The organism is Stutzerimonas sp. S1 (genome assembly GCF_025966695.1).
In the GTDB taxonomy this organism is placed as follows: Bacteria; Pseudomonadota; Gammaproteobacteria; order Pseudomonadales; family Pseudomonadaceae; genus Stutzerimonas.
Window position 1 is genome coordinate 1 of record NZ_JAOEIY010000008.1, and the last position, 111358, is coordinate 111358.

A 111358-nucleotide genomic window follows, 5' to 3' on the forward strand; every position below is an offset into this window, starting at 1 on the left:
TCGCCGTCGGCGAAGGCGCCAAGGCCTCGCTGAGTGCCTTCGATCACCTGATCCGCACCTCCGCGCCGGCCTGACCGCTGCGTGAACAAACAAAAGGGGAGCAGCCGCTAGGTTGCTCCCCTTTTGGTTTTTGCTACAGACCTGCTTTCAGTCGGCGTGCAGCACACAGCGATTGCGCCCGCCGTGCTTGGCCTGATAAAGCGCCTGATCGGCCTGTTGCAGCAGGCGTTCGTAATCCGGATGGCCATCGTGCACCGCCATGCCGATGCTGACGGTCACGTTCAGTCCGTCGCCATTGGGCAGGCGGAAATGTTCGCGGGCGATGCGCTCTCGCAGCTTTTCCGCGGCAGCAAACGCTTTGTCGCCAGCGATATCCACCAAGACCAGCAGAAACTCCTCCCCGCCCAGACGGAACGCATAATCGCCGCCACGGGTGTTGCTGGCCAGTACCGCCGCGATCTGTTGCAGAACGAGATCGCCAGCATCATGACCATGGGTGTCATTGATGCGTTTGAAGTGATCCACATCGATGGCCAGAACGCCGAAAGTGTTGTTTGACTGACGGGCATAGAGCACTTCCTTGGCCATCACCACCGGCAGGAACTTGCGATTGAGTAGCCGCGTCAGCACGTCACGGCCGGCTTCCAGATCGTTGGCCTGCTCGAACAGGCTGTCGAGCAGGAACTTGATCGAGCGGGTCCGCTCGCGGATCTGATGCAGCTTGGCCAGACGCTCGCCGGCGTCCTGCAGCGTGGCGATGGCCTTGAGCTCGTCATCGATCCGTTCGATGTACTCAAGGATGCTTGCGCTTTCCGGCGAGCCCTGAAAAGCGTGGGACGCCTTGTGGCGGAACCACAGGCCGAACTCGGATCCCGCCAGTTGCGGCAATGCTCCGCTCAGGTTGCCGACGGCCAGGTCGAACATCAGCTGGTTCTCCCAATCCAGCAGTGCAGCACGCTGGCGCTCCTTCTCGACGCCGATGTTCTGTGAGACGGAGAACAGTCGGTAGGCCTCCTCTGCCCGCGAATTGCGGTCGTGAGACTGCGAGTAGGCGAAGCAGATGATTTCCACGGCCAGATCGATCAGGTCCGTGCCCATGCGCGCGGCCTTGCGCCGAACTGGCTCGTCGAGATCGCGCTGTTCCAGCAGCTGGCGCAGACGCCCCTTGAGCGAGCGGGAGCCACGCAGCACGAGGCTGACCGGAATTTCTATACGCGCATGGATCTCCCCGATCTTACGTTGCAGGTCGACGACCGCGTCGAGATCGCTATGTGCGGTCGAGGAGCATACCGTCACGATCCAGCTCTGCATGGACTTGCCGAGGCGGTTTTTGACCTGCTCGTGAGACAAAAAGCTGGCCGAATGGGGATCGGCAAGCATCTGCGTATAGAAATGCTCGGCCAGTTCGGCGCTCTTGTCTTCCGCAACGGCCTGCAACGCCGTGGCGGCGTCAACGGGATAGCCGTCCAGCAGGCGCAGCCATTCGGCGACCAGCTGGTGATTGGGTATTTGCTGCATAGCGGACTCGGAAAGATGGGCAGGCGGACGTCCCTGGCTGCCCCAAAGTGTCGATCAGTTGCTCGGACGCCCCAGGGTTTCGAGCTGACTGACCTGCGCGTTGATCCAGTCCTCGGCGCGCTGATTGAGTTCGGCGATCGCCCGCGGGCTCTCGCTGTCACCGTACATGGCCGGGCCGATAACCACTTGGATGGTTCCGGGCCGTTTGCCCCAGCCAGCCTTTGGCCAGAACATGCCGGCGTTATGGGCGATGGGCAACACTGGCAGGCCTGCGTTGACCGCCAGCGCGGCGCCACTGCGCGAGAACTTGCCAGGCTGGCCGACCGGTACGCGAGTTCCTTCGGGGAAGATCAGCACCCAGGCGCCCTGCTCCAGGCGTTCGTGGCCCTGCTTGGCGACCTGCCGTAGCGCTGCCTTGGGGTTGTCTCGATCGATGGCGATGGGCTTGAGCAGCATGATCGCCCAACCGAAGAACGGTACCCGCAGCAACTCGCGCTTGAGCACCTGGGTCAGCGGCTCGAAGTAGGCGGACAGGAAAAAGGTTTCCCAGGTGCTCTGGTGCTTGGCCAAGATCACGCAAGGGCGCTCCGGGATGTTCTCCGTGCCATGCACCTCATAGCGCAAGCCAATCAGCGTCCTGGCCAGCCAGACGGCGCAGCGGCACCAGTTCTGCACTACGAAGCGATAACGTGTACGAAAGCCCATGAACGGTGCGCAGACTAGGCTGACCAGACACCAGGCGCACGCGGTGAAGGCCAGCAGGAAATAGAACAGGGCGATGCGTAGGGGGAACAGGAGGCTCATCGAGAACTCTCGAGTAGATGATCGACAACGGCGGCCAGGTCATCGAAGACCTGAGTGCCGGGCGGCAGTGTGCCTTCCAGCGTGCGCAGGCCCTTGCCAGTACGGACCAGGTACGGCAGGCCGCCGAGCAGCATGCCAGCATGCAGATCGCGGTGGCTGTCGCCCACTACCGGCACACCCTTGAGGTCCGCCAGGCCGAAGTGCTCGGCGATGCTGCGATACATCCCGGGTTTGGGCTTGCGGCACTCGCAACCGTCGTCCGGGCCGTGCGGGCAGTGCACGATCAGGTCGATGCGCCCGCCCTGCTCCAACACCAGCTGCTGCATCTTGAAATGCATGTCGCCGAGGGTGCTCGTATCGAATTTGCCGCGCGCGACACCCGACTGGTTGGTGGCCACCGCCACCGTCCAGCCGGCCTTGCACAGTCGCGCGATGGCCTCGAGGGAGCCGGGAATGGGGATCCACTCCTCCGGCGACTTCACGTACTCGTCGGAGTCCTCGTTGATCACGCCGTCGCGGTCCAGCACGATCAGCTTCACAGGCTTAGCCAAGTGCGGAAATATCGGCAACGCCAAGGAACAATCCTCTCAGCCGGGCCAGCAAGGCATAACGGTTGGCGCGCACCGAGGCATCCTCGGCATTCACCAGCACCGCCTCGAAGAAGGCGTCCACCGGGCCGCGCAGGTGCGCCAGGCGCTCCAGCGCCTCACGGTACTGACGCGCGGCGGCGAGCGGCTGCACGGCCTGCTCGGCCTGCTGGATCGCCGAATACAGCGAGAACTCGGTGGCGTTGTCGAACCAGCGCGGCTCAACCGCTTCCGGCAGCTTCGCCTCGAATTTGCTCAGCAGGTTGGAGACGCGCTTGTTCGCCGCGGCCAGCGCCTCGGCTTCCGGCAGTGTGCGGAAAGCCTGCACGGCCTGCACGCGCTGGTCGAAGTCCAGCGCCGAGCCCGGCTGCACGGCACGCACCGACAGGTAGGCGGCAACGTCGACGCCTTCGTCTTCATAACGAGCGCGCAGGCGATCGAAGATGAACTCCAGTACTTGATCGGCGAGCCCGGCCGACTTGACCTGCGCACCGAACTGGCCGATGGCGAAGTTCACCGCTTCGACCAGATCCAGGTCTAGCTGCTTCTCGATCAGGATGCGCAGCACGCCGAGGGCGGCGCGACGCAATGCGTAGGGGTCCTTGGAGCCGGTCGGCAGCATGCCGATACCGAAGATGCCAACCAGGGTATCGAGCTTGTCGGCTACGGCCACAGCCGCGCCGGTGAGCGTGCTCGGCAGCTCGCCGCCCGCGCCGCGCGGCATGTACTGCTCGTTCAGTGCCAGCGCCACGTCCTGCGGCTCGCCGTCGTTGAGCGCGTAGTAGTAACCGGCGACACCCTGCATCTCCGGGAACTCGCCGACCATTTCTGTGGCGAGGTCGCACTTGCAGAGCAGACCGGCGCGGGCGGCACGCTGCTTGTCGCCGCCGGTACGTTCGGCGATCAGTCCGGCCAGGCGCGAGACACGCTCGGCCTTGTCGAACACGGTGCCGAGCTGGGCCTGGAACACTACGTTCTTCAGGCGCTCGTTGAAGCTGTCGAGCTTCTGCTTCTTGTCCTGCTTGAAGAAGAACTCGGCGTCGGTCAGACGCGGACGCACGACTTTCTCGTTGCCGGCGACGATCTGCGCGGGGTCTTTCGATTCGATATTGGCCACGGTGATGAAGCGCGGCAGCAGCTTGCCGTTGGCGTCCAGCAGGCAGAAGTACTTCTGGTTGTCCTGCATGGTGGTGATCAGCGCTTCCTGCGGCACTTCGAGGAAGCGTTCCTCGAACGAGCAGACCAGCGGCACCGGCCATTCGACCAGCGCGGTCACTTCATCGAGCAGCGCCGGCGGCACGATGGCCGTGCCGTTCTGCTCGGCCGCCAGTTGCTCGACGCGCTTGGCGATCAGCTCGCGGCGCTCGGCGAAGTCGGCGATCACATGGGCACCACGCAGGTCTTCCAGGTAGCTGGACGGCTTGGAGATGTGCACCTGGCCCGGACTGTGGAAACGGTGGCCGCGGGATTCGCGACCGGCGCGCTGGGCGAGGATTTCGCAATCGATCACCTGCTCGCCGAACAGCATCACCAGCCATTGGGTCGGGCGGACGAACTCTTCCTTGCGCGCCGCCCAGCGCATGCGCTTGGGAATCGGCAGGTCGTTCAGCGAGGCCTCGACGATGCCTGGCAGCAGCTGGGCAGCCGGCTGGCCCTCGATGGTGCGGCTGAACTTGAGCTTGGGGCCGCTGCGATCGATCTCGGCCAGATCCACGCCACACTTGCGGGCAAAGCCCAGTGCGGCCTGGGTCGGCTCACCCTCGGCATCGAAGGCGGCCTGCATCGGCGGGCCGTCGAGGTTGATGCTGCGATCGGGCTGCTGAGTCGCCAGCTGCTCGACCAGCACCGCCAGGCGGCGCGGCGCGGCGTAGGCCTGGGCTTTCACGAAGTCCAGGCCGGCGTCCTTCAGGCCCTTCTCGATACCCGTACAGAAGGCTTCGGCCAGCTTGGCGAGCGCCTTCGGTGGCAGTTCTTCGGTACCCAGTTCGACGAGGAAATCCAGTGCACTCATTCTGCAGCCTCCAGCTTGGCCAGCACTTCGTCACGCAGTTCGGGGGTGGCCATGGGGAAGCCGAGTTTGGCCCGCGCCAGCAGGTAGCTCTGGGCGATCGAGCGCGCCAGGCTGCGCACGCGCAGGATGTACTGCTGGCGCGCGGTGACCGAGATGGCGCGACGGGCATCGAGCAGGTTGAAGGTGTGCGAGGCCTTGACCACCATTTCATAGGCCGGCAGCGGCAGCTCGGCGGCCATCAGCCGGTTGGCTTCGCTCTCGTAGAAGTCGAAGAGTTCGAACAGCTTCGGCACGTTGGCGTGCTCGAAGTTGTAGGTCGACTGCTCCACCTCGTTCTGGTGGAACACGTCGCCATAGGTCACGGTGCCGAATGGACCGTCGGCCCAGATCAGGTCGTAGACCGAGTCGACGCCCTGCAGGTACATGGCCAGGCGCTCGAGTCCGTAGGTGATCTCGCCGGTGACCGGGTAGCACTCGACGCCGCCGACTTGCTGGAAATAGGTGAACTGGGTGACTTCCATGCCGTTGAGCCAGACTTCCCAGCCCAGACCCCAGGCGCCGAGGGTCGGCGATTCCCAGTTGTCCTCGACGAAGCGCACGTCGTGCACCGAGGTGTCGACGCCGATGCGACGCAGCGACTCGAGGTACAGGTCCTGGATGTTGTCCGGGTTGGGCTTCAATACCACCTGGAACTGGTAGTAATGCTGCAGGCGGTTGGGGTTCTCGCCGTAGCGGCCGTCGGCCGGGCGGCGCGAAGGCTGAACATAGGCAGCGTTCCAGGTCTCGGGACCGATGGCGCGCAGGAAGGTGGCGGTGTGGAATGTACCGGCGCCCATTTCCATGTCATAGGGCTGCAGGACCACGCAACCCTGCTCGGCCCAGTAGCTTTGCAGGGCGAGGATCAGGTCTTGGAAGGTGCGCACGGCAGGCGTAGTCTGGCTCAAAATTTCACCTGTGCTGGGCTTCGACAGAAAGCCTCGAAGTATACCCCCCGCATGGTCGCGCTTGCGATGGTTTCGGCCATTCGCTGACGCCTGTACAAGGAGACGACATGCCACGTTGTGCCTGGTGCGGCACGGATCCGCTGTACATCGACTACCACGATCGTGAGTGGGGCGTGCCGACTCGCGATTCGCAGGTGCTGTTCGAGTTTCTTCTGCTCGAAGCCTTCCAGGCCGGCCTGTCGTGGATCACCGTGTTGCGCAAGCGCGAACGCTACCGGCAGGTGTTGTTCGGCTTCGATGCCGAGCGCCTGGCGCGCATGAGCGATGCCGAAATCGACGAGCGCCTGCAGGACCCCGGCATCATCCGCAACCGGCGCAAGCTCGAGGCTGCGCGCAGCAACGCGCGCGCCTGGCTGCAGCTGGAAGACCCGGTGGGGTTTGTCTGGTCTTTCGTCGGCGGCGCGCCGAAGATCAACCGGTTCGAAAGCATCGATCAGGTGCCGGCGGTCACGCCCGAGGCCGAGGCGATGAGCAAGGCGTTGAAGAAGGCCGGTTTCAGCTTCGTCGGGCCGACTATCTGTTACGCCTACATGCAGGCGTGCGGCCTGGTCATGGACCATCTGGTCGATTGCCAGCGCCATGCTGTGCTGGCCGATACCGATTGAGTAGGTGCGGCACGGCTGGCCTTGCCAGGATGTGCAGCCGTTGCTGCCGCCGTGCCTGAACGCTGGTGCCGGTTGCAGGTAGACTAGGCGACCTGAAAATTTCGGAGTGCGGTGTGGAAAAGCTCAAAGGTGCGTTGGTGGTCGGCTCCCTGCGGCTCTTCGCTCGACTGCCCTGGCGCATGGTCCAGGGCCTGGGCTCGCTGATCGGCTGGCTGATGTGGAAGCTACCCAATCGTTCGCGCGAAGTGGCGCGGATCAATCTGCACAAGTGCTTCCCCGAGCTGAGCCCGGCGGAACTCGACGCCCTGCTCGGCCGCACCCTGCGTGAAACCGGCATGACCTTCACCGAAAGCGCCTGCGCCTGGATCTGGCCGGCGGAAAAGACCCTGAGACTGGTGCGTGAGGTCGAAGGGCTCGAGGTGCTGCAGGCGGCGCTGGCCTCGGGCAAGGGCGTGGTCGGCATCACCAGCCACCTTGGCAATTGGGAAGTGCTCAACCACTTCTATTGCGCGCAATGCAAACCGATCATCTTCTACCGGCCGCCGAAGTTGAAGGCGGTGGACGAGCTGTTGCAGCAGCAGCGTGTGCAGCTGGGCAATCGGGTTGCGCCATCGACCAAGGAAGGCATTCTCAGCGTCATCAAGGAAGTACGTCGCGGTGGTGCAGTAGGCATTCCTGCCGATCCCGAACCCAGCGAAGGTAGCGGTATATTTGTGCCCTTCTTCGCCACCCGGGCGCTGACCAGCAAGTTCGTCCCGGGGATGCTCGCCGGCGGCAAGGCCGTGGGCGTGTTCCTCCACGCGTTGCGCCTGGAGGACGGTTCGGGTTTCAAGGTGATCCTCGAGGCGGCGCCCGACGGGATGTACAGCGAAGACGCCGAAACCGGTGTGGCAGCGATGAGCGCGATGATCGAGAAGTACGTGCGCGCCTATCCGAGCCAGTACATGTGGACGATGAAGCGCTTCAAGAAGCGTCCGCCGGGTGAGAAACGCTGGTACTGAGCGGGCCAGACAAGAACGACAACAAGGACGAGCGACCATGAACAACCAACGTCAGTATCCGCGCACCAACATGAAATGTCGGATTCGCATCTGCCATCCCGCGTTTGGCGAGCTCTTCGCGCAAACCCGTGATCTGTCCGACGGTGGCGTCTACATCAAGCACCCTGAGCTGGCGGCTCTCACCCCGGGCAGCGTGGTCACCGGACAGGTGCAGGATCTGCCCATCCCCGCGCCGGTATTGCAGCTGGAAGTGATGCGGGTGGATGCAGAGGGTGCCGGGCTGCGCTTTCTCACCGAAGAGTGAAGCCAGGGCGGCGGTGCCGGCTCAATCCGGCGTGAGCTTGTCCAGTCGGCGCAGAAACAGCGTCATTTCCTTTTCCGCCTGCTTGTCGCCGCGGGCGACCGCCGCGGCAATCCCCTGCTGCCAGGCATGACGCGCACCGGGGATGTCGTCGGCGGCCTGCAGTGCCTTGCCGAGCAGCTTCCAGGCCGCCGAATACTTCGGATCGAGTTCCACGCAGCGGCGCAGATGCTCGGCCGCCCGGCCCGGCTGTCCCGCATCCAGATAGCCCTTGCCGAGGCCGAAGCGCAGCATCGGGTTGTCCATGCCTTGCGAGAGCATTTTTTCCAGCGATTCGAGCATCTTCGGACCTTTTTCGGCAGGCGCTCCGGGTGTCCTCACTGTAGTGCAAAGCATCCTCCGGGCAAGGTCGGCAGCATAAGCCATTGGTCTTAAGGGCCGTTCGCGTGGCACTTGCGGGCGTGCGACGACACGTGAGCGGGCTCACAGGGGACTCAGTGGGCCTCGTTGACCGCGCTGAGAAACTCCCGGGTGCGTTCCTCGCGCGGGTTGTTGAACAGCTCGTCCGGGCTGCCCTGCTCGTGAATCCGGCCCTCATGGAAGAAGCACACCCGGTCGGCGAATTCGCGGGCAAAGCCCATCTGATGGGTCACCATCAGCATCGTCAGGTTGTGCGCCTCGCCGAGGCGGCGGATCACGTTGAGCACTTCGCCGCACAGCTCCGGGTCCAGCGCCGAGGTCACTTCGTCGAACAGCATCACCTTCGGCCGCATCGCCAGTGCGCGGGCAATCGCCACGCGCTGTTGCTGGCCGCCGGACAGCTGCGCCGGGAAGTGTTCCAGCTTGTCTTCCAGGCCGACCATGGCCAGCAGTTCTTCGGCCCGCTCGCGGGCCTCGCGCTTGCTCAGCCCGAGTACCTGCACCGGCGCTTCCATGACGTTCTGCAACGCGTTCATATGCGGGAACAGGTTGAAGCTCTGGAACACCATGCCGACCTTGCCGCGCACCCGACGCAGGTGACGGGCATTGGCCGGGACCAGCTGGCCGTTGGCGTCGGGCATGTGCGTCAGCGGCTCGCCGTCGACCTCGATCACGCCTTCGTCGATGCCTTCCAGGGTCATAAGCACCCGCAGCAGGGTGGATTTCCCCGAGCCGCTGGGGCCGATGATCGCGACCTTCTCGCCTTCCTCGATTTGCAGATCGAGCCCGTCGAGCACGGTCAGTTCACCGTAGCGTTTGGTCACGCCGGCGAAGCGCACCAAGGGTTGCGCCTGCTCCGGCTGTTGCGGTGTCGGGTTCAGGGTGTCCGTGGAATGCATCGGCGTATTCATCGGGCCAGCTCCATGCGGTTTTCCAGGCGGCGCACGCACCAGGCGAGGCCGAGGCTGAGAATGAGGAAGAACAGGCCGACCATGGTGATCGGCTCGAGATAGCGGAAACTCTCGGAGCCGATGTTCTTGGCCCGCTGCATGATTTCCACCACGGTGATCGCCGACAGTACCGGCGTGTCCTTGAGGATCGAGATCAGGTAGTTGCCCAGCGCCGGCAGCACCGGACGCAGCGCTTGCGGCAGGATCACGTCGCGGTAGGCGGTCCAGGGCTTCATGTTCAGCGCGGTGACGGCTTCCCACTGCGAACGTGGCACCGCATCCAGGCCGGCGCGGTACACCTCGGCGGTGTAGCAGGCGTAATGCAGGGCAATGCCGATGATGCCCGCCTGCATCGCGCTGAGGTTGAGACCGTAGTTGGGGAACACGTAGAACAGGAAGTACACCTGGATCAGCAGCGGTGTGCTGCGGATGAACTCGATCAGCCCGGTGATCGGCCAGGATAGCCAGCGCAGGCGGCTGCGGCGGCCAATGGCGAGGAACAGGCCGAGCACCACGGCGATGGCGAAACCGGCCAGGGCGATGCCGATGGTGGTCAGCGAGGCATCCAGCAGGCGCGGCAGGATTTCGCGGGCGAACTGCCAGTCGAAGAAGTTCATGACAGGCCTCCGCGCATCCGTCCGCGGGCCAGCCGGCGCTCCAGCTGGCGCATGCCGAAGTTGATCGCCTGGGCCAGGACGAAGTAGATCACCAGTGCCAGGCCGAAGATCTCCAGGGTCATCAGCGTCGCCTGATCCAGCTGGCGGGCACGGAAGGCGAGATCCGACAGGGTGATCAGCGATACCAGCGAGGTGTTCTTCAGCAACTCGATCAGCAGGTTGGTGCCGGGCGGAATTGCTGCGAGCAATGCCTGCGGCAGGATGATCCGGCGCATGCGCGTCAGCGGCGTCATGTTCAGCGCCTGACAGGCTTCGTGCTGGCCGCGATGCACCGAGCGGATCGCGCCCCGCAGCACCTCGGCGCCGTAGGCACCGATGTTCAGGCCCAGCCCGATCACGGCCACGGTGAAGGCACTCATCTCGACATTGAACGGTGGCAGCGGCAGCACGAAGTACAGCCAGAACAGCTGCACCAGCAGCGACGAGCCGCGGAAGACCTCGATATAGGTGATGGCCAGCCAGCGCAATGGCGCCACTGGCGAGAGCCGGGCCAGTGCGGCGATCAGCGCACAGGCGATGGCCAGCAGGGAGCCGAAGAAAGTCACCTTCACGGTGATCCAGGCACCCTGCAGCAGCAGAGGAAGCAGTTCGATCATGATGGCGCTATCCGGTTTCCGGAGCGCTGAGCGAGGCTGCGCAAACAGCGGCGCAGCCTTGATCAGCGTTCACAGGCGGGACAGCGGGTCGACAGCGCCAACCAGCCGTCCCGACAGGCTTCAGGCGCCGCAGAGTTCGGCGGCAGTCTTGTCGGTGATGTTGGAGCGATCGAAGCCGAACGGCTCGATGGTCTTCAGATGCTCCTCGCTGCCCAGCCACTGCTTGAGCTCGGCATTGACCGCATCACGTAGCGCCTTGTCCTGCGGACGGAAGGCCAGCGCACCGTAGCCGGCACGGGACGGGTCGTCCTTGAAGTCGGCGATGGCCTCGACATCGTCACCGGCCTTGTCGGCCAGCCCCTTCATGGTCAGCTGGGTGCCGATGGCGGCGTCGGCGCGACCGCTGCGTACGGCCTGCAGCTGCGAGGTGGTATCCGGGACCTGCAGGATCTGCGAATCCTTGATGCCGGCCTTGCGCGCATAACCGAGGTTCACCGTGCCGGACATGATGGCGATCTTCACGTCGGGGTTGTTGGCGATGTCCTCGTAGCTGCGCAGGTTCTTCGGGTTGCCTTCGGCTACCAGCAGGGTGTCGAGCAGGCGGTAATGCGGATCGGTGAACAGCACCTGCTTGCAGCGCTCGGGGGTGATGTACATGCCGGCGGCGATGAGGTCGAAGCGCCCGGCGCGCAGGCCGGGGATCAGCGAGCCCCACTCGGTGAGCACCGGTTTGATGGTGTCGATCTGCATGCGCTCGAACACCTTGCGCACGATCTCCGGTGATTCGCCGGTGACGCTGCCGTCGAGGGCGGTGTAGGCGAAGGGGGTTTCGTTGGCGTATCCAATGCGGACGCTGCTGCTGTCCTTGATCTCTTCCAGGGTATCGGCCTGGGTCAGGCTGCCGAAGCTGATGCTGGCCAGAGCGGTACAACCGATCAGCAGCCGGCGAGTGAGTGTCGGGATGGTGGTGTTCCTCATGGGAGATTCTCCTGTTCCTTGTAGAGACCCGAGGAATCGGATCGTTGTGTTTTTTAGGAGGGATATCGCGCACTTGGTTGGTTGATGGGCTTTATGACGACAACAAGGTTCAAAAGGTTCGGCGGCAATAGTCTTAAGTAATTGATGTGCAGCGCGAGATTGATCCTTGACGATGCCAAACGGAGGGTACAAAAGCTCGGCATAAAAGGGAAATCGGTGGCCATTTGAGGTGAATGGATGCGATAGCGATGAATCCTGCAGATCTGCAGAGATGCGCAGCGATTCAGGGGCTCACGCTGAAAGCAGCGCTTGTCGATTGATAAAACGAAACGACCCGCCAGAGGCGGGTCGTTACATGCGGGCAGTGGCGTGGGTCTCAGGCGCCTAGAAGAAGGTCAGACCGGCCTGGAACAGGCGCTCCACATCGCGGATGTGCTTCTTGTCCACCAGGAACAGGATCACGTGATCGCCTGACTCGATCACCGTGTTGTCGTGGGCGATCAGCACCTCTTCGTCACGGATGACCGCGCCGATGGTGGCCCCTGGCGGCAACGCGATCTGGCTGATCATGCGCCCGACCACCTTGCTCGACCGTGAGTCGCCGTGGGCGATCACCTCGATCGCCTCGGCGGCACCGCGACGCAGCGAGTGAGCGCTGACGATGTCGCCGCGGCGCACGTGAGTGAGCAGTGTGCCGATGGTTGCCAACTGCGGGCTGATGGCGATATCGATCTCGCCACCTTGCACCAGGTCGACGTAAGCGGTGTTGTTGATGATGCACATGACCTTGCGGGCGCCAAGGCGCTTGGCCAGCAGCGACGACATGATGTTGGCTTCGTCGTCGTTGGTCAGCGCGAGGAACACGTCGGCATCATTGATGTTCTCTTCCACCAGCAGGTCGCGGTCCGAAGCGCTGCCCTGCAGGATTACCGTGCTGTCGAGGGTTTCCGACAGGTAGCGACAGCGCGCTGGGCTCATCTCGATGATCTTCACCTGGTAGCGGCTTTCGATAGCTTCGGCCAGGCGCTCGCCGATGTGGCCGCCACCGGCGATGACGATGCGCTTGTAGTTCTCGTCGAGGCGCCGCATCTCGCTCATCACCGCGCGGATATGGCCCTTGGCGGCGATGAAGAACACCTCGTCGTCCGCCTCGATCACCGTATCGCCCTGCGGCAGGATCGCGTGGTTGCGGCGAAAGATGGCCGCCACCCGCGTATCGACGTTGGGCATATGGCGCCGGATCTGGCGCAGTTCCTGTCCGACCAGCGGACCGCCGTAGTAGGCGCGTACGGCCACTAGCTGGGCCTTGCCGCCGGCGAAGTCGATGACCTGCAGCGAACCGGGATGCTCGATCAGCCGCTTGATGTAGTTGGTCACCACCTGTTCCGGGCTGATCAGCACGTCCACCGGGATGGCCTCGTTGTTGAACAGGCCGGCGTGCACCAGGTAGGCCGACTCGCGCACCCGGGCGATCTTGGTCGGCGTGTGAAACAGGGTATAGGCGACCTGGCAGGCGACCATGTTGGTCTCGTCGCTGTTGGTCACCGCCACCAGCATGTCGGCGTCATCCGCGCCGGCCTGACGCAGTACCGTGGGGAACGAACCGCGGCCGTGGATGGTGCGGATGTCCAGGCGGTCGCCGAGATCGCGCAGGCGATCACCGTCGGTGTCCACTACGGTGATGTCGTTGGCCTCGCTGGCCAGGTGCTCGGCGAGGGTGCCGCCGACCTGGCCGGCTCCGAGAATGATGATCTTCAAGCGATCGCTCCTGAAAAGCGGCTGGTGCGCGGCTTACCGGCGTCCAGCCCGGCCCCGTTACGAATTGACGTCGCGCGGCTGCGCGGCAATCTTGATCAGCTTGGCATAGTAGAAGCCGTCGTGGCCGTTCAGCTGCGGTAACAACTGGCGACCGTGAGCCTGCGCCAGGCCGAAGCTGTTCGGCAGGTCGAGTTCGCGCGCACCGGGGGTGCGTTCGAGGAACGCGCCAATCACCTCGCGGTTCTCCGTGGGGAGCACCGAGCAGGTGGCGTAGAGCAGAATGCCGCCGACCGCGAGCGTTGGCCACAGCGCGTCGAGCATCGCGCCCTGCAACGCCGCAAGCGGTGCAATGTCCTCGGCCTGGCGAGTCAGCTTGATGTCCGGGTGGCGCCGGATCACACCGGTGGCCGAGCAGGGCGCATCAAGCAGGATGCGCTGAAACGGCTGGCCGTCCCACCAGCGCTCGGTGGCACGCGCGTCATCGGCAATCAGTTCGGCGTTCAGTTGCAGTCGATCGAGATTTTCACGCACCCGCAGCAGGCGCTTGGGTTCCAGGTCCAGGGCGATCAGCCCCGCGAGCTGCGGTTCGCGCTCGAGCAGGTGGCAGGTCTTGCCACCTGGGGCACAGCAGGCATCCAGCACACGCTGGCCGGGCGCCAGCTCCAGCAGCGCGGCGGCCAGCTGCGCGGCCTCGTCCTGCACGCTGACGCGCCCTTCGGCAAAACCGGGTAGCTGGTACACATCGCAGGGGCTGGCGAGCCGGATGCCGTCCTCGCTGAACGCGCACGGCTCGGCATCGATTCCGGCGGTCTGCAGTTCGGCAAGATAGGCGTCGCGGCTGGTCTGACGGCGGTTGACCCGCAGCATCATCGGCGGATGCGCGTTGTTCGCCGTGCAGATTGCCTCCCAATGTTCCGGCCAGTGCGCCTTGAGCGCCTTCTGCAGCCAGCGCGGATGGGCGACGCGGATTACCGGGTCGTGCTCCAGCTCGGCCAGCAGCGCCTCGCCTTCGCGCTGAGCGCGCCGTAGCACGGCATTGAGCAGACCCTTGGCCCAAGGCTTCTTCAGCTTGTCGACACAACCGACGGTCTCGCCGATGGCGGCATGGGCCGGGATGCGGGTATGGAACAGCTGATAAAGGCCAACTAGCAACAACGCCTCGACGTCGCGATCAGCGGCTTTGAATGGCTTCTGCAACAGCTTGTCTGCCAGCCCCGCCAGCCGCGGCTGCCAGCGCGCGGTGCCGAAGGCCAGTTCCTGGGTCAGCCCGCGATCGCGTGCTTCGACCTTGCCGAGCACCTCGGGCAGGCTGCTGCCTAGCGACGCCTTGCCGGAGAGCACCGTGGCCAGCGCTCGCGCTGCCGCCAGACGCGGATTCATTGACCGAGCACCAGGCCGGGGGCGAACTGGTCGCGACGACTGTTGTACAGATCGGCGAAGCTCAGCGGTTTGCCGCCGGGCAGTTGCAAGCGCGTCAGCCGTAGGGCGCCCTCGCCACAAGCGATCGTCAGTCCGTCCTTGTTCGCATCGAGAATCTGCCCCGGCGCGCCCTGCCCTTCGCCCAGGCAGGCACCATGAATCTTCAGCGTTTCACCGTTCAGCATGCTGTGACAGATCGGCCAGGGGTTGAAGGCGCGGACCAGCCGCTCCAGCTCGACCGCCGGGCGTGTCCAGTCGATGCGCGCCTCGTCCTTGCTCAGCTTGTGCGCATAGGTGGCGAGGCTATCGTCCTGCGCTTCGGGCACCAGCGAACCCGCCGCCAGCGCATCGATGGCTTGCACCACCGCCTGCGAGCCGAGCACGGCGAGACGGTCGTGCAGCGTGCCGCCGGTATCGTCAGCGCTGATCGGCGTGCTCACCTTGAGCAGCATCGGCCCGGTGTCCAGACCGGCTTCCATTTGCATCACCGTGACGCCGGATTCGCTGTCGCCGGCTTCGATAGCACGCTGGATCGGTGCGGCACCACGCCAGCGTGGCAGCAGCGAGGCATGGCTGTTGATGCAACCCAGACGCGGCATATCGAGCACTGCTTGCGGCAGGATCAGGCCATAGGCGACCACTACCATCAGATCGGCCTGCAGCGCGGCCAGCTCGGCCTGTGCCGCCGGATCGCGCAGGGTCTGTGGCTGGTACACAGGAATGCCATGCTGCAGAGCAAGCTGCTTGACCGGGCTGGGCGTCAGCTTCTGGCCACGACCGGCGGGTCGGTCTGGTTGGGTGTAGACGGCGATGATCGACTTGCCCGCATCCAGCAGGGCCTGCAGATGCTGGGCGGCGAATTCCGGGGTACCGGCAAAGACAATGCGCATGGAGGTCTCGCTAAGAAAAAGGCCTGCCGCAGCAAGCCTTTCGGGAATCGACGATCAAGCCTGCTGGCGGTGCAGTTTTTCCAGCTTCTTCTTGATCCGGTCGCGCTTGAGGTTGGAGAGGTAATCGACGAACAGCTTGCCGTTGAGGTGATCGCATTCGTGCTGGATGCACACCGCCAGCAGCCCTTCAGCGATCAGTTCGTAGGGTTGGCCATCGCGATCCAGCGCCTTGACCTTGACCCTCTGCGGGCGGTCGACATTCTCGTAGAAACCGGGCACCGACAGACAGCCTTCCTGATACTGGTCCTTCTCGTCGGTAAGCGGCTCGAACTCCGGGTTGATGAAGACCCGCGGCTCGCTCTTGTCCTCGGACAGATCCATCACCACCACGCGCTTGTGCACGTTGACTTGCGTCGCGGCCAAGCCGATTCCGGGAGCCTCGTACATGGTTTCGAACATGTCGTCGATCAGCTGACGGAGGGCGTCGTCGACCACATCCACCGGCTTGGCGATGGTGCGCAGGCGCGGATCGGGAAATTCAAGGATGTTCAGAATGGCCATATGCGTTTGTGATGCACTTATGGAATAAAGTCAAAAGCCGCTGCTAAGATGCCCGGCAGCTTGGAAATCGGCTTCACGCCGCATTCCACAAGGGTTCCGCGGCGCTAGGGCGCTTTACGTGAAGGCACATCATAAAGGGATTCACCACATGAGGAAATCACTACTCGCCCTGCTGCTGGTGGCGGTCGGCGGCATCGCCCAGGCCGCGGTACAGCTGAAGGACGGCCATCCTGAGCGCTATACCGTGGTGAAGGGAGATACCCTGTGGGACATCTCCGGGCGCTTCCTCAAGGAACCCTGGAAATGGCCGGAGCTCTGGCACGCCAACCCGCAGATCGAGAATCCCCATCTGATCTATCCAGGTGACAGCCTGAGCCTCGTCTATATCGACGGTCAGCCGCGTCTGGTGCTCAATCGTGGCGCATCGCGCGGCACCATCAAACTGTCGCCTACCATGCGCACCACGCCGATGGCTGATGCCATTCCGACCATCCCGCTGGAGGCGATCAACAGCTTCCTGCTGAGCAACCGCATCGTCGACAGCGAAGAGCAGTTCAAGGGTGCGCCGTACATCGTCGCCGGCAATGCCGAACGCGTGGTCAGTGGTTCCGGTGATCGCGTCTATGGGCGCGGCAGCTTTGCCGATGGCATGCCGGTTTACGGCATCTTCCGTCAGGGCAAGAGCTACGTCGATCCGGACACCGGCGAATTCCTCGGCATCAACGCCGATGATGTCGGCACGGCCGAAGTTCTCGAGCGCGAAGGCGACATCGCCACCCTGCAACTCACTCGTACCAGTCAGGAAGTCCGCCTGGGCGACCGCCTGTTCGCCAGTGAGGAGCGCTCGGTGAACTCCACCTTCATGCCCAGCGCGCCGGCCGGTCAGGTCGATGGGGTGATTCTCGACGTACCGCGTGGCGTGACCCAGATCGGCCAGTTCGATGTGGTGACTCTCAACAAGGGCACCCGCGACGGTCTGCAGGATGGCAACGTGCTGGCGGTGTACAAGACCGGCGAAACAGTGCGTGATCGGGTCACCGGCGAGAACGTGAAGATTCCGGACGAGCGTTCCGGCCTGCTGATGGTCTTTCGTGCTTACGAAAAGCTGAGCTACGGTCTGGTCCTACAGGCCACCCGCTCGCTGGCTGTACGCGACAAGGTGCGTAACCCGTAAGCCCACAAGCCCCGCGAAATGCGGGGCTTGTTCTATTCCCTGCCGGAAAACCACCGCAAGGATGCGGTGCGCAGAGCCAAGGAGCGCTCGCCCATGCCTGCCATATCGCCTGCCGAACTCGAAGCCCGCCTGCGCCTGCATCTGTTGCCTGAACTGGGCCCGCGGCGGTGGCAGCGTCTGCTCAGCGCCTTCCCTGATGCCAGCTCGGCGCTGAGCGCCCCGGCCGGTGCCTGGCGTGCTCTGGGGCTGCCGGCGAGCTGCGCCGAGCCGCGGCGTAGCGCGGCGATTCGCGAGCGTGCCAGTGCCGCCCTCGCCTGGCTCGAGCAAACCGATCACCACTTGCTGTGCTGGGATGATCCCGGCTATCCGGCGCTGCTGGGCGAGCTGCCGGATGCACCACCGTTGCTGTTCGTCAGTGGTGATCCGGCGTTGCTCGAGCTGCCGCAACTGGCCATGGTCGGTAGCCGTCGCGCGTCCCGTCCCGGGCTGGACAACGCCCAGGCGTTCGCCCGTAGTCTGGCGGGCGGTGGATTCGTGATCACCAGCGGCTTGGCGCTGGGTATCGATGGCGCGGCGCACCAGGGTGCGCTGGATGCGCGGGGCAAGACGATCGCGGTGCTCGGCACCGGCCTGCAGCGGCTTTATCCTCAGCGTCATGTGCGTCTGGCGGCGGCAATCGTCGAGGCTGGCGGCGCTCTGGTATCGGAGCTGCCGTTGGACTGCCCGCCGCAGGCCGGCAACTTTCCGCGCCGCAATCGCATCATCAGCGGGCTGTCGCTCGGCGTGCTGGTGGTCGAGGCGAGCCTCTCCAGTGGCTCGCTGATCACCGCGCGCCTGGCGGCCGAGCAGGGCCGCGAGGTTTATGCCATTCCCGGTTCGATTCACCATCCCGGGGCGCGTGGCTGCCATCAGCTCATCCGCCAAGGTGCAACGCTGGTGGAGAGCGTCGAGGACATTCTCGATGCGCTGCGTGGCTGGCAGCAGCTAGCGCCGGTCGAGGTCACGACGTTGCCGCAGATGGCAACGCATCCCGTGCTGGCGCCGTTGCACGCCGCACCGCTGAGCAGCGAGGCGTTGGCAGCTGCGGTTGGCCTGCCGTTGTCGCAGCTGCTGGCGCAGCTCACCGAGCTGGAGCTGGACGGTCTCGTCGCCAATGAAAACGGCCTGTGGTGCGCGCGTCGACACTGAGCGACAGGTGTTTTTCCGCTGCGCTTGGGTACACTGCCGCGGTCTTTCGTTTGGAGGTCGCCATGATCGGCAGTTGGCGTGTGCAGCAGGTCGCTCGGGTAGTCCGGGCCGGTGGCGTGATCGCCTATCCGACCGAGGCAGTCTGGGGGCTGGGGTGCAATCCGTGGGATGAGGAGGCGGTGCACCGGCTGTTGGCACTCAAGGCGCGGCCGGTGGAGAAAGGCCTGATACTGGTTGCCGACCACATCGACCAGTTCGATTTCCTGCTCGAGGATCTGCCTGAGCGCTGGCTCGACCGCCTGGCGGGTAGCTGGCCGGGGCCGAATACCTGGTTGGTGCCGCATCGCGATCGGCTGCCCTCGTGGATCACCGGGCAGCACGACAGCGTCGCGTTGCGCGTCAGCGATCATCCGCTGGTAGCGCGTCTGTGCGCGCTGACCGGCCCGCTGGTGTCGACCTCGGCCAATCCCGCCGGGCGCCCGGCGGCGCGTTCGCGTCTACGGGTCGAGCAGTATTTCCCCGGCCAGCTGGATGCGGTGCTGAACGGTGCGCTGGGCGGGCGTCGCAATCCCAGCACGATCCGCGATGTACGTAACGGCGAGGTGATACGCCCGGCCTGAACGCGGCGGCGGGACAGGCCCGCCGCCCGGCAGCTTACGGCAGCAGGATGGTCGAACCAGTGGTTTCGCGGCCCGCCAGCTTGCGCTGGGCTTGCGCGGCCTCGCGCAGTGGATAGCGCTGGCCGATTTCGACATGAACCTTGCCGCTGTCGATCATCGCGAACAGCTCATCGGCCATGACCTGCAGCCGTTCCGGGGTGTCGGCGTAGCCGGCAAGGGTCGGGCGGGTGACGAACAGCGAGCCCTTCTGTGCCAGTACGCCGAGATTCACCCCGGCGACGGCGCCGGAGGCATTGCCGAAGCTCACCAGCAACCCGCGCGGGGCGACGCAGTCCAGCGAAATCTCCCAGGTGTCCTTGCCCACCGAGTCGTAGACCACCGGGCACTTGCGCCCATCGGTCAGCTCGAGCACGCGTTGCACCACGTCCTCGCCGCTGCGATCGATGGTCGCCCAGGCACCCAGCGCCCTGGCGCGCTCGGCCTTGGCTGCCGAACCGACCACACCGATCAGTTTGACGTCGAGTGCCTTGGCCCACTGGCAGGCGATCGAGCCGACACCGCCAGCGGCGGCATGGAAAAGCACCGTATCGCCAGCCTGCAACGGATGGATCTGGCGTAGCAGATACTGGGTGGTGAGGCCCTTGAGCATCACAGCGGCGGCCTGCTCGAAGCTGATCGAGTCGGGCAGGCGAACCAGATGGCGTGCCGGCAATGTGTGATGTTCGGCGTAGGCGCCCAGCGGGCCGGTGGCATAGGCAACACGGTCGCCGGGCTGCAGGCCCCTCACGCCCTCGCCTACGGCCTCGACCACTCCGGCGCCTTCACTGCCCAGCCCGGAGGGCAGGCTCGGCGGCACATACAGGCCGCTGCGGAAATAGGTGTCGATGAAGTTCAGGCCGACGGCGTGATTGCGTACGCGGACCTCGCCGGCAGCCGGTTCGCCGGCTGGAACGTCGACCAGTTCGAGAACCTCGGGACCACCGTGCTGGCGAAATTGAATGCGCTGTGACATGTCGGGCTCCTGCTGGTACGGAAAAGAGGCCTATCGAACCCGCCGCGCCTGCTTTAGTCAATCGGGCAGATGTTATGCTTGCCGGCCCGACTCCGCCCCGGCACCCTGCCCGGCTCTGCCGCGCGATGTGCCGTTATTCGCAAGGTGTTTCGTGAACGACAGAACCGAAGCCGTCAAAGCCTATCTGCTCTCGCTGCAGGATCGCATTTGCGCCGCGCTGGAAGCCGAAGACAGCAGCACCCGCTTCGTCGAGGATGCCTGGACTCGGCCCGGTGGCGGTGGCGGTCGGACGCGGGTCATCGAGAATGGCGCGCTGATCGAGAAAGGTGGCGTCAACTTCTCCCATGTCTACGGCGCCGGACTGCCACCGTCGGCCAGCGCCCATCGGCCGGAGCTGGCCGGGCGCAGCTTCCAGGCGCTTGGCGTGTCGCTGGTAATCCACCCGGAGAACCCCCATGTACCGACCTCGCATGCCAACGTGCGCTTCTTCATCGCCGAGAAGGAAGGCGAGGAGCCGGTTTGGTGGTTCGGCGGCGGTTTCGACCTGACGCCCTACTACGGCGTCGAGGAAGACTGCGTGCACTGGCATCGGGTCGCCCGGGATGCGTGCGCGCCCTTCGGCACGGACGTCTACCCGCGCTACAAGGAATGGTGTGACCGCTATTTCTACATCAAGCACCGTAGCGAGCCGCGCGGCGTCGGCGGGCTGTTCTTCGACGACCTCAACCAGTGGGACTTCGATACCTGCTTCGCCTTCATGCGTGCGGTCGGCGACGCCTACCTGGAGGCCTACCTGCCGATCGTGCAGAAGCGCAAGAACACACCCTACGGCGAGCACGAGCGCAACTTCCAGGCTCTGCGTCGCGGTCGCTATGTCGAGTACAACCTGGTCTACGACCGCGGCACGCTATTCGGCCTGCAGTCGGGCGGGCGTACCGAATCGATCCTGATGTCGTTGCCTCCGCTGGTGCGCTGGGGCTACGACAAGCACCCGCAGCCGGGCACGCCGGAGGCGCGCCTGACCGAGTATTTCCTGCAGGAACGCGACTGGCTCGCCGAGCAGCCCTGAGGTTCGGCAGCGACCCCAAGAACAGCGCTGCATGCGCAGAGAGACGGAAGATTCATGGACCGCTACGGCGTTTTCGGCAACCCCATCGGCCACAGCAAATCCCCGCAGATTCACCGGCAGTTCGCCGCACAGACCGGCCAGGCGCTGAGCTACGAGCCATTGCTGGCGCCTTTGGAGGATTTCCCCGGCTTTGCCCGCAGGTTCTTCCACGAAGGGCTGGGCGCCAACGTCACCGTGCCGTTCAAGGAACAGGCCTACCGCCTGGCCGACCAACTGACCGAGCGTGCCCGGCGCGCCGGGGCGGTGAATACCCTGAAGAAGCTCGCCGACGGCAGCCTGCTGGGCGACAACACTGATGGCGTCGGGCTGGTCAGTGACCTGCACAATGCAGGGGTCGCCCTGGCCGGCAAGCGCGTGCTGCTCCTCGGTGCCGGTGGCGCGGTGCGCGGGGTGCTCGAACCGTTGCTGGCGCAGCGTCCGTTGGCCCTGGTGATCGCCAACCGCACCTTGAGCAAGGCTGAGCAGTTGGCCGCGGAGTTTGCCGAGCTCGGCCCGGTCACTGCCAGTGCGTTTGCCGACCTGCAGGCGCCGGTCGACGTGATCATCAACGGCACTTCGGCCAGCCTGGCCGGTGATGTGCCGCCGCTCGCCGACAGCCTGATCATTCCCGGACAGACTTTCTGCTACGACATGATGTACAGCGCCGCGCCGACTGCTTTCTGCCAATGGGCGGCCGCGCGTGGCGCGCCGGTGCGCGACGGCCTGGGCATGCTGGTGGAGCAGGCGGCTGCGGCATTCGAGCTGTGGCGCGGCGTGCGCCCGGTCACGGCGCCGGTGCTCGCCGACTTGCGGCGCCAGCTGACCGCCGGCTGAACCGCTCAGGCGCGAAAGTGGATGCGCTGATGGATGTGTTGCGGTTGCTCCAGCTCATCGACGATACCCGCGGCGATGCGCTGCAGCTGTCGATGCGGATTGCTTTCACCCTGCCCGGCCGCGCTGGCGAGCGTCTCGATACTGACCGGCGCATCGGCTGTGGCCGGCGTATCCACCAGCGTCCAGCGCAGTGGATGTGTGGCCAGACGATGCAAAGCCGCCGCCACCTCCGGCTGCTCTTCGATGGCCGGGAAATCGGCAATCAGCAGCAGGCGGTTCACCTGCACCCGTTTCAATCCGAGCAGCAACGCGTCCACCACTTGGTGACAATCCGCTGCTGCCGTCAGCGGTGAGGCGTCGAGCAGACAGATCACCGCATCCATCCCGGCGACGCTTTGGCTGACATGCACCGGATCGAACAGATCGCCCGGCTTGGTACGCAGACCCGGTCGCGCAGCGATCGAATTGAGATCGTCGAGCAGTGCGACCGCTTCGTGCTGGCGACTCAGCAGCTCCACCAGCAGCGCATGGCCGAGGTTCGAGTGCGCGCCATACAGCGCGAACTTCAGCCTGGGCGTTTCGGCGTTGAGCATGCAGTAGGTTCTCGCGCTAGCGTCGGGTGATCAGATAGCCGATCAGCGCACAGGCGCCCGCGGCCAGGGCCACCGTGGTCCAGGGGTGCTCGCGGGCGCAGTCCTTGGCCATCCGTCCGGCGTCACGGGTCCGGCGTGAGAGGTCTGCGTAATGATCGTCCCAATGCGCGTCATGCCAGAGCGATTCGGCGCGTGAGCGCAGATTGTGCAGGCCGTGCCGCGATTCGCGACTGGCGTCCCGCTTGAGTTCGTCGAGGGCCCGCATGAGCGTGTCGATCTCATGCTGGACTTCGGCACGGGTGGTGGGCGTGTGGCTGAAACGCGACATGGTGAAGCCTCCCCTGTGATCAATGTGAGAGTTTGACCCTGAATTGGCTGGAAGGTGCGATTCGTCACGGTGAGACGGCGCGTCGGCGCGGGGAGCGCTACGCTGAAAATGTGGGTTGTGGTCGGCAAGTCGGCCGAGACCTGGGAAGTGCCTTGCGCAGCCGCATGCGGGAGCTGCGATGCGTCTGCGCCGGGCTTATACTGCGCGCCGCGTCTGTCGTTGCGGCGCGTCCCGTTTCAGCATTTTTGGGTGAAGTCCGTGAAGCTACGTCATGCGTTCCTGGGACTGCTGCTGGCATGCAGCAGCGTCGTATCGGCCACGGTGGCCACCGCTGCGGCGAAGGCCCAGCAGGAACTGGCGTCTGGCAGCGCGCTGCTGGTCGATCTGCAGACCAATGAGGTGCTGTATTCCAGCAATCCTGATCTGGTGGTGCCGATCGCCTCGGTGACCAAGCTGATGACGGCGATGGTGACACTGGACGCCAAACTGCCGCTGGACCAGATGCTGCCAGTGACCATCCGCGAAACTGCAGAAATGCGCGGGGTGTATTCACGCGTGCGCCTCGGCAGCGAGATCAGCCGCCGCAACATGCTGCTGCTAACCCTGATGTCCTCGGAGAATCGCGCAGCGGCGAGCCTGGCGCATCATTACCCGGGCGGCTACAGCGCCTTCATCCAGGCAATGAACGCCAAGGCGCGCGCGCTGGGGATGAGCAGCACCCGTTACGTCGAGCCCACCGGGCTGTCGGAGCGCAACGTGTCCAGCGCCAATGATCTGGTCAAGCTGATCCGCGCCAGCCAGCGCTATCCGCTGATCGAGCAGTTCAGCACCACCCGCGAGAAGACCGTAGCGTTCCGCAAGCCGGGCTACACCCTTGGCTTTCGCAACACCAACGCGCTGGTGCGCAAACCCAACTGGGACATCCAGCTGACCAAGACCGGCTTCACCAACGCCGCCGGCCACTGCTTGGTGATGCGCACCACCATGAACCGGCGTCCGGTGGCTTTCGTGGTGCTGGACGCCTTCGGCAAATACACCCACATGGCCGATGCCAACCGACTGAAGAAGTGGGTCGAGACCGGCACCATCACCCCGGTTCCGGCGGCAGCGCTGGCCTACAAGAAGCAGAAGATGGCGCAGCGTCAGCAGCTGTTGCAGGCCGCGCAGTAACCGTCAGCGTTTCATCGGGATAAAAAACGCCGCATCACGCGGCGTTTTTTGTTGAGGCGTGATTCAGACAGCGCCAAGCCGCTGGATCGACAGGAAGAACACCAGCAGCACGCTGTTGATCGCCCAGGCGGCAGTGAGCAGGCGCGCCATGTCGCCGTAGAGCTTGTCGCGCACATTGTCCGCGCAGAGCCAGATCTCGGTGATGATCCACGCCGTATAGCCGAGAATCAGCCCGAACATCATCAGATTGGTGGCCAGTGAGGCGCCGTTGAAATAGCCGAACAGCGCCATGCCCCAGAGAATATGGCTGGGAATCACGCCGTAGAGCCAGAACACTACGCCCAAGGGACGTTTGATCAGCAGGGAAGCCAGCGGAGAAGTGGGTTTCATGGCTGCAATCCTTGTTCTAGAGGACTTGATCGTCAAACACGGAGCCGCGGATGACGTCGGCGGGCGACTGCGAAAGCGCCTCGCGCTTGAATTCACTCTAGTTCGACACCGAGTGCGTCGCAATGTCGCACCCGGTGATGCGCTGCGCAGCCGGTTCTTGAGTTTGCGCAATTTCACTTATTGATATTAATTCTTAAGATCACCCACCTTTCTCACCCGGACTCCTCAATGCGTAGGCGCCGTTCGACAGCCTGGATCGCCTGCCTGGCCATGCTCCTGCATGTGCTGGCGATGCCGCTTGCCGGCAGCCTGTCGGCCGAGACCAAGCGGTTGCTTGGCTGGGGCGGGTACTGTCCGCTGGCGCAGCAGCTCGAACATGCCGGCCATGCGCAGGTCACTGCCGACCAGGAAGATTCCGCCCCGGCCGCCCATCACGCCGGTATGCCGCAATGCTGCTGTGGCGCCGGATTCGCCGGATTCGCCGCACTGCCCAGCGCCGTCCCGCCGCTGCCCGACCCGCGTGCCCGCCTGCTGGCACGCCTGCCTGCGGAACCCGCACTGCTTCCTGCACCGCGTCATCAATGGCCGGCGCTCAACCCGCGCGCCTCCCCCACCGCCTGAAGCGGGCCGACCGGCCCTTTCGATATCTCACCGTACCGGCATCGCGGCCATGGCTGCGCGCCCCGTAGCCGATCACCCGGCATTCGCCCTGCCGGGACACGAATCGCTTCAAGGAAAAATCATCGATGACCTTTCACCTGCGCGCCAAGCGCCGCTCCACCCTGCCCTGCGTGCTGGCCGGCTCGGCCCTGCTGACGCTCTGTACAACGGCGAACGCCGACAACCGCGCCGATTCCGCCCTGAGCCTGGGCACCACCACCGTCACCGCCGACAGCAGCGGCCCGCTGCAGACCAGCAGCGTCATCAGCTCGGTCGACCTGCTCGGCGGCGACATTCTCGAACAGCAGCCGGTGCTCTACAGCTGGGAGCTGTTCCGCCGCGCGCCGGGGGTGATGCTCACCGAATTCGGCCAGGGCACGACCTCGGGCAAGCTGTCGTTCCGCGGCTTCAACGGCGAGGGCGAGGTCAACGCGGTCAAGCTGCTGATCGACGGCATTCCGAGCAACAGCAACGACGGCAACATGCCCTACCTGGACATGCTGTTCCCGCTGGAAATCGACGGCATCGAGGTGGTGCGCGGCACCAACGACCCGCGCTATGGCCTGTACAACATCGCCGGCAACGTCACCGTGCATTCACGCACCGGTGGCGATTACGGCAAGGCGCGGCTGCGCTACGGCAGTTACGACACCCAGGAGCTGCAGGTGGCCAAGGGCATCGAGGGCAGCAACTGGACGCAGAATTACTTCATCGGCCAGCAGAAGAGCGGCGGCTATCGCGATCACGCCGATGCCGAGCGCACCAGCCTGTCCGGCAAGTGGTTCTACCAGCCGGACTCCGCTGCCTGGCGCCTGGGCCTGATCGCCCGCCACTACGAGGCCGATGCCAACGAGCCGGGCTACCTGTCACGCGAGGATGCGCGCCATTCGCCGCGCGAGTCCTACGCGCTGTCGGCAACCGACATGGGCGAGCGCGAAATGAACCAGCTCAGCCTGCATCTGGACAGCGAGCTGGCCGCCGATCTGTCGTGGGCCACCAAGGTCTGGCTCAACACCCTCGATGACGACCGCTGGGTGCGTTTCTCGCAATCGGCGCCGCAGCAGCAGCGCACCACCGAGGAGCGCCACTACGGCGCGCGCAGTTCGCTGACCTACCGCCCGGAGGTGGCCTGGCTATACGACTTCTCCCTCGAAGGCGGGCTCGATACCGAGCAGCAGCGCAACCGCAGCGAGCGTTACACCAGCGTTGAGCGCGAGCCGGTGGCGCAGACCCGCGACCAGCGCTTCGACTACGACAGCTACGGTGCATACCTGCAGGCGGTGATCCAGCCGGTGGAGTCGCTGAAGATCATCCCGGCCTTTCGCGTCGATCGCATCGAGGGTGACTACACCGACGAGCTGGCCGGCAACGACTATTCGATCAACGACTACGGCACCATCGAGCAGCCGAAGATCAGCCTGGTGTACACCCCGGTGCAGCAGCTCAGCCTGTACGGCAACTGGGGTCGGACCTTCCAGATCGGCACCGGCGCCGCGGCCTACAAGGTGCCGCCGCGCACTACCGACCTGTCGCCGTCGATCAACGACGGCTGGGAAACCGGCCTCAAGTTCAACCCGACGCCCTGGCTCGACGGTCGCATCGCCTACTGGGAGCAGGTGGCCTCCGACGAGGTGCGCCGCCGGCTCAACGACCCCAGCGGCGAATCGGAAAACCTCGGCCAGACGCGGCGCTGGGGTTACGACGCGCAGCTCAACCTCTACCCGAGCGCGGAGCTGAGCCTGTGGCTGGCGCACTCCTGGCAGTTCTCCGAGATCGAGAAGGCCGACCCGAGCCTGCCGGCCAGCCAGGGCCAGGAGATCGACCACGTGCCGCAGCGCCTGTATTCGGCCGGCAGCACCTACCAGGCGACGCCGGACCTGCAGCTCAGCGCCTGGCTCAACGGCCAGACCGACTACTACCTCGAGCGCGAGAATACCCAGGGCACCTACGGCGGCTATGTGCTGTTCAACCTCGGCGCCAGCTACCAGCTGACCGAGCAGTTGGCGGTCGACCTGCAGCTGAAGAACCTCACCGACCGCTACTACGAGTACGTCTGGTACGACGGTGTGCAGTCGCTGCATGCGCCGGGTGACGGTCGCGCGCTGTACGCCGCCGTGACCCTGGACTTCTGAGCGGCATGAAGCGCTACCTGTTCCTGGCGCACCGCTGGCTCGGCATCGTCCTCGGCGTGTTCGTGCTGCTGTGGATCATCAGCGGCGCGGTAATGCTCTACGTCGGCTATCCCAAGCTGACCAGCGGCGAGCACCTGGCGCGGCTGGCACCGCTGGCCGGCGATTGCTGCGTCGCGCCTGGGGTGGCGCTGGCGGCCGCGGGCGCGCGCCCGGTGAGCCGTCTGCGCCTGACCAGCGCCGGTGGCTCGCCGCGTTACCTGGTCGACTATGGCGAGGGTCCGCTGGTCGCGGTCGATGCACGGAGCGGCCGGCGCATCGAGCGGATCGGTCCGGGCGAGGCGCTGGCCAGCGCGCGGCAATTCGCCGGCGGCGCCGCGGTTCGTCTCGTCGACCTGATCGAGGAAGACGCCTGGACGCGCAACCACGCGCTGGCGCGCGAACGGCCGCTGTACCGCGTGCAGAGTGCCGACGCCGAAGGCCGTCTGCTCTACGTCTCCAGCCATACCGGGCTGGTGGTGCGCGATGCGTCCACGCGGGAACGTGCCTGGAACTATCTGGGCGCCTGGCTGCACTGGCTGTATCCGCTGCGCGAGCTGCTGCCCAAGGCCGCCTGGGCTGTGGCGCTGGTCCACGGCGCGCTGCTGGCGGGACTGATGGTGCTGCTGGGCCTGCTCATCGGTCTGCTGCGCTGGCGCTTCGCCGGTCGCTACCGCAACGGTTCGCGCTCGCCCTACCCGAGCGGCGCCGGGCGTCTGCATCATGTCGGCGGCTTGCTGGGTGGCGGTGTGCTGCTGGTCTGGCTGGTCAGTGGCCTGCTGTCGATGGAGCCCTGGGGGCTGTTCGTCAGCCGCTCGACCATCGATGTCGAGGCGCTGCACGGCACGCTGCGCCCGCAGGTGCTGGGCGACAACCTGCCGGGCGCGCTGCGTCAGTTGCGTCGGGCCGGTATCGAGCCGGTCGAACTGCAATGGCGGATGCTGGGAGGCGAGGCCTACCTGACGGGCATCGATGCCCGGGGCGAGACCCGCATCCTGTCCGCTGCTGGCGGGCCGCCACTGGCGCGTCTGGATCAGGCGGTGCTGGAGCGCAGTATCCGGCGAGCCTGGCCCGCTCAGCGACCGCAGTTCGACTGGCTGGCGCGCGAGGATTTCCACTACTACGCGCGCAGCGAACCCAGCCTCTACAGTGACCTGCCGCGCCGCCTGCCGGTGCTGCGCGTGCGCTTCGACGATCCGGCGGCGACCTGGCTGCACATCGATCCCTACAGCGGCGCCGTCCTTGAACAGCTCGACGAACGTCGGCGCGCGGTGCGCTGGCTGTTCAAGCTGCTGCACAGCTGGGACTGGCCGCCGTTGCTACGCCATGCCGGGCTGCGTGACGGCCTGCTGCTGGCGCTCAGCGCCGGGGTACTGCTGATTGCCGCCACGGGCGTGATACTGGGCTGGCGGCGACTCAGGCGCCGATCACGGCAGAGGGCCGTCGCCGCAAAGACAAGCGGGACCGGCGCGCGGTTGCCAGCGCGCTAATGCGAGGCTGCCAGGTCGGTCAGGCGGCCTCGCTCGGCTGGGCGCAAGGCGACCGGCGATCTGGCGCCCTTCGCGTGGCTACGGCATGTCGCTATAGTGCCGCCGCCCCACCCCGAGGACGTCGCGTGTTCGTTACCCTTCCCCTGCGTCTTTACCTGCTCGCCGCCCTGCTGCTCGGCAGTGCTTCGGTCCAGGCGCAGGCCAGCTGCGCCGTCGGCCAGCAGCCGATCTGTCTGGCCGGTAGCTGCATCTGTGTGCCCGGTTCGTCGGCGGATGCCCGTGCCGTGTACGACCGCGTGCAGCAGATGAGCGCGGTCGCCCTGCAGGGCTGGATCGAGCAGTCGCGCGACCAGCTGATCGCCGCCGGTGCCGAGCCGATCCCGCTGCACCTGCGCCTGCAGCTGGAACCCTACTTCGATCTCGCCGTGCTGGAGACGGCACGCTTTCGCGTCGGCGACCAGGTCGCGCTGGATGCTGGCAACGCCCTGCTGCGCAATCCGGACGTCAACGCCGTCACCCTGATCGACGTCATCGTCTTCCGCCGGCCGGCGGACGCGCAGCACAACGTCGCGCTGTGGGCCCATGAGCTCAAGCACGTCGAACAGTATCTGGAATGGGGCGTTGCCGAATTCGCGCGGCGCTACACGCTGGATCACCGCGCGGTTGAAAGCCCGGCCTACGCGCTGGAGCGGGAAGTGGAAAAGGCCCTGGGCGAAGCCGCCGCCACGGCAGCGCCCTGAACCTGTCGGCTGACGGTCAGCCTTCCAGCACCGCATCCACCAGCGCCTTGGCCTCGGCCTGGATGCGCTTGAGGTGCGCCTCGCCGTCGAAGCTCTCGGCGTAGATCTTGTACACGTCCTCGGTGCCGGACGGCCGTGCGGCGAACCAGCCGTTTTCCGTCTCGACCTTCAGCCCGCCGATGGCCGCGCCATTGCCCGGTGCCTCGGTGAGGATGCGGGTGATCGGCTGGCCGGCCAGCTCCTTGGCGCTGACCTGCGACGCGGAGAGCTTGCCCAGGCGCGTCTTCTGCTCGCGGTTGGCGGCAGCATCGATGCGCTGGTACACCGGGGCGCCGAAGCGGTCGGTCAGCGCCTGGTAGCGTTCGCTCGGGTCCTGGCCGGTCACCGCGGTGATCTCTGCGGCGAGCAGGCCGAGGATCAGCCCGTCCTTGTCGGTGGACCAGGCGTTGCCGTTCAGGTCGAGGAACGAGGCACCGGCCGATTCCTCGCCGCCGAAGCCCAGGCTGCCGTCCATCAGGCCGTCGACGAACCATTTGAAACCCACCGGTACCTCCACCAGCCGCCGACCGATGCCGGCGGCGACGCGGTCGATCATCGACGAGGACACCAGCGTCTTGCCGATGCCGGCCTCGGCGCTCCAGCCCGGGCGGTGGGTGAACAGGTATTCGATGGCCACCGCCAGGTAATGGTTGGGGTTCATCAGGCCGCCGGAGCGGGTGACGATGCCGTGGCGGTCGTGGTCGGTGTCGCAGGCGAAGGACACGTCGAAGCGGTCCTTGTTCTCGATCAGCCCGGCCATGGCGTGCGGCGAGCTGCAGTCCATGCGGATCTTGCCGTCCCAGTCCAGGCGCATGAAGCGGAAGGTCGGGTCGACCACGGTGGACAGCACCTCCAGCGGTAGGCCGAAGCGCTCGGCGATGCGCGGCCAGTAGTGCACACCGGCGCCGCCCAGCGGGTCGACGGCGAACTTCAGCCCGGAATCGCGGATCGCGGCGAGGTCGATCACCTGCTCCAGCCCGCCGACGTAGGCATCGATGAAGTCGAAGCGCTGGGTGGTCGACGCGTTCAGCGCCTGGCGGTAATCCATGCGCTTGACGCCGTCGAGCCCGGCGACCAGCAGCACATTGGCGCGCTCCTGAATCCACTTGGTCACGCCGGTATCGGCCGGCCCGCCGTTGCTGGGGTTGTACTTGAAGCCGCCATCGCCCGGCGGGTTGTGCGACGGGGTGATGACGATGCCATCGGCCAGCCCGCTGGTGCGGCCGCGGTTGTAGCTGAGGATCGCGTTGGAGATCGCCGGGGTCGGCGTATAGCCTGGCTCGCCGTTGGTTTCCGCGCAGCCGGCGTCGATGCGCGTCTGGATGCCGTTGGCCGCCAGCACTTCCAGCGCGGAGATGAACGCCGGTTCGGACAGTGCGTGGGTGTCCATGCCCATGAACAGCGGGCCGTCGATGCCCTCCTGGCGGCGGTAGTCGCAGATCGCCTGGGTGGTGGCGAGGATGTGCCACTCGTTGAAGCTGCCCTTGAGCGACGTACCGCGGTGCCCCGAGGTGCCGAACGCCACCTGCTGCGCCGGGTCGGCCGGGTCTGGGCGGTCGCTGTAGTAGCGCGCCACCAGGCGCGGTAGGTGGGTGAGGGTATGCGGGTCGGGCAGGCATCCGGCGTTGGGGGCGAGGCTCATCGGTGGGTCCTGTGGAGAAGTAAGGCGATGCGCCGAACCATGCGGCGGCGCGAAGCGAATGAAACGCCACTATGCGGCGTTTATCCAGAGCTAAGACCGCAGCGACGGTGGCGGTTCCCTGATCGCCGTGCGCCGCGCCGCTGCGCTTCAGCCGAACGCGCTCGTCGCCCCGCCGGAACCTGCACCCGGGCGGCCTTTCTTCTGTTTGTTGGCCGGCAACTCCCCGGCCCGCCACCCGGAGGTTCAGCCATGAACGTCGACGAACGCATCCGCCAGCGCGCCTACGAGATATGGCAAGCCGAAGACCAGCCGGAAGGCCAGGAAACCGAGCATTGGCAACAAGCCCGCGAGGACATCGAACCCTTCTACAAGGAAGGCAACGCCGAGGCCGGCAGTATCGAAAGCAGTGTGGCCATTCCCATGCCGAAATCGGATAACACGCATTAACCATACAGGCCGGGCGGCGAGGGCGCGGCACGCGTCGTCCCGCCCGAATCTGTTGCGACGTTCTCAGCCTTCCCATTCTCTGCCCCGACGCGCTGGAGCCTGTCGAGGCGCGCTGCTAGAGTGCCGCCGCTTGCCAACCAATGGCTGACAGGACGTCTGCCCAGCCGCCGCACAGGATGCTCGAATGAAAAAGCTCGCACTCGCCGTAGCCGTACCCCTGGCTCTTTTCGGCGCCGCCACCTTCTACACCAGCACCCAGGTCGAAGCGATCGCCCGTGATGCCGTCAACCAGGCCAATCTCCAGCTGCGCGAAATGAGTGTCGGCGCCGGTGCCGATGTCAGCCTCACCCTGCTCAGCTTCGAGCGCGGCCTGCTGTCCAGCGCCGCGCGCTACCAGATCGACTTCAACATCCCGGATGACGAAGGCAACGACCGCCAGTTCTCCCTGCTGCTGAATGATCGCCTCGAACACGGCCCGTTCCCCGTCTCGCGCCTGGCCCGTGGCCAGCTGATGCCGGTCGCCGCGCAAAGCCACTTCGAACTCGAACGCACGCCGCTGACGCAGAAACTGTTCGATGCCGCTTCCGGCGAAGTGCCGCTGGTGGGTGACGTCACCATCGGTTACGACGGCGGCCAGGCCGGCGATCTGCGCACGGCTGCGCTGAATCTCGAAGACGAAGACGGCAGCGTGCGCATCGCCCCCGCCAATCTCAACTTCAAGGCAAACAAGGACGGCAGCGACGTACGCCTGGATGGCGAACTGGCTGAAATCGATATCGACACGCAGCGCAGCGACAGTGGCCAGCCGGTACAGGTGAGCCTGCGCGGCATCGGCCTGAGCGCCGACAAGCAGGATTACGACGCCGGTTTCGGCTTCGGCCCGTCCGCCATCACCCTGGAGCGCATGGAGATCAAGGCGGGCGACGAACCCGCCGTGGTCATCCAGCAGGCCTCGATCGACGAGGCGCTGAGCCGCGGCAGCCGTGGCCTCGACCAGACCATCGCTTACCGCATCGGTGAGGTCAGCGCCAAAGGCCAGACCTTCCGCAACCTCGCCCTCGCGTTCAGCCTGCGCAACCTCGAGGAAAGCAGCCTCAAGGCCCTGGTGGCGAGCTACATGGAAATTCTCGACCAGAGCGCCACCCCGCAGGAATCCTTCGCCGGCCTGACCAGCGCCCAGCAACAGGGGCTGCAAACTCGCGCCCTTGAGCTACTGGAACACAAACCCACGCTGGCCCTCGACGAGTTCGGCTTCGAAACCGCTCACGGCGCCGCCCGCCTGTCCGTCGTGCTCGACCTGCAATCGCCGAGTGCGGAAGCCTTCACCCCGGACGCGATGATCACCAGCATGCTCGCCTCGCTCAAGGCCGACGCCGGCATCGACAAGGACCTGGTGCGCGATATCGCCGGGCTGGTCGTACAGAACAACGCGCGTGACGGTCAGCTCGACCAGGCGGCACTGCAGCAGGAAACCGATGCCGCCACCGACCTCTTCAGCGGCATGGCGCTCAACACTGGCTGGTCGCGTCTGGAAGGCGAGCGGCTGGTCAGTTCGCTGCACTACGCCAACGACAAGGTGACCTTCAACGGCCGCGAAATGAGCGTGCCGGAGTTCCTCGGCTTTGCCTTCGGCTCGGTACAGAACGCGGGCCTGCTGGGGCAATAAACCGCGCTGCTCACGAGCTGAAAGATGCGGCCCTGGCCGTCGGTGACTCGACGGCCAGGGCCGTTTTCCTTCTCGGCTTCAGCCCGCGCCACAGCCGTGGATGCCCGGACGCGCGACCCACGCTCAGTCGTGCGAGGCGCCGACCCGAAGGCGCTCACTCAAAAAATCCAGAAAGCAGGCAATGCGCGAGGCCAGCGCGGTGTTGCGGTAGTACACCGCGTTGATCGGCTGGCGCTCGTCGACCCGTTGTGCCGCCAGTACCTCCACCAGCTCGCCGCGGTCGCGGTCACCGTCGGTCATGAAGTCCGACAGGCACACCAGCCCCTCGCCAGCCAGCGCCAGTTCACGCACCGTATCGCCGCTGGAGGCCCGCAGCGCTGGCGCGATCCGCCAACTTTCGCCCAGTGCATGGCGCAGCGGCCAGTCGTTGAGGCGATCCGGCTCGGTAAAGCCGATCAGGCTGTGCTCCGCCAGCTCCTCGACCTGTTGCGGCGTGCCATGCCGTGCCAGATAGGCCGGGCTCGCCAGCACCCGGCGTGTGGTATGGCACAGCGGCCGTGCATGCAGGCTGGAGTCGGGCAGCGGACCGATGCGGATGGCCAGATCGATGCGCCGCTCCAGCAAATCGACGATGCGGTCGTCGCTGTGCAGCTCCAGCTCGATCAGCGGAAAGCGCGCACGGAAATCGCCGATCAGCGGCACGACCACATGCAGCATGAACGGCGACGCGGTATTGACCCGCAAGCGCCCGGCCGGCGCCTGCCGCCGCAGCGCCATCTGCTCCTCGGCTTCCTCCACACTGGCCAGAATCCGCCGCGCCTGGGCGAGAAACGCCGCGCCTTCCTCGGTCAGCTCCAGCCGCCGCGTGGTGCGCCGCAACAGCGTCACCGCCAGCTTCTCTTCCAGCCGACTCAACGCCCGGCTGACGCCCGAGGCGGTCTGTTCCAGCTGCTCGGCCGCAGCGCTGATCGAGCCACTGTCGACCACGCTGACAAAGGCGAGCATTTCGTCGAGGTTGGTTTTCATAAGGTGGGGGCGTGTGGAAGAGAGCGGAGTGGTGGAGTCTGGTGGCAGTGGTGAATGGCTTCAACCAGGTGGTGCCGATTGGCCGCTGCCCTGCAGCCGATCAACAGGGCGAACACCCGCACGGCCTAGGCCAATGACACATCAGGTGGCAATAGGAAAAGCGAGGATTAATCCATCGTCTGCTTTACCCGTAGGGAAGCAGTGGCTAATGTGCCATCACGCGCAGCAATTGCGCATTCGATCACGTTCCGCTGCGGCAACTTGACGTTGCACCGGCCCGTTTCCAAGGAAGGTATAGATGGCGCGCTTTTTCCCTTTTCGCTCCCAATGCCAGTTCGATACACGTGGCGAGTGGCGTTTTGCCGAGGAGAAAAGCGAGAGAAAAGGTGGCAGATTTATTATTCGCAGATGTTCCGTCCTGCTAGAAAAATAAATCTGCCACCTTTGTTATTCTAGGCAAATCAATCGAAACGCAGCTAAATGCACACCATAGGAAATTCCATGATCTTTTTCATTGCATTGGTTTTAGGTCTTATTCCAGCCATAATTGCAGCCCTTAAAGGGCGTCGCTTCTTTGTCTGGTGGATATATGGTGCTCTCATTTTTATTGTTGCCTTGCCGCACTCGCTGTTCGCGTCGATATTGAAACGTTGTCCGCAGTGTAAGGAAAGTGCGCGGCGCGATGCAAATATATGCCCGCACTGCAGAACAGAATTTCTACATGATAAGCCAATAGCGAAAACACAAAGTCAAACGGGAGCCTCACGTTATTCATCTAACAGTTGGCCGGAATAGCTCATAAGGGAAAAGGGGGCTAAGAGAAAAAGGGGGCAGGTTTGTTTTTTATTTTCATAGGTGATCGAGATGAGCAGGTGAGCTAAGCCGGATATTACGCTTTGAAGGAGTCACCATGGACGAAGTTGTAAGTGCCATCGTGGAATGGCTGGGTAGCCCTCAAGGCTTTTCTGCTAGGCGCCCGCCGCCGTATGGTTGGGTTTGGGTTGTGATGGCGGCTATATGGATAGGTGGGTGGCTGACAGCCCAAGAGCTGAAAGGCAAAAAGAAAAGGCTGAATAGCCAAGCCAACCAGACGCTGATTGACCATGAACTTTCGGTAACTGCGCTGATTGAAACGGGCAAAACGTTAATCGAGCACTCAGCTCGACTTAAATTCGATCAAAAAGCGTATGTGCTAGATGTAAAGATCACATCTGGCACTGAAACGGAAAGGCTTATCCATAAAAAGTTCACGTCTTTATCCGAGGTAGAAGCGTTTTTAAGCAGCGAGACGGTATTCATCCTGTCAGATTTCAAGGTTTCTCCCTCAGCGCCCGCCTGAGCGAGGAATGGACGGATTTGTTTACCTTTAAGGTGGCTAGCTTCATAACACCCTGTCACTTTCTTCGGCGAAACCCTCAACCCTACAAGGTATGAAGCCATGCAACTAACGGCACTCCTCGTTCCAACCTATACGCAAATGCTCAAAACCCTCTCCGGCTGGCTGAAGAAGGCGCAGGCCCAGCTACCGGAATCCGAGGCGCAGGCGTTGTTATCCGCGCGGTTGGCGCCGGATATGTTTCCGCTGTCGACTCAGGTTCGCTTTGCCTGTGTGCAGGCGCGGGAGGCCGTGTGCCGACTGAGAGGCGAGGCGTTCCCGGCGGTGATCAACGAGCTGCTGGACGAGGGGCGGCACGCTGGCGAGCGGTCGGGTACGCTGGCTGATGCCTATGCCCGGATCAATGAGACGGTGGCGTTGCTCGACGGCCTTGCGGCCGATGCGCTGGATGCCAACACGGACAAGCCAATCGCCCACGAGCTGGCAAACGGGATGATCTTCGATCTGACCGCGGAGCAATACGCCCGTGACTGGACGCTGGCGCAGTTCTATTTCCACGTGATGACCGCGTATTCGATTCTGCGTAAGGAAGGGATCGTGCTGGGCAAGGCGGATTACGTGGCGCATATGCTGCCGTATCTGCGTCCGGAATCGGTTCCGAGGGGGTAGCGAGGTAGCCTGGACGTAACGCGTGGAAAAGGCTTCGCCATTTTCCACCCTACGCATGTCCGGTGTCGGCAGAGAAGGCCGAGTGGCGTAGGGTGGACAACGCTGCGCTTGTCCACCGATGCGAATCGACGGGCAGGGCATGTGGTTGGCGAAACGCTCGCGGGCTTGGGGCGTCCAACCGGGATGCCGCGCCCGAGCGGTCGTATTTGCGAAAGACGTTCGCCCACCTCGCCACAAAGCAGACCTCCCCATGCTGTTCCGCCGTTTCGAAAACTTGATCGATGTCTTCAAGCCCAGCCCGGACGTTGCGCCGCCGGCCGGGATGATGCGTTTCTATACCCATTACCTGAAGCAGGTCTGGCCGTTGATGACGGCCGTGCTGGTGGTTGGCTTTTTCGCGGCGCTGATCGAGGTGGCGTTGTTCAGCTTTCTCGGCCAGTTGATCGATATGGCGCAGGCGACCGACGACGCGCGGACCTTCTTCGCCGAGCACCGCAACGAGTTGCTGTGGATGGCGGCGGTGGCGCTGGTCATCCGGCCGCTGGTATTCGGCCTGCACAACCTGCTGACGCATCAGGCGATCAACCCCGGGCTGACCAATCTGATCCGCTGGCAGAACCATCGCTACGTGCTCAAGCAGAGCCTGAATTTCTTCCAGAACGACTTCGCCGGGCGCATCGCCCAGCGCGTGATGCAGACCGGGCCGTCGCTGCGCGATTCGGCCATGCAGGTGATCGATGCGCTGTGGCATGTGGTGGTCTATGCCGGCAGCGCGCTGTATTTGTTCGCCGCCGCCGACCTGCGCTTGATCGTGCCGTTGCTGCTGTGGATCGCCGGCTACAGCGCCGCGCTCTGGTACTTCGTGCCGCGTATCCGCGCGCGTTCGGCGGCGGCGTCCGCGGCGCGTTCGAAGGTGATGGGGCGGGTGGTGGACGGCTACAGCAATGTCGCCACGCTCAAGCTGTTCGCCCATTCGCGGGAGGAGGAGAGCTACGCCCGCGAGGCGATGCAGGAGCTGCTCGGCAAGTTCCGCCTGCAGTCGCGGGTGATCACCAGCCTGGATTGCCTCATCACCTGCATGAACGGCCTGTTGATCGTCGGCACCGGCGCGCTGGCGCTGTGGCTGTGGCGCGAGGCGCTGATCACCACAGGCGCCATCGCCCTGGCGCTGGGCCTGGTGATCCGCATCAACAACATGGCCGAGTGGATCATGTGGGTGGTCAACGGCATCTTCGAGAACGTCGGCACCGTGCAGGACGGCATGAAGAGCATCGTCCGGCCGCGCGACGTGCTCGACCGCGAGGACGCCAGGCCGCTGCAGGTGGAGCAGGGCGCCGTGCGCTTCGAGGATGTGCATTTCCATTACGGCAAAAGCGGCGGGGTGATCAGCGGGCTGACCATCGATATTCGCCCGGGCGAGAAGATCGGCCTGGTCGGGCCGTCGGGTGCGGGCAAGTCGACGCTGGTCAACCTGCTGCTGCGCCTCTATGACCTGGAGAGCGGGCGCATCCTGATCGACGGGCAGAACGTCGCCGAGGTCAGCCAGGAAAGCCTGCGCGCCAATATTGGCGTGGTCTCCCAGGACACCGCGCTGCTGCACCGTTCGATCCGCGACAACCTGCGCTACGGCAAGCCCGATGCCACCGAGGAAGAACTCTGGGCCGCGGCACGCAAGGCCCGCGCGGACGCGTTCATCAAGACCCTGGACGACAGCCAGGGCGGCAAGGGCTTCGAGGCGATGGTGGGCGAGCGCGGCGTGAAGCTCTCCGGCGGGCAACGGCAGCGCATCGCCATCGCCCGGGTGCTGCTCAAGGACGCGCCGATCCTGGTGCTCGACGAAGCCACCTCGGCGCTGGATTCGGAGGTCGAGGCGGCGATTCAGGAGAGCCTGGATACCCTGATGGAAGGCAAGACGGTGATCGCCATCGCCCACCGGCTGTCGACCATCGCGCGCATGGATCGGCTGGTGGTGATCGACCAGGGCCAGGTGATCGAGAGCGGCACCCACGCCGAGCTGATCGAACGCGGCGGCCTCTATGCGCGGCTGTGGCAGCACCAGACCGGTGGCTTCGTCGGGGTGGATTGAGGCTGGCCGCAGCACGGTTGCGGCAGGCGCTGGGTGGCGCAGGGAGGTGGAAAAGGCCGCGCCGTTTTCCACCCTGCGAGGATTGGCGGCGGCTCAGTCGAGGTCCGCCGCGCTGTGGCGCTCGGGGGCCTGTTCGGCTTCCTCGCCCCAGGTGCGGTTGACCTTGCGGCCACGGATGACGGCCGGGCGCCCGGCGATCTCGGCAGCCCAGCGCTGCACGTGCTTGTAGTCCTGCACGGAGAGGAATTCGCCGGCGTCGTACAGCTCGCCACGCACCAGTCCGCCATACCAGGGCCAGATGGCCATGTCGGCGATCGTGTAATCGTCGCCGGCGATGTAGCGACGTTCGGCCAGCTGGCGGTCGAGCACGTCGAGCTGGCGCTTGGTTTCCATCGCGTAGCGGTTGATCGGGTACTCGTATTTCTCCGGCGCATAGGCATAGAAGTGGCCGAAACCGCCGCCCACAAAGGGCGCCGAGCCCATTTGCCAGAACAGCCAGTTCAGCGTCTCGGTGCGCGCGCGGGTCTCCGTGGGCAGGAAGGCACCGAACTTCTCCGCCAGGTACACCAGGATCGAGCCGGACTCGAATACCCGCAGCGGCTCGCCTGCGACGCTGCGGTCCACCAGTGCCGGAATCTTCGAGTTCGGGTTGATCTCGACGAAGCCGCTGCCGAACTGGTCGCCGTCACCGATCTTGATCAGCCAGGCGTCATACTCGGCACCGCTGTGGCCGAGGGCGAGCAGCTCTTCGAGCATGATGCTGACCTTCACCCCGTTCGGCGTGGCCAGCGAATACAGCTGCAGCGGGTGCTGGCCCACCGGCAACGCCTTTTCCACTCGCGCGCCGGCGGTGGGGGCGTTGATGTTGGCGAACTTGCCGCCCGATGGCGCGTCGTGGGTCCAGACCTTCGGCGGTACGTAGCTGGTATCAGGCATGGCGATCTCCTCGAGTGGGTGAAAGCGGATGTGCACGCATGCTACGCGTTCGGACAACGCGGTCGAAATCGAGTTGGTCGATATTGGTCATCAATATCGATGCTCCCGCGTGAGACGATCGTCCAGCGTCAGCGCAGCGGTGGGGCCGCTCGATGCTGAATCGGCATGGGGAACGAAAAAGGCCGCTGCCCGGTAAGCCGAGCAGCGTAGGGTGGATGACTCGCCTTGGCGATCATCCACCGATGCTCAGGCGGGTGCGGTGGGGCGGTCGGGTGGAAAAGGCTGCGCCGTTTTCCACCCTACGTGAAGCGGGACGTTTAGCCGCGCGCGCCGCGCACGCCGGCGCTGATCTCGCGACACAGGCCGAGTACGCCCTGGGTGGCGTCTTCGCCGGACTTGGCGCTGGCGATCTGATCGATCAGCGCCGAGCCGACGACCACGCCGTCAGCCAGCCGGGCGATGGCGGCGGCCTGTCCCGGGGTGCGAATGCCGAAGCCGACGCACACCGGCAGATCGGTGTGGCGCTTGAGGCGCGCGACGGCCTGCTCGACATGCTCCAGGGTCGCTGAGCCGGCACCGGTCACGCCGGCCACCGAAACGTAATAGACGAAGCCCGAGCTGTTGTTCAGCACCACCGGCAGGCGGGCGTCGTCGGTGGTCGGTGTGGTCAGACGGATGAAGTCGATGCCCGCGGCCTGGGCCGGGTCGCAGAGGTCTTCGTTATGTTCAGGCGGCAGGTCGACGACGATCAGGCCGTCGACGCCGGCGGCCAGCGCGTCCTCGATGAAGCGCGGCACGCCGTAGTGGTGGATCGGGTTGAAGTAACCCATCAGCACCAGCGGGGTGGTCTGATCCTGCGCGCGGAATTCGCGAACCATCTGCAGCGTCTTGATCATGTTCTGCTTGCCGGCCAGGGCGCGCAGGTTGGCCAGCTGGATCGCCGGGCCGTCGGCCATCGGGTCGGTGAACGGCATGCCCAGCTCGATCACGTCGGCGCCGGCGGCCGGCAGGCCCTTGAGGATGGCCAGCGAGGTGGCGTAGTCCGGGTCACCGGCGGTGACGAAGGTGACCAGGGCGGCGCGGCCTTGCTGCTTGAGTTCGGCGAAGCGGGTCTCGAGGCGGCTCATATGCGCTCCTCCTGTTCGGCAAAATGGTGCATGACGGTCTGCATATCCTTGTCGCCGCGACCGGACAGGTTGATCACCATCAGGTGGTCCTTGGGCAGCGTCGGCGCGCGCTTGAAGACTTCGGCCAGGGCGTGGGACGACTCCAGCGCCGGGATGATGCCTTCCTTGCGGCAGCACAGGTGGAAGGCGTCCAGCGCCTCCTGGTCGGTGATCGAGGTGTACTCGACGCGGCCGACCTCATGCAGCCAGGCGTGTTCCGGGCCGATACCCGGGTAATCCAGGCCGGCGGAAATCGAGTGGGCGTCGATGATCTGGCCGTCGTCGTCCTGCAGCAGGTAGGTGCGATTGCCGTGCAGCACACCCGGCTCGCCACCGTTGAGGCTGGCCGCGTGCTTGCCGGTCTCGATGCCGTAACCGGCGGCCTCGACGCCAATGATCTTCACGCCGGCGTCATCGAGGAACGGGTGGAACAGGCCCATGGCGTTGGAGCCGCCGCCAATGCAGGCCACCAGCGAGTCGGGCAGACGGCCTTCCTGGGCGAGCATCTGGTCACGGGTTTCCTTGCCGATCACCGCCTGGAAGTCACGGACCATGGCCGGGTAGGGGTGTGGGCCGGCGACGGTGCCGATCAGGTAGAAGGTGCTGTCGACATTGGTTACCCAGTCGCGCAGGGCTTCGTTCATCGCATCCTTCAGGGTACCGGTGCCGGCGGTGACCGGAATCACCTCGGCGCCCAGCAGTTTCATGCGGAAGACGTTGGCCTGCTGGCGGTCGATGTCGGTGGTGCCCATGTAGATCACGCACTGCAGGCCGAAGCGCGCGGCCACGGTGGCGGTGGCCACGCCGTGCATGCCGGCGCCGGTCTCGGCGATGATGCGTTGCTTGCCCATGCGCCGGGCCAGCAGGATCTGGCCGATGCAGTTGTTGATCTTGTGCGCGCCGGTGTGGTTCAGCTCCTCGCGCTTGAAGTAGATCTTCGCGCCGCCGCAGTGTTCGGTCAGGCGTTCGGCGAAGTACAACGGCGAGGGCCGGCCGACGTAGTCGCGCTGGAAGTAGGCCAGCTCCTTGGCGAACTCGGGGTCGGCCTTGGCCTTTTCGTACTCGGCGGCGAGTTCGTGGATCAGCGGCATCAGCGTTTCGGCGACGTACTGCCCGCCGAAGTGGCCGAACAGGCCGCGAGCATCCGGGCCGTTGCGAAGCGAAGTCATGGAAGTCTCCTGCGGTGCGCGAGAAGGACAGGCCGGCGCGGCCGGACCTGTGGCGATGGGCGCAGGATAGCGCTGCGACGGCCCGGTAAAAAGCGATAAGATCGCCACAACATGTCAGGAAAACTCACCGATGAGTCAGAGCCTTCCGCCCCTCAATGCCCTGCGCGCCTTCGAGGCTGCCGCGCGCCTGCAGAGCATCGGCCAAGCCGCAGATGAGCTGAGCGTCACTCACGGCGCGATCAGTCGGCAAGTCCGGCAGCTGGAAGAACAGCTCGGCGTGGCGCTGTTCGTCAAGGAAGGACGCGGCGTAAAACTCACCGATGCCGGCATCCGTCTGCGTGACGCCGCCAGCGAGGCCTTCGAGCGGCTGCGCAGCACCTGCGCCGAGCTGCAGCGGCAGACAGCCGAGGCCCCCTTCGTGCTCGGCTGTCCCGGCAGCCTGCTGGCACGCTGGTTCATTCCGCGGCTGGACCGGCTCAATCGCGACCTGCCGGAGCTGCGCCTGCAGCTGTCCGCCAGCGAAGGCGAGCTGGATCCGCGCAAGCCCGGGCTGGATGCCACGCTGTGGTACGCCGAGCCACCCTGGCCGGCGGATATGCGGGTGTTCGAGCTGGCCGCCGAGCGCATCGGTCCGGTGCTCAGCCCCTACCATGCGCGCGCCGCCGAGCTGCGCAGCGCGCCGCCGGCGGCCTTGCTCGGCGAGGCGCTGCTGCACACCGTCTCGCGTCCGCAGGCCTGGCCGAGCTGGGCGCGTCAGCAGGGCCTGGATCCGGCGGGGCTGCGTCTGGGGCAGAGCTTCGAGCATCTGTATTTCCTGCTGGAAGCGGCGCTGGCCGGTCTCGGCGTGGCCATCGCGCCGCAGCAGCTGGTGGCCGACGACCTCGCCGCGGGTCGCCTGCTGGCGCCCTGGGGCTTCGTCGAAACCAGCGCCAGGCTGGCGCTCTGGGTGCCGGCCCGACGCTCCGATCGGCGTGCCGAGCGCCTGGCCGAGTGGTTGCGCGAGGAGGTCGGCGGCGCCCGCTTGGCCGCTGGCTGAGCGCATCTGCAGACGCCGTTCGTTGGTGCTGTAAATGCTGCGACGCCTCGGCGAGGGTGCGCCGGTGATGCTCAGGCCAACTCCTTTCGCGACACCGGGCTCATGGCGCTGTCGAGCGGGGGCGGGATCGAGGAGCTGACCCTCGTCGGCAATTTGAGCCAACTCCGCATCGACGCGATCACGCCTGCCACGCCGACCTGGGCCTCAGCTGGCGAGCGCGGTCTGAGTGGCGCCTGCTACGGTGGCTTTGTCTTGTGCATAGCCGCGCGGATTGCGGCTCTGCCAGCGCCAGGCATCACGGAGCATGGTCGGCAGGCCGCGTTGTGCCTCCCAGCCCAGCTCCTCGCGTGCCTTGCTCGGATCGGACCAGCACTGGGCGATGTCGCCTGGACGGCGTGGCTTGTAGACGTGCGGCAACGGCCGGCCAATGACCTCCTCGAAGGCGCTGAGCATCTGGCGCACCGAGTAACCGCGGCCGGTGCCGAGGTTCCACACCGAGACGCCGGCGACCTGCTCAAGGCGTTCCAGCGCCTTGAGGTGCCCCTGCGCCAGGTCGACCACGTGGATGTAGTCGCGTACGCCGGTGCCGTCCGGTGTCGGGTAATCGTTGCCGTAGATGTTCAGTTGCGCACGTCGGCCGACTGCCACCTGCAGCATGTATGGCAAGAGGTTGTTCGGCGTGCCGTTGGGGTCTTCGCCGATCAGCCCTGATTCGTGGGCGCCGATCGGATTGAAGTAGCGCAGCAATCCGATGGACCAGCGCGGGTCGGAGTCCGCCAGGCCCTTGAGCACGTTTTCGGCCATCAGCTTGGACTGGCCGTATGGATTGGTCGGTACGCCGGTCGGGCGCTCCTCGGTGATCGGCATCACCGGCGACTCGCCATAGACCGTGGCCGATGAGCTGAACACCAGCTTGAAGATGCCGGCCTCGGCCATCGCCTGGCACAGCGCGATGCTGCCGCTGACATTGGTTTCGTAGTAACGCAGCGGTTCGCGCACGCTCTCGCCGACGGCCTTGAGACCGGCGAAGTGCAGCACCGCGCTGACCGGGTAGGCGGCGAACAGCGCCTTGAGCAGCGCGCGGTTGCGCACGTCGCCGCGGACGAAGTGCGGCGCGCGTCCGGCGAGTTGCTCGACCCGCTGCAGCGCGGCTGGCGAGCTGTTGCACAGGTTGTCGAGCACCAGCACCTCGTGCCCCGCCAGGAGCAGCTCGAGTACCGCGTGGGAGCCGATATAGCCTGCTCCGCCTGTCACCAGAATCATCTGTTCACCTCCGAATCGCAGCGCTGCTGCACACGCCCGGGACCCGGCGCCAGGCCCGTGGGCCACGCTGCTTGAGTCACCACAGTAGGAATCGGCGAAGCGGAACCGGACGGCGATTGCTGGCTGCGCGCGGAGGGTTCCGAAGCCGTTGTGAAACGCTGTCCTGGCATTAGGGACGGATGAGGTCGAACGGGAGTTCCATCACGATTGGATTAACCGACAGCCGACTGTCGGGCGCTGCGCTGTCGGATGGCTGGTGGGAACCCTGCCGATCATGCGCCGTCAATAGCCCGCGGACCGCTGGCCGACGAACGTCGCGGTGCGGTCCGGTTCATTCGCCTTACGCAGGGCAGCGCTGGCTTCAGGTGATGGGCGAGCGGGCAGGAACGGCCCGGCCGCCGCCATTCGAAACGAGGTGTCAGATGAGCTGGGCCGGCCCCTTCCAGTACCCCATCGGCAAATCCCGCAACGCGCAGCAGACGCCGGCCGAGGTGGTCTTCGACGAGCAGGTGCCGACCCTGCTGTGCCTGTCGCACCTGCGCTGGAGCTTCGTCTACCAGCGCCCGCAGCACCTGATGTCGCGCTTCGCCCGCGACTACAACGTGCTCTTCCATGAAGAGCCGATTCCCACTGAGGACGCCGAGCCCTGGCTGGAAGTGCGTCCCGAGGAGAACGGCGTGCAGGTGCTGATCCCGCGGCTGCCGGCTGGCTGCGAAGGCGATGCGGCGAACCGCGCGCAACGCCAGCTGCTCGATGACTACCTGGAAAAGCTCGGCGTCGGCGAGCTGCTGCTCTGGTACTACACGCCGATGAGCCTGGCCATCTCCGAGCACCTGGCGCCGAGCCTGATCGTCTATGACTGCATGGACGAACTGTCGGCGTTTCGTGGCGCGCCACCCGAGCTGATCGAGCGCGAAGTGGAGCTGATGTGCCGCGCCAATCTGGTCTTCACCGGCGGCTACAGCCTCTACGAGGCCAAGCGCCAGCGTCACGACAACGCCCACCCGTTTCCCAGCAGTGTCGATGTCGAGCACTTCGCCGCCGCGCGCCGCCCGCAGCACGATCCGGACGACCAGGCGGAGATTCCGCATCCACGCCTGGGCTTCTACGGCGTGATTGACGAACGCCTGGACCTCGGGCTGATCGAGCAGGTCGCGCGTCTGCGCCCGGACTGGCAGATCGTGCTGGTCGGCCCGGTGGTCAAGATCGACCCGACCGAGCTGCCGCAGCGCGACAACATCCATTACCTGGGCGGCAAGACCTACGAGGAGCTGCCGCAATACCTGTCGGGCTGGGACGTGGCGATCATGCCGTTCGCGCTGAACGAGTCGACCCGCTTCATCAGTCCGACCAAGACCCCCGAGTACCTCGCCGGCGGCTGCCCGGTGGTGTCCACGCCGATCACCGATGTGGTGCGCACCTACGGTGACACCGGCATCGTGCGCATCGCCGACAGCGCCGAGGCGTTCGTCGCCGCCAGCGAAGCCGCCCTGGCCGATGCCGAAGATCGTGACGCGCTCTTGGCCAAGGCCGACGAGATCCTCGGCGACATGTCCTGGGATCACACCTGGAGCCTGATGAAGGAGAAGATGCAATGCGCGATATGAGCCCGCAGGACAGCAATCCGGAACGTCTCGGCGCAGGCGCTGGCGACCAGCCGCAGGCGCGCCGACGCGGCTTCGACTACCTCATCGTCGGCGCCGGTTTCGCTGGCAGCGTGCTCGCCGAGCGTCTCGCCGCCGGGCTGAACAAGCGCGTGCTGGTGGTCGACCGCCGCCCGCACATCGCCGGCAACGCCTACGACTACCACGACGAGTCCGGCGTGCTGATCCACCGCTATGGCCCGCACATCTTCCACACCAATGCCCAGCGCATCGTCGACTACCTCTCGCAGTTCACCGAGTGGCGCCCCTACGAGCATCGCGTGCTGGCGCAGGTGGACGGGCAGGAGGTGCCGATCCCGATCAACATGACCACGCTGAACAGGCTCTACGGTCTGAACATGACCAGCGAAGAGGAAGCGGCAGATTTCCTCGCCAGCCGCGCCGAGCCGGTGGAAGACATCCAGACCAGCGAAGACGTGGTGATCAACGGCATCGGTCGCGAGCTGTACCAGAAGTTCTTCCGCGGCTACACCCGCAAGCAGTGGGGCCTGGACCCGTCGCAGCTGGACAAGTCGGTGACCTCGCGCATCCCCACGCGCACCAACACCGACGATCGCTACTTCACCGACAGCTTCCAGCAGATGCCCAAGCACGGCTACACCAGGATGTTCGAGAAGATGCTGGCGCACCCGAACATCAAGGTCATGCTCAACACCGATTACCGTGAGATCCGCGACGAGGTGCAGTACGACCAGCTGATCTTCTGCGGGCCGATCGACGAGTACTTCGACTACCGCTTCGGCAAGCTGCCGTACCGCTCGCTGAAGTTCGAGCACAAGCAGCTCGATCAGGAGCAGTTCCAGGCCGTGGGCACGGTCAACTACCCCAGCGAGGACGTGCCCTACACGCGCGTCAGCGAGTACAAGCACCTCACCGGGCAGGTGCATCCGAAGACCAGCATCACCTACGAGTACCCCTCGGCCGAGGGCGACCCCTACTACCCGATCCCGCGGCCGGAGAATGCCCAGCTGTACAAGCGCTACCAGCAGTTGGCGGACGAGACGCCAAACGTGACCTTCGTCGGCCGCCTGGGCACCTACAAGTACTACAACATGGATCAGGTGATCGGCCAGGCGCTGGCGCTGTACAAGCGCATCGAGGAAGCCGAGAGCACCCGGCCCGTCGCCGAGGAAGCCGCCGAGGCGCCACTGTCATAGCGCAGCCAGTCATGAGGTAGACGATGCATCACCCCAGTCTGTTCCAGAGCTTCTTTCTCGGCGGTTTCGAGTGTTCCACCCATCGTCGCGCCGACGGTCGCCGGCTCGACCTGCTGGCCGCCACCGGCCATGACCGCTGGGCTGCCGAGGACTATGCCGCGCTGCAGCGCCACGGCATCCGCACGGTACGTGATGGTCTGCGCTGGCACCTGATCGAGCGCCTGCCGGGCGAGTACGACTGGTCCAGCGTCCTGCCGCAGCTGCGCGCGGCGAATGCCTGCGGCACTCAGGTGATCTGGGATCTGTGCCACTACGGCTGGCCGGAGGGCCTGGACATCTGGCGGCCGCGTTTCGTCGAGCGCTTCGCGAGGTTCGCCGCCGCCGCCGCGCGGCTGGTGCGCGAGGAGAGCGACGCAGTGCCGTTCTATGCGCCGATCAACGAGATTTCCTTTTGGGCCTGGGCCGGCGGTGACCATGCGCGCTTCAACCCGATGGGCGAGGGCCGCGGCGCCGAGCTCAAGCAGCAGCTGGTGCGCGCCAGCATCGCCGCCATCGACGCGGTGCGCGAGGTCGATCCGCGCGCGCGTTTCGTCCAGGTCGACCCGGCCATCCATATCAGCGCCAGCAGCATAAGGCCCGGCCCGCAGCGCGAGGCGGAGAATGCCCGGCAGGCGCAGTTCGAGGCCTGGGACATGCTCTGCGGCAAGGCCTGGCCAGGCCTGGGCGGCAAGCCCGAGTACCTCGATATCGTCGGCATCAACTACTACGCGGACAACCAGTGGTACCTGGGCGGGCCGACCATCGAGCGCGGTCATGCGGACTACCGGCCGTTCCAGGGCATTCTCGCCGAGATCCACCAGCGTTACGGGCGGCCGCTGCTGGTGGCCGAGACCGGCGCCGAAGGCGAGTTACGCGGCGAATGGCTGCGTTACGTCAGTGAACAGGTGGGCATCGCCCTGCAGCGTGGCGTGCCCATCGAGGGCATCTGCCTGTATCCGGTGCTCGATTACCCGGGCTGGGATGACGACCGGCATTGCCCCACTGGCCTGCTCGGCTTCGCCGATGCCCAGGGCCGGCGCGACGAGCATGCCGGGCTGGCCGACGAGTTGCGCCTGCAGCAGACCCGCTTCGTCGCCTTCGCGCCCGACCGGCAGGCGGCTGTGACCCCGGCATGAACGCCCCGGCCGTGGCGCGCACGTCCACCCCCGTGCTGCCGAGCCGGCCGCTGGCGTTCCTCTGGCATTACGTTTGCGTGCGGCCGTGGCATTTCGGCGGGCTGCTGAGTCTGGTGGTGAGCGCTGCGCTCTGTGCGGTGGCGGTGCAGTACGGCATGAAGCTGCTGGTCGATGCGATGGCCGACGGCACCGGCGAGCGCGGCGCGGCGAATGTGTGGTCGCCGCTGTGGCTGTTCCTCGGGCTGATCGTGGTGGAAAACGTCTTCTGGCGCCTCGGTGGCTGGCTTGGCTGCCGCACCGTGGTGGCCAGTTGCGTGGACATCCGCGTCGACCTGTTCAAGTACCTCACCGGCCACCCGATGCGCTATTTCAACGAGCACTTCGCCGGCTCGCTGGGCAATCGCATCTCCGCCGTCGGCCAGGCGGCCGGCAGCATCTACGGCGGGCTGGCGTGGAAGATCGTGCCGCCGATCGTCGACTTCATCGGCGCGGTGCTGGTGCTGCTCACCGTCGACTGGCGCATGGCGTTGGCGCTGATCATCTTCGTCCTCGTTGTGGCGCTGTTGATCACCGGCTTCGGCATCCGCGGGCGCAGCAAGCACCAGCGCTTCGCCGCGCAGGCCGCGCGGGTCGGCGGCGAGCTGGTGGATGCGGTGTCCAATGTCTGGACGATCAAGGCCTTCTCCGCGCGCGACCGCGAGGCCGAGCGCCTGGCCAACGAGATCGGCTACGAGGCGCGCGCCCAGCGGCGCAGCTGGATGTACCTGGAAAAGGCGCGGGTGCTGCATGACATCTGCCTGTCGCTGATGGCCGGCGGCATGCTGGTCTGGGCGATCCGCAGCTGGATCGGCGGCGCGGTGACTGCTGGCGACGTGGTACTGGTCAGCGCGCTGACCTTCCGCATCCTGCATGGCTCGCGCGACCTGGCGCTGGCGCTGGTGGACACCACGCAGCAGGTCGGCGCGATTGCCGACACCCTGCGCATCATCAACCAGCCTCATGGCCTGGAAGACCCCGAGTCCGAACTGACCTTGGACGAAGGCGTCATCGACTTCGTGCGCATCCGCTTCGGCTACCCCGGGCGGGGGCCGATCTTCGACGACTTCAGCCTGCACATTCCGGCCGGGCAGACGGTCGGCGTCGTCGGCGCTTCCGGGGCCGGCAAGTCGACGCTGATCAGCCTGCTGCAGCGCCTCGACGACGTGCAGGGCGGGCAGATCCTCATCGACGGTCAGGACCTCCGCCAGGTCAGCCAGGACAGCCTGCGCGCGAAGATCGCCGTGGTGCCGCAGGAATCCGCGCTGTTCAACCGCAGCATCCTCGAGAACATCCGCTACGGCCGCCCCGAGGCCAGCGACGAGGAGGTCTTCGAGGCCGCGCGACATGCCTTCTGCGACGGTTTCATCCGCGCCTTGCCGCAGGGTTATCAGACGCTGGTGGGCGAGCGCGGGGTGATGCTTTCCGGTGGCCAGCGTCAGCGTCTGGGCATCGCCCGCGCTTTCCTCAAGGATGCGCCGATTCTGATCCTCGACGAGGCCACCTCGGCGCTGGATACCCAATCCGAGGCGGAAATCCAGGCGGCGCTGAACCGGCTGATTCGCGGGCGCACCGTGGTGGCGGTGGCACACCGGCTGTCGACCCTGGCCAGCTTCGAGCGCATCGTCGTGCTGCGTGACGGGTGCATCGTCGAGGATGGCCCGCCGCAGCAGCTGCGCCGCCTGGGCGGGGAATTCGACGCGCTCTGGCGCATGCAGGCCGAGGGCTTCAGCCGCAGCGCCGAAGCCGCGCGATGAAGCGCATCGCGTTGCAGTCCAGCAGCCTGCGCTCGCTCGGCTACGACGCCGAGCAGCAGGTGCTGGAAGTGGAATTCGTCAGCGGTGCGCGGTACCGCTACGAGCAGGTGCCGCCCGAGGCGGTGCAGGCGCTGTTGCAGGCCGATTCGCTGGGACGGCACTTCAACCAGGTGTTCAAGCCGCAGCACTACCGCTATCGGCGGATCGAATAACGCGGTGCTGGAAAGGCGTGGATAAGCGCCGCGCTATCCAGCGGCGAGCTGAACTTCGCCGAACGCTGCTAGCCTCAATCCAGACAGGACGCCATTTCAGCGAGCGGAGTCTCGTCAGACCAGAAGGAGACACTCATGTCCGATCATCGCACCTACAAGAAGATCGAGATCGTCGGGTCCTCGCGCAACAGCGTGGACGAAGCCATCCGCAATGGCATCACCGAGGTCAGCCGTACCCTGCGCAACGTCGAGTGGTTTGAAGTGGGCGAAATCCGTGGGCACGTGGAGAACGGCAAGGTCGGCCACTTCCAGGTGACCATGAAGGTCGGCTTCCGCATCGAAGACAGCTGATCACACTGCGCCCGCCGCGCATTGCCGGCAGGCGGCGCTGGGCCCCGGTCAGGCTTGCCGCAGCCCGGCGACGATCTCGAAGGCGCGGTGGCGGTCGGCGGTTTCGTAGAGATCGCAGGTGAAGATCAGCTCGTCGGCCTGGGTCTGTTCCAGCAGCACGTCCAGCCGGGCGCGCACCTTCTCCGGCCCGCCGATCAGCGCCAGGCCGAGGAAGTCGCCCACCGCCTGCTGCTCGTGCGGCAGCCACTGGCCCTGCATGCTCTGCACCGGCGGGCGCAGCACCAGGCTCTGGCCGCGGATCAGCGCGAGGATGCGCTGGTAGACGCTGGTGGCCAGGTACTCGGCGTGCTCGTCGCTGTCGGCGGCAATCAGCGGCACGCCGAGCATCACGTAGGGTTTGGCGAGCACCGCCGAGGGCTGGAAGTTGTCGCGGTAGAGCTTGATCGCCTGGTGCATGAAGCGCGGCGCGAAGTGTGAGGCGAAGGCGTAGGGCAGGCCCTTGGCCGCGGCCAGCTGGGCGCTGAACAGGCTGGAGCCGAGCAGCCAGATCGGCACGTTGCTGTTCATGCCGGGCATGGCGATGACGCGCTGGTTCGGCTGGCGCGGGCCGAGCAGCAGCTCCAGCTCCTCGACGTCCTGCGGAAAATCATCGGCGCTGCCCATGCGGTCGCGGCGCAGCGCGTGGGCGGTGAACTGGTCGGCACCCGGTGCGCGGCCGAGGCCCAGATCGATGCGCCCGGGATACAGCGCCTCCAGCGTGCCGAACTGCTCGGCGATCACCAGCGGTGCGTGGTTGGGCAGCATCACGCCGCCGGCACCGAGGCGAATATGCGTGGTATTGGCGGCCAGATAACCGATCAGCACGGCGGTGGCGGCGCTGGCGATGCCGTCCATGTTGTGGTGTTCGGCCACCCAGAAACGCTGAAAGCCGAGCTGCTCCACGTGGCGCGCCAACGCCAGCGCATTGTGCAGCGCCTGGGCGGGCGTGCCGTCGTCACGGATCGGCGCCAGGTCGAGGGCGGAAAAGCGGGTGTGGGCAATGCGGGACATCGATAACCTCATGCGGAAGGCGGGCGGCTAGTAGCAGTGCTCGGCCTTGGCCTCGACCAGCACGTTGCGCTGCTCGTCGAGCAGCCAGCCCTGCGGGGTGAAGCCGAGCGAGCGGGCCTGGAACAGGTAGCGCTTGCCGGCCTCGAAGTGGTCGTAGCGCACTATCATGCTGCAGCGCATGGTCTGGGTTTCGGCGAACAGACCGAGGCCGCCGCCACTGACTTCGAATTCGTAGTTCGCCTCGAGTTCATGACTGCCCGGCGGCACCTGGAAATAGCGGCCGTCGTAGGTGCGCTTCTTGTCCAGGCGGTCGGCCATGAAGATGTCGATGGTCTGCGCGCGCAGATCGACCCAGGCCATCTGCGGATCGTGCGGTGGCAGCGGGCTGGCGCAGCCGGCCAGGGCGAGGACGGACAGGAGAACGAGCGTCAGGCGCATGATGCAGTTCCTTGGCGGGGTGCGGGGGCGAGGGTGCTTCAGCCACGCCGTGATGCTGCGAGCCTGCGCCAGATGCCGGGGCTTTTCAATCCGCGTCGCGCGCCAAGGTCAGCGTTCGGCGAGGTTGCCGCAGCCCTTCTCCTCGGCGCGCGCCAGCACGTACTGGTGTTCGTCGTAGAGCTTGGCCCACGGGCGAAAGCCGTAGCCACCGGCGACTAGGCGGTAGCGGGCGCCGGCGTTGAAGCGGTCGTAGGCCAGGGTCAGCTTGCAATCGCGCGACAGTGGCGCGCTGGCCGGGCCGATGTTGCTGCCCTCGACCTGGAAGCGGTAGCGCATCTCCAGCGTGCGGCTGCCCGGCTCGACCTGGAAGTAGCGGCCATCGTCCAGCGCCTTGCCGTCCACCGCCAGCGCCTGCAGCTGCGTTTCGCCATGCGGCCGGAGGTCGACCCAGGCCTGGCTGGGGTCCGGCGTGGGCATCCACAGCGAACAGCCGGCGAGAGACGAGAGAAGGAAGGCAATGACGAAACCGCGCATCTGGGAGCTCCGACCGGGCAGGCAGCGTCCCGGCTAGCGAATCAGGAAAGCGAATATCCGGCGGCAGGATTGCAATCCACCGCGCGGCCTTTGTAGGGTGCCGGCAGCACCTAGCACGACGCCTGTCCCCGACTCTTACCGGTGTTCCCGATGTCGAAGCCCAACGCCGCCTTGATCGACAGCTGCGCCCTGCATTGGGTTCCGCTGCTGCTTGCCGTTAGTCTGAATGGTTGCAGCAGCTATTACGGCCAACTGGCGGTTGGCCAGGCGCAGCTGCTGTCCCAGCGCGAGCCGATCGCCCGGGTCGTCGCCGACGACAGCCGTGATCCGGCCCTGCGCCAGCGCCTGGCGCGGGTGCTCGAGGCGCGCAGCTTCGCCAGCTCGACGCTGGGTCTGCCGGACAATGACAGCTATCGGTTGTACGCGGATATCCAGCGGCCCTACGTGGTGTGGAACCTGTTCGCCAGCGAAGCATTCTCCGTGGATGCGCTGGAGCACTGTTTCCCGATTGCCGGCTGCGTGGCCTATCGCGGCTATTACCGCCAGGGTGCGGCGCGCGCTGCGGCCGCACGACTGCAGGTGCAGGGGCTGGACACCCACGTGGCGGGCGTCGAAGCCTATTCGACCCTCGGCTGGTTTGCCGATCCGTTGCTCAGCTCGATGTTGCGGCGCAACGATGAGCAACTGGCGGCGCTGGTATTTCACGAGCTGGCGCACCAGCGGCTCTACCTGCCCGGCGACACGGCGTTCAACGAGTCCTACGCCAGTTTCGTCGAGCGTGAGGGGCTGCAGCAGTGGCGGCGTGAGCGCGGCCTGCCGCCCGTCGATGGCGAGGCACAGCGGCAGTATCGCCAGCTGGTCGAGCTGCTGCTGGCGACCCGGGAGCGACTGCGCACGCTGTATGCCTCGGGCAAGCCGGACGCCGAGCTGCGTGAGCTGAAGCAGGCGGCGTTCGATCGCCTGCGTCGTGACTATCGCCACCTGCGTGATGGTGTCTGGGGCGGCTCGCGGCGTTTCGACGGCTGGTTCGCGCGGCCGCTGAACAACGCCAGCCTGCTGCCATTTGGCCTGTACGACCGCTGGGTGCCGGCGTTCGCCGCGCTGTTCGAGCAGGTCGGCCGCGACTGGTCGCGCTTCCATGCAGCGGTCGCGACGTTGGCTCAGCTGCCTGCCGACGAGCGGGAAGCCAAGCTCGCGCAACTGGCCGACTGAGCAAGCGAAACGGCGCGGCCTGTTGCCGTGGGCGTTACGCGCCGTTATCGCTCTTGCGTCGAAAATCTCCAATCTCCCGTTCATCGGCTGCGATACGCCTGTCCGCTGAACGGTGCGAATCGTTTGCCGAAGCCTCCGGTCCTCTTTATTAGGTCGCCGATTCAAACGGCGGCGATCCCCATGCCTGATTCCACGCATAACAACGGAGGCTCCATGGAGACCCTATCCGGAATTTTCGACAATAAAGGCACGCCCCTGGAGAAGCAGAAGTTCACCTGGAAGGAGATGGCCGGCAAGCCGATCAGCAAGCTCGATGACGATGCGTTTACCCGTGTGCGCATCATCCTCATGAACGGCGTCGAGACGGATGCCCTGCGCCTGTCCCACGGCATCGCCCGCTTCAACAAGGAACTGCGCCTGCCGCTGGCGCAGATTCGCCGCGCCGAGCAGCACCAGGCGACCATGATCAACTGGCTGATCGGCGCCGACCACTCGCCGCTGGAAACCACCGTCGCCTACGAGCAGGTCGCCATCGAGGTGACCGCCGCCGTGGCGCAGAACGAGCCCGATCCCTACCAGGCGCAGACCTATCGCTTCGGTCTGCTCGAGGACTTCGACCATCTGTACCGCTACTCGGCGATGCTCGACCGCCTCGAGGGCAAGGATGCCAACAACATCCTGCAGGGCTACACCGACATCGTGCCGGGACGGAAAACCTCCGAGCACCACCGGCACCCGGAGAACGACATCCGCGACAATTACGAGAAGGACAGCGCCGCGCTGATCACCAAGATCCACGCGGCGCTGATCACCGGCGCGGAATACCAGACCCACGACTACTACCAGAACATCGGCCCGCTGTTCGCCGATCCGCTGGCGCGCCAGTTGTACGCCGAGATCGCTTCGGTGGAGGAGCAGCACGTGACCCAGTACGGCTCGCTCTCCGACCCCAGCGAAAGCCATATCGAGAAGTGGCTGGTGCACGAGGCGATGGAGGTCTACATGTACGCCAGCTGCGCCGAGCAGGAAACCAATCCGCGCATCAAGGCCATGTGGGAGCGTTTCCTCGACTACGAACTGGGCCACCTCAACGTCGCCTGCGAGTGGTTCAAGAAGCTCGAGGGCCGCGATCCGGCCGAAATCCTCGCCGGCCCGCTGCCGAAGATGGTCGAGTTCAAGAGCCAGCGCGATTTCGTCCGCCAGGTGCTGGCCGCCGAGGTCAACCTGCGCACCGCCGGCCCGGCCTACGTGGACAAGGCCAAAGAGCCGCAATCGTCGCTGGATTACCGCAACCATCTCGCTTCGGAAGGCCTCGCCTCGGACATCGTCTCGGCGGGTTACCAGTGGGCGCCGGGTGGCGAACTGATGCGCAAGGCTTCCTGAGGAGACGAACATGGCTACTGCAGCGAAAGTAGGTACCAATTACACCGGCGTGCAGATGTCGCCGAAGGACACCAAGCGCCTGCTCGAGGCGGTCAACGAGATTCACCCGGACGTGCCGGGCGACGAACACGGGATGCTGGTCGAGCGCGCCGAACGCTATGAAGAGGCCGATCGCATCGGCTCCGTGCCGGTGCCGGGTTCGGCCAAGGGCATGCTCAAGACCGGCTTCGACATGATGAAAGGCAAGAGCCCCGAGGTGTTCATCGACAAGCTCGGCGAGCGCCTGGCATTCGAGCGCAACGGTGTGCGTCTGTACGAGGCGATGATCGCCAAGGCACGCAACCTCGATTCCGGCAGCGCGCTGGTGGACGAGTTGCAGCACATCCGTGACGAAGAGTTCGAGCACATGATGCTGGTGCATGCGGCGCTGGAAAAACTCGGCGCCGATCCCACCGCGCAGACGCCCTGTGCCGATGTGGCCGGGGTCATGGCGATGGGCATCATGCAGGTGCTGACCGATCCGCGGACCAACATCCCGCAGTGTCTGAATGCCCTGCTGACCGCGGAGCTGGCGGACAACGCCGCCTGGGAACTGCTGATCGAACTGGCGCAGGCGGCGGGCCATCCGAACATTGCCGACAGCTTCGCCAAGGCCAAGACCCAGGAGGACGACCACCTGCTGAAGATCAAGACGCTGATGCGCCGTGATCTGATCCTGCAGACCAAGTAAGCGGTTCCCCGAAAGCAAAGCGCGGCTTTCGCCGCGCTTTGTCGTTCCTACGGAGAGGAAGGCGGGCGCTCAGCGCTGTTGCTGCACCAGCGCAGACAGCTGCTCGGCGAGCTTCTGCACCCGCAGCGGCGCGCGGATGAAGCCGTGCTGGCGGCCGTCCGGGCCGATGATGACCAGGTTGCCGCTGTGATCGACGGTGTAGTTTTCCTTGCTGGTGTCCGGCGGAATGAACGGGATGCCGACAGCATTGGCGAGGGTCTGGATATCCTCCGGGCTGCCGGTCAGGCCGCGGAATCCGGCCTTGAAGTGGCCGAGGTATTCCTTGAGCTTGGCCGGTGTGTCGCGGTTGGGGTCCACGCTGACCAGGATCGGCTGGAGCTGCCCTCGCACCGTTTCGGGCAGCAGGCCGTTGAGCTGGCGCAGTTCGGCAAGGGTGGTCGGGCAGATGTCGGGGCAGAAGGTGTAGCCGAAGAACAGCAGCGTCCAGCCGCCCTTGAACTGGTCGACCTGCACCGCCTCGCCGGCTTCGCTGGTCAGGCTCAGCGCTGGCACCGGCCGGCTCTGCGGCAGCAGCACGATGCCGGCATCCAGCAGCTGGGTTGGGTCGAGCTGGCGCTCGCCGTTGAGTACCTTGGAAACCGTCAGCCCGACGACCAGTGCAATCAGCGCAACGAGAATGAAGACGGTTTTCTGGATGCGGGTCATGGGCGTCCTTGTGGGCGGCTGGGTGGCCTGTTCGGCCACTAGAAATCGAGCAGCAGATAATGATCAACCAGTAGCGCGATGAACAGCGCGAACAGGTACCAGATGCTGAATTTGAAGGTCTTGATTGCCGCATGTGGCCGGCTGTCGCGGTACAGCGCTATGGCCCAGTAGAGAAAGCGCGCGCCCAGCAACGCCGCGGCGACCAGGTACAGCAGGCCGCTCATGTGGATGGCGAACGGCATGAAGCTGACCGCCAGCAGGGTCGCGGTGTAGAGCAGGATATGCACCTTGGTGTAGTGCACGCCGTGAGTCACCGGCAGCATCGGGATGTTCACCTTGGCGTACTCGGCCTTGCGATGGATTGCCAGCGCCCAGAAATGCGGCGGCGTCCAGGCGAAGATGATCAGCACCAGCAGCAGCGGTTCGGCGCTGACCTGGCCAGTCACCGCGACCCAGCCGAGCAGCGGCGGCGCGGCGCCGGCGAGACCGCCGATGACGATGTTCTGCGGCGTGGCGCGCTTGAGAAAACCGGTGTAGATCACCGCGTAGCCGATCAGCGAGGCGAGCGTCAGCCAGGCGGCCAGTGCATTGGTGAAGGTCAGCAGCAGCGCGAGCCCGGCGACGCCCAATGCCAGGGCAAAGGTCAGCGCGGCAGCGGGCGACACCCGGCCCTCGGCCAGCGGACGCTTGTGGGTGCGCGCCATCACCGAGTCGATTCGACGGTCCACCACATGGTTGACCGCCGCCGCGCCACCGGCGCACAGCGCGATGCCCAAGTTGCCGAACAGCAGCACCGTCCACGGCACTCCGGCGCGGGTGGCGAGGAACATGCCGACCAGCGAGGTGATGAGCATCAGCAGCACCACCTTCGGCTTGGTCAGCTCCAGGTAGTCGCGCCAGCTGGCCTGAACGCGACGTTCGCTGAGTACGATGGCCATGATGTTCTCCTTATGGTCGTGCGCCGGGCAGGTCGAGCCGAGCCGGTGCAGGGGAAAGCGGGCGCTGCGGCTGGCGGGCCGGCAGTGCGGCCTGGCGTGGCGCCGCGCGCAGCCGGTAGTTGATCAGCACCAGTACCAGCAGCAGCGCGGCACCACCGCCGTTGTGTGCCACCGCCACGGCCAGCGGCAGGTGCAGCACCACGTTGGCGATACCGAGCGCGATCTGCAGCACCAGCGCCGCCAGGAGCAGGCCGGCAAGGTGGTGCAGCCCGTTGCGTCGCAGCAGCGCGGCGAGCAGCAGCAGCACGAGCGTCACGCTCAGGGCGCCAAGGCGATGAGTGACATGGATCGCCGTGCGTGCTTCGCCGTAGAGCAGGCCGCCGAGGTAGTTGGGGCCGATGTCGTGATGGGTAAGGTTGAAGGCGTTGGTGAAATCCATCCGCGGCCACCACTCACCGTGGCAGGTCGGGAAATCGGTGCAGGCGACCGCCGCATAGTTGCTGCTGACCCAGCCGCCGAGGGTGATCTGGCCGATCACCAGTAGCAGGGCGAACGCGGCGAAAGCGCGCAATCTGCCGGGGGCCGCGGGCAGCGGCGCCAGCGCACCGGACAGGCGCAGGCAGAGCAGGAACAACAGGCTCAGGGTGGTGAAACCGCCCAGCAGGTGTGCCGTGACGACTTGCGGCCAGAGCTGCAGCGTCACCGTCCACATGCCGAACAGCGCCTGGGCGATGACCACGGCGAGCAGCAGCAGCGGCAGTTTCACCGGCTGGCCCGGTTCGCCGCGGCGGCGCAGCGCCTGCACCGCCAGCGCGAGGATCACCAGACCGAGGCTGCCGGCGAAATAGCGATGGACCATCTCGTTCCAGCCCTTGTGCACTTCCACCGGCGCATCGGGGAAGCGTTCGGCGGCCAGGCTCTGCGCCTGCTCGCTCATCGGTACGCCGAGAAAACCGTAGCACCCCGGCCAGTCCGGGCAGCCGAGGCCGGCGTGGGTCAGCCGGGTATAGGCGCCGAGCAGCACGACCACCACGGCCAGCGCGGTAGCGAAGAGGGCGAGGCGGTAACCAGGTCGGGCCATCGGGTTCTCCTTATGCGGCCTCGTTATGACCTCAGCGCAGCGGCTGCGTGCGTCAGCCGATCTGCGAGATCTTCAGCAGGTACTTCAGGTCGTCGAGAATCGCCTTGCCCTCGGCGTCGGCGTCGTAACGCAGCACCAGGTTGCCGTGGGGATCGACGATCCACAGCTGCGGTTCCGCCGGCGCTTCGGGGTTGCCGGCGTAGATCGTGGCGTCGAGCGCATGGCGTTGCAGCTGCGGGTATTCGCGGCGCAGGCGCTGTTCGTAGGTTGCGTCCAGCGTCGTTGCGCTAGCCAGCGCGTGGCTGGCGCGGGCCGCCTCGCGAGCCAGGCCGATATTGATCTGGCGCGCCAGGTAGACCAGCTGTTGGCATTGCGCCTCGCAGCCTTGCGGGGCGGTGACCAGCAGTTCCCAACGGCGCTCGGCTGTCGCGGTCGTCACGCCGATGGCGGTGCGGTCCTGGCCGTTGGCGATCAGTACGCCGTGGTAGCTGCGGGTCTGTGGCACCCAGAAACCGTAGCGGTACATGGCCGAGGCCAGCAGCATCGGCCCCAGCACCACCGCGAGGATCAGCAGCAGCTGTAGCCGGCCGCGCCCGCGCTTGGGCTCACGGCTGGCGATGGTCGGATTCATCGTGTTCATGACGCGTCCCCCGTGCCTGATGCACGCCGAAGTAGATGAACAGCGCCAGCAGCGCGACGGCCAGGGCAAACCACTGCACGGCGTAGCCGATATGCTGCTGCGGGCTCATGGTGGTCACTGGCCAGTCCGCGCGATAGGCGCTCGGCCCGGGCTCCAGGCGCAGCTCATAAGGCACGCCGTTGCGGCCGAGCGCTTTCCATAGTTCGGCGACATCGACGTGGTTGATCAGCCGTGGCCAGCCCTCGGCCATGCGGTGGCTGAAGACGAATGGCGGGCGCGACGGTGCGTAGACCCACGCGGCGAGCTTGAGCGATTGTGGCGGGGTGTCGAACTGCGGGGTGACGCGCCGGTCCGGCCAGGGCAGCCAGCCGCGGTTGACCAGTACCCAACGACCGCTAGGCTCGTCGTAGAACGGCTGCAGCAGCTCCACGCCGACCTTGCCATCACGGGTGCGGCTGTCGAGCAGGAAGCTGTGCTCGGCATCGAAGCTGCCCTGCAGGAAGACCCGCGCGAAGGCCGGATCGTTCAGGCGCTCGATCTCGTTCGGTGCCAGCGGTGCGGCCTGCTGACGCGCATCCTGACGGCCGAGCAGTTCGCTCTTCTGCGCGCTGCGTTCCAGCTGCCAGAAGCCGAGCCAGAGCAGCACCGGAAAAAGCGCCAGGACCAGCAACGTCGGCAGCAATCCCGGTCGGAAGCCGCTCATGGCACGCTCCGCTGATCGTCGATACGGCTGGCTATACTCCACCCCATTTCCCCCGTTGCGGACCCGCCCATGCTCAAGGTGGCGATCGTTGTTCTCTTGCTGGCCACGCTGATCAGTTTGTTCAGTGGCCTGGTCTTTCTGGTCAAGGACGAGGGCCGCAGCTCTCGTGTCGTCACCGCGCTGTTCATCCGCGTCACCCTCACCGCTCTGACCGTCCTGTTGATCGGCTGGGGTTTTTGGTCCGGCCAGCTGCGGCCGGGTTTCGGTCCCTAGAGCACGTAGACAAAGACGAACAGGCCGATCCACACCACGTCGACGAAGTGCCAGTACCAGCTCGCGGCCTCGAAGCCGAAGTGCTGCTCGGCGTTGAAATGCCCGCGCAGGATGCGGATCAGCATCACCGTGAGGATGATTGCGCCCATGGTTACGTGGGCGCCGTGAAAGCCGGTGAGCATGAAGAAAGTGGCGCCGTAGATGCCCGAACCGAGCGTCAGCCCAAGCTCGGTGTAGGCATGGATGTATTCCTCGGCCTGCAGGATCAGGAAGGCTGCGCCGAGCAGCACGGTGATCGCCAGACCGATCTTCAGCTGCTTGCGCTGGTTCTTCTTCAGCGCGTGGTGGGCCCACGTCAGGGTGAAGCTGGAGCTGACCAGCAGGATGGTGTTGATCAATGGCAGGCCCCAGGCGCTGATGGTGCCTTCCGGCGCCGGGTAGAGCTTGGGATCGGGGTTGTTCAGCAGCGGCCAGCTGTATTCGAAACCGGGCCAGAGCATGTTGCTGATGCCCTTGTCGCCCTCGCCGGCGAGCCAGGGGCCGGTCCAGTAGCGGATGTAGAACAGCGCGCCGAAGAAGGCGAGGAAGAACATCACTTCCGAGAAGATGAACCAGCTCATGCCCCAGCGGAACGAGCGGTCCATCTGCGCGCTGTACAGCCCGGCGCGGCTTTCCTTCACCACCGCGCCAAACCAGCCGAACATCATGTAGGCGATCAGCAGGGCGCCGATGAAGAAGATCAGCGGCCCGTTGGATTCGGCGCGCTCGGCCTTGAGGTCGTTGAACCAGGTGCCGAGGCCGAAGACGGTGACCAGCAGGGCGATGGTGGCGATGATCGGCCACTTGCTCTGCGCGGGGACGTAGTACTGCTCATGGGTCTGGGTGCTCATTGCAGACTCTCCTTGGCCGCGGCCGGTGCCAGAGCGGCGACCGGTGGCTGGCGGGACGTGATGTCGAACAGCGTGTAGGCGAGGGTCAGGTGGCGCACGTCTGTGGGCAGGTCGCGATCGACGATGAAGCGCACCGGCATCTCGATGCGCTCGCCCGGCTGCAGCACCTGCTGGGTGAAGCAGAAGCATTCGGTCTTGTGGAAATAGGCCGCCGCCCGCGACGGTGACACGCTGGGAATCGCCTGTGCGGTCATCGGCTTGTCGGTCGGATTGAAGGCGACGAAGCGCATCTCGCGGCTGGCGCCGGGATTGACCTCTAGCTGGTCGGCCACCGGTTGGAACTCCCAGACCATTCCCGCGGCATTGGTGGCGAGAAACTGCACGCGCACCTGCCGTCCTTCATCCGTCGTCTGCGTGCCTTGATAGGCACCGGCAGTCTTGCCGTTGATGCCGAAGGCCTGGCACATGACGTCGTAGATCGGCACCAGTAGGAAGCCGAAGGCGAACATGCCGACGACCACCAGCAGCAGCCGACGGACCAGACGGGCGGTGGCAATCGGCTCGTTCATGGCTGCCGCTCCCAGGCGTTCGGCATCGTGCTAGTCATGGCTCGGCCCGGTGCGATGGGCGTGCAGCTCGTCCATGTCCGGTGGCGTGCTGAAGGTGTGGTACGGCGCCGGCGACGGCACGCTCCACTCCAGGCCTTCGGCACCGTCCCAGGGTTTGGCCGGGGCCGGCACGCCGCCGCGGATGCACTTGATGACGATGAACAGGAACAGCAGCTGGGTGGCGCCGAAGAGGAAGGCGCCGATGCTGGAGACCATGTTGAAGTTGGCGAACATCATGTTGTAGTCGGGGATGCGCCGCGGCATACCGGCCAGGCCGACGAAGTGCATCGGGAAGAACGCCAGGTTCATGCCGACGAAGCTCAGCCAGAAGTGCAGCTTGGCCAACGTCTCGTCGTACATGTGCCCGGTCCATTTGGGCAGCCAGTAGTAGGCTGAGGCGAAGATGCCGAAGATCGCGCCTGGCACCAGCACGTAGTGGAAGTGCGCCACCACGAAGTAGGTGTCGTGGTACTGGAAGTCCGCCGGGGCGATGGCCAGCATCAGCCCGGAGAAACCGCCGATGGTGAACAGAATGACGAAGGCCACGGCGAACAGCATCGGTGCCTCGAAGGTCAGCGAGCCGCGCCACATGGTCGACACCCAGTTGAACACCTTCACTCCGGTGGGCACGGCAATCAGCATGGTGGCGTACATGAAGAACAGCTCGCCGGTCAGCGGCACGCCGACGGTGAACATGTGGTGCGCCCAGACGATGAAGGAGAGGAAGGCGATCGCGCCGGTGGCGTAGACCATCGAGGTGTAGCCGAACAGCGGCTTGCGGCTGAACGCCGGGATGATCGAACTGACCGCGCCGAACGCCGGCAGGATCATGATGTACACCTCGGGGTGGCCGAAGAACCAGAACACGTGCTGGAACAGCACCGGGTCACCGCCGCCGGCCGCGCTGAAGAAACTGGTGCCGAAGTGGATATCCATCAGCATCATGGTCACCACGCCGGCCAGCACCGGCATCACCGCGATCAAGAGGAAGGCAGTGATCAGCCAGGTCCAGACGAACAGCGGCATCTTCATCAGCGTCATGCCCGGCGCGCGCAGGTTGAGCACGGTGGCTATGACGTTGATGGCGCCCATGATCGAGCTGATGCCCATCAGGTGGATGGCGAAGATGAAGAAGGTCACCGACTCCGGCGCGTAGGTCGTCGACAGCGGCGCGTAGAAGGTCCAGCCGAAGTTCGGCCCACCACCCTCCATGAACAGCGTGGAAACCAGCAGGCCGAAGGCCGCCGGCAGCAGCCAGAAGCTGAAGTTGTTCATCCGCGGCAGGGCCATGTCCGGCGCGCCGATCATCAGCGGGATCATCCAGTTGGCCAGGCCGACGAAGGCCGGCATCACCGCGCCGAACACCATGATCAGGCCGTGCATGGTGGTCATCTGGTTGAAGAATTCCGGCTGCACGATCTGCAGCCCCGGCTGGAACAGCTCGGCGCGGATCACCATCGCCATCGAGCCGCCCAGGAGGAAGGCGCAGAAGCTGAACCACAGGTACATCGAGCCGATGTCCTTGTGGTTGGTAGTCAGCAGCCAGCGCGAGAGGCCCTTGGCCGGGCCGTGGTGGTGGTCATGCCCGACATGACCATGATCGATCACTGCACTCATCACCGGATCCTCTTACTGGGTGGCTTCTTCGGCCTGTTTGAAGTCGAGCACGTCTTTCGGCGTGACCATGTCGCCCTTGTCGTTGCCCCAGGCGTTGCGCTCGTAGGTGATGACCGCGGCCAGATCGACCTCGGACAGTTGCTTGCCGAAGGCCGCCATGGCGGTGCCCGGCTTGCCGTTGACGACGATGTCGATGTGCGCCTCGGCTTCACCGGTGGCGATCGCCGAGCCCTTGAGCGCAGGGAACATCGGCGGCAGACCCTCGCCGGTCGGCTGGTGACAGGAGGCGCAGCTGGTCTGGTAGACCTTCTCGCCCCGCGCGACGAGCTCGTCGAGCGTCCATTCCTTGCCGGTCAGCTCCTTGAGCTTGGCGGCTTCGACCTTGCGCTCGGCCAGCCAGGTGGCGTAGTCCGCCTGCGACTTGACCTCCACCACCACCGGCATGAAGCCGTGGTCCTTGCCGCACAGCTCGGTGCACTGGCCGCGGTAGATGCCGGGCTCTTCGACACGGGTCCAGGACTCGTTGATGAAGCCGGGAATGGCGTCTTTCTTCACCGCCAGGTCCGGCACCCACCAGGAGTGGATCACGTCCGCGGCGGTGATGAGGAAGCGCACCTTGGCGCCGGCGGGAATCACCAGCGGCTCGTCCACCTCCAGCAGGTAGTGCTCGCCCTTGGGTGCCTGGTTGTTGATCTGCTCGCGTGGCGTGGTCAGGTTGCTGAAGAACTCGACGTCCTCGCCCAGGTACTTGTAGTGCCACTTCCACTGGTAGCCGGTGATCTGCACATCCACGTCGGACTCGCTGGTGTCGTAGATGTGGATCAGCGTGCGAGTCGCCGGAACGGCCATGCCGACCAGGATCAGCAGCGGAATGACGGTCCAGAGCACTTCGACCTTGGTGTTCTCGTGGAAGTGCGCCGAGTGCTGACGCTTGGAGCGGCGGTGGGCGACCATGGACCAGATCATCACGCCGAACACCAGCACGCCGATGATCACGCAGATCCAGAAGATCGTCATATGCAGATCGAACACCGAGCGACTGACCTCCGTCGCCCCCGAGCGCATATTCACGTCCCAGGCTGCCTGAGCCTGACTGACGAGTGTCGATAGCCCAAGCCCCATCCAGATACATGGATGTCGAGACATTGCGGGTTCCCCTTATGATTCTTGTTATCCCGCCGACTGCCATCGCACCGCCGAAAATCGGCTGGCCGGGAGTCAATTCCCGGGGCTCCAGCTACGTTTTCGATCGGCCCGATACTGTCCGTCCCGGCCACCGAGTGTTTCGATGACCGCGACGTCGCCTGCACGCGCAGTCGGAATTCAATCAGGTACGCCTACGAACGGAGTATAGACAGCGATCCCTGGCTGGCAATTCAGGCGCCCGGCGCGTCTGCCTCGGGGGCTGTGGGACCGTCGTTCTTCTTCACGCCACGGATGTTCATCAGCGCCAGACAGACCTGCAGGGTGATCAGCGCCCAGGCTTCGGCGTGCCAGCCCCAGATCACCCAGAGCAGGTTGCTCAGCAGAAAACAGCAGAAGCCGACGAAGCGCCGGCCCGGGCGCAGCGAGCCGATCAGCCAGGCGGCGATCACCGTGACCAGCATGGCCGGCCATTGCAGCAGATCGATCCAGTCCACGATGTCCTCCGAAGCGGGGATACAGGGATTGGTGCCGTGGCGGCTGGGGATAGTTCCTGCGGGCGTGTCTGGCGCACGGGTGCAACGACCGATGACGATGGGCTGCGTCATCGACTCCGCATACCGCGCGATGCATGCCGGCGTTGCGGTGAATGGGTGAGGCGCCATCTACCCTACGTCCGCCGGTCCGCTGCGTAGGGTGGAAAACCGCGCAGCGTTTTCCACGCGTCTGATGGCACCCGCAGACATCCCGTTGGGCGAACGCAAAGGCCGGACTTGGCTGGGTCCGCTCGATCATTCGCCCGGTGAACCACGCCGCCAGCCACGGCCTTTCGGTGGATAAGCGAAGCGTTATCCACCCTACGCGCCTTCCGTCGGGCAAACCGTCAGATCAGGCTCAGTTGCTGACCGGGCGGCGCGAAAATGCTGCAGTCCAGACCGTAGTTCTGGTCGCGGCGGTTGAAGCCGAGGCGCTTGCAGGCCAGGCGGAAGCGCTGCGCCAGCAGCTCGGCGAACTGGCCTTCGCCGCGCATGCGGCTGCCGAAGCGGCTGTCGTTGCTGCGGCCGCCGCGCGACTGGCGCACCAGGCTCATCACATGCGCGGCGCGCTGCGGAAAATGCTCGGCCAGCCAGGCCTCGAACAGCTCTGTCAGCTCGTGCGGCAGGCGCAGCAACACGTAGCCGGCCGAGCGCGCGCCGGCCTCGCGGGCGGCTTCGAGCAGGTGTTCGAGCTCCATGTCGTTGATCATCGGGATCATCGGCGCGCACATCACGCTGACCGGCACGCCGGCGTCGTGCAGCGTGCGCAGCACCCGCAGGCGCGCCGAGGGCGAGGCCGCGCGTGGCTCCATGATGCGTTTGAGTTCGTCGTCCAAGGTCGTGAGGCTGACCGACACGCTCACCAGCCGCTGCTCGGCCAGCGGCACCAGCAGATCGAGGTCGCGCAGCACCAGCGAACCCTTGGTGATGATGTGCACCGGGTGCTTGAAGCGCAGCAGCACTTCCAGCGCCTGGCGCGTCAGCCGCTGCTCGCGCTCCAGCGGCTGGTAGGCATCGGTATTGACCCCCAGCGCGATCGGTTGTGGCACGTAACCGGGTTTGCTCAGCTCGGCTTCCAGGCGCTCGGCGAGGTTGGTCTTGGCGATCAGCCGCGTCTCGAAATCAATGCCCGGCGACAGATCCCAATAGGCATGGCTGGGCCGCGCGAAGCAGTAGATGCAGCCATGTTCGCAGCCGCGATAGGGGTTCACCGAACGATCGAAACCAACGTCCGGCGACTGGTTGCGGGTCAGCACCGACTTGGCGATTTCGCGACGTACCTCGGTGGCGCGGGTCGGTGGCACGTCCTGTTCCCAGCCGTCGTCGCAGGCCTCGCTGCGCGTCGGTGCGAAGCGATTGTCGGGGTTGATCGCGGTGCCGCGACCGCGTGGTGTCGAGCGAAGGAGAGTCATCAATCAGTTCACGAATGCTGTTTATGCATACAGTATTCGTGATGCGCCTGACGCGCCAGTGGTCGCTGATCAACGGCCGCTGGTGACCGCTGGTCGCCTGAACGGGGAACATTTGCCCGGCGTACCGGACAAATGGGTCTGATCGGGTTGTGCCGCGCCGCCCATGCTGCCTGGCCACTCCCCGCGGGAGTCAACCAACCATCGCACAAGGAAGACCGGAGCGCCCATGGCGCCCGGCCCGGCAGTATCGGCGACGCGCAGCTCTCGCGCGCACTTCATCCATCCGCTGCCGCCTCATGTCAGGAGCAGACCATGCAGACCTCCTTCCATTCGCGGGAGAACAATTTCGATTTCCTGCGCTTCTTCGCCGCGGCGCTGGTGCTGTTCGCTCATAGCTACCCGCTGGTCGGTCGCCGTGGCGACGAGCCGTTGACCGTGCTGACCGGCTACGAGAAGGGCGGCTCGATTGCCGTCGGCATCTTCTTCGTCATGAGCGGCTACCTGATCGCGTCGTCCTGGCTGGCCAGCAGCAGCCCGCAGAGCTTCCTGCTCAAGCGGGCGCTGCGCATCTTCCCGGCGCTGATCGTCGCGGTACTGCTCTCGGCGTTCGTCATCGGGCCGCTGGTCACGCAATTCGATCTCGCCCGTTACCTGGCGGCCGACGGCACCTGGACCTATCTGCAGAACATCCTGCTGGTGACGTGCTACGAGTTGCCCGGGGTGTTCACCGGCAACGTCTATCCCGACGTGGTGAACGGCTCGCTGTGGACACTGCCGCTGGAAGTGCTGATGTATATCGGCGTGATGATTCTGGGGCTGACCGGCTTCCTCAAACGGCGGCTGATCTTCCTGCCGATCGCCGCGCTCGCTGTCGGGCATTTCTGGCTGCTGGGCAAACTCGGCATCGACTCGTATTTCATCAAGAACATCTTCAAGCTCGGCCTGCTCTACTACTCGGGCTCGGCGCTGTTCCTCTATCGCGATGACATCCCCTGGCGCGCCTGGATCGCGGCGCTGCTATTCGCCGCGCTGGTGGCGACGTTCCGCACCGACATCGGACAGCTGGTGTACTTCGTCGCGCTGCCGTATCTGGTGCTCTACCTCGCCTACGCGCCGCTGCCGTGGGTGTCGCGCTTCGGCAGGTACGGCGACTTCTCCTATGGCCTGTACATCTACGCCTTTCCGTTCCAGCAGCTCACCGTCTACCTGTTCGGCCCGCAGATCGGCGTGCTTGGCCTGACGCTGAGCGCCTTCGTGCCGACGCTGATCCTCGCTGCGCTGTCCTGGCACCTGATCGAAGCGCCGGCGATGAAGCTCAAGCGCCTGTTTGCTTCGCCACCGCAGCCGGGGCGGGCGACGCCGAAGGTCGAGGGCTGATTTGAACTGGTACAAAAAGGAACCCGCCACTTGGCGGGTTCTTCGTTTTAGAGGTTGGGCGCGCCGAGTCCTGGCGGCGAAGTGGAGTTTTTCACCTCAAGACTCGGCGCACCTGCAGATCACGATAACCGGCTGCGGGATCGCCCTGGATCTCCAGATGCCCCGCGGCAGCGAGTTCGCGGGCGCGCCAGTAGAGGAAGAAGTCGGTGGCAAAGAAACCGTCGCAGTGGCCCATGACCTCGGCCATCGTACGCGCCAGCGGAGCGAATTCGTCGGGGCTGGCGGCCACCAGCGCCGCGTCGATCAGCCGATAGTCTTCGCCCTGAAACGTCCCCTCGCACCAGCGGCGAATGTCATGCGAGCTGGCGCACTGCTCGTGCCAGACCGCAGCGAGTTCAGCCTGGCGAGACGCGGGAACCGCCTGTGGGCTGTATAGCGCCGCCAGTGCCTCGGGCGAATGCAGGGACACGGCTTTGCGCCGGTCGGCGCGGCTGTCTCCGGTGCCGCAGGCGACTTCGTGCAGCTCGCAGCGCGAACCCTGCAGCGTCGCGGCGACGCGAGCCAGCAGCAGCTGTTCGGATGCGCTGTCGCCGTGCCAGACCGTTACGGCGGCAGCCTGCTCGGCTAGCTCGGTCCGCCAGACGGCATCCGCGGCCAGCTCGTCGGCGAATGCCGGGCGCGGCGCTACTTCAGCGGGCCATACCTGCTCCCAGAAGGCGACACGGGCGGCGCAAGGCGCACGGTCCACGTCATTCAGCGGTCCGACAGCCAGGTCGTCGCGCAACACCCGCACCTGTACCTCGGGCTCGAGCCTGGCCAGCAGCGCACGTACGCTATTGCCGGCCAGGTCGCCGCAGGTCAGGTGCAGCATGGCGATTACTCGGGCTTCTTCAACTTCGGATTGGGGAAGAACTGCACCGACTGCACCTGCGGGTTGGCCGGCTTGGGCTGAACCTTGTTGACCCGCGTGCCCAGCTCCATCGGCACCGACTGGCCCTGGGCATTGAGGGTGTCGGCGTAGCCGCAGATCACGCATTCGCGATGCGGCACGCCGTCGACGTCCCACATCTTGATGCAGTCGCTGGCGCTGCACGCCGGGCATACGGCCCCGGCGATGAAGCGCTTGGTGGTGACTCGAGATACTTCGTTGCTCATGCCGCGGCCTCCGCTACCAGCCCGAGGTGGCGCAGCAGGGCGTCGATGGACGGCTCGCGGCCTCGGAAATCGACGAACAGTACCATCGGCTCCTGGGAGCCGCCACGCGCCAGGATGGCCTCGCGGAAGGCGCGGCCGGTCTCGGCGTTGAACACCCCTTCCTCCTCGAAGCGCGAGAAGGCGTCGGACGACAGCACCTCCGCCCACTTGTAGCTGTAGTAACCAGCCGCGTAACCGCCGGCGAAGATGTGCGCGAAGCTGTTGGGGAAGCGGTTGTAGGCCGGTGGACGCATCACCGAGACCTCGTCGCGGATGTGCTCGAGCACGTCCAGCACGCTGCGACCGTCGCCGTGGGTGGCGTGCAGCTCGAAATCGAACAGCGAGAACTCCAGCTGGCGCGCCATCATCATGCCGGATTGGAAGTTCTTCGCCGCCAGCATCATGTCCAGCTTGTCCTGCGGCAGGCGCTCGCCGGTCTGGTAGTGGCCGGAGATGTGCGCCAGGCCCTCGGGGTCCCAGCACCAGTTCTCCATGAACTGGCTCGGCAGCTCGACCGCGTCCCAGGCCACGCCGTTGATGCCCGAGGCGCCGGCGTGCTCGACCTGGGTCAGCAGGTGGTGCAGGCCGTGGCCGAATTCGTGGAACAGCGTGGTGACTTCATCGTGCGTCAGCAGCGCCGGGCGCTCGCCCACCGGCGGGGTGAAGTTGCAGACCAGATTGGCCACCGGCGTCTGCAGCGTGCCGTCGGCGGTGCGGCGCTTGTCGCGGGCGCCGTCCATCCAGGCGCCGCCGCGCTTGTTCGGTCGCGCGTAGAGGTCGAAGAAGAAGCGCCCGACGTGCTCGCCGTTCTCGATGATCTCGAACAGGCGCACGTCCGGGTGCCAGCCGTCGAAGCCTTCCAGCTCCTGGATCTGGATGCCGTACAGGCGCTCGACGATGGCGAACAGCCCGGAGAGCACCTTGTCGATCGGGAAGTAGGCGCGCAGCTCTTCCTGGTTGAGGCTATAGCGCTGCTGGCGCAGCTTTTCAGCGTAGTAGCCCAGGTCCCAGCTCTGCAGGTCGTCCAGACCCTGCTCGGCGGCGAAGGCGCGCAGTTCGGCCAGGTCGCGTTCGGCGAACGGCTTGCTGCGCACTGCCAGGTCACGCAGGAAGCTCAGTACCTGCTCGGTGGATTCGGCCATCTTGGTCGCCAGCGACAGCTCGGCGAAGTTGCCATAGCCCAGCAGCTGCGCCAGCTCGTGGCGCAGCGTGAGGATTTCTTCCATTACCGGGCCGTTGTCGAACTGCCCGGCATTCGGGCCCTGGTCCGAGGCGCGGGTGCAATAGGCGGCGTAGACCTCTTCGCGCAGGTCGCGGTTATCGGCGTAGGTCATCACCGCGTAGTAGCTGGGGAATTCCAGGCTGATCAGCCAGCCATCGAGGCTCTTGGCCTTGGCCGCCTCGGCCATCTGCGCCTTGGCCGAATCGGGGATGCCGGCCAAGAGGCTTTCGTCGGTGACATGGCGGGTCCAGCCCTGAGTGGCGTCCAGCAGCTGGTTGGAGAACTTGCTGCCGAGCTCGGCGAGCTTCATCTGGATGGCGCCGAAACGCTGCTGCTCGACCGGCGGCAGGTCGATGCCGGACAGGCGGAAGTCGCGCAGCGAATGCTCGAGGATGGTCTTCTGCGCCACTTCGAAGCTGGCCGCCGCAGGGCTCGCGGCCAGCGCCTGGTAGGCCTCGAACAGGTCGCGGTTCTGCCCGAGTTCCGTGTAGTAGGCCGACAGCTTGGGCAGGCAGGCCTCGTAGGCGGTGCGCAGCTCCGGGCTGTTGCACACCGAGTTGAGGTGGCCGACCGGCCCCCAGGCCCGCGCGAGGCGATCGTTCAGCTCGTCCAGCCCGACCACCAGAGTCTGCCAGTCCAGGCTTTCGGCCGGGCGGCTGAGCAGCTCCTGGATCGCCACGCGGTTGTCGCCGAGGATGGTGTCGACGGCCGGCTCGACGTGCTCCGGACGGATTTCGGAATAGGGCGGCAGGTCGAATTGTTGCAGCAGGGGATTGTTCGCGCTCACGGGGACACCTTGTGACGAAGAGGATTGCAGGCCGCTCGCTGGAGCGAGGCCGGACGTGGCAGGCAGATGTCCTAGATGGACGCGCTGCCGTGCTTTTTCAACGCCGGTCGGCCGGTTGTTACTCTGACCACGGCGGGCGGCATGCTGCTCAGCCCGGGTCCGCAGCGGCAATGCTGGCCATCTTAATTACAATCGACCCTTCCCGCAGCCAAAGAGGTTTCTATCGTGGCGATACGCAGCTACCAAAACCGCACGCCGCAACTGGGCGAGCGCGTGTTCGTCGATGAGTCCGCCGTGGTCATCGGCGATGTGGAAATCGGCGCCGACAGCTCGGTCTGGCCGCTCACGGTGATCCGCGGCGACATGCACCGCATCCGCATCGGCGCGCGCTCGAGCATCCAGGACGGCAGCGTGCTGCACATCACCCACGCCGGGCCGTACAACCCGGACGGCTTTCCGCTGACCATCGGCGACGAGGTCACGGTCGGCCACAAAGTCACGCTGCACGGCTGCACCCTGGGCAACCGCATCCTGGTGGGCATGGGTTCGATCGTGATGGACGGCGTGGTGGTCGAGGACGAGGTGATCATCGGCGCTGGCAGCCTGGTCCCGCCGGGCAAGACGCTGGAATCGGGTTACCTCTACGTCGGCAGCCCGGTGAAGCAGGCGCGCCCGCTGACCGACAAGGAGCGCAGCTTCTTCAGCTATACCGCCGGCAACTACGTCAAGCTCAAGGACCAGCACCTCGCCGAGCGCGGCTGATCCGGCTCACTTGGCGAACAGCTGGCTCATGTCTTTGAATGCCTTGAATTCCAGTGCATTGCCGCAGGGGTCGAGCAGGAACATGGTGGCCTGCTCGCCGACCTGGCCCTGGAAGCGCACATAGGGCTCGATGACGAAGCGCGTGCTGCGCGCCTGCAGCCGTTCGGCCAGCGCCTGCCACTGCTCCCAGCCGAGCACTACGCCGAAGTGCGGCACCGGTACGTCGTGGCCGTCCACCGGATTGCTGTGCGCCGCCTCCTGATGCGGCATCTTCGGCGCTTCGTGGATCACCAGCTGGTGGCCGAAGAAATCGAAATCCACCCAGTGTTCGCTGCTGCGGCCCTCGGCGCAGCCGAACGTCTCGCCGTAGAAGGCGCGGGCGGCGGCCAAGTCATAGACGGGAATGGCGAGGTGGAAGGGCGAAAGCGTCATAGATGGCATTCCTGAGCATGGGACGCTTCGAGTCTAGAGCCTTTTTCCGCCGATCGGCCTACGCTCAGCAGAACGCAGACGAAAGGAGAGCCGTCGATGCGCGCCATGTTGCTGGAACAGATTGGCCAACCCTTGCAGCTGCGCGAGCTGCCTGCGCCGCAACCGGGGCCTGGTGAGGTTCGCGTGCGGGTGCTGGCCTGTGGCGTCTGCCGCACCGACCTGCACGTGGTCGACGGCGAATTGCCGGCGGCGCCGCTGCCGATCATTCCAGGCCACGAGATCGTCGGGCGGGTCGATGCCTTGGGCGAGGGCGTGACCGGCTTCGAGCTGGGCCAGCAGGTCGGCATTCCCTGGCTGGGGCACACCTGCGGCACCTGCAGCTACTGCCAGCATGCCGAGGAAAATCTCTGCGACGCGCCGCAATTCACCGGCTACACCCGGCCCGGCGGCTACGCCGAATACGTGGTGGCCGACGCACGCTTCGCCTTTGCCCTCGGCGAGGAGGGCGACCCCGTGGCGCTGGCGCCGCTGCTCTGCGCCGGGCTGATCGGCTGGCGCTCGCTGGTCAAGGCCGGCGATGGCAAGCGTCTGGGCCTGTACGGTTTCGGCGCCGCGGCGCATATCGTCATGCAGGTGGCGCGCTGGCAGGGGCGCGATGTCTACGCCTTCAGCCGCCCGGGTGATGTGGCCGCACAGGACTTCGCCCGTTCGCTGGGCGCGGTCTGGGCCGGCGATTCGAGCGCGCCGCCGCCGGTGCCGCTGGATGCGGCGATCATCTATGCACCGGCCGGCGAACTGGTGCCGGCGGCGCTGCGTGCCGTGCGCAAGGGCGGGCGGGTGGTCTGCGCCGGCATCCACATGAGCGACATTCCGAGCTTCCCCTACGACATCCTCTGGCAGGAGCGCGAAGTGGTGTCGGTGGCCAACCTGACCCGTCAGGACGGCCTGGACTTCTTCCCGGTGGCCGCCCAGGTCGGCATCCACACCGAAACCCATGCCTACCCGCTGGAGCAGGCCAACCAGGCGCTGGATGACCTGCGCCATGGGCGCTTCCAGGGCGCGGCGGTGCTGGTGCCCTGACGGTCGGCGTGATGGCAGAGCCCGCAAACGAAAAACCCCGCCGAGGCGGGGTTTGTTCAGGACAACGCGGTCACGGTCAGAACGCCGGAACGACGGCACCCTTGTACTTTTCCTGAATGAACTGACGCACTTCTTCGCTGTGCAGCGCGGCGGCCAGTTTCTGCATGGCGTCGCTGTCCTTGTTGTCCGGACGGGCGACCAGGATGTTCACGTACGGAGAATCGCTGCCTTCGATGACCAGGGCGTCCTGCGTCGGGTTCAGCTTGGCTTCCAGCGCGTAGTTGGTGTTGATCAGTGCCAGGTCGACCTGGGTCAGCACGCGCGGCAGGGTCGCGGCTTCCAGTTCGCGGATCTTGATGTTCTTCGGATTCTCGGCGATGTCCTTCGGCGTGGCGGTGATGCCGGCGCCATCCTTCAGCGTGATCACGCCGGCCTTGGCCAGCAGCAGCAGGGCACGGCCGCCATTGGTGGCGTCGTTGGGAATGACCACGGTGGCGCCACTGGGCAGCTCGTCCAGCGACTTGACCTTGCTCGAGTAGGCACCGAAGGGTTCGATGTGCACACCGGCGACGCTGACCAGCTCGGTGCCCTTGCCCTTGTTGAATTCATCCAGGTATGGCTGGTGCTGGAAGAAGTTGGCGTCCAGACGCTTCTCGGCGACCTGGATGTTCGGCTGCACGTAGTCGGTGAACACCTTCACGTTCAGCTCGACGCCCTGCTCGGCCAGTTGCGGCTTGACGAATTCCAGCAGCTCGGCGTGCGGCACGGCGGTGGCGGCGACGGTCAGGGTCTCGGCAGCCTGCGCGGAAAAAGCGGCAACGGTGGCCAGGGCGGCAATCAGTTTCTTCATCGTTCGGTTCCTTCAGGAGTTGAGCGGGGTGCGATGGTTCGCTCGCCCTGGTTGCGGTTTATTTGCGCGAAAAATGGGTGACCAGCCGGTCGCCGACGCTTTGCAGCACCTGCACCAGCACCAGCAGCAGGACCACGGTGACCACCATCACGTCGGTCTGGAAGCGCTGGTAGCCGAAGCGGATGGCCAGGTCGCCGAGGCCGCCGGCCCCCACCACACCGGCCATCGCGGTGTAGGACACCAGGGTGATGGCGGTGACGGTAATGGCGGCGATGATGCCCGGACGCGCTTCCGGCAGCAATGCGCTGAAGATGATCTGCCGCGTCGTCGCGCCCATCGCCTGGGTGGCCTCGATGATGCCGCGGTCCACTTCGCGCAGCGCGGTCTCCACCAGGCGCGCAAAGAAGGGCGCAGCGCCTACCACCAGCGGCGGAATCGCCCCGGCCACGCCCAGCGAGGTGCCGGTGATCAGCACGGTGAAGGGGATCATCACGATCAGGAGAATAATGAACGGCAGCGAGCGCAGTACGTTGACCACGAACGATAGCGCGGCATACAGCAGCGCGTTTTCGAACAGCTGGCGCGGACCGCAGAGAAACAGCAGCACGCCCAGCGGCAGGCCAAGCAGGATGGTGAACAGCAGCGAGCCGCCGAGCATCAGCAGGGTGTCCAGCGTGGCCAGCCAGATTTCGTACCAATCTACGTTGGTGAACAGAGCATCCATCAGCGCAATACCTCCACATGCACGTCCGCCGCCTGCAGGCGGGTCATCGCTGCGTTCATGTCACCGCCGATCAGCGCCAGGGTGAGCTGGCCGTAGGGGGTGTCCTTGATGCGGTCGATGCGCCCGGACAGGATGCTGTAGTCGACCCCGGTTTCACGGGCGACGGTGCCTAGCAGCGGCTTGTAGGTGGCGTCGCCCTGGAAGGTCAGGCGCAGGATGCGGCCCGGCACGTGGGCGAAATCGTCGTGCAGCTCGCTTTCGTCCATCGCCTCGTCTTCCAGCACGAAGCGCTGGGTGGTCGGGTGCTTGGGGTGCAGGAACACCTCGGTGACCGGCCCCTGTTCGACGATGGCACCGGCGTCCATCACCGCGACGCGGTCGCAGACGCGGCGGATCACGTCCATCTCGTGGGTGATCAGCACGATGGTCAGCTTCAGCTCGCGATTGATTTCGGCCAGCAGTTGCAGCACCGACGCGGTGGTCTGCGGGTCCAGTGCGCTGGTGGCCTCGTCGCAGAGCAGGATGCTCGGCTCGGTGGCCAGCGCGCGGGCGATGCCGACGCGCTGCTTCTGCCCGCCGGAGAGCTGCGCCGGGTACTTGTGCGCATGGTCCGCGAGGCCGACGCGCTCGAGCAGAGCGGCGACGCGGGCGTCGATCTCGCTGCGCGAGCGGATGCCGGCCAGGCGCAGCGGCATGGCGACGTTGTCCGCCACGGTCTTGGACATCAGCAGGTTGAAGTGCTGGAAGATCATGCCGACGCGCTGGCGGAAGCGGCGCAGGCCGTCGGCATCCAGTGCGGTGACGTCTTCGCCGTTGACCAGAATGCGCCCGCCGGACGGCTCCTCGAGGCGATTGATCAGGCGCAGCAGCGTGCTCTTGCCGGCGCCGGAGTGGCCGATCAGGCCGAAGACTTCACCGGAGGCGATCTCCAGCTGCGTTGGCTGCAGGGCGGGGACGTCTCTGCCGCCGGTCCGATAGGTTTTGTGGACTTGATGGAATTCGATCACGGGCGAACCTTGTGGGTGCGACGTTCGTTGCCGGGATATTCGGCGAAAGCCGGGCATTCTACCCGTTTGGCGTAGAGGTCGCTCGCCTGCGCCGGTGCGATTGAGCAAATCCATGGCGCTCATAGGCAAAGCAAATCGTTGCAGTGGGCAACCTTGCGGCGATTGGCGGGGTCACTAACCGGTACGCCGTGAATCGATCACGTATCAGGTCCAGATCATGGCCCGATCGTTCGCGGTTCAGCTCACCCGCTAACCGAGGCCCATCATGACGCACAAGACCCCCAAACAGAGCGAGCTCGCCGGCACCGATACCGTCGACCGCGCCAATCACAATGCCAAGCTCGATCAGCTGGAAGCGTTTCGCAGCGACGCCACCGGCGAGGCGTTGCGCACCAATCAGGGCGTGAAGATCGCCGACAACCAGAACACCCTCAAGGCCGGCGGCCGTGGGCCCTCGCTGCTCGAAGACTTCATCATGCGCGAGAAGCTCACCCACTTTGACCACGAGCGCATCCCCGAGCGTATCGTCCACGCGCGCGGCTCGGCCGCTCATGGTGTGTTCAGGAGTTACGCTGACCACAGCTGGCTGACCAAGGCCTCGTTCCTCGCCGCCGAAGGCAAGGAAACCCCGGTATTCGTGCGCTTCTCCACCGTGCAGGGCTCGCGCGGCTCGGCGGACACCGTGCGCGACGTGCGCGGCTTCGCCACCAAGTTCTACACCGACGAGGGCAACTTCGACCTGGTCGGCAACAACATGCCGGTGTTCTTCATTCAGGACGCGATCAAGTTTCCGGACTTCGTCCATGCGGTCAAACCCGAGCCGCACAATGAGATACCGCAGGCGCAGTCGGCCCACGATACCTTCTGGGATTTCGTCTCGCTGACGCCTGAGTCCGCACACATGGTGCTCTGGACCATGTCCGACCGCGCCCTGCCGCGCAGCTACCGGGCGATGGAAGGCTTCGGCGTGCACACCTTCCGCCTGATCAACGCCGAGGGTGTCAGCCGCTTCGTCAAGTTTCACTGGAAGCCGGTCGCCGGCGCCTTCTCGCTGGTCTGGGACGAGACGCTGAAGATTGCCGGCAAGGACCCGGACTTCAATCGCCGCGACATGTGGGAGTCCATCGAGATGGGCGACTACTTCGAGTGGGAGCTGGGCGTGCAGGTGGTGGAGGAGGCCGACGAGCACAAGTTCGACTTCGACCTGCTCGACCCGACCAAGATCATCCCCGAGGAGCTGGTGCCGGTACAGAAGCTCGGCAAGATGACCCTCAACCGCAACCCGGACAACTTCTTCGCCGAGACCGAGCAGGCCGCCTTCCACATTGGCCATATCGTGCCGGGCATCGACTTCACCAACGACCCGCTGCTGCAGGGCCGGCTGTTTTCCTACACCGACACCCAGCTGCTGCGACTCGGTGGACCGAATTTTCACGAAATCCCGATCAACCGTCCGCTGTGTCCGTTCCACAACAACCAGCGCGACGCCTTCCACCGCCAGACCATCCACAAGGGCCGCGCCAACTACGAGCCCAACTCCATCGACAGCGGCTGGCCCAAGGAAACCCCGCCGGCGGCCCAGGGCGGCGGCTTCGAGAGCTATCCGGAGCGTGTCGAGGGGCACAAGATCCGCAACCGCAGCGAATCCTTCGGCGACCATTTCTCCCAGGCCACGCTGTTCTGGAACAGCATGAGCGAGCCGGAGAAGGAGCACATCATCGGCGCCTATACCTTCGAGCTGGGCAAGGTGGAGCGGGTGTTAATCCGCGAGCGTCAGGTCAACGAGATCCTCGCCAACATCGATATGGAGCTGGCTCGCCGCGTGGCCGAGAACCTTGGCCTGCCGGCACCGAGCGCGCCGACCGTGACACCGAAGACGCCAACCCCGCAGAGTTCTCCGGCGCTGAGCTTGATGAACCACGTGCCGGGCAATATCAAGTCACGCAAGATCGCGATTCTGGTGGCCAACGGCGTCGATGGCGCGGCGATCGACGCCTTCAAGGCCAAGCTGGCGGAGCAGGGCGCGCTGGCCAAGATCATCGGCCCGTCGCCGGCCCCGGTGAAAACGGCGGACGGCCAGATGCTGCCGGTCGACGCCGCGATGGACGGTATGCCCTCGGTGATGTTCGACGCCGTGTTCGTCCCCGGCGGTGCCGATGCGGCGGCGGCCATGGCCAAGTCCGGCGAGGCCAAGCACTACGTGCTGGAGGCCTACAAGCACCTGAAACCCATTGTGGTGCTCGGTGCGGCACGGCCGCTGCTGGCGTCGCTGAACCTCAGCCCGGATGCCGGACTGCTAGAAGGTGATGACGTCGATGCGGTATTCGGCAACTTCGCTCAGGCGCTCGGTCAGCACCGGGTGTGGGCGCGTGAGGCCGCGGCGGCGGCGATCCCGGCGTAACGGGTCAGCGTAGGGTGGATGGCCGAAGCCATCCGCGCGGATGAGGCGCCAGGTCCGGCATGAGGCGAAACCAGGCACTGACGCGTGGAAAATCGCTTCGCGAGTTTTCCACCCTACGCAGGTTTCGTCGCGAGCGGGACGTAGGGTGGATGGCCGAAGCCATCCACGCCGGGCGCCTCGTCAGCTGCTCTGCAGCTCCCGCCAATGCAGGAACAGCCGCAGGTCGAACTCGATCTGCCCGTAGCCCGGCAGCATGTGTTCGCACAGCTTGTAAAAGGCACGGTTGTGCTCGCTCTCACGCAGGTGGGCGAGCTCGTGCACCACGATCATCTGCAGAAACTCCGGCGCCGCCTCACGGAACAGCGCGGCGACGCGGATTTCCTTCTTCGCCTTGAGCTTGCCGCCCTGCACCCGTGACACCGCGGTATGCAGGCCCAGCGCGCGGTGGGTCAGGTCCAGGCGATTGTCGTAGAGCACCTTGTCGATCGGCGGTGCGCTTTTCAGGTGGTCCTGCTTGAGCTGCTGCACGTAGCCGTACAGCGCCTTGTCGCTCTGCACCTGGTGCCGACCAGGGTAGCGCCGTGCGAGGTAATCGCCCAGGCGATCCTCGGCGATTAGCTGGCGCACCTGGGCCAGCAGCGGCTCAGGGTAGCCACGCAGGTACTTGAGATCGGTCATGCGCGCTTCGGCCAGGCGAAGCTGAGCAGGAACAGCGCGGCGGCGCTGACCACGATGGACGGCCCGGCCGGGGTGTCCTCGTACCAGGACAGCGTCAGCCCCAGGCACACCGCGACGATGCCCAGCAGGCTCGCACCCAGCGCCATCTGCTCCGGCGTGCGCGCATGGCGCTGCGCGGCGGCGGCGGGGATGATCAGCAGGGAGGTGATCAACAGTACGCCGACGATCTTCATCGCCACGGCGATTACTACCGCGATCAGCAGCATCAGCGCCAGGCGGATGCCGGCCACCGGCAGGCCCTCGACCTTGGCCAGCTCCTCGTGCACGGTGATCGCCAGCAGCGGCCGCCACAGCGGGACCAGCATCAGCAGCACCAGGGCGCTGCCGCCTATGATCCAGGCCAGATCGCTCGGCCCGACGGCGAGCAGGTCGCCGAACAGGTAGCCCATCAGGTCGATGCGCACGTCATCCATGAAGCTCAGCGATACCAGCCCCAGCGACAGCGTGCTGTGCGCGAGGATGCCGAGCAGCGTGTCCGAGGCCAGCGGCTGGCGCTGCTGCAGGGTCACCAGCAGCAGGGCGAGCACCACGCAGCCGACGGTCACCGCCAGGGTCAGGTTGATGTCGAGCATCAGCCCGAGGGCGACGCCGAACAGCGCGGCGTGGGACAGGGTGTCGCCGAAATAGGCCATGCGCCGCCAGACGACGAAGGAGCCGAGCGGGCCGGCGACCAGCGCCAGGGCGAGGCCGGCGAGCAGGGCATTGAGAAGGAAATCGGGCATCTGATGCTCTGTCTAGTGCTTGCAGTTCGGGCCGTGGACGTGGGGTTTGCCGATCACCACGCTGCCGTGCAGGTCGTGGCTGTGATCGTGCTGGTGGTGGTAGATCGCCAGGCTGCGCGCGTCCTGGCCGAACAGCTCGACGAAGGCCGGGTCGCTGCTGACCTGCTCTGGGTGACCCGAGCAGCAGACGTGGCGATTGAGGCAGACCACCTGATCGGTGGCGCTCATCACCAGGTGCAGATCGTGGGAAACCATCAGCACGCCGCAGCCGTAGCGGTCGCGCAGCACGCCGATCAAGCGGTACAGCTCGGCTTGGCCAGACACGTCGACACCCTGCACCGGTTCGTCGAGCACCAGCAGCTCCGGCTCGCGCAGCAGGGCGCGGGCGAGCAGCACGCGCTGCATCTCGCCGCCGGAAATCTTCTGCAGCGGGCTGTCGATCACGTGTTCGGCACCGACTTCACCCAGTGCCGCCAGGGCGCGGGCGCGATCGACGCCGGGCACCAGACGCAGAAAGCGCAGCACCGACAAGGGTAGGGTGGGGTCCACGTGGAGCTTCTGCGGCATGTAGCCGACACGCAGCTTCGGCTTGCGCCAGACCTGGCCGCGATCGGGTTTCAGCAGGCCCAGCACGGCCCGTACCAGCGTGGTCTTGCCGGCCCCGTTGGGGCCGATCAGGGTGACGATCTCGCCGCGATGCACCTGCAGTTGCGCGCCTTCCAGCACGTTCTGGTTGGCGAAGCGCACGTGGATGTCATCCAGCCGCAGCAGCACCTCGCTCATGCGGCTTTCCGGCAGTTCGAGCAGAGGCCGACCACTTCCACGGTCTGCCCCTCGACGGCGAAGCCGACGCTGCCGGCGGCGCTGTCGATGGCCTCGGCGATGGCGCGTTGCTCGAGTTCGATGGCGGTGTGGCAGTGCCGGCAGATGAGGAACTGGCCCTGGTGCGGATGCTCCGGATGGTTGCAGCCGATGAAGGCGTTGAGCGACGCGATGCGATGCACCAGGCCGTTCTCCAGCAGGAAATCCAGCGCGCGGTAGACGGTGGGCGGCGCGGCGCGGCGGCCATCCTGCTCGCTCAGTACGGCGAGGATGTCGTAGGCGCCGAGCGGCCTGTGGCTTTGCCAGACCAGCTCCAGCACACGCTTGCGCAGGGCGGTCAGGCGTACGCCCTGGCGCGCGCAGAGGCTGTCGGCTTCGGCCAGCGCGTGGCTGACGCAATGGTCATGGTCGTGGGGCGTACAGGCCAGCGGGGTCTTGGACATGAGCGGCGACGTGTTGGGGTAGAGACGTTATTATGTACCAATTCCCCCCGTACGAGTGACGCCCGTGAATCGTCTTTTTTCCCTTCCCTTGCTCGCGGCGCTGGTTGCTGGCGCCGCGTCCGCCCACGCCGAAGTCCGCGTGCTGACCAGCATCAAGCCGCTGCAGCTGATCGCCGCGGCGGTTCAGGATGGCGTCGGTGAGCCTGACGTTCTGCTGCCGGCCAGCGCTTCGGCGCATCATTACTCGCTGCGACCGTCCGACGTACGGCGTATCCGCGATGCGCAGCTGTTCTACTGGATCGGCCCGGATCTGGAGAGCTTCCTGCCGCGCGCACTGAGCGCTCGTGAAGGCACGACCGTGGCGGTGCAGGACCTGCCGCAGCTGACCCTGCGTCGTTTTGGTGATGCGCACGCGCACGACGAGGCTGAACATCACGATCACGACGATCACGACGATCACGACGATCACGACGATCACGACGATCACGACGGCCATGACCATGATGCTCACGGGCAGGAAGAGGCTTTGCATGGCGAGACCGCGCCTGCCGACGAGCACGACCACGACCATCGCCCGGGGACGCTCGATGCGCACCTGTGGCTGCTGCCAGCCAACGCCCTGATCATCGCAGAACGCATGGCCGCTGACCTGGCCGCGGCCGACCCGGCCAACGCACAGCGCTACCAGGCCAACTCGGCGGCCTTCGCCCAGCGCATCGAGGCGCTCGACGCACGCCTCAAGCAGCGTTTCGCCAAGGTGCAGAACAAGCCGTTCTTCGTCTTCCACGAGGCCTATGACTATTTCGAGGCCGCCTACGGTCTGCGCCATGCCGGCGTGTTCAGCGCCGGTGGCGAGGCGCAGCCGGGCGCGCGGCATGTGGCGGCGATGCGCGAGCGCCTGCAGCAGGCCGGGCCGAGCTGCGTATTCAGCGAACCGCCGGCACGCCCGCGCCTGGCCGAAACGCTGACCGCCGGATTGCCGGTGAAGATGGCTGAACTGGATGTGCTGGGTGTAGGACTGGCCACGAATGCACACGGCTACGAACAGCTGCTCGAAGGCTTGGGCAACACCCTGGCAGACTGCCTGGAGTCGCTCTGAGCGTAGCGCGGGGCGCTCTGTCCTGCGCCTTGACGCGGTCTTTGGAGGTGGCGCGAGGGTTTTCTGAGCGTTGGCGCCGACCGTCGGCGCGGCGTTGAAAAAGGGGGGCCGGCTCCGGCTAATTGATGCGCGTCATGTGTTTTTTTTCGCGTTTTCGCCTATCGTGCGTGCTTTCTTTTTTCCCCTTTTTCTCACGAGGATGCGCAGCGCATGGCGAAGACGGACGGGCCGATCGCGGCAGACAGTAAAACCACCGCCGGTATCGCCTTGCAGGCGGCTTCCGAGGACATCTGGGCGCAGAAGTACCGCCTGACCAGCAAGGACGGCACGCCGATCGACGACAGTGTCGATGCCACCTGGCAGCGCGTCGCCCGTGCTCTGGCCGACGTCGAGCCGGCCAAGCAGCGCGAGCAGTGGTACGAACGCTTCCTCTGGGCGCTGCGCAATGGTGCCATCCCGGCCGGACGGATCATCTCCAACGCCGGCGCGCAGGATTACAAGCCGGCGACTTCGACCATCAACTGCACCGTCTCCGGCACCATCACCGACTCGATGGACGACATCCTCGGCAAGGTCCACGAGGCCGGCCTGACATTGAAAGCCGGCTGCGGCATCGGCTACGAGTTCAGCACCCTGCGCCCGCGCGGCTCCTTCGTCTCGGGTGCCGGCGCGCACACCAGCGGCCCGCTGTCGTTCATGGATATCTTCGACAAGATGTGCTTCACCGTGAGCTCGGCCGGAGGCCGCCGCGGTGCGCAGATGGGCACCTTCGAAGTCGGCCACCCCGACGTGCGCGAGTTCATCCGTGCCAAGCGCGAGGACGGCCGGCTGCGCCAGTTCAACCTGAGCCTGTTGATCACCGACGAGTTCATGCAGGCGGTGGAAGCCGACGGTGAATGGCCGTTGATCTTCCCGGTGCATGCTAAGGAAGCGGCCGAGCTGGACCTGAACGACGCCGAGCACGTGCTCTGGCGCGAATGGCCGGTGCACGACGACTACATCGTGCGCGACGACGGCCTGGTCGCCTGCAAGATCTACGGGCGGGTCAAGGCGCGGCACCTGTGGGACATGATCATGGTCTCCACCTATGACTATGCCGAGCCGGGCTTCATCCTCATCGACCGCGTCAACCAGCTGAACAACAACTGGTGGTGCGAAGCCATCCGCGCCACCAACCCCTGTGGCGAGCAGCCGCTGCCGCCCTACGGCTCGTGCCTGCTGGGCTCGATCAACCTGACCCACTTCGTCGTCGACCCGTTCGGCGCCGATGCGCGCTTCGACTGGGACAAGTACCGCGAAGTGGTGCGCGTTTTCACCCGCATGCTCGACAACGTCGTCGAGATCAACGGCCTGCCGCTGGAACAGCAGCGCCACGAGATCGAAAGCAAGCGCCGCCACGGCATGGGTTTCCTCGGCCTCGGTTCGACGCTGACCCTGCTCAAGCTGCGTTACGGCAGCCCGGAAGCCTGCGTGTTCACCGAAGAAGTTGCCCGCGAGATGGCACTGGTCGGCTGGGAACAGGCGCTGGAACTGTCCAAGGAAAAAGGTGCAGCACCGCTGCTGAGCCAGACCTTCGAAGTCACCGCCGAGATGCTGCGCAAGCGTCCGGAGATGGCCAAGGACGGTTACAAGATTGGCGACCAGGTTGCCGGCCGCGTGCTGCACGCCAAGTACTCGCGCTACATGCAGAAAATTGCCGAGTACGCGCCGGAGCTGATCGAGGCGTTGGCCGAGCAGGGTGCGCGCTTCACCCACCACAGCTCCATCGCGCCTACCGGCACCATCAGCCTGAGCCTGGCCAACAACGCCTCCAACGGCATCGAACCGAGCTTCGCCCACCACTACTCGCGCAACCTGATCCGCCCGGGCCGCAAGGCCAAGGAAAAGATCGAGGTGTTCAGCTACGAGCTGCTGGCCTATCGCACGCTGATCAACGAGCGCGCCAAGCCAGGTTCCGACGAGTCGGGCGAGAAGCTGCCGGACTACTTCATCACTGCCGATGACGTCAGCCCGACCCAGCACGTCGACATCCAGGCCGCCGCACAGAAGTGGGTCGACTCGTCGATCTCCAAGACCGCCAACGTACCGACCGACTACCCGTTCGACGCGTTCAAGGACATCTACCGCTACGCCTGGCGCCAGGGCCTCAAGGGCTGCACCACCTTCCGCTTCAACCCGGCGGCGTTCCAGGGCGTGCTGGTCAAGGAAGCCGATCTGGAGAAGACCCTGTACCGCTTCACCCTCGAGGACGGCAGCGTGGTCGAGCTCAAGGGCAATCAGGAAGTCGAGTACGACGGCGAGGTGAACACTGCCGCCAACCTGTTCGATGCCCTCAAAGAAGGCTACTACGGCAAGTACTGAGCCGGGCCGCCAACTGAATAGGGCACTTCTAAAAACGTAAGCGAGGCAGCCAGCGCAAGGCGAAAACAGGCGAACAAGCGCAGTTTACGAGCGGTAAATGAGCATTTTGAGCCTGTTTTCAACACCGCGATGGCAACGCAGATAGTTTTTAGAGGTGCCCATTAATCGCCGGGCCGCCAGTGCCGCCCGGCAGGAGAAACCGCAAAAATGACCGTAAAGATCACCCAGCGCATCAAGGGCTTCAAGGTCGTCGACGAGACCATCGAACGCCCCGCCGCGTCTGCAGCCAGCAACGACAGCAAGGCGGCCGGCAAGCCCATCCAGGTGGTGGAGATGGACGAGAGCCTGCAGCGTCCGGAAACCCTGATTGGCATGACCTACAAGATCAAGTCGCCGCTGTTCGAGCACGCGCTGTACGTCACCGTGAACGACATCGTGCTCAACGCCGGCACCCCGCACGAGCAACGCCGTCCGTTCGAGATCTTCATCAATTCGAAGAACATGGACCACTTCCAGTGGATCGTCGCGCTCACCCGCATCATGTCCGCGGTGTTCCGCAAGGGCGGCGACTGCACCTTCCTCGTCGAGGAGCTGAAGGCGGTGTTCGATCCGCGCGGCGGCTACCTGAAGAAGGGTGGCGTCTACATGCCGTCGATCGTCGCCGAGATTGGTGCGGTGCTGGAGCGTCATCTGATCGCCATCGGCATGCTCGAAGGCCATGCGCTGGACGAAACTCAGCTCAAGTACCTGGCCGAGAAGCGTGCCGCCTACGAAGCCAGCCAGGGCGCGGTGGCCGTCGAGCCGGGCGAAGGTTTCCCGGCTGGCGCGCAGCTGTGCAACAAGTGCAACACCCAGGCTGTGGTGCAGATGGACGGCTGCGCGACCTGCCTGAACTGCGGCAACTCCAAGTGCGGCTAAACGGCTTGCGCTGATTTCGCCTGCCGTGACGCTCGTCAGGCCCGCTTTACCCGGCGGGTCTGGCTCTGCTAGTTTTCGGTCTCCATGCAGCCTTCCGGCCTTTGACCAAATGTCCTCCCCTGCTCACAGCCTGTTTCACGTGAAGCCAGCCGATCATGGCGTGGCCCGGCTGTGCGCAATCGCTCCACCCCCCTCTGTCGTTGCCGCTCTGGCAATCGCGCCGCCACCTCCACCGGCGGTTGCGCTGGGCTGATCCGCCCGCACCTCGCAGCTCCAGTTTTCGCTTCTGATCCTTCTGGATCGGCGCGCGCATGCTTGCGGCGTTCGCTGGAGCCTGTTCGGCTTCGACAGGTAATCACTGATGACTTTCAACAAATCGTTGTGGACGTCCTACGGCGTCATGGCCGTGTTCGTATTGCTCTGGGGCAGTGCGGCGATCTTCACCCGCTGGGGGCTGGACCACGGCACGCCGTTCGCCCTGCTGCTGGTGCGCTTCGTGCTGGCGCTGGTCGCGCTGCTGCCGATCGGCCTGTACCGGCGGCGCTTACGACCGGCGCCGGGCACCCGCGCGCAGGTCGCGGCAACCGGCCTGCTGATGATCGGCTGCTACTCGATCTGCTACTTCCAGGCCATGGCGCATGGCGTGACGCCGGGGGTGATGGCGACGCTGCTCGGCGTGCAGCCGATTCTCACCTTGCTGCTCCTCGAACGGCGCTTCTCGCCACTGCGTCTGCTGGGATTGCTGGTGGCACTGGCCGGGTTGGCCGCGGTGGTGTTTCAGAGCCTAGTGCTGGCGCGCTTCTCGCTGGCCGGCATGCTCTTCGCCCTCGGTGCGTTGCTGTGCATGACCGTGGGGGCGATCCTGCAGCAGCGCGTCCGCCAGAGTCCGGTGGAGGTCATGCCGTTGCAGTACGCGGTCAGCCTGCTGCTGTGCCTGGCGTTCGTGCCGTTCCAGCCGATCCGGCTGGATGCGGTGGCCGGCTTCATCATTCCGGTGCTGTGGCTGGGCTTGGTGATCTCGGTGGCGGCTCAGCTGTTGCTGTATCGGATGATCCGCAGCGGCAACCTAGTCAACGTCACCAGCCTGTTCTACCTGGTGCCGGTGGTGACCGTGGGGATGGACTACCTCTTCCTCGGCAATCAACTGTCGCGCCTCGGCTTGCTGGGCATGGGTGCGATCCTGCTGGGCCTGGCACTGGTGTTCAAGGCGGTGCCGGTGCCGCGCCACCCGTGAGCGGCGCGCCGGACGGCAGGTGCAGCGTCCGGCGCTGCCTGAGCGTCAGCTGATCACACGGTAGCAGGGCTCGTAGGCGGCGCCACCCGGCAGCTTCATGCGGTGCTGCTCGACAAAGGCCTGCAGCAGTTCGTCCAGCGGTTGCATGATGCAGGCGTCGCCGTGAATCTCATAGCGGCCGTACTGCTCGATGCGACGGATGCCCTTGTCCTTGACGTTGCCGGCGACGATGCCGGAGAACGCGCGGCGCAGATTGGCCGCCAGTTCATGCGCCGGCAGGCCGCGGCGCAGCTGCAGGTTGGCCATGTTCTCGTGGGTCGGGTCGAACGGGTGCTGGAAGCTCTCGTCGATCTTCAGCAGCCAGTTGAAATGGAAGGCGTCGTTGCGTTCGCGACGGAAGCGGCGGACCTCGCGCATGCCTTCGGCCATCTGTCGGGCCACCTCGCTGGGATCATCGATGACCACCTGATAGCGGTTCTGCGCGTCCTCGCCCAGGGCGGCACCGACGAAGGCGTGCAGCTGTTGCAGGTAGGGCGCCGCTTCGCGTGGACCGGTGAGCACCACGGGGAACGGCAGTTCGCGGTTGGCCGGGTGGAGCAGGATGCCGAGCAGGTAGAGGAACTCCTCGGCGGTGCCGACGCCCCCGGGGAAGATGATGATGCCGTGGCCGACGCGCACGAAGGCTTCCAGCCGCTTCTCGATGTCCGGCAGGATCACCAGTTCGTTGACGATCGGATTGGGTGCTTCGGCGGCGATGATGCCGGGCTCGGTCAGGCCGAGGAAGCGACTGCCGACCAGGCGTTGCTTGGCATGGCCGATCGCGGCGCCCTTCATCGGCCCCTTCATCACGCCGGGGCCGCAACCGGTGCAGACGTGCAGACTGCGCAGGCCAAGCTCATGGCCGACGCGCTTGCTGTACTTGTATTCCTCCAGGCTGATGGAGTGGCCGCCCCAGCACACCACCATGTTCGGCTCCACGCCCGGGCGCAGGGTGCGGGCGTTGCGCAGCAGGTGGAAGACGTAGTCGGTGATGCCCTGCGAGGTGCTCAGGTCGATGCGTGCGCTGCCCAATTCACTCTCGGTATAGACGATGTCGCGCAGCGCGCTGAAGAGCATCTCCCGAGTACTGGCGATCATCTCGCCATCGACGAACGCATCGGCCGGTGCATTGATCAGTTCCAGGCGCACGCCACGATCCTGCTGCAGGATCTCAACTTCGAAGTCCGCGTACGCCTCGAGGATGGTCTTGGCGTTGTCGATGCGTGCGCCGGTATTCAAGATGGCCAGTGCGCACTGGCGAAACAGCTTGTGCGCCCGGCCGGCGCCGACTTCGCTCAGTTGCTGCACTTCGCGTTGCGACAGGGTTTCCAGGCTGCCCTTGGGGCTTACCGAGGCGTTGATTACATGGCGTTGGGTCATTCGTGATTTCCGAGCGCATGGTCACCGGGCCGAAAGGCGGCGGTAACAGCAGGATGGTGGAGCGCTAAGCCGGACCAGCGGCCGCCTGACTCCCGGAGGGGCAGGCACGCCGGGCGTCCGTCGCGTACTAGGCCCTGCAGAAGGGAGCGACAAAGCTGGTGGCCAACGAGTTTGGCGCCATCTTACCCGCCCCGGCAGCGTGCGGGCGCGCGATTCTTGACGCTGGCGCGGCGTAAATGTTCCCGAGCGGCACGTGTAGACGCTGCCCGCATGAGCCGGTCAGTCGTCAGAGTGCGAAGGGCAGTACGCTATGCGGTTGCTGTCGAGCCGCCAGCAGACGGCGGAACTCGTCGGGATTCTTCACCAGCACGTCCTGTTGACCACTGAAGCTCTGCGCCGCGATCAGCCGTGACAGCCAGAAGCGTATGCAGGCCACGCGCAGCATCGGCTGCCAGAGTTCGGCCTCGGCCGGGGTGAAGCGGCGCAGCGCGGAATAGCCTGCCAGCAAAGGTTCGCTGCGTTCGCCGTCGATCTCGCCGTTGGGGTGCGAACACCAGTCGTTCACGGCGATGGCCAGGTCATAGAGCATCGGCCCGGAGCAGGCGTTGTAGAAGTCGATCACGCCAGTGAGATGCGTCCCTTCGAACAGCACGTTGTCGCGGAACAGGTCTGCGTGCAGGTTGGCGCGTGGCAGGGCGAGGATCTTCGGCCGTAGCTCGGCGATCTCCGCCAGGCCGTCGCGCAGCAGCGGCAGCTGGTCGTCGGACAGGCTCAGCGCCAGGCTCGGTCCCTGCTCCTGCATCCACTCCAGACCGCGGTCGCTGGCGCGCTCGAGAATATGCTCGCGAGTTGCCAGATGCAGGCGCGCCAGCAGCCGACCGACTTCCGCACAGTGGTGCGCGTTGGGTTCGACCACATGCCGGCCCGGCAGCCGCGGCTGCAGCAGCGCCGGTTTCTCCGCTAGCTGGCGCAACGCCACGCCCTGGTCAGTGCGCAGCGCATAGGGCACCGGCAGCCCGGCGCGCTGTAGCACGTCGAGCAGCTCGATGAAGAACGGAAGATCCTGCGTCGGCCCACGCTCGATCAGCGTCAGCACGTATTCGCCCTGTTCGAGGCTGACGAAGAAGTTGCTGTTCTCGCTGCCGGCAACGATGCCTTGGAAGTCGCGCAGCCGGCCGAGCCGGTAGGGCGCCAGGAAGGCTTCCAGTTCGTCACGTTGCAGGGGCGTGAATACCGACATGACAGCCTCCTCGCGGACAGGGCATTACCAGCTGAAGATCTTCCAGGATGGGATCAGCATGTCTGGCTGGTCGGCGCGGACGAAGTTGCCGTCGTTGCCATCGGCGCGCACCAAGAAGTACGGCTTGCCGTGCTTGGGCGTGATTTTCACTGCATAGAGGAAGCCGTTGACCCGGTATTCCTCGACGGTGCGATCACCTTCCTGGCGGATGGTTACGTCCGGCTCGCCGTTGACCGATTCCTGGGCGAAACCGGCGAGGGGCACGCAAACCAGCAGGCTGGCCAGCATCAGGTGTTTGAGAGCGCGCATGATAACCTTGTCCCTTCATCGTCAAATGGTCCCTGCATTCTAGCCCCGGGCCCGCCGAAAAGGTTGATTCCGCTCATGCGCCAAGCCCCCCTCGTTCTGGTGGACGGTTCGTCTTACCTGTACCGCGCCTTCCATGCGCTGCCTCCGCTGACCACCTCCACCGGCAAGCCTACAGGGGCGGTCAAGGGCGTGCTGAACATGTTGCTGGCGCTGCGCAAGCAGTATCCAGACAGCCCGTTCGCAGTGGTCTTCGATGCCAAGGGCCCGACCTTCCGTGACGAGCTGTTCGAGCACTACAAATCCCATCGCCCGCCGATGCCCGACGATCTGCGCGTGCAGATCGAGCCGCTGCATGCCGCGGTACGCGCACTAGGCCTGCCGCTGCTGAATGTTGATGGTGTCGAGGCCGACGACGTCATCGGCACCCTGGCCCGGCAGTGCGCGGCGCTGGGCCGCGACGTGGTGATCTCCACCGGCGACAAGGACATGGCGCAGCTGGTCTGTCCGCACGTCACCCTGGTCAACACCATGACCGGCAGCGTCTATGACATCGAAGGCGTGAAGGCCAAGTTCGGCGTAGGCCCGGAGCTGATCATCGACTTCCTCGCGCTGATGGGCGACAAGGTCGACAACATTCCCGGCGTGCCGGGTGTGGGCGAGAAGACCGCCTGTGGCCTGCTCAACGGCATCCCCGGCGGCCTCAAGGGGCTCTACGAGAACCTCGACCAAGTCGCCGGCCTGCCGATCCGCGGGGCCAAGACCCTGGGCGCCAAGCTCGCCGAACACCGCGATGCCGCCTTCATGTCCTACGAGCTGGCGACCATCAAGCTCGACGTGACGCTGGACGTCGAGGTCGCCGACCTGGTGCCCGGCGCGCCGCACCGCGAGGCGCTGATCGCGCTCTATCGCGAGCTGGAATTCAAGAACTGGCTCGACGACCTGCTGCGCGAGGCCAAGGCGGCTGGCGAGAACTGCGAGGCGGCACCGGAGAATTGCTCGATCCAGGCCGAGGCACAGTACGAGACGATTCTCGAGCAGGCCGATTTCGAGCGCTGGCTGGCGCGCCTGCAGACGGCCAGCTGCTTCGCCTTCGATACCGAAACCACCAGCATCGATGCCCAGCGCGCCGAGCTGGTTGGCGTGTCCTTCGCGGTCGAGCCGGGCCAGGCGGCCTATGTGCCGCTGCGCCACTCCTACATGGGCGTGCCGGAGCAGCTGGATCGCGATGCCGTGCTCGCCGCGCTCAAGCCGCTGCTGGAGGATCCGGCGAAGGGCAAGATCTGCCAGCACGGCAAGTACGACATGAACGTGCTGATGCACTACGGCATCGAGATGCGCGGCATGGCCTTCGACACCATGCTCGAATCCTACGTGCTGGACGCCACCGCCACCCGCCACGATATGGACAGCCTGGCGCTGAAGTACCTCGGCCGCGGCACCATCCGTTTCGAGGACATCGCCGGCAAGGGCGCCAAGCAGCTGACCTTCGACCAGATCGCTATCGAGCAGGCCGGGCCCTACGCCGCCGAGGACGCCGATGTCACCCTGCGCCTGCACCAGACCCTGCTCGGCAGGCTGGAGCAGACGCCATCGCTGCTCAAGGTGCTGACCGAGATCGAGATGCCGCTGGTGCCGGTGCTGGCGCGCATCGAGCGCAATGGTGCGTTGGTCGATGCGCAACTGCTCGGCCAGCAGAGCGTCGAGCTGGGCGACAAGCTGGTGCAGCTGGAACGCGAGGCGTTCGATATCGCCGGCGAGGAGTTCAACCTCGGCTCGCCCAAGCAACTCGGCGTGATTCTCTATGAAAAACTTGGCTGCCCGGTGCTCTCCAAGACCGCCGGTGGCCAGCCGTCCACCGCCGAAAGCGTGCTCGCCGAACTGGCCGAGCAGGATTACCCGCTGCCCAAGGTGATCATGCAGCACCGCTCCCTGAGCAAGCTCAAGGGCACCTACACCGACAAGCTGCCGCAGCAGATCAACCCGCGCACCGGGCGCATCCACACCAGCTATCACCAGGCGGTGACTGCCACCGGCCGGCTGTCCTCCAGCGACCCAAACCTGCAGAACATCCCGATCCGCACCGCGGAAGGGCGGCGTATTCGCCAGGCCTTCGTCGCGGCGCCGGGCTACAAGCTGCTGGCGGCGGACTACTCGCAGATCGAGCTGCGCATCATGGCTCATCTCGCGCAGGATGCCGGTCTGCTGCATGCCTTCCAGAACAATCTGGACGTGCACCGCGCCACCGCCGCTGAGGTGTTCGGCGTGCCGCTGGAGCAGGTCAGCAATGACCAGCGACGCAGCGCCAAGGCGATCAACTTCGGCCTGATCTACGGCATGAGCGCCTTCGGCCTGGCCAAGCAGATCGACGTCGGCCGCAAGGAAGCGCAGGAATACATCGACCGCTATTTCGCTCGCTACCCGGGCGTGCTCGCCTACATGGAGCGCACCCGCACCCAGGCCGCCGAGCAGGGCTATGTCGAGACGCTGTTCGGTCGTCGGCTGTACCTGCCGGAGATCAATTCGAAGAACGGCGCCATGCGCAAGGGCGCCGAGCGCACCGCGATCAACGCGCCGATGCAGGGCACCGCGGCTGACATCATCAAGCGCGCCATGATCGCCGTGGACGGCTGGCTGCAGGGCAGCGGTCTGGATGCACGGGTGATCCTGCAGGTACACGATGAACTGGTGCTGGAAGTGCGCGAAGACCTGATCGAGCAGGTCCGTCAGCAGATCTGCCCGTTGATGAGCGAGGCCGCCCAGCTGGACGTGCCGCTGCTCGTCGAAGCGGGTGTTGGCGACAACTGGGACGAGGCGCATTGATCCTGGTTGCCGAAAGATGTCGCTAGCCGCCGAAATTTTTTTCGTCCGCGTTGAACTTCCGCTGCAACGATCCGGTCAGAGCATGCGAAGGGTGTAAAAACCCTTCGATGCTCCTTGTTGTGTTAAGTGTTGGCAGATCTCTGGACCCCGCCCTAGCGGTCCGGATTTGGACCTCGAACTTCCCCCTCCCCCAATGAAGTTCGAGGTTTTTTTTGCCTGCAGGAAAGTGGCATGGGCTGCGCCAGCGGCAACGACTTGCGCAGGTTCTTGCGCAGGCGCTCTGTGGATAACCTTGTTGATAAGCTGTTCCCAGTGCGGTCGCCCGCGAGTTGGAGCAGCGCTGCGCAACTTGCTGCCACGGGTGCGCAGGAATTTGCACAGCTTTCTGTGCTGGCCATCACTTCCGCCATTCGGGTTGCGTATTGGGTAGTCAGTATCCGGTTGATAAATAAATAGTTTTTACTTTTTGGCATGGTGCTTGTTGTCAGGGAATGGCCATTCGGCACTCATTTCAGACAAGGAGAGCACCCATGCCAACACCCGCGTATCTGTCCCTCGAAGGCACCAAGCAAGGCCTGATCACTGCCGGCACCTTCACCGAGGATTCGGTTGGCAACATCTTCCAGGAAGGCCATGAGGACCAGATTCTGGTGCAGGCCTTCCAGCATCAGGTCATCATCCCGCGTGACCCGCAGTCGGGTCAGCCGACTGGCCAGCGTGTGCACAAGCCGCTGATGATCACCAAGGTGTTCGACAAGTCGTCGCCGCTGATTTTCAACGCCCTGACTTCCGGTGAGCGCCTGAACAAGTGCCGCCTGGAGTGGTACCGCACCTCCTCGACCGGCACCCAGGAGCACTACTTCACCATCGAACTGGAGGATGCGGTGATCGTCGACGTGCAGTCGCGCATGCCCAACTGCCAGGACCCGAACATGTCCCATTTCACCCATCTGGAAGACGTGTACTTCACCTACCGCAAGATCGTCTGGACCCACGAGGTTTCCGGCACCTCCGGTTCCGACGACTGGCGCACCCCGATCGCTGGCTGATTCGCCGCGGTCCCGCTTCGGCCAGGCTCTCCTGGCCGAACGCTTTTTGCGAAGCACTGAACAGATTCCGCCATAGTCGTTCTGGAATGCGCGAACCATGCATTCTAGAGCGGCCGGCCTGTGTTAAACGGGGCTCCGCAAGCGCCCATGCGCTGCTACATGGACTGAACAGGAGGAACATGGATGTTCGCCCCAGCCAACCAGGCCCACTTCACACTGACCCTCGAGGGCGTCGAGCACGACTTCAAGGTGCTCGAATTCCGGGGCCGCGAGGCCATCAGCCAGCCCTATCGCTTCGACCTGGAACTGGTCAGCGAGCACCCCGATCTGGATCTGGAAAGCCTGCTGCATCGCCCGGCCTTCCTCTCCTTCGCGCCGGATGGCTGCGGCATTCATGGGCTGGTGCATCAGGCCGCCCAGGGTGAATCCGGCAAGCGCCTGACCCGCTATCGGCTCACGCTGGTGCCGCAGCTGGCCTACCTCGCCCATCGCACCAACCAGCGCATCTTCCAGCACCTCAGCGTGCCGCAGATCGTCGCCCAGGTACTCGAGGAGCACGGCATCCAGGCCGATGCCTACCGCTTCCAGCTCGGCCCGGTGATTTACCCGCCGCGCGAATATTGCGTGCAGTACGACGAATCCGACCTGCACTTCATCCAGCGCCTGTGCGAGGAAGAGGGCACCCACTATCACTTCCAGCATGGCGCGAACGGCCATGTACTGGTCTTCGGCGATGACCAGACCGCCTTCCCCAAGCTCGCTGCCACCGCCTATCAGCAGGACAGCGGACTGGTCGCCGACCAGCCGGTGATCAAGCGTTTCGGCCTGCGCCTGGAAACCCGCACCAGCCGCGTCACGCGCCGCGATTACGATTTCGAGAAGCCACGTCTGACCATGGAGGCCGCGTTCCACAGCGACTTCCAGCCTGACCTTGAAGACTACGATTACCCCGGCCGCTTCACCGAGCGCGCCCGCGGCAAGCATCTGTCGCAACGCGCCCTGGAACGCCACCTCCACGACTACGAACTGGCCGAAGGCGAAAGCGACCAGCCGCGGCTGGTGAGCGGGCACTTCCTCCCGCTCGGCGAACACCCCCGCAGCGACTGGAACCAGCTCTGGCTACTCACCGAAGTGCTGCATGAAGGCAAGCAGCCGCAGGTGCTGGAGGAGTCGGTCACCAGTCATGTCGCGCCCGGCGACGGTTTCGTCCAGGGCTACCGCAACCGCTTCAACGCCACGCCCTGGGACATCCCCTTCCGCCCAGCACTGAGCCATGCGAAACCGAAGATTCTCGGCAGCCAGACCGCCGTAGTCACGGGACCTGCCGGCGAAGAAATTCACTGCGACGAATACGGTCGCGTGCGCGTTCAGTTCCACTGGGACCGTGAAGGCCAGGCCGACGACAAGACCAGCTGCTGGCTGCGCGTCTCCTCCAGCTGGGCCGGCGACCGCTATGGCGGCATCGCCATTCCGCGGGTCGGCATGGAAGTGCTGGTGGCCTTCCTCGAAGGCGATCCCGATCAACCGTTGGTGACCGGCTGCCTCTACCACAAGGAGCATCAGGTTCCTTACGACCTGCCGGCCAACAAGACCCGCACGGTGTTCAAGACCCTGAGCAGCCCGGGCGGTGGCGGCTACAACGAACTGCGCATCGAAGACCGCAAGGGCCAGGAACAGATCTACATCCACGCCCAGCGCGACTGGGACGAGAACATCGAGCACGACCAGAAGATCCGCGTCGGCCACGAACGCCACGACACCGTGGAGGCCAACAGCTACAGCGAATTCAAGGCCGAAGAACACCGCACCACCCACGCCGACCGCAAGACCGAAGTCCGCGCCAACGACCACCTCACCGTGGGTAACAGCCAACACCTGAAGATCGGCACCGGGCAATTCATAGAAGTCGGCAACGAGATTCATCTGTCCAGCGGCTTGAAAGTAGTCCTCGAAGCCGGCAGCGAACTGACCTTCAAGGCTGGCGGCAGCTTTATCAAGCTCGATGCCAGCGGCATCACCATGGTCGGGCCGGTGATCAGGATGAACTCGGGTGGAAGTCCGGGAAAGGGATCGGGGGCGGCGCCGGTATTGCCGGGGCAAGTTAGGCCGACAGATTCGGATGTGCCTGGGGCTGTGCTTGAACACCGGCTGAAGCAAGCGAGATTCAGCCATACACCGCTAATCGAGTTGTGTCAGAAGCCTCGGGGCGGTACGCCAATGCAATGCCCGCTGACCAACTGTCCTTGTCGTCATGCCGCCCAGTTAGGGAGCTGATTGATGTCTGTACAGATACTCGCAGGGCTTCCCAATCTTTCTACCCCACTCTTCATGCTGCTCGAATTGGATGAGCCGCTGCTGCAGCGGATTTACCAGCTAGAACCTGATCCACGACCGGAAGCTCTGTTTGCTGATACCGAGCTGGGCGCTCATGTCGAACAAGGACCTTGGCTGATACAACTGACGCCGGATAGCGCCTGGTTGACTGCGTATCGCCAAGCACCAGAGCAATGGCCTGGCGTATTGTTGAGTTCCGAGCGGCCAGTTGATGAGCTGTTGTCCCATCTGCGCGCAATGCTGGTCGTGCAGTTTGAAGGTGAGCGTAAGGGGATACTGCGCTATTACGACCCACAGGTGGCCAGTTACCTTTTCGCGGCGACCGAGGCCGTTATCACTTGGCTAGGCCCCATCGAGCAGTTGTTCTGGCATGGCCCCACCTGGGCAGACCGCAGCGAGAACATCAGCCATTGGCGCAGCCTACGGAGCGAGTCGACCAATCATGGGGCGCCACCGAAGGGCAGGCTGATACTCGACAGAATGCAGATCGCTGCGCTCGAACGGCAGCAACTAGAGGCATTTGCCTATGAGTGCTGGCAGGAGCATTCACAGGCCGAGTTCAACCAGGTCTTGGGCTATCTGCAGCAGGGTCTTGCCTCTGGGTTCGACGACGAGAAGAGCCTGGGCGCATACCTCGAAGCCCGGCTCACTTATCCCCAGCACCTAAGCCATCCCCAAATCGCATCGGGCGAGGTGCAGTTTCGTCTGCAGCAACTGCAATCCTGGCTGGAAGCCACACCAGCCCCCTCGGAGAGTCAAGGATGAATGCCAAAGTAGGGAGCCTGTCCGGCAATCCGGCCTGTGAAGCTGGCAAGCTGATCGTCGAAGTGATTGGCAAAGATCACCCGCCGGAACAGCGAGTTGTGATCTATGACGAAACCGATCATGAGCTGCAGGAGTGGCTAACCCAGCAGGCCAAACAAGAGCTTGTAGCTGATTCTCGGCAGAGCAGCACCCTACACATCTGGGATTGGCAGCAGCAGCCCAAGCGCCATCTCTGGCTGGAAATCGAGGCCGAACGCGGCAGCCCCATCCACGTACCGCTGATGGATGACACACGCATTACCCCGCGCCAGCGTGCGCGGCAGTGGAACTGCATCGTCCCTGTAGTGCCCATGAGCACCATGCTCGGTATCAGCGCCAACCACCAGCATCGTGAATACCCCGTACATGTGCGTCCCGGCTTCATCTATTTGTTCTATCACGGCAAAGTGTGGCGTGAACTGGAGATTCGTCAGGCTGAGGGGCAGGTGACTTATCACGACGTACGCCTGAGTGACTTTCGCAATGGCGAGCACTTTCGAGATGGCGCCCGCACGGCTACTGGCAAAGGGCTGAGCGAGATTTGGCTACCCGCCAGATGGAACAACCGCGCGGCCCCGGATATCGAGGTAGCTTATGCCGAGGTGCAATGGCCTGCCGCTCGCCTGAACGCCATGGAGCGCAACGCTCGTCTGCGTCGCGCCCGCTGCAATCGCTTGGGCCTGGTCGTGGCCGAACGCAGCTTCGGTAACACCACTTACCGGGCTCCAAGCCAGCAGCAAGCCTTCTACCTGCAAAATGTCCCCGCCCATCGTCCGCGTGAGCCTGCTCGTGAATGGTTGTTCGATCAACCGCTCAAGTATCTGCACGATCTGAGCGGCCAGTACCCCGTGCAGAGCCAGCAATATGCTCAGCAGGTTCATCAACGTCACGAGCGCGGTGAGTCCACCCCGGGGCCAACGCATGCACAGCAGACGCAGGACGACCTACGCCCGGAGACCGGCGCCTGGGCTGTCGAACTGGGCGACACGCTACAGAACTTCCAACATGTCTGCAGCGCAACCAACGAACGTGAACACTGGCAGGCCGCTGCGGCTGAAACTGACATGCTGGCCACGGTCAAAAAACGCCAGATCGCCGGTGTACTGGTGGAAGATGGCCTCTACCGCATGCGCCACCTGGTGGCGCGCACCAACCAGGCCCAAGCGGTGCTGCAGCTCTGCGCGCAACGGGCCACCTTCCATGCCCATCACGCCTCGGCATTGTTGATTCAGCGCATGATGGTTCCCCCCCATATCGGCGGACAAAGCAACCCGCTGCACCGCTTCATCGGCCAGGTCAGCCAAGAGGGGCGTCAACAGATCGACCTGTGTTCGGGCCAGCATGCTCGTCAGTTGGCCATGACCTGCCTCAAAGCCGCGCAGGACAACCTCGCCGTCTGGCTGGAACAGGCAGCCAACCAGCACGCGCTGGGCGATCATTTCTGCCTGGAAGGCCTCGACTACGCCGGCGCCTTCCAGCTTTGCAGCCAGCTCTTCGTCTGCCTGGCGCGCACGGCCGATCAACAGGACCCATTCCTGGCGGCAGGCGATGCACCACGCACAAGCGCGGGAAGGAGACTGCTATGCAAGCTTGCGCAGAGCCCCAGCCAACCTCTGCACCGGATGCTGTGGCCAGAGGCGGACGACAACACCCTGCTCAAGCCCTATCAAGCGGTGCAAACACCGAACAACGGCGAAGGCCATTATCGTGCCGATGCGTTGAACCAGGTGGCGCAGCTCAATGCACCGCCCGGCGAAGAGCCGGCGACCCTGGAAGGCAACACGCTCGCAGGCTTGATGCAGCAACCGGACTTCCTGCTCCTGCCTTCCGCCAAAAGCGGCGCTGCCGCGCTGATAACCGTATGGGAGAACCTGAGCAGCGCCCTAAAGGAGGCGCAAAAAGGGTTGAGTGGCGCCAGCACAGAGTACGTCCAGGCTGCAGATCAGAGCAGGCGCAGGCAGCTGGACGTGCATGACCACGAGAGCGACCTGCACCACGAGCAAGAACGCAGCAACGTGTTGAAAGAGGAACTGGGTAACCAGGCATTTCCTGCGAAATACCGGCTGTATACCAAGGACCTGCAAATGCTGCGCAGCATGCTGCAACAGGACTTCGGTGACATGGTGTTCATTCGCCGCACGGCCGCTAACCAGAAGAACTACTACTTCTTCGGTTTGACTGACCTCCCAGCGGCACCGCAAAACGCGCGTCGAATCTTTGGTGAACTGCTGGATATGGAGGGTCAGTTACTGGCCAGCAGCAAGGGTCGTACGGCTAATCGGGCCGGCATCGACCAGCAGGCACAAGAGCTGTTGTTATTGGCCATCCCCAAGAACCACCGCACCGCCCGTCTGATACGTGAACTGAACCGGCAGATTGCCGAAGAGCTGCGTATTCAGAACGATCTACAGCAGGCGCGAGAGCGCCGGGAAGCCGCCCGTGGCCGCCTGAGCGAAGCCAACAATGCCCTGAAACAGGCGCAAGAGCGGCTGGCCCAACAAGAACGTGGCTGGCGCCGAAGCGCACGCGGTGTGCTCGGTTCCAAGGCCTTCCCGGCTGGCGTGTTGATTCTGGAGGCTTTTAATGTGCGGGCGGAGTTTGAGGCTTATCTATCTAATGAACGTAATAAAAACAAATTTCGTGCTTTGAGCGGAATCGTAAGTGCCGGTGCAGACTTACTACTCGCTATGGAGTTTTTGGCTAGCAAGGTCGCGCACAATCAGCCGCTGGTACAACACATTCAGAACAAGTATGCCGAGAAGGTGCTCTTCAAACCAGGCCCGCGCCTGCAAAGGTTCTTCGGCGAACGACTGGCGAACGTGACCGGCAAACTGGCCTTCCAAACCTTCGCCGGCACGCTCTTCGTCGGCATCAGCATCTACGATGCCATGCATGAAGCCAGCCTGGGCGACGACGCCACCTGGGGTTATGGGCTGATGGCCACGGGTGGCCTAGTCGGGGTAGTCGGCGGCTTCTTTACCGCCAGCGGCGCCACCTTCCTGGGGCTGGGCCCGGTTGGCTGGGCCACCCTGCTGCTGATTCTGGCGGGTGCGGCTCTGGTCTGGTGGCTGGACGACAGCCCTATCGAGGAGTGGCTGACCAACGGCCCCTTCGGCAGCAACCGCAGCGCCAAGGCGACCCACCTCTGGAACGACCCGCAGGAGGCCTTCTACCGCTTGGTCAGCCTGTTTGCCGGCATCCGTATCAGCATTGGCGCCAACCCGGAGCAAGCACGCCGCAGCGGCGCCATGGGCCTGCTCGACCCCGCCGAATACCATGCGATGCGCCGCGCCAATACCCAAGTGCGTATCGAAAGCAACCTGCCTGGGCTCGCCGCCACCCTGGGCAGCGCCAATATCCAAGCGGTCAGCCAATTGCGTAGCAGCAGTCATCGCCTTAGCCCGAGGGATATGACGCAATCCAGCACCCATAACCTCAGCCCTATCCAGCCCCTGGCCCAGCGCCTGTACCCCGATGCCCTGGAGCTGTTCTACGAGGTGCCGGTTTCGCAGAGCATGCCACGCACGCCCCCGCATCGATGGCAGACTTACACCCTGGCTGTGCGCGCCCAGATAATCCTACAAGGAGAGGATCGTACCTGGGTGTTCCCGGCACCGCCCCCGACCGATGTCCTGCGTTACGACCCTGATCAGCATGATGAACCCGAGTTCAGCAAAACCAAGCAGCCCTTCTGGGCCAATGAACAGACCCGCCCGGACAGCCAGCCGTAAGGATGCCCCATGACTGCCCACTACAGCACCAGCGCCTACCAGCCGGCGCGCATTCCCGACCAGCCGGCAGCGACCATGCGCAGTTGGTTGTTTCGCTTTGGCAGCTCGCGCCTGCCTTGGGGCCATACCGAAGATATCGTGCCCCATAGCATGCTGAGCCATACATCCCCCGCCAGCCTGCGAGATGTTGAACGCTACGAGCACGCGCTAGCAACAGGGGAGGAGCAACGAGAAGCCTACGAACTGTTGGATTACCACCAGGTCATCGATCACGAACGCTATCGACATGCGTCACTCTCCAAACGCAGCCTGTTCTGGTTTTATCTGTGGGGAGGAGGGCGCTTTGTTTTTTGGGCTCTTCTGGTTCTACTTCCTTTCGCGTGGTCTGTAGATGCTTATCACAATCCTTCAGGTTTCCTATCAGGGTTCTGGGCTGTCGTACTAGAAACAGCACCATGGTTTTTAGGTCCCCCCCTCGCCTGCTGGGCCATAGGCTCCCTAGTCGTTCACAAGCTCACCAACTGGGTCGTTCGCCCTTCCAAAGGTCCGCTGTGGGAGTTCAACCGCCGCACCGGCATGGTCACGATCTTCGATTACGACAATATGGGCGAGTACAAGCGCAGCGGCACCATCGGTAAGTTCACCTATCCCTTTCATGAGTTTGATGCCTATATCAGCAGCGGCCCTGACCGCCAAGGGTTGATCTGGCACCAGTTGAATCTGGTTCATCGCTATCACGACCTGGCCGTCGACCTCAGGCCCATCGTGCCCAAGGACTCCAGCATGGCGCCGCACTTCGCCGGCTGGGACTTTCTGCAGAACTACATGGACATTGGCCGCCCGCTGCCGGATATCCCGCTGTTAGAGAAACACCGCGCGAACGACCCGACCACGGCGGCACATGACCGCCGCACGGGCCGCTCCGAGCGCTACTGGCGTGATATGGACGATAAGACCTGGGAGGCGCAATTGACGCAGAACCTGGCCCGCGTCAAAGCCTACGACATCACCGGCCGCCTCAACCTCATGGACCGCCATGTGCGCTATGCCGATTGACTGCGGCTGGCTGGGAGCCTCTATATCCCGTCCTATAGTTCCCGGTAGGCCTATCGGAACCAGCTTTTAAGGCAACTCCAACCCACCCCCAGCCTTGTGCAACCCACGCAGATGCTCGCCGATCTGGGCCAGGTTCACTTCGATCGCTTCGAGTTCCTCCCGCCGCTCATCGCCCAGCAGCACCCGGACTTCCTGATCCAGTTCTTCGCTCAGCTGATTCAGGCGCAGTTGGCGTTGTTCGCTTTCGCGTTCCAGGCGGGTCCATTCGCGGGTTTGGGGCAGGCCGTAGCCGTCGCCGTCTAGCAGTTCGGCCGGGCGGCTGAGGTAGCCGCTGCTGGCGAGGATTTCCTGCAGCGCGCCGTCAGCCTTGTTCAGGCTGGCGTCGCGCCCGCGGCCGCCGAGGTAGCGGTTCTTCAGCTCGTCCTGGGCCAGGAGCAGTTGACGGCGCAGGGCGGCCTGCTCGACCAGCAACAGGGCGGCAGCGGCACGCAGGTCGGCGCGGTCGATCCACTGCTGGCGCTCGACGGCGTCGAGTTCGAGCCACTGTTCGACGCTGTCCTGCGGCAGGCCCAGGCGATCCTTGAGCACGGCAAACATCGCCTGGTAGCGGTCGCGGTAGGAGTCGAAGCGATAGCCCAGGCGCAGCGCCTCGCGGGGGTCGTCGAGCACGCTGGCGTCGGCCAGGCCGCGGTGGATCAGTACCTCCAGCAGGCCGTTGGGCATGATGCTGTCCAGTGCGACCAGGTCGCTGCGCGCCGTACCGCTGCGTAGCAGCTTGAGGGTTTCCACCGCGCAGTTGTTGGAGAGGAAGTAGTAGTCGCCGTCGTAGCTCCAGTGCAGTTCGGCGCTGCGCTCGACCAGCTGGCGAATCTCCTCGCGGCGCAGCTTCAAGGGTACCGAGGCCAGCCCGCGCAGCTCAACCTTGGTGTATTCGTCGATCACCTGACCCAGCGGCAGGATGAATAGCCGTGAGGGATAGACGCCGGTCAGGCCGTCCCAGCTGGAGAGCTGCACGTCGTCGACGAAGGCGCGGAAGGACAGCACCAGGTGATGGTCCAGATCCAGCCGGCAATCCGGTCCGGGTTCGCGGCCCGGGGCGCAGATCACCAGGCGCAGCATGCTGTGACCCCAGCGGCTGACCCAGGCATCGTTGGCTTCGGCGAACAGGTAGTCGACCTCGTAGACGCGCGCCGGATCCAGCGTCAGCAGCGGCGTGCGGCCGAAGTCACGGCCGGCGTTGAGGAAGGGATAGCCCGCTGCGCAATCGACCGCGCTGTCGGGCGCCCAGCCGAAATGTTCGTGGAAGTAGCGCTGCAGCGCGGGCCGCCGGCACGCGTAGCTGGGGTCGAGCAGGAAGTATTCGAGATTCACCGCGACGAATTCCAGCGGGCTGGTCAGCTCGTACGGATCGGGGCTGCGCGCCAGCTGCGCGTTGTCCTGTTCGCGCCGGCCGCGCTTGCCGACGCGCTGCGGCCAGCCGGCCAGGTCGAGCAGGCGCGGATCGTCGCTGAGGGTGAAGCGGCGTCGGTCCTGGCCGCGACAGGTGTCAGGCAGACCGATCAGCCCGAGGCTGCCGACCCGCTGGCGGCACTGAGCCTGCGACCGGTACTGCTCCGGTGACCACAGCCGCGCGCGGTCGTAGAGATGCGCCAGTTCGTGAATGACCGTCGCGAGCAGCTCGCGGCGCACCGTGCCATGCGGGCGTTCGGTACGCTGGTCGGCGGCGGAGCCGTCGGTCAACGCCGCCAGCAGGCGCCGGTTGAGCTCGAGTCGATCACCACCGGCGCGGCCATAGGCCTGCTCCGGCAAATTGTCGCGCCATTGCACCCGCACTTCGCGATCGAGGTTTCGCACCAGCCGCGGCGGCAGCGCGGCCAGCGCCTCGTCCAATAGCGCCAGGCTGGCCTGGCGCTGGTCGGGCTGCAGGTCGGCGGCATCCAGCGTCAGGCGCAGGTTGGCCTGGGCGGTGGCGGCCAGGCCCAGGCAGCTCGCCAGCAGCCAGGCGCGAATCACAGGGCGAGGATGGCTTCGGCCAGGGCCAGATCGCTGGCGTCCCGGGCCGCCGGGAATTCGCTGCGCAGCGAGCCGAGCGCGGCCTCCAGGCGGGCGCCGCGGATTTCGCCTTCGCTGGCGACGAAACTGGCGGCTTCGTCACGGGCTTCGGTTACCACCTTCATGTCGCGAATCGAGGTGGTGGTGTCGGAGGTGAAGTCGATGCTGCGGTCCAGCGCGCGCACCACGATGTTGCTGGTGGCGACGAGGGTCTGTGCCTGGGCCGTGCTGGCAAGCAAGGCCAGGGTGAGGGGGGCGGCGATCAGGAGTTTGTGCATGGCGCGATTCTCATTTCATTGGAGCGGTCGAGGCGTAACGCGACAGCCGACCGTCCGGGTTCATTGGACGAGGATGGCCTCGGCCAGTTCCAGATCGCTGGCTTGCAGGCCAGGGTGCTGCTGGCGCAGCCAGTGCAGCGCGGCCTGCAGGCGTGCACCGGTTAGCTGACCGCCGCTACCGACGAAGCCTGCGGCGTCGTCACGGGCGTCGACGACCAGCTTGTTCTCGAAGGGTGCGCTGGTCAGCTGGCTGGCGACGAAGGTGGTTTTCACGACACTGGCGGTGGTGGTATCCAGCGCCAGCGCGGGGCCGGCGGCGCAACAGGCGATGGCGAATACGAGATAAAACGAACGCATGGGAACCCTGGCAGAAAAAAATCGGCGCCAAGGCTAGCGAAACGCCGGCGCGGCGGCCAGCGCTTGGTCTTTCCCGGGTTGGTCGCTTACAGCGCGAGAATCGCCTCGGCCAGCTGCAGATCACTGGCGCCCAGTTGCGGCTGCTGCGTGCGAATGTGCAACAGAGCGGCCTCCAGATGGGCGCCGCGCAGATCGCCCTGGCTGGCGACGAAGCGGGCGGCGTCGTCGCGGGCGTCGAGCACCAGCTTGTCGTCGCGCAGCGACGAGGTCAGATCAGAGGTGGCATCGACGGTATTGATCAGGCCGCCGACCACCATGTCGGTGGTGCCGGTGAAGCTGGCGGCCGAGGCATTGCCGGCCAGCAGCAGGCCGGCGGCGCAGAGAGGGAGCAGATAGCGGGGCATGACGAATTCTCCGGATGTTTCGCTCTAGACCCTGGCGCTTGCGGCGTGTTCCGCCAAGCGGCAGACAGGGCGCAGCATAGGCGTCCGGTTCCGTCATGCATAGCGCCTCGGCTGTTCAGCGCCAGAATGGTTTTTCCAGCTCCTCGAGGCGTTCGCTGGCGCTGATACCAGCATCCGCCAGTTGTCGAGCATCCAGCTGCGCCAGTTGGCGGCGGGTCTGGGCGCGCTGCTGCCATAGTCTGAGCGTGTGCAGCAGACGCGGCAGCCATGTGGCGGATTGGGGGGTGACAAAAACGCGAGGCAGGACGCGATCCATGATGCCTCTCCTTCCCGCGCTGGCGGGACTGGCTTATGGGCAGACAGGATCGCGCCGGGCCGGCTTGCGCAACAGCCACAGGGATGGACGATTGTACCGGTGCAGTCCGCATCGTGGCCTGACTGTACCGCTCGCTTGAACATCAACTGTTCGCCGATCGCACGCTTGCGTTCAGGCGATTGCCTGGCGTGTAACCGAAGTGCAGACCGAAGGCGGCGATGAACGCCGAGGTGGACTCGTAGCCGCAGGCCAGCGCGACGTCGGTGACCGGCTGGCCCTGTTCGAGCAATGGCAAGGCGCTGAGCAGGCGCAGGCGCTGGCGCCAGGCGCGGAAGCTGAGGCCGGTGTCGCGCTGGAACTGGCGCGTCAGGGTCTTTTCGGCAACGCCCAGGCGTGCACTCCAGTGAGCCAGGCCGAAGGGTATGTCCGGGGCGGCATAGAGCGCTTCGCACAGCTCGCGCAAGCGCGGGTCGCGGGGCCAAGGTAACGAATAGCCGATCTCCGGTGCGGCCTGCAGCTGGTCCAGCAGGACGGTCGCCAGGCGGCCGTCGGCGCCCCGTTGGTCATACTCGACCGGTAACTCACCGAAGGCGCGGATCAGCTCGCGCAGCAGTGGGCTGACCGCGAGCACCTGGCAGTGCGCGGGTGCCCAGGCTACGGCACGGTAGTCGATGTACAAACTGCGCATCTCGGTATGTGGCGAGCTGATCACTTCGTGCAGCAGGCCCGGCGGAATCAGAATGGCCCGTTGCGGTGGGGCGAGAAAACGACCGGCGTCGGTGTGCACGCGTAGCACGCCGCTGGTGGCGTAGGACAGCTGGGCCCAGGGGTGGCTGTGGCGCGGCGTGGTGGTGCGCTCGGGCAGCGACTCGCTGCGGGCGAACAGCGGTCGTGGCAGCGCTTCCATGACCGGGATGTGGCGCTGCGGTAAATTGCTGTGTCCGTTTCTCGACATTGCGCGGCCTTATGGCGTTAGTCGGATATTCGAGGCGACAGTAGACTCGCTGGCGACCCGCTGCAAGCCACGCCACCAGGAGCGCATATGGCCAGACCTCGCCTGTTACCGGACAACTTCACTCTCGCCCTGCTCGGCGCCGTGGCCATCGCCACGCTGCTGCCGGCGCGCGGGCAGGGCGTGGTGGTGTTCGAGTGGATCACCAATCTGGCCATCGCACTGCTGTTCTTTATGCACGGCGCCAAGCTGTCGGGCACGGCGATTCTCGCCGGCATGGGCCACTGGCGCCTGCATCTGCTGGTGTTCGCCTGCACCTTCGGGCTGTTTCCGCTGCTCGGTCTGGCGCTGCGGCCGCTGTTGACGCCGATGATCGGCGCCGAGCTGTACCTGGGCATGCTCTACCTCTGCGCATTGCCGGCCACGGTGCAGTCGGCCATCGCCTTCACCTCGCTGGCGCGCGGCAATATCCCGGCGGCGGTGTGCAGCGCGGCGGCGTCCAGCCTGATCGGCATCTTCCTCACGCCGTTGCTGGTGCTGCTGCTGATGGGTGCTCAGGGCGAAGGCGGCTCGACACTGGATGCCATCGGCAAGATCGTCGTGCAGCTGCTGCTGCCGTTCATCGCCGGGCAAATCGCGCGGCGCTGGATCGGCGACTGGGTGGCACGCAACAAGGGCTGGCTGAAGAATGTCGACCAGAGTTCGATTTTGCTGGTGGTCTACACCGCGTTCAGCCACGCGGTGGTCGAGGGCATCTGGCACGAGGTGCCGCTGCCGCAGCTGTTGGGTCTGGTGCTGGCCTGCTGTCTGCTGCTGGCGCTGGCACTGCTCAGCACCTGGTTGATCGCCCGCTGGCTGGGCTTCGACCTGGAAGACCGCATCACCATCCTCTTCGCCGGCTCGAAGAAGAGCCTGGCCACCGGCATCCCCATGGCGCAGGTGCTGTTCGCCGGCGGCGCGCTGGGTACCCTGATCCTGCCGCTGATGCTGTTCCACCAGATCCAGCTGATGGTCTGCGCGGTGCTGGCGCAGCGTTATGCAGCGCGGCCGGAGCAGGAGCCGGTGGCGAAAGCTGTGTGATCCACTATCAATGTCTTGTGGATTCGTGACTGCGGCGCAAAGATTATTTGCCCACGCAGGCCTGGGTGGTGCACGTGCTCGCCGTTAAGCTGCGCGCCATTCAGTTCGTGAGGTTCCTATGAAGAAGATTCTGCTACTCAACGGCGGCAAGGCCTTCGCCCATTCGGCCGGCCAGTACAACGCCACGCTGCATCAGGCGGCGATCGAAACCCTGGCGGCGGCTGGCTTCGAGGTGCGCACCACCGAGATCGACGCCGGCTACGACGTGCAGCAGGAGGTCGAGAAGATCCTCTGGGCCGATGCGCTGATCTATCAGATGCCCGGCTGGTGGATGGGCGCACCCTGGACGGTGAAGAAGTACCTCGATGAGGTGTTCACCGCCGGCCACGGCAGCCTCTACGCCAACGACGGTCGCACGCGCTCCGACGCGTCGCAGAAGTACGGCAGCGGCGGCCTGCTGCAGGGCAAGCGCTACATGATTTCCGCGACCTGGAACGCGCCGCAGCAGGCCTTCGACGACCCCAGCGATTTCTTCGCCGGCAAGGGCGTGGATGCCGTCTACCTGCCGTTTCACAAGGCCAACGAGTTTCTCGGCATGCAGGGCTTGCCGACCTTCCTCTGCGTCGATGTGATGAAGCGGCCGCAGATCGAGGCGGATGTCGAGCGCTATCGGCGGCACCTGGGTGAGGTGTTCGGCTTCAGCGTCTGAGCTTCGCCGAGGCAAAGAAAAACCCCTCGCGGCGCAGGCCGGGAGGGGTTTTTCCGGGTCAGCATTACAGGCCTGCCAACAGGCCGACCGAAAGCAATCCCCCGCCGGTCAGCAGAGCGAACAGGCAAAGCGCGAGTACGAACGGCCTGATGCCCAGCGCGGCCATTTTTTCCAGGCGGGTCTCGTAGCCCAGCGCAGCCATCGCCATAGCTAGCGCTACCTGACCAGCGAGCACCAACGTCTGATGCAGCGTGACCGGCAGCGTCACCAGGCTGTTGAACAGCACCATCAGCAGGAAACCGAGCGCGAACCAGGGAATCACCAGGCGTCCGGGCTCATCGTCGCATGCCGTGGTTTGGCGACCCAGCCAGCACTGGCCGACGATCAGCAGAAAGGGCACCAGCAGCATGACTCGCAGCAGTTTGACGATTACCGCGTTGGCGAGCGCAGCCGGGCCGACCGCATCGCCGGCAGCCACCACCTGTGCCACTTCATGCACGGTAGCGCCGATATAGATGCCGAACAGGCCCTCGTCCAGGCCGGTCAGCGGGTACAGCAGCGGGTATACCAGCATCGCCAGCGTGCCAAACAGCACCACGGTCGCTACCGCCATGGCGGTGGCTGCCGGCCGCGAGCGGATGGTTGCCTCCGTCGCCAGAACCGCCGCAGCGCCGCAGATGGCGCTGCCGGCGCAGGTGAGCAGGGTGGTTTCGCGGTCGAGTCCGAGCACCCGGGTGCCCAGCTGGTAGCCGACCAGCAGGACGGTGCTGACCACCAATAGGTCGAGCAATAGAATGGCCGGTCCCAGCGCGTAGATCTGCTGCAATGTCAGCGACAGGCCGAACAGCACGATCCCGCTGCGCAGCAGCCAACGGGTGGCGAACTGCAGGCCCGCTCGGGCGGCTGGCGCAGCCTGCTTGAGACCCGGCAGATTACCGGCGGCGAGTCCCAGCAGCAGGGCAAACATCAGCGGGCTGAAGCCGCTCTCACGCAGCCCGGGTGCCAGCGCCAGCCCGTAGCCACCAACGGTGAGAAGCCCACAGAGAACCAGGCCTTGCCACATGATTACGTCCTTTGCGCTTGTCGATGGCCAAGGCTAGGTGCATCGTAGTCGGCCTGTAAAAATGGTTATAACGATATAACTGATCGGAAAAACCGTAATGCACCCCGGAATCAGCTTTCGCCAATTGCAGGTTTTTGTCGCCGTAGCGCGTTCCGGTACCGTCGCTGCGGCTGCGCAGCAACTGAGCCTGTCGCAGTCAGCGACCAGCCAATCGCTGGCTGACCTGGAAAAGCAGCTTGGCCTGCTGCTGTTCCAGCGTCTGGGCAGGCGGCTGCAGCTCAACGACTTGGGGCGCCGGCTGCTACCGCGCGCCGAACAGCTGCTACATGACCTGGCCGAGTTCGTCGAAGCGGCCCGCGAGCCGCAGGGCGAACTGCAGGGCGCGCTGGTTGTGGCGGCCAGCGCGACCATTGGAACCTATCTGCTGCCACCGCTGGTTGGCCGCTTCAGCGAACGGCACCCGGCGACAGACATACAGATGCGGCTGCGCAACACCGGCGAAGTGATCACCGATCTGCTCAGTTTCGAAGCCGATCTCGGCCTGATCGAGGGGCAGTGCAGCGATCCGCGGTTGAAATCCGAGGTCTGGCGGCACGACGAGATGCTCATCGTCTGTGCGCCCGAGCATCCGCTTGCGGCGCGCGGTCGGCTGGATGACGCCGACCTGCAGCGCGAGTCGTGGATCCTGCGCGAGCCCGGTTCCGGCTCACGTGCGGTGTTCGAGGCCGCCACCTTGCAGCATGCCGAGCGCCTGCGGGTGCGGATGGAGTTGAATCAGCACGAGGCGATCAAGCAGGCGCTGCGCGCCGGCTTCGGCCTGGGCTGCCTGTCGCGCCTGAGTGTGGCCGGGGAACTGGCGCGTGGTGAGCTGGTGGCGCTGGACAGCGACCTGCAGTTGAAGCGTACCTTCTGTCTCGTCTGGCATCCGGAGCGCTACCGCAGCCCGTTGTGGCAGGCATTCAAGGTATTTCTGCAAGAAGCCACCTGACGCGTCTGCCCTGATCGATCTGGGCGTTGCCGTCGGGCCGAAACTAAAACACCGGCACGAGGCCGGTGTTTTGCGTAGAGCGCCAGTCGCTATTCCACGGCCTTGACCATATCCTCGACCACCTTCTTGGCGTCGCCGAAGACCATCATGGTCTTGTCCATGTAGAACAGTTCGTTGTCCAGGCCCGCATAGCCGCTGGCCATGGAGCGCTTGTTGACGATGACTGTCTTGGCCTTGTAGGCCTCGAGGATCGGCATGCCGGCGATCGGCGACTTCGGGTCGGTCTTCGCCGCCGGGTTGACCACGTCGTTGGCGCCGAGCACCAGCACCACGTCGGCCTGGCCGAACTCGGAGTTGATGTCCTCCATCTCGAAGACCTGCTCGTACGGCACCTCAGCCTCGGCCAGCAGCACGTTCATGTGCCCGGGCATACGGCCGGCGACCGGGTGGATCGCGTACTTCACGGTCACGCCGCGGTGGGCCAGCTTCTCGGCCAGCTCCATCAGCGCGTGCTGCGCGCGGGCCACCGCCAGGCCGTAGCCGGGGACGATGATCACGGTGTCGGCGTTGGTCAGCAGGAAGGCGGCGTCGTCGCTGGAACCGGACTTCACGTTGCGTTCCTGCTGCGCGCCGGCCGGGCCGCCGGCATCGGCGTCCGCACCGAAGCCACCGAGGATCACGTTGAAGAACGAGCGGTTCATCGCCTTGCACATGATGTACGAGAGGATCGCGCCGGAGGAACCGACCAGCGAGCCGGCGATGATCAGCATCGAGTTGTTCAGCGAGAAGCCGATACCGGCGGCCGCCCAGCCCGAATACGAGTTGAGCATCGACACCACCACCGGCATGTCCGCACCGCCGATGGGGATGATGATCAGCACGCCGATGACGAAGGCCAGTGCCACCAGGATGGCGAAGGCGGTCAGGTTGCCGGTGAAGGTGAAGATCAGGCCGAGGCCGATGATCGCCAGGCCGACGGCCAGGTTGACCATGTGCTGGCCCTTGAACACCACCGGGGCGCCCTGGAACAGGCGGAACTTGTACTTACCCGACAGCTTGCCGAAGGCGATCACCGAACCGGAGAAGGTGATCGCACCGATGGCCGCACCAAGGAACAGCTCCAGGCGGTTACCGGCCGGAATCGCGTCACCCAGCTGCGCAACGATGCCCAGCGACTGCGGCTCGACCACCGCGGCAATGGCGATGAATACCGCGGCCAGGCCGATCATGCTGTGCATGAAGGCGACCAGCTCGGGCATCTTGGTCATCTCGACGCGCTTGGCCATGATCGAACCGGCGGTACCGCCGATCAGCAGGCCGACGATCACGTAGCCGATGCCGGCGGTGGCCAGCTCGCTGCCGAGCTTGAAGATCAGGCCGACGGTGGTGAGCACGGCCAGACCCATGCCGATCATGCCGAACAGGTTGCCGCGGCGTGAGGTGGTGGGGTGGGACAGGCCCTTCAGTGCTTGGATGAAGCACACCGAGGCGATGAGGTAGAGAACGGTGATGAGGTTCATGCTCATGGCTTACTTGCCCTCTGCCTTGGCCGCGCTGCGGTCCTTCTTCTTGAACATTTCCAGCATGCGTCGGGTGACCAGGAAGCCACCGAAGACGTTGACCGCAGCCAGCGCCACGGCCAGGGTGCCCATCGCCTTGCCCAGCGGGGTGACGGTGAGCGCGGCGGCCAGCATGGCGCCGACGATGACGATCGCCGAGATCGCGTTGGTAACCGCCATCAGCGGGGTGTGCAGGGCCGGGGTGACGTTCCAGACCACGTGGTAGCCGACGTAGATCGCCAGCACGAAGATGATCAGGTTGTAGATGCCGTCCGAAATCAGATCCATGTTCGCGTCTCCCTTAACCGTTGGTCCGCACGACCTGGCCGTCGCGGCACATCAGGCACGCGGCGACGATGTCGTCTTCGAGGTTGAGCTGGAACT

Annotated in this window: 109 protein-coding genes (1 of these 109 cut by a window edge); 47 read left to right on the plus strand and 62 right to left on the minus strand. The window is 65.1% G+C overall.

All coding sequences use genetic code 11. The features are described 5' to 3' along the window. Positions 1–147: 147 nt before the first annotated feature. From N8H22_RS17615 to glyQ, 5 genes are read right to left on the minus strand one after another with little or no spacing between them, the layout of a single operon-like run. A complete protein-coding gene (locus tag N8H22_RS17615; protein ID WP_264591809.1) occupies positions 148–1518 on the minus strand; it encodes a diguanylate cyclase in 1371 nt (456 codons plus the stop codon). A gap of 54 nt (positions 1519–1572) precedes the next feature. Next, positions 1573–2322, minus strand: coding sequence for a lysophospholipid acyltransferase family protein (locus N8H22_RS17620; RefSeq protein ID WP_264591810.1), 750 nt, complete (start codon positions 2320–2322; stop codon positions 1573–1575). Next, entirely contained in the window at positions 2319–2861 is a 543-nt protein-coding gene (gene gmhB, locus N8H22_RS17625) for a D-glycero-beta-D-manno-heptose 1,7-bisphosphate 7-phosphatase (RefSeq protein ID WP_264591981.1), read from the minus strand. Before gmhB ends, N8H22_RS17620 begins: the two co-directional genes overlap by 4 nt. Before the next feature lie 4 nt (positions 2862–2865). Beyond that, positions 2866–4920 (minus strand): glycine--tRNA ligase subunit beta, encoded by a 2055-nt coding sequence (glyS, locus tag N8H22_RS17630; RefSeq protein WP_264591811.1) that lies wholly within the window; start codon positions 4918–4920, stop codon positions 2866–2868. Further along, positions 4917–5864, minus strand: a complete 948-nt coding sequence (gene glyQ, locus N8H22_RS17635) for a glycine--tRNA ligase subunit alpha (RefSeq protein WP_003284253.1) — start codon at positions 5862–5864, stop codon at positions 4917–4919. The genes glyS and glyQ overlap by 4 nt, the downstream gene beginning before the upstream one ends. 107 nt (positions 5865–5971) lie before the next feature. Here glyQ and N8H22_RS17640 point away from each other — a divergent pair, with 107 nt between their 5' ends. The 3 genes from N8H22_RS17640 to N8H22_RS17650 all read left to right on the plus strand — a co-directional run bounded on the left by N8H22_RS17640 (position 5972) and on the right by N8H22_RS17650 (position 7834). Continuing rightward, positions 5972–6529, plus strand: coding sequence for a DNA-3-methyladenine glycosylase I (locus N8H22_RS17640; protein ID WP_264591812.1), 558 nt, complete (start codon positions 5972–5974; stop codon positions 6527–6529). A gap of 113 nt (positions 6530–6642) precedes the next feature. Then, the gene (locus tag N8H22_RS17645) at positions 6643–7530 is read left to right on the plus strand and encodes a lysophospholipid acyltransferase (RefSeq protein ID WP_264591813.1); all 888 of its coding nucleotides are present in this window, start codon (positions 6643–6645) and stop codon (positions 7528–7530) included. A 37-nt stretch (positions 7531–7567) separates the two neighbouring features. Further along, positions 7568–7834: a PilZ domain-containing protein gene (locus tag N8H22_RS17650; protein ID WP_264591814.1), complete on the plus strand. Its 267-nt coding sequence runs from the start codon at positions 7568–7570 to the stop codon at positions 7832–7834. Between the two features lie 21 nt (positions 7835–7855). On the opposite strand, the gene N8H22_RS17655 is transcribed toward N8H22_RS17650, so the two are convergent. The 9 genes from N8H22_RS17655 to def all read right to left on the minus strand — a co-directional run bounded on the left by N8H22_RS17655 (position 7856) and on the right by def (position 16080). After that, positions 7856–8173, minus strand: a complete 318-nt coding sequence (locus tag N8H22_RS17655) for a tetratricopeptide repeat protein (protein ID WP_264591815.1) — start codon at positions 8171–8173, stop codon at positions 7856–7858. A gap of 152 nt (positions 8174–8325) precedes the next feature. Next, positions 8326–9162: an ectoine/hydroxyectoine ABC transporter ATP-binding protein EhuA gene (gene ehuA / locus N8H22_RS17660; RefSeq protein WP_272890888.1), complete on the minus strand. Its 837-nt coding sequence runs from the start codon at positions 9160–9162 to the stop codon at positions 8326–8328. Continuing rightward, a complete protein-coding gene (gene ehuD / locus N8H22_RS17665; RefSeq protein WP_008569079.1) occupies positions 9159–9818 on the minus strand; it encodes an ectoine/hydroxyectoine ABC transporter permease subunit EhuD in 660 nt (219 codons plus the stop codon). Before ehuD ends, ehuA begins: the two co-directional genes overlap by 4 nt. Then, entirely contained in the window at positions 9815–10474 is a 660-nt protein-coding gene (ehuC, locus tag N8H22_RS17670; RefSeq protein ID WP_264591816.1) for an ectoine/hydroxyectoine ABC transporter permease subunit EhuC, read from the minus strand. The genes ehuD and ehuC overlap by 4 nt, the downstream gene beginning before the upstream one ends. 120 nt (positions 10475–10594) lie before the next feature. Then, a complete protein-coding gene (gene ehuB, locus N8H22_RS17675; protein ID WP_264591817.1) occupies positions 10595–11452 on the minus strand; it encodes an ectoine/hydroxyectoine ABC transporter substrate-binding protein EhuB in 858 nt (285 codons plus the stop codon). A 384-nt stretch (positions 11453–11836) separates the two neighbouring features. Then, positions 11837–13210 (minus strand): Trk system potassium transporter TrkA, encoded by a 1374-nt coding sequence (gene trkA, locus N8H22_RS17680; protein ID WP_264591818.1) that lies wholly within the window; start codon positions 13208–13210, stop codon positions 11837–11839. A 57-nt stretch (positions 13211–13267) separates the two neighbouring features. Next, positions 13268–14590: a 16S rRNA (cytosine(967)-C(5))-methyltransferase RsmB gene (rsmB, locus tag N8H22_RS17685; protein WP_264591819.1), complete on the minus strand. Its 1323-nt coding sequence runs from the start codon at positions 14588–14590 to the stop codon at positions 13268–13270. Further along, complete coding sequence (fmt, locus tag N8H22_RS17690; RefSeq protein WP_264591820.1) at positions 14587–15519, minus strand: methionyl-tRNA formyltransferase; 933 nt, start codon at positions 15517–15519, stop codon at positions 14587–14589. The genes rsmB and fmt overlap by 4 nt, the downstream gene beginning before the upstream one ends. A gap of 54 nt (positions 15520–15573) precedes the next feature. After that, complete coding sequence (gene def, locus N8H22_RS17695) at positions 15574–16080, minus strand: peptide deformylase (RefSeq protein WP_264591821.1); 507 nt, start codon at positions 16078–16080, stop codon at positions 15574–15576. A gap of 148 nt (positions 16081–16228) precedes the next feature. Here def and N8H22_RS17700 point away from each other — a divergent pair, with 148 nt between their 5' ends. The 3 genes from N8H22_RS17700 to N8H22_RS17710 all read left to right on the plus strand — a co-directional run bounded on the left by N8H22_RS17700 (position 16229) and on the right by N8H22_RS17710 (position 19062). Beyond that, positions 16229–17254 (plus strand): LysM peptidoglycan-binding domain-containing protein, encoded by a 1026-nt coding sequence (locus N8H22_RS17700; RefSeq protein WP_264591822.1) that lies wholly within the window; start codon positions 16229–16231, stop codon positions 17252–17254. Positions 17255–17347: 93 nt separating this feature from the next. Then, positions 17348–18442 carry a DNA-processing protein DprA gene (dprA, locus tag N8H22_RS17705; protein ID WP_264591823.1) on the plus strand — a complete coding sequence of 365 codons (1095 nt, stop codon included), beginning with the start codon at positions 17348–17350 and terminating at the stop codon, positions 18440–18442. Positions 18443–18504: 62 nt separating this feature from the next. Continuing rightward, positions 18505–19062, plus strand: coding sequence for a Sua5/YciO/YrdC/YwlC family protein (locus tag N8H22_RS17710; RefSeq protein WP_264591824.1), 558 nt, complete (start codon positions 18505–18507; stop codon positions 19060–19062). Between the two features lie 34 nt (positions 19063–19096). Here N8H22_RS17710 and N8H22_RS17715 read toward each other — a convergent pair whose 3' ends face one another. Then, on the minus strand, positions 19097–20074 hold the full coding sequence (locus tag N8H22_RS17715; RefSeq protein WP_264591825.1) for a quinone oxidoreductase: 978 nt from the start codon (positions 20072–20074) through the stop codon (positions 19097–19099). A 151-nt stretch (positions 20075–20225) separates the two neighbouring features. Between N8H22_RS17715 and hemF the strand changes: the two genes are divergently transcribed. Together hemF and aroE are read left to right on the plus strand one after the other, a co-directional pair. Next, positions 20226–21143, plus strand: a complete 918-nt coding sequence (gene hemF / locus N8H22_RS17720) for an oxygen-dependent coproporphyrinogen oxidase (RefSeq protein WP_264591826.1) — start codon at positions 20226–20228, stop codon at positions 21141–21143. A 54-nt stretch (positions 21144–21197) separates the two neighbouring features. After that, a complete protein-coding gene (gene aroE, locus N8H22_RS17725; RefSeq protein ID WP_264591827.1) occupies positions 21198–22016 on the plus strand; it encodes a shikimate dehydrogenase in 819 nt (272 codons plus the stop codon). A gap of 5 nt (positions 22017–22021) precedes the next feature. On the opposite strand, the gene N8H22_RS17730 is transcribed toward aroE, so the two are convergent. Both N8H22_RS17730 and N8H22_RS17735 read right to left on the minus strand, forming a co-directional pair. Further along, the gene (locus N8H22_RS17730) at positions 22022–22609 is read right to left on the minus strand and encodes an NAD(P)H-binding protein (RefSeq protein ID WP_264591828.1); all 588 of its coding nucleotides are present in this window, start codon (positions 22607–22609) and stop codon (positions 22022–22024) included. Between the two features lie 16 nt (positions 22610–22625). Next, entirely contained in the window at positions 22626–22937 is a 312-nt protein-coding gene (locus N8H22_RS17735) for a DUF883 domain-containing protein (RefSeq protein ID WP_264591829.1), read from the minus strand. A 258-nt stretch (positions 22938–23195) separates the two neighbouring features. On the opposite strand from N8H22_RS17735, the gene pbpG reads away from it, so the two are divergent. Then, on the plus strand, positions 23196–24107 hold the full coding sequence (gene pbpG / locus N8H22_RS17740; RefSeq protein ID WP_264591830.1) for a D-alanyl-D-alanine endopeptidase: 912 nt from the start codon (positions 23196–23198) through the stop codon (positions 24105–24107). 63 nt (positions 24108–24170) lie between these two features. On the opposite strand, the gene N8H22_RS17745 is transcribed toward pbpG, so the two are convergent. Further along, positions 24171–24497 carry a hypothetical protein gene (locus N8H22_RS17745; protein WP_264591831.1) on the minus strand — a complete coding sequence of 109 codons (327 nt, stop codon included), beginning with the start codon at positions 24495–24497 and terminating at the stop codon, positions 24171–24173. A 228-nt stretch (positions 24498–24725) separates the two neighbouring features. On the opposite strand from N8H22_RS17745, the gene N8H22_RS17750 reads away from it, so the two are divergent. The 4 genes from N8H22_RS17750 (at position 24726) to N8H22_RS17765 (ending at position 29555) form a co-directional block, all read left to right on the plus strand. Further along, entirely contained in the window at positions 24726–25118 is a 393-nt protein-coding gene (locus N8H22_RS17750; RefSeq protein ID WP_264591832.1) for a DUF2946 domain-containing protein, read from the plus strand. A gap of 125 nt (positions 25119–25243) precedes the next feature. Further along, entirely contained in the window at positions 25244–27289 is a 2046-nt protein-coding gene (locus N8H22_RS17755) for a TonB-dependent receptor (RefSeq protein WP_264591833.1), read from the plus strand. Positions 27290–27294: 5 nt separating this feature from the next. Next, the gene (locus tag N8H22_RS17760; protein WP_264591834.1) at positions 27295–28815 is read left to right on the plus strand and encodes a PepSY domain-containing protein; all 1521 of its coding nucleotides are present in this window, start codon (positions 27295–27297) and stop codon (positions 28813–28815) included. Between the two features lie 125 nt (positions 28816–28940). Then, positions 28941–29555, plus strand: a complete 615-nt coding sequence (locus tag N8H22_RS17765; protein ID WP_264591835.1) for a DUF4157 domain-containing protein — start codon at positions 28941–28943, stop codon at positions 29553–29555. Positions 29556–29571: 16 nt separating this feature from the next. On the opposite strand, the gene pgm is transcribed toward N8H22_RS17765, so the two are convergent. After that, entirely contained in the window at positions 29572–31236 is a 1665-nt protein-coding gene (gene pgm / locus N8H22_RS17770; RefSeq protein ID WP_264591836.1) for a phosphoglucomutase (alpha-D-glucose-1,6-bisphosphate-dependent), read from the minus strand. Between the two features lie 249 nt (positions 31237–31485). Here pgm and N8H22_RS17775 point away from each other — a divergent pair, with 249 nt between their 5' ends. Continuing rightward, entirely contained in the window at positions 31486–31683 is a 198-nt protein-coding gene (locus N8H22_RS17775; protein WP_264591837.1) for a DUF2934 domain-containing protein, read from the plus strand. 184 nt (positions 31684–31867) lie between these two features. Continuing rightward, positions 31868–33349 (plus strand): YdgA family protein, encoded by a 1482-nt coding sequence (locus N8H22_RS17780; protein WP_264591838.1) that lies wholly within the window; start codon positions 31868–31870, stop codon positions 33347–33349. Positions 33350–33472: 123 nt separating this feature from the next. Here the strand turns inward: N8H22_RS17780 and N8H22_RS17785 are convergent, their stop codons facing one another. Then, entirely contained in the window at positions 33473–34375 is a 903-nt protein-coding gene (locus N8H22_RS17785) for a LysR substrate-binding domain-containing protein (RefSeq protein WP_264591839.1), read from the minus strand. Positions 34376–34876: 501 nt separating this feature from the next. Here N8H22_RS17785 and N8H22_RS17790 point away from each other — a divergent pair. The 4 genes from N8H22_RS17790 to N8H22_RS17805 all read left to right on the plus strand — a co-directional run bounded on the left by N8H22_RS17790 (position 34877) and on the right by N8H22_RS17805 (position 38466). After that, a complete protein-coding gene (locus N8H22_RS17790; RefSeq protein WP_264591840.1) occupies positions 34877–35170 on the plus strand; it encodes a zinc ribbon domain-containing protein in 294 nt (97 codons plus the stop codon). Positions 35171–35285: 115 nt separating this feature from the next. Next, the gene (locus N8H22_RS17795) at positions 35286–35714 is read left to right on the plus strand and encodes a hypothetical protein (protein ID WP_264591841.1); all 429 of its coding nucleotides are present in this window, start codon (positions 35286–35288) and stop codon (positions 35712–35714) included. A gap of 99 nt (positions 35715–35813) precedes the next feature. Beyond that, a complete protein-coding gene (locus N8H22_RS17800; RefSeq protein ID WP_264591842.1) occupies positions 35814–36380 on the plus strand; it encodes a DUF1993 domain-containing protein in 567 nt (188 codons plus the stop codon). Between the two features lie 250 nt (positions 36381–36630). Next, the gene (locus N8H22_RS17805) at positions 36631–38466 is read left to right on the plus strand and encodes an ABC transporter ATP-binding protein (RefSeq protein WP_264591843.1); all 1836 of its coding nucleotides are present in this window, start codon (positions 36631–36633) and stop codon (positions 38464–38466) included. 93 nt (positions 38467–38559) lie between these two features. On the opposite strand, the gene yghU is transcribed toward N8H22_RS17805, so the two are convergent. The 3 genes from yghU to trpB form a co-directional block, all read right to left on the minus strand. Next, complete coding sequence (gene yghU / locus N8H22_RS17810; protein WP_264591844.1) at positions 38560–39402, minus strand: glutathione-dependent disulfide-bond oxidoreductase; 843 nt, start codon at positions 39400–39402, stop codon at positions 38560–38562. Positions 39403–39719: 317 nt separating this feature from the next. Next, positions 39720–40529, minus strand: coding sequence for a tryptophan synthase subunit alpha (trpA, locus tag N8H22_RS17815; protein ID WP_264591845.1), 810 nt, complete (start codon positions 40527–40529; stop codon positions 39720–39722). Then, positions 40526–41737 (minus strand): tryptophan synthase subunit beta, encoded by a 1212-nt coding sequence (gene trpB, locus N8H22_RS17820; RefSeq protein ID WP_264591846.1) that lies wholly within the window; start codon positions 41735–41737, stop codon positions 40526–40528. Before trpB ends, trpA begins: the two co-directional genes overlap by 4 nt. A gap of 130 nt (positions 41738–41867) precedes the next feature. On the opposite strand from trpB, the gene N8H22_RS17825 reads away from it, so the two are divergent. Next, the gene (locus tag N8H22_RS17825) at positions 41868–42773 is read left to right on the plus strand and encodes a LysR family transcriptional regulator (RefSeq protein ID WP_264591847.1); all 906 of its coding nucleotides are present in this window, start codon (positions 41868–41870) and stop codon (positions 42771–42773) included. Positions 42774–42977: 204 nt separating this feature from the next. On the opposite strand, the gene galE is transcribed toward N8H22_RS17825, so the two are convergent. Beyond that, a complete protein-coding gene (gene galE / locus N8H22_RS17830; RefSeq protein WP_264591848.1) occupies positions 42978–44036 on the minus strand; it encodes a UDP-glucose 4-epimerase GalE in 1059 nt (352 codons plus the stop codon). A 422-nt stretch (positions 44037–44458) separates the two neighbouring features. On the opposite strand from galE, the gene N8H22_RS17835 reads away from it, so the two are divergent. From N8H22_RS17835 to N8H22_RS17860, 6 genes are all read left to right on the plus strand, one after another. Then, complete coding sequence (locus N8H22_RS17835) at positions 44459–45643, plus strand: glycosyltransferase family 1 protein (protein WP_264591849.1); 1185 nt, start codon at positions 44459–44461, stop codon at positions 45641–45643. Further along, positions 45631–46857 carry a UDP-galactopyranose mutase gene (gene glf, locus N8H22_RS17840; protein WP_264591850.1) on the plus strand — a complete coding sequence of 409 codons (1227 nt, stop codon included), beginning with the start codon at positions 45631–45633 and terminating at the stop codon, positions 46855–46857. The genes N8H22_RS17835 and glf overlap by 13 nt, the downstream gene beginning before the upstream one ends. Before the next feature lie 23 nt (positions 46858–46880). Next, positions 46881–48032: a beta-glucosidase gene (locus tag N8H22_RS17845; protein ID WP_264591851.1), complete on the plus strand. Its 1152-nt coding sequence runs from the start codon at positions 46881–46883 to the stop codon at positions 48030–48032. Beyond that, positions 48029–49825: an ABC transporter ATP-binding protein gene (locus N8H22_RS17850; RefSeq protein ID WP_264591852.1), complete on the plus strand. Its 1797-nt coding sequence runs from the start codon at positions 48029–48031 to the stop codon at positions 49823–49825. Before N8H22_RS17845 ends, N8H22_RS17850 begins: the two co-directional genes overlap by 4 nt. Next, the gene (locus N8H22_RS17855; RefSeq protein ID WP_264591853.1) at positions 49822–50037 is read left to right on the plus strand and encodes a KTSC domain-containing protein; all 216 of its coding nucleotides are present in this window, start codon (positions 49822–49824) and stop codon (positions 50035–50037) included. Before N8H22_RS17850 ends, N8H22_RS17855 begins: the two co-directional genes overlap by 4 nt. Positions 50038–50172: 135 nt before the next feature. Continuing rightward, positions 50173–50388: a dodecin gene (locus N8H22_RS17860; protein ID WP_264591854.1), complete on the plus strand. Its 216-nt coding sequence runs from the start codon at positions 50173–50175 to the stop codon at positions 50386–50388. 48 nt (positions 50389–50436) lie between these two features. Here N8H22_RS17860 and N8H22_RS17865 read toward each other — a convergent pair whose 3' ends face one another. The 3 genes from N8H22_RS17865 to N8H22_RS17875 form a co-directional block, all read right to left on the minus strand. Continuing rightward, complete coding sequence (locus tag N8H22_RS17865; RefSeq protein ID WP_264591855.1) at positions 50437–51438, minus strand: LLM class flavin-dependent oxidoreductase; 1002 nt, start codon at positions 51436–51438, stop codon at positions 50437–50439. Between the two features lie 27 nt (positions 51439–51465). Beyond that, the gene (locus tag N8H22_RS17870; protein WP_264591856.1) at positions 51466–51876 is read right to left on the minus strand and encodes a hypothetical protein; all 411 of its coding nucleotides are present in this window, start codon (positions 51874–51876) and stop codon (positions 51466–51468) included. A 108-nt stretch (positions 51877–51984) separates the two neighbouring features. Continuing rightward, complete coding sequence (locus N8H22_RS17875) at positions 51985–52410, minus strand: hypothetical protein (protein ID WP_264591857.1); 426 nt, start codon at positions 52408–52410, stop codon at positions 51985–51987. Positions 52411–52560: 150 nt separating this feature from the next. Here N8H22_RS17875 and N8H22_RS17880 point away from each other — a divergent pair, with 150 nt between their 5' ends. The 3 genes from N8H22_RS17880 (at position 52561) to N8H22_RS17890 (ending at position 55735) form a co-directional block, all read left to right on the plus strand. Then, a complete protein-coding gene (locus N8H22_RS17880; RefSeq protein WP_264591858.1) occupies positions 52561–53622 on the plus strand; it encodes an aminopeptidase in 1062 nt (353 codons plus the stop codon). Between the two features lie 213 nt (positions 53623–53835). Next, positions 53836–55005, plus strand: coding sequence for a hypothetical protein (locus N8H22_RS17885; protein WP_264591859.1), 1170 nt, complete (start codon positions 53836–53838; stop codon positions 55003–55005). 10 nt (positions 55006–55015) lie between these two features. Continuing rightward, positions 55016–55735, plus strand: a complete 720-nt coding sequence (locus N8H22_RS17890) for a ferritin-like domain-containing protein (RefSeq protein ID WP_264591860.1) — start codon at positions 55016–55018, stop codon at positions 55733–55735. 69 nt (positions 55736–55804) lie between these two features. Here the strand turns inward: N8H22_RS17890 and N8H22_RS17895 are convergent, their stop codons facing one another. The 5 genes from N8H22_RS17895 to N8H22_RS17915 are packed head-to-tail and all read right to left on the minus strand — an operon-like array spanning position 55805 to position 59802. Then, on the minus strand, positions 55805–56440 hold the full coding sequence (locus tag N8H22_RS17895) for an SCO family protein (protein ID WP_264591861.1): 636 nt from the start codon (positions 56438–56440) through the stop codon (positions 55805–55807). A gap of 38 nt (positions 56441–56478) precedes the next feature. Then, entirely contained in the window at positions 56479–57378 is a 900-nt protein-coding gene (gene cyoE, locus N8H22_RS17900; RefSeq protein ID WP_264591862.1) for a heme o synthase, read from the minus strand. A gap of 10 nt (positions 57379–57388) precedes the next feature. Continuing rightward, positions 57389–58459 (minus strand): COX15/CtaA family protein, encoded by a 1071-nt coding sequence (locus tag N8H22_RS17905; RefSeq protein ID WP_264591863.1) that lies wholly within the window; start codon positions 58457–58459, stop codon positions 57389–57391. 52 nt (positions 58460–58511) lie between these two features. After that, positions 58512–59090: a hypothetical protein gene (locus N8H22_RS17910; RefSeq protein WP_264591983.1), complete on the minus strand. Its 579-nt coding sequence runs from the start codon at positions 59088–59090 to the stop codon at positions 58512–58514. Continuing rightward, complete coding sequence (locus N8H22_RS17915; RefSeq protein WP_264591864.1) at positions 59065–59802, minus strand: SURF1 family protein; 738 nt, start codon at positions 59800–59802, stop codon at positions 59065–59067. The genes N8H22_RS17910 and N8H22_RS17915 overlap by 26 nt, the downstream gene beginning before the upstream one ends. Before the next feature lie 69 nt (positions 59803–59871). Here N8H22_RS17915 and N8H22_RS17920 point away from each other — a divergent pair, with 69 nt between their 5' ends. After that, a complete protein-coding gene (locus tag N8H22_RS17920) occupies positions 59872–60075 on the plus strand; it encodes a twin transmembrane helix small protein (protein ID WP_264591865.1) in 204 nt (67 codons plus the stop codon). Here the strand turns inward: N8H22_RS17920 and N8H22_RS17925 are convergent. The 6 genes from N8H22_RS17925 to N8H22_RS17950 form a co-directional block, all read right to left on the minus strand. Then, positions 60072–60965, minus strand: coding sequence for a cytochrome c oxidase subunit 3 (locus tag N8H22_RS17925; RefSeq protein WP_264591866.1), 894 nt, complete (start codon positions 60963–60965; stop codon positions 60072–60074). The genes N8H22_RS17920 and N8H22_RS17925 overlap by 4 nt on opposite strands. Beyond that, the gene (locus N8H22_RS17930; protein WP_264591867.1) at positions 60962–61534 is read right to left on the minus strand and encodes a cytochrome c oxidase assembly protein; all 573 of its coding nucleotides are present in this window, start codon (positions 61532–61534) and stop codon (positions 60962–60964) included. The genes N8H22_RS17925 and N8H22_RS17930 overlap by 4 nt, the downstream gene beginning before the upstream one ends. 30 nt (positions 61535–61564) lie before the next feature. After that, complete coding sequence (gene ctaD / locus N8H22_RS17935; protein ID WP_264591868.1) at positions 61565–63190, minus strand: cytochrome c oxidase subunit I; 1626 nt, start codon at positions 63188–63190, stop codon at positions 61565–61567. A 12-nt stretch (positions 63191–63202) separates the two neighbouring features. Then, positions 63203–64336, minus strand: coding sequence for a cytochrome c oxidase subunit II (coxB, locus tag N8H22_RS17940; RefSeq protein WP_264591869.1), 1134 nt, complete (start codon positions 64334–64336; stop codon positions 63203–63205). A gap of 230 nt (positions 64337–64566) precedes the next feature. After that, positions 64567–64830: a hypothetical protein gene (locus tag N8H22_RS17945; RefSeq protein ID WP_264591984.1), complete on the minus strand. Its 264-nt coding sequence runs from the start codon at positions 64828–64830 to the stop codon at positions 64567–64569. A 386-nt stretch (positions 64831–65216) separates the two neighbouring features. Then, positions 65217–66281, minus strand: a complete 1065-nt coding sequence (locus tag N8H22_RS17950; protein ID WP_264591870.1) for a PA0069 family radical SAM protein — start codon at positions 66279–66281, stop codon at positions 65217–65219. 312 nt (positions 66282–66593) lie between these two features. Here N8H22_RS17950 and N8H22_RS17955 point away from each other — a divergent pair, with 312 nt between their 5' ends. After that, positions 66594–67658: an acyltransferase gene (locus N8H22_RS17955; RefSeq protein ID WP_264591871.1), complete on the plus strand. Its 1065-nt coding sequence runs from the start codon at positions 66594–66596 to the stop codon at positions 67656–67658. 91 nt (positions 67659–67749) lie between these two features. Here the strand turns inward: N8H22_RS17955 and N8H22_RS17960 are convergent, their stop codons facing one another. Genes N8H22_RS17960 through prlC form a run of 3 tightly spaced genes read right to left on the minus strand, consistent with a single transcriptional unit; the run spans position 67750 to position 70861 of the window. Then, positions 67750–68529 carry a DUF1835 domain-containing protein gene (locus N8H22_RS17960; RefSeq protein ID WP_264591872.1) on the minus strand — a complete coding sequence of 260 codons (780 nt, stop codon included), beginning with the start codon at positions 68527–68529 and terminating at the stop codon, positions 67750–67752. Positions 68530–68534: 5 nt separating this feature from the next. After that, entirely contained in the window at positions 68535–68813 is a 279-nt protein-coding gene (locus N8H22_RS17965) for a YheV family putative zinc ribbon protein (RefSeq protein ID WP_264591873.1), read from the minus strand. Continuing rightward, positions 68810–70861: an oligopeptidase A gene (gene prlC, locus N8H22_RS17970; RefSeq protein ID WP_264591874.1), complete on the minus strand. Its 2052-nt coding sequence runs from the start codon at positions 70859–70861 to the stop codon at positions 68810–68812. The genes N8H22_RS17965 and prlC overlap by 4 nt, the downstream gene beginning before the upstream one ends. A 225-nt stretch (positions 70862–71086) precedes the next feature. Between prlC and N8H22_RS17975 the strand changes: the two genes are divergently transcribed. Next, positions 71087–71623, plus strand: coding sequence for a gamma carbonic anhydrase family protein (locus tag N8H22_RS17975; RefSeq protein ID WP_264591875.1), 537 nt, complete (start codon positions 71087–71089; stop codon positions 71621–71623). A gap of 6 nt (positions 71624–71629) precedes the next feature. Here the strand turns inward: N8H22_RS17975 and N8H22_RS17980 are convergent, their stop codons facing one another. Beyond that, positions 71630–72055, minus strand: coding sequence for a VOC family protein (locus tag N8H22_RS17980; RefSeq protein ID WP_264591876.1), 426 nt, complete (start codon positions 72053–72055; stop codon positions 71630–71632). 96 nt (positions 72056–72151) lie between these two features. Here N8H22_RS17980 and N8H22_RS17985 point away from each other — a divergent pair, with 96 nt between their 5' ends. Then, positions 72152–73135: a zinc-dependent alcohol dehydrogenase family protein gene (locus tag N8H22_RS17985; protein ID WP_264591877.1), complete on the plus strand. Its 984-nt coding sequence runs from the start codon at positions 72152–72154 to the stop codon at positions 73133–73135. Between the two features lie 76 nt (positions 73136–73211). On the opposite strand, the gene N8H22_RS17990 is transcribed toward N8H22_RS17985, so the two are convergent. From N8H22_RS17990 to N8H22_RS18000, 3 genes are read right to left on the minus strand one after another with little or no spacing between them, the layout of a single operon-like run. Continuing rightward, entirely contained in the window at positions 73212–73985 is a 774-nt protein-coding gene (locus N8H22_RS17990; RefSeq protein ID WP_264591878.1) for a MetQ/NlpA family ABC transporter substrate-binding protein, read from the minus strand. A gap of 58 nt (positions 73986–74043) precedes the next feature. Continuing rightward, a complete protein-coding gene (locus tag N8H22_RS17995; RefSeq protein ID WP_264591879.1) occupies positions 74044–74709 on the minus strand; it encodes a methionine ABC transporter permease in 666 nt (221 codons plus the stop codon). After that, complete coding sequence (locus N8H22_RS18000; RefSeq protein ID WP_264591880.1) at positions 74709–75716, minus strand: methionine ABC transporter ATP-binding protein; 1008 nt, start codon at positions 75714–75716, stop codon at positions 74709–74711. The genes N8H22_RS17995 and N8H22_RS18000 overlap by 1 nt, the downstream gene beginning before the upstream one ends. 265 nt (positions 75717–75981) lie before the next feature. Between N8H22_RS18000 and katE the strand changes: the two genes are divergently transcribed. Further along, complete coding sequence (gene katE, locus N8H22_RS18005) at positions 75982–78117, plus strand: catalase HPII (protein WP_264591881.1); 2136 nt, start codon at positions 75982–75984, stop codon at positions 78115–78117. A gap of 180 nt (positions 78118–78297) precedes the next feature. Here the strand turns inward: katE and N8H22_RS18010 are convergent, their stop codons facing one another. Genes N8H22_RS18010 through zur form a run of 4 tightly spaced genes read right to left on the minus strand, consistent with a single transcriptional unit; the run spans position 78298 to position 80842 of the window. Then, positions 78298–78795, minus strand: coding sequence for a M48 family metallopeptidase (locus N8H22_RS18010; RefSeq protein WP_264591882.1), 498 nt, complete (start codon positions 78793–78795; stop codon positions 78298–78300). Continuing rightward, positions 78792–79577, minus strand: coding sequence for a zinc ABC transporter permease subunit ZnuB (gene znuB, locus N8H22_RS18015; protein ID WP_264591883.1), 786 nt, complete (start codon positions 79575–79577; stop codon positions 78792–78794). Before znuB ends, N8H22_RS18010 begins: the two co-directional genes overlap by 4 nt. Before the next feature lie 12 nt (positions 79578–79589). Then, positions 79590–80360 (minus strand): zinc ABC transporter ATP-binding protein ZnuC, encoded by a 771-nt coding sequence (gene znuC, locus N8H22_RS18020; protein WP_015278931.1) that lies wholly within the window; start codon positions 80358–80360, stop codon positions 79590–79592. Then, positions 80357–80842 carry a zinc uptake transcriptional repressor Zur gene (gene zur / locus N8H22_RS18025; RefSeq protein ID WP_045666923.1) on the minus strand — a complete coding sequence of 162 codons (486 nt, stop codon included), beginning with the start codon at positions 80840–80842 and terminating at the stop codon, positions 80357–80359. Before zur ends, znuC begins: the two co-directional genes overlap by 4 nt. A gap of 64 nt (positions 80843–80906) precedes the next feature. Here zur and znuA point away from each other — a divergent pair, with 64 nt between their 5' ends. The 4 genes from znuA (at position 80907) to N8H22_RS18045 (ending at position 86454) form a co-directional block, all read left to right on the plus strand. After that, positions 80907–81941, plus strand: a complete 1035-nt coding sequence (gene znuA / locus N8H22_RS18030) for a zinc ABC transporter substrate-binding protein ZnuA (protein ID WP_264591884.1) — start codon at positions 80907–80909, stop codon at positions 81939–81941. A gap of 210 nt (positions 81942–82151) precedes the next feature. Beyond that, positions 82152–84302, plus strand: a complete 2151-nt coding sequence (locus tag N8H22_RS18035) for an adenosylcobalamin-dependent ribonucleoside-diphosphate reductase (protein ID WP_264591885.1) — start codon at positions 82152–82154, stop codon at positions 84300–84302. A 207-nt stretch (positions 84303–84509) separates the two neighbouring features. Continuing rightward, entirely contained in the window at positions 84510–85220 is a 711-nt protein-coding gene (locus N8H22_RS18040) for an NrdJb (RefSeq protein WP_264591886.1), read from the plus strand. A 361-nt stretch (positions 85221–85581) separates the two neighbouring features. Beyond that, positions 85582–86454 carry a DMT family transporter gene (locus N8H22_RS18045; protein WP_264591887.1) on the plus strand — a complete coding sequence of 291 codons (873 nt, stop codon included), beginning with the start codon at positions 85582–85584 and terminating at the stop codon, positions 86452–86454. Between the two features lie 45 nt (positions 86455–86499). On the opposite strand, the gene ppnN is transcribed toward N8H22_RS18045, so the two are convergent. The 3 genes from ppnN to N8H22_RS18060 form a co-directional block, all read right to left on the minus strand. Beyond that, positions 86500–87873 carry a nucleotide 5'-monophosphate nucleosidase PpnN gene (gene ppnN, locus N8H22_RS18050; RefSeq protein ID WP_264591888.1) on the minus strand — a complete coding sequence of 458 codons (1374 nt, stop codon included), beginning with the start codon at positions 87871–87873 and terminating at the stop codon, positions 86500–86502. A gap of 286 nt (positions 87874–88159) precedes the next feature. Further along, positions 88160–89113, minus strand: a complete 954-nt coding sequence (locus N8H22_RS18055; protein WP_264591889.1) for a homoserine kinase — start codon at positions 89111–89113, stop codon at positions 88160–88162. 24 nt (positions 89114–89137) lie between these two features. After that, the gene (locus tag N8H22_RS18060; protein ID WP_264591890.1) at positions 89138–89422 is read right to left on the minus strand and encodes a DUF2782 domain-containing protein; all 285 of its coding nucleotides are present in this window, start codon (positions 89420–89422) and stop codon (positions 89138–89140) included. 75 nt (positions 89423–89497) lie between these two features. Here N8H22_RS18060 and polA point away from each other — a divergent pair, with 75 nt between their 5' ends. The 6 genes from polA to N8H22_RS18090 all read left to right on the plus strand — a co-directional run bounded on the left by polA (position 89498) and on the right by N8H22_RS18090 (position 101216). Next, a complete protein-coding gene (gene polA / locus N8H22_RS18065) occupies positions 89498–92242 on the plus strand; it encodes a DNA polymerase I (RefSeq protein ID WP_264591891.1) in 2745 nt (914 codons plus the stop codon). A 530-nt stretch (positions 92243–92772) separates the two neighbouring features. Next, positions 92773–93291 carry an Hcp family type VI secretion system effector gene (locus tag N8H22_RS18070; RefSeq protein ID WP_003286458.1) on the plus strand — a complete coding sequence of 173 codons (519 nt, stop codon included), beginning with the start codon at positions 92773–92775 and terminating at the stop codon, positions 93289–93291. Positions 93292–93474: 183 nt separating this feature from the next. Next, a complete protein-coding gene (gene tssI / locus N8H22_RS18075) occupies positions 93475–95565 on the plus strand; it encodes a type VI secretion system tip protein TssI/VgrG (protein ID WP_264591892.1) in 2091 nt (696 codons plus the stop codon). 3 nt (positions 95566–95568) lie between these two features. Then, complete coding sequence (locus tag N8H22_RS18080; RefSeq protein WP_264591893.1) at positions 95569–96390, plus strand: DUF4123 domain-containing protein; 822 nt, start codon at positions 95569–95571, stop codon at positions 96388–96390. After that, positions 96387–100160, plus strand: coding sequence for a hypothetical protein (locus N8H22_RS18085; RefSeq protein WP_264591985.1), 3774 nt, complete (start codon positions 96387–96389; stop codon positions 100158–100160). The genes N8H22_RS18080 and N8H22_RS18085 overlap by 4 nt, the downstream gene beginning before the upstream one ends. Positions 100161–100169: 9 nt before the next feature. Beyond that, a complete protein-coding gene (locus tag N8H22_RS18090) occupies positions 100170–101216 on the plus strand; it encodes a hypothetical protein (protein ID WP_264591894.1) in 1047 nt (348 codons plus the stop codon). 66 nt (positions 101217–101282) lie between these two features. Here the strand turns inward: N8H22_RS18090 and N8H22_RS18095 are convergent, their stop codons facing one another. The 6 genes from N8H22_RS18095 to N8H22_RS18120 all read right to left on the minus strand — a co-directional run bounded on the left by N8H22_RS18095 (position 101283) and on the right by N8H22_RS18120 (position 105578). Then, on the minus strand, positions 101283–103229 hold the full coding sequence (locus N8H22_RS18095) for a DUF4105 domain-containing protein (protein WP_264591895.1): 1947 nt from the start codon (positions 103227–103229) through the stop codon (positions 101283–101285). Continuing rightward, positions 103226–103546, minus strand: a complete 321-nt coding sequence (locus N8H22_RS18100) for a DUF2388 domain-containing protein (RefSeq protein ID WP_264591896.1) — start codon at positions 103544–103546, stop codon at positions 103226–103228. Before N8H22_RS18100 ends, N8H22_RS18095 begins: the two co-directional genes overlap by 4 nt. A gap of 60 nt (positions 103547–103606) precedes the next feature. Further along, a complete protein-coding gene (locus N8H22_RS18105) occupies positions 103607–103903 on the minus strand; it encodes a DUF2388 domain-containing protein (protein WP_264591897.1) in 297 nt (98 codons plus the stop codon). A gap of 86 nt (positions 103904–103989) precedes the next feature. Then, positions 103990–104307 carry a DUF2388 domain-containing protein gene (locus N8H22_RS18110; protein ID WP_264591898.1) on the minus strand — a complete coding sequence of 106 codons (318 nt, stop codon included), beginning with the start codon at positions 104305–104307 and terminating at the stop codon, positions 103990–103992. A 115-nt stretch (positions 104308–104422) separates the two neighbouring features. Next, entirely contained in the window at positions 104423–104623 is a 201-nt protein-coding gene (locus N8H22_RS18115; protein WP_264591899.1) for a DUF1127 domain-containing protein, read from the minus strand. 142 nt (positions 104624–104765) lie between these two features. Further along, the gene (locus N8H22_RS18120) at positions 104766–105578 is read right to left on the minus strand and encodes a helix-turn-helix transcriptional regulator (protein WP_264591900.1); all 813 of its coding nucleotides are present in this window, start codon (positions 105576–105578) and stop codon (positions 104766–104768) included. An 87-nt stretch (positions 105579–105665) separates the two neighbouring features. Between N8H22_RS18120 and N8H22_RS18125 the strand changes: the two genes are divergently transcribed. Both N8H22_RS18125 and N8H22_RS18130 read left to right on the plus strand, forming a co-directional pair. Then, a complete protein-coding gene (locus N8H22_RS18125; RefSeq protein ID WP_264591901.1) occupies positions 105666–106655 on the plus strand; it encodes a bile acid:sodium symporter family protein in 990 nt (329 codons plus the stop codon). 118 nt (positions 106656–106773) lie between these two features. Then, a complete protein-coding gene (locus N8H22_RS18130) occupies positions 106774–107364 on the plus strand; it encodes an NAD(P)H-dependent oxidoreductase (protein ID WP_264591902.1) in 591 nt (196 codons plus the stop codon). Positions 107365–107428: 64 nt separating this feature from the next. Here N8H22_RS18130 and N8H22_RS18135 read toward each other — a convergent pair whose 3' ends face one another. Then, positions 107429–108427: a putative sulfate exporter family transporter gene (locus N8H22_RS18135; RefSeq protein ID WP_264591903.1), complete on the minus strand. Its 999-nt coding sequence runs from the start codon at positions 108425–108427 to the stop codon at positions 107429–107431. Between the two features lie 97 nt (positions 108428–108524). On the opposite strand from N8H22_RS18135, the gene N8H22_RS18140 reads away from it, so the two are divergent. Beyond that, positions 108525–109415, plus strand: a complete 891-nt coding sequence (locus N8H22_RS18140; protein ID WP_264591904.1) for a LysR substrate-binding domain-containing protein — start codon at positions 108525–108527, stop codon at positions 109413–109415. A gap of 89 nt (positions 109416–109504) precedes the next feature. Here the strand turns inward: N8H22_RS18140 and N8H22_RS18145 are convergent, their stop codons facing one another. The 3 genes in view from N8H22_RS18145 to N8H22_RS18155 are tightly spaced (at most 13 nt apart) and all read right to left on the minus strand, a layout consistent with a single transcriptional unit that may run on beyond the window. Then, a complete protein-coding gene (locus tag N8H22_RS18145; RefSeq protein ID WP_264591905.1) occupies positions 109505–110941 on the minus strand; it encodes an NAD(P)(+) transhydrogenase (Re/Si-specific) subunit beta in 1437 nt (478 codons plus the stop codon). Positions 110942–110944: 3 nt separating this feature from the next. Further along, on the minus strand, positions 110945–111262 hold the full coding sequence (locus tag N8H22_RS18150) for an NAD(P) transhydrogenase subunit alpha (RefSeq protein WP_003284152.1): 318 nt from the start codon (positions 111260–111262) through the stop codon (positions 110945–110947). Positions 111263–111275: 13 nt separating this feature from the next. Further along, positions 111276–111358, minus strand: partial view of a Re/Si-specific NAD(P)(+) transhydrogenase subunit alpha gene (locus tag N8H22_RS18155; protein WP_264591906.1) — the end only. Its footprint extends 1039 nt past the window's final position; only the last 83 of its 1122 coding nucleotides appear in the window; its start codon lies off the right edge, out of view — the gene reads right to left on this strand; the stop codon is at positions 111276–111278.

Bases quoted from the DNA above. Each gene is read 5' to 3' on its own strand.
- N8H22_RS17615 (WP_264591809.1), bottom strand. From the start codon at position 1,518: ATGCAGCAAATACCCAATCACCAGCTGGTCGCCGAATGGCTGCGCCTG.
- N8H22_RS17620 (WP_264591810.1), bottom strand. From the start codon at position 2,322: ATGAGCCTCCTGTTCCCCCTACGCATCGCCCTGTTCTATTTCCTGCTG.
- glyS (WP_264591811.1), bottom strand. From the start codon at position 4,920: ATGAGTGCACTGGATTTCCTCGTCGAACTGGGTACCGAAGAACTGCCA.
- N8H22_RS17640 (WP_264591812.1), top strand. From the start codon at position 5,972: ATGCCACGTTGTGCCTGGTGCGGCACGGATCCGCTGTACATCGACTAC.
- N8H22_RS17650 (WP_264591814.1), top strand. From the start codon at position 7,568: ATGAACAACCAACGTCAGTATCCGCGCACCAACATGAAATGTCGGATT.
- N8H22_RS17655 (WP_264591815.1), bottom strand. From the start codon at position 8,173: ATGCTCGAATCGCTGGAAAAAATGCTCTCGCAAGGCATGGACAACCCG.
- ehuA (WP_272890888.1), bottom strand. From the start codon at position 9,162: ATGAATACGCCGATGCATTCCACGGACACCCTGAACCCGACACCGCAA.
- ehuD (WP_008569079.1), bottom strand. From the start codon at position 9,818: ATGAACTTCTTCGACTGGCAGTTCGCCCGCGAAATCCTGCCGCGCCTG.
- ehuC (WP_264591816.1), bottom strand. From the start codon at position 10,474: ATGATCGAACTGCTTCCTCTGCTGCTGCAGGGTGCCTGGATCACCGTG.
- ehuB (WP_264591817.1), bottom strand. From the start codon at position 11,452: ATGAGGAACACCACCATCCCGACACTCACTCGCCGGCTGCTGATCGGT.
- rsmB (WP_264591819.1), bottom strand. From the start codon at position 14,590: ATGAATCCGCGTCTGGCGGCAGCGCGAGCGCTGGCCACGGTGCTCTCC.
- fmt (WP_264591820.1), bottom strand. From the start codon at position 15,519: ATGCGCATTGTCTTTGCCGGTACCCCGGAATTCGCCGCCCAGCATCTG.
- def (WP_264591821.1), bottom strand. From the start codon at position 16,080: ATGGCCATTCTGAACATCCTTGAATTTCCCGATCCGCGCCTGCGCACC.
- N8H22_RS17700 (WP_264591822.1), top strand. From the start codon at position 16,229: ATGAGGAAATCACTACTCGCCCTGCTGCTGGTGGCGGTCGGCGGCATC.
- dprA (WP_264591823.1), top strand. From the start codon at position 17,348: ATGCCTGCCATATCGCCTGCCGAACTCGAAGCCCGCCTGCGCCTGCAT.
- N8H22_RS17710 (WP_264591824.1), top strand. From the start codon at position 18,505: ATGATCGGCAGTTGGCGTGTGCAGCAGGTCGCTCGGGTAGTCCGGGCC.
- N8H22_RS17715 (WP_264591825.1), bottom strand. From the start codon at position 20,074: ATGTCACAGCGCATTCAATTTCGCCAGCACGGTGGTCCCGAGGTTCTC.
- aroE (WP_264591827.1), top strand. From the start codon at position 21,198: ATGGACCGCTACGGCGTTTTCGGCAACCCCATCGGCCACAGCAAATCC.
- N8H22_RS17730 (WP_264591828.1), bottom strand. From the start codon at position 22,609: ATGCTCAACGCCGAAACGCCCAGGCTGAAGTTCGCGCTGTATGGCGCG.
- N8H22_RS17735 (WP_264591829.1), bottom strand. From the start codon at position 22,937: ATGTCGCGTTTCAGCCACACGCCCACCACCCGTGCCGAAGTCCAGCAT.
- N8H22_RS17745 (WP_264591831.1), bottom strand. From the start codon at position 24,497: ATGAAACCCACTTCTCCGCTGGCTTCCCTGCTGATCAAACGTCCCTTG.
- N8H22_RS17750 (WP_264591832.1), top strand. From the start codon at position 24,726: ATGCGTAGGCGCCGTTCGACAGCCTGGATCGCCTGCCTGGCCATGCTC.
- N8H22_RS17755 (WP_264591833.1), top strand. From the start codon at position 25,244: ATGACCTTTCACCTGCGCGCCAAGCGCCGCTCCACCCTGCCCTGCGTG.
- N8H22_RS17760 (WP_264591834.1), top strand. From the start codon at position 27,295: ATGAAGCGCTACCTGTTCCTGGCGCACCGCTGGCTCGGCATCGTCCTC.
- pgm (WP_264591836.1), bottom strand. From the start codon at position 31,236: ATGAGCCTCGCCCCCAACGCCGGATGCCTGCCCGACCCGCATACCCTC.
- N8H22_RS17775 (WP_264591837.1), top strand. From the start codon at position 31,486: ATGAACGTCGACGAACGCATCCGCCAGCGCGCCTACGAGATATGGCAA.
- N8H22_RS17780 (WP_264591838.1), top strand. From the start codon at position 31,868: ATGAAAAAGCTCGCACTCGCCGTAGCCGTACCCCTGGCTCTTTTCGGC.
- N8H22_RS17785 (WP_264591839.1), bottom strand. From the start codon at position 34,375: ATGAAAACCAACCTCGACGAAATGCTCGCCTTTGTCAGCGTGGTCGAC.
- N8H22_RS17790 (WP_264591840.1), top strand. From the start codon at position 34,877: ATGATCTTTTTCATTGCATTGGTTTTAGGTCTTATTCCAGCCATAATT.
- N8H22_RS17795 (WP_264591841.1), top strand. From the start codon at position 35,286: ATGGACGAAGTTGTAAGTGCCATCGTGGAATGGCTGGGTAGCCCTCAA.
- N8H22_RS17800 (WP_264591842.1), top strand. From the start codon at position 35,814: ATGCAACTAACGGCACTCCTCGTTCCAACCTATACGCAAATGCTCAAA.
- N8H22_RS17805 (WP_264591843.1), top strand. From the start codon at position 36,631: ATGCTGTTCCGCCGTTTCGAAAACTTGATCGATGTCTTCAAGCCCAGC.
- yghU (WP_264591844.1), bottom strand. From the start codon at position 39,402: ATGCCTGATACCAGCTACGTACCGCCGAAGGTCTGGACCCACGACGCG.
- trpA (WP_264591845.1), bottom strand. From the start codon at position 40,529: ATGAGCCGCCTCGAGACCCGCTTCGCCGAACTCAAGCAGCAAGGCCGC.
- trpB (WP_264591846.1), bottom strand. From the start codon at position 41,737: ATGACTTCGCTTCGCAACGGCCCGGATGCTCGCGGCCTGTTCGGCCAC.
- N8H22_RS17825 (WP_264591847.1), top strand. From the start codon at position 41,868: ATGAGTCAGAGCCTTCCGCCCCTCAATGCCCTGCGCGCCTTCGAGGCT.
- galE (WP_264591848.1), bottom strand. From the start codon at position 44,036: ATGATTCTGGTGACAGGCGGAGCAGGCTATATCGGCTCCCACGCGGTA.
- N8H22_RS17835 (WP_264591849.1), top strand. From the start codon at position 44,459: ATGAGCTGGGCCGGCCCCTTCCAGTACCCCATCGGCAAATCCCGCAAC.
- glf (WP_264591850.1), top strand. From the start codon at position 45,631: ATGCGCGATATGAGCCCGCAGGACAGCAATCCGGAACGTCTCGGCGCA.
- N8H22_RS17845 (WP_264591851.1), top strand. From the start codon at position 46,881: ATGCATCACCCCAGTCTGTTCCAGAGCTTCTTTCTCGGCGGTTTCGAG.
- N8H22_RS17850 (WP_264591852.1), top strand. From the start codon at position 48,029: ATGAACGCCCCGGCCGTGGCGCGCACGTCCACCCCCGTGCTGCCGAGC.
- N8H22_RS17855 (WP_264591853.1), top strand. From the start codon at position 49,822: ATGAAGCGCATCGCGTTGCAGTCCAGCAGCCTGCGCTCGCTCGGCTAC.
- N8H22_RS17860 (WP_264591854.1), top strand. From the start codon at position 50,173: ATGTCCGATCATCGCACCTACAAGAAGATCGAGATCGTCGGGTCCTCG.
- N8H22_RS17865 (WP_264591855.1), bottom strand. From the start codon at position 51,438: ATGTCCCGCATTGCCCACACCCGCTTTTCCGCCCTCGACCTGGCGCCG.
- N8H22_RS17870 (WP_264591856.1), bottom strand. From the start codon at position 51,876: ATGCGCCTGACGCTCGTTCTCCTGTCCGTCCTCGCCCTGGCCGGCTGC.
- N8H22_RS17875 (WP_264591857.1), bottom strand. From the start codon at position 52,410: ATGCGCGGTTTCGTCATTGCCTTCCTTCTCTCGTCTCTCGCCGGCTGT.
- N8H22_RS17880 (WP_264591858.1), top strand. From the start codon at position 52,561: ATGTCGAAGCCCAACGCCGCCTTGATCGACAGCTGCGCCCTGCATTGG.
- N8H22_RS17885 (WP_264591859.1), top strand. From the start codon at position 53,836: ATGGAGACCCTATCCGGAATTTTCGACAATAAAGGCACGCCCCTGGAG.
- N8H22_RS17890 (WP_264591860.1), top strand. From the start codon at position 55,016: ATGGCTACTGCAGCGAAAGTAGGTACCAATTACACCGGCGTGCAGATG.
- N8H22_RS17895 (WP_264591861.1), bottom strand. From the start codon at position 56,440: ATGACCCGCATCCAGAAAACCGTCTTCATTCTCGTTGCGCTGATTGCA.
- cyoE (WP_264591862.1), bottom strand. From the start codon at position 57,378: ATGGCCATCGTACTCAGCGAACGTCGCGTTCAGGCCAGCTGGCGCGAC.
- N8H22_RS17905 (WP_264591863.1), bottom strand. From the start codon at position 58,459: ATGGCCCGACCTGGTTACCGCCTCGCCCTCTTCGCTACCGCGCTGGCC.
- N8H22_RS17910 (WP_264591983.1), bottom strand. From the start codon at position 59,090: ATGAATCCGACCATCGCCAGCCGTGAGCCCAAGCGCGGGCGCGGCCGG.
- N8H22_RS17915 (WP_264591864.1), bottom strand. From the start codon at position 59,802: ATGAGCGGCTTCCGACCGGGATTGCTGCCGACGTTGCTGGTCCTGGCG.
- N8H22_RS17920 (WP_264591865.1), top strand. From the start codon at position 59,872: ATGCTCAAGGTGGCGATCGTTGTTCTCTTGCTGGCCACGCTGATCAGT.
- N8H22_RS17925 (WP_264591866.1), bottom strand. From the start codon at position 60,965: ATGAGCACCCAGACCCATGAGCAGTACTACGTCCCCGCGCAGAGCAAG.
- N8H22_RS17930 (WP_264591867.1), bottom strand. From the start codon at position 61,534: ATGAACGAGCCGATTGCCACCGCCCGTCTGGTCCGTCGGCTGCTGCTG.
- ctaD (WP_264591868.1), bottom strand. From the start codon at position 63,190: ATGAGTGCAGTGATCGATCATGGTCATGTCGGGCATGACCACCACCAC.
- coxB (WP_264591869.1), bottom strand. From the start codon at position 64,336: ATGTCTCGACATCCATGTATCTGGATGGGGCTTGGGCTATCGACACTC.
- N8H22_RS17950 (WP_264591870.1), bottom strand. From the start codon at position 66,281: ATGACTCTCCTTCGCTCGACACCACGCGGTCGCGGCACCGCGATCAAC.
- N8H22_RS17955 (WP_264591871.1), top strand. From the start codon at position 66,594: ATGCAGACCTCCTTCCATTCGCGGGAGAACAATTTCGATTTCCTGCGC.
- N8H22_RS17960 (WP_264591872.1), bottom strand. From the start codon at position 68,529: ATGCTGCACCTGACCTGCGGCGACCTGGCCGGCAATAGCGTACGTGCG.
- N8H22_RS17965 (WP_264591873.1), bottom strand. From the start codon at position 68,813: ATGAGCAACGAAGTATCTCGAGTCACCACCAAGCGCTTCATCGCCGGG.
- N8H22_RS17980 (WP_264591876.1), bottom strand. From the start codon at position 72,055: ATGACGCTTTCGCCCTTCCACCTCGCCATTCCCGTCTATGACTTGGCC.
- N8H22_RS17985 (WP_264591877.1), top strand. From the start codon at position 72,152: ATGCGCGCCATGTTGCTGGAACAGATTGGCCAACCCTTGCAGCTGCGC.
- N8H22_RS17990 (WP_264591878.1), bottom strand. From the start codon at position 73,985: ATGAAGAAACTGATTGCCGCCCTGGCCACCGTTGCCGCTTTTTCCGCG.
- N8H22_RS17995 (WP_264591879.1), bottom strand. From the start codon at position 74,709: ATGGATGCTCTGTTCACCAACGTAGATTGGTACGAAATCTGGCTGGCC.
- katE (WP_264591881.1), top strand. From the start codon at position 75,982: ATGACGCACAAGACCCCCAAACAGAGCGAGCTCGCCGGCACCGATACC.
- N8H22_RS18010 (WP_264591882.1), bottom strand. From the start codon at position 78,795: ATGACCGATCTCAAGTACCTGCGTGGCTACCCTGAGCCGCTGCTGGCC.
- znuB (WP_264591883.1), bottom strand. From the start codon at position 79,577: ATGCCCGATTTCCTTCTCAATGCCCTGCTCGCCGGCCTCGCCCTGGCG.
- znuC (WP_015278931.1), bottom strand. From the start codon at position 80,360: ATGAGCGAGGTGCTGCTGCGGCTGGATGACATCCACGTGCGCTTCGCC.
- zur (WP_045666923.1), bottom strand. From the start codon at position 80,842: ATGTCCAAGACCCCGCTGGCCTGTACGCCCCACGACCATGACCATTGC.
- N8H22_RS18035 (WP_264591885.1), top strand. From the start codon at position 82,152: ATGGCGAAGACGGACGGGCCGATCGCGGCAGACAGTAAAACCACCGCC.
- N8H22_RS18040 (WP_264591886.1), top strand. From the start codon at position 84,510: ATGACCGTAAAGATCACCCAGCGCATCAAGGGCTTCAAGGTCGTCGAC.
- N8H22_RS18045 (WP_264591887.1), top strand. From the start codon at position 85,582: ATGACTTTCAACAAATCGTTGTGGACGTCCTACGGCGTCATGGCCGTG.
- ppnN (WP_264591888.1), bottom strand. From the start codon at position 87,873: ATGACCCAACGCCATGTAATCAACGCCTCGGTAAGCCCCAAGGGCAGC.
- N8H22_RS18055 (WP_264591889.1), bottom strand. From the start codon at position 89,113: ATGTCGGTATTCACGCCCCTGCAACGTGACGAACTGGAAGCCTTCCTG.
- N8H22_RS18060 (WP_264591890.1), bottom strand. From the start codon at position 89,422: ATGCGCGCTCTCAAACACCTGATGCTGGCCAGCCTGCTGGTTTGCGTG.
- polA (WP_264591891.1), top strand. From the start codon at position 89,498: ATGCGCCAAGCCCCCCTCGTTCTGGTGGACGGTTCGTCTTACCTGTAC.
- N8H22_RS18070 (WP_003286458.1), top strand. From the start codon at position 92,773: ATGCCAACACCCGCGTATCTGTCCCTCGAAGGCACCAAGCAAGGCCTG.
- tssI (WP_264591892.1), top strand. From the start codon at position 93,475: ATGTTCGCCCCAGCCAACCAGGCCCACTTCACACTGACCCTCGAGGGC.
- N8H22_RS18080 (WP_264591893.1), top strand. From the start codon at position 95,569: ATGTCTGTACAGATACTCGCAGGGCTTCCCAATCTTTCTACCCCACTC.
- N8H22_RS18085 (WP_264591985.1), top strand. From the start codon at position 96,387: ATGAATGCCAAAGTAGGGAGCCTGTCCGGCAATCCGGCCTGTGAAGCT.
- N8H22_RS18090 (WP_264591894.1), top strand. From the start codon at position 100,170: ATGACTGCCCACTACAGCACCAGCGCCTACCAGCCGGCGCGCATTCCC.
- N8H22_RS18100 (WP_264591896.1), bottom strand. From the start codon at position 103,546: ATGCACAAACTCCTGATCGCCGCCCCCCTCACCCTGGCCTTGCTTGCC.
- N8H22_RS18105 (WP_264591897.1), bottom strand. From the start codon at position 103,903: ATGCGTTCGTTTTATCTCGTATTCGCCATCGCCTGTTGCGCCGCCGGC.
- N8H22_RS18110 (WP_264591898.1), bottom strand. From the start codon at position 104,307: ATGCCCCGCTATCTGCTCCCTCTCTGCGCCGCCGGCCTGCTGCTGGCC.
- N8H22_RS18115 (WP_264591899.1), bottom strand. From the start codon at position 104,623: ATGGATCGCGTCCTGCCTCGCGTTTTTGTCACCCCCCAATCCGCCACA.
- N8H22_RS18120 (WP_264591900.1), bottom strand. From the start codon at position 105,578: ATGTCGAGAAACGGACACAGCAATTTACCGCAGCGCCACATCCCGGTC.
- N8H22_RS18125 (WP_264591901.1), top strand. From the start codon at position 105,666: ATGGCCAGACCTCGCCTGTTACCGGACAACTTCACTCTCGCCCTGCTC.
- N8H22_RS18130 (WP_264591902.1), top strand. From the start codon at position 106,774: ATGAAGAAGATTCTGCTACTCAACGGCGGCAAGGCCTTCGCCCATTCG.
- N8H22_RS18135 (WP_264591903.1), bottom strand. From the start codon at position 108,427: ATGTGGCAAGGCCTGGTTCTCTGTGGGCTTCTCACCGTTGGTGGCTAC.
- N8H22_RS18140 (WP_264591904.1), top strand. From the start codon at position 108,525: ATGCACCCCGGAATCAGCTTTCGCCAATTGCAGGTTTTTGTCGCCGTA.
- N8H22_RS18145 (WP_264591905.1), bottom strand. From the start codon at position 110,941: ATGAGCATGAACCTCATCACCGTTCTCTACCTCATCGCCTCGGTGTGC.
- N8H22_RS18150 (WP_003284152.1), bottom strand. From the start codon at position 111,262: ATGGATCTGATTTCGGACGGCATCTACAACCTGATCATCTTCGTGCTG.